Raw genomic sequence first — 112,206 nt, forward strand, 5'->3', positions numbered from 1 at the left:
GAGATCTGTCGACATAGGGCGCCGAGCTCAGATGCGGATCGATGGGACCGGCGACATCTCGTCCTTCGCGCCTCTCGTGCACAATTCGACGGGTGGGAAACGCCGAAGATATTTTAGACGCGCGAGCTTCATCGGCCTGCGACGCGACGTGCCAACGGCACCAGCCGACGAAGATTCGCCATACGAAAGGCCGCCTCGTCGTCGACGTCGCCGCCGACGCGTGCGCGGAGGCCTTCGCCGTCGCAGGTTCGGAAGCGGATCGAACGGGAACGGCGCTAATCGCGAAGTGCCGCTGCGAGCTCGGCGAAGGCGTCGGTACTCGCGGGTTGCCAGGGGTCTTGCCGCAAGGCCGCGTAGATCCTCGGAATGACGATCACGGCTTGGTCGAGCTCGGGGTCCGAGCCGGCGTGATAGCCGCCCATCACGCGCAGGTCGCGGGTGTCCTCGTAGCGCATGATCAGGTTCTTCAGGGCGCGGACGAGGTCCCTCTGCTCCCGTGTCCAGACCAGGTCGGCAAGCCGGGAGATCGAGCCGAGCAGGCTAATCGCCGGATAGCGGCCCTGGTCGGCGATCGCCCGGTCGAGCACGATATGGCCGTCGAGCGTGCCGCGGATGCTGTCGGCCACCGGGTCGTTGTGGTCGTCGCCATCGACCAGGACCGAGAAGATGCCCGAGATCGTCCCGCCGCCCTCGATGCCCGGCCCGGCTCGTTCGAGGAGCCGCGGCAGATCGCCGAACACGTTGGGCGGATAGCCGCGCGCCACGGGGGGCTCGCCCGCCGCCAAGGCCACGTCCCGCGCGGCATGGGCGAAGCGGGTGACGGAATCCACGATCAGCAGGACCGATTGCCCGCGGTCGCGAAAGTATTCCGCGACCGCCATGGCCGTCTTCGGCGCCTGACGACGCATCATCGGGCTCTCGTCCCCGGTCGCGACGACGACGACGGATCGCGCGCGGCTCGCCTGGATCGGGCCTTCGAGAAACTCGCGCACCTCGCGTCCGCGCTCGCCGACCAGGGCGACCACGACGGTGTCGAACCCCTCGCACCGGGCATGCCTGGCCGAGCGACTGAGAAACATCGCCGCCTGTCCGGCTGGATTGCCGCCGCCGATGATGATGGTCTCGGCGTTTCGGCAATAGCGCGCCTCGATCTCCGTCGCCGCGTAATAGATGCCCGCGCCTTCGAACGCCTCGAGCCGATCGATCGGCAGGCGGCGGTACTGGACACCGGTCGCGACGACGACGGCGCGTCCGCGAACGCGCTGATCGTTCTCGAAGGTCGCGCAGAACCCTCCGTCTCCGAGCCGCTCGAGCTTGGCCACCCGTCGCGGCATCGCGAACCGTGTTCCGAACTTCATTGCCTGGACCTCGCCGCGCCAGACCAGGTCGGCTCCGGAGATCCCCGTCGGGAAACCCATGTAGTTCTCGATGCGGCTCGACGTGCCGGCCTGGCCGCCGATCGCGACATCCTCGACCACCAGGGCGCGCAGTCCTTCCGCGCCGGCGTAGACGCCCGCCGCCACACCGGCCGGGCCGCCGCCGACGATGAGCACGTCGAATGCCTCGTCGTCGATCAGGTCGTGGTTGAGGCCGAGCAGGTGGGCGATCTTGTCCGGCGTCGGCTCCGTCACGACGACGTCGCGCCCGAAGATCACGGCCGGCCGGTCCGCGCGCGTCGCGCAGCTCTCTGCCACGGCGGCGGCTTCGGGGCTGCCGAGGGCGTAGGACCTGTAGGGAAGCCGGTTGCGGCTCGCGAACTCCGCGATCCGCCGCACGGCCCGGTCGTCATCCTCGCCGATGAGCACCAGGGTGCCGTCATGGGTATCGAGCTGGCGCCGCCGCCGTGCGGCGAGAACCGTGATGACGATATCGGACATCTCGGGGATCTCCGACATCAGCCGCAGCATCTCCAGGCGCGGCACCTCGATCACGGTGGTGTCCTGGACCGCCCGCATGGGCATCGACCAGTTCCCGCCATTCAGAAACGCGATCTCGCCCATGAACTGCGTCGGCCCGAGCGTCGAAGGAAGATGGCGCTCGTTCGTGAACGGATTCACGACTTCGATCTCGCCCGTCTCGACATAGACGAAGCGATCGGCGCGCTCGCCCGCGCGTGCGAGGAAAGCCCCGGCGGGGTAATTCCGCGCGACGCCGGCAGACCGAAGCGCTGCGACATGCGAGGCCGCGAGTGGGATGCGCTGCATCTCGCGCAGGTCTCGACCGATCGTCTCCATGTCCGCGTTTCCCCGCACGCTGTCTGGTGCGGCAGCATCGATCACGCCGCTCCGCCGGACAAGGTGCCGAGCGTGTAGGAGGCCCGAGCTGGCATCGGCCCGTCTCCGAAGCCGGCCGGTAACCGGCCTGCGAAGCATTTGCCTCTGAACGACCTGGCTCGCGCGTAAGACGCTCAGCCAGAGCACGGTGGCATCGTGTCGGATCGCGTCGCCACGCGTCCCACCGGAACACGCCTTCTCCGCGATCACGCTTGTCCGATGTCGGTCGGTTTCAGGGATGGTCGGGGGTCGCCCAGGGGGCTGCGGACAGCGTTTGGGCCAGGTAGGCGATCAGGGCCGTCACGCGAGCCGGACGCAACTCGCCCGGCGGCATGACGAGGTGCAGGGCGATCGGCGGCAGGGCCCAATCGGGCAGAACGCGCTCCAGGGTGCCGGCCTTGAGATCGTCCCAGATCATGAAGTCCGGCTGCACCGCCAGTCCGAGGCCGGCGCGCAAGGCCGGCGCGAGGGCCTCCGCATTGTTGGCCCGCATCGGGCCCTTCGGCACGATGGTCGCTTCGTTCCCCGCAGGGTCCGTGAATCGCCAGCGGTCGGACATCGGCAGGTGGGCATAGCCGAGGCAGGCATGCCGAACGAGGTCGTCCGGGTGCGCGGGGCGGCCGTGCCGTTGCAGGTAGCTCGGCGTGGCCACGAGCGAGCGGCGGACGGCGCAGAGCTTGCGGGCGCGCAACGAAGAATCCGGCAGTGCGGCGATGCGCAGTCCGATGTCGAAACCGCCGCCGATCAGGTCGACCACGGCGTCGCTCAGGTGCAGGTCGATCGAGACGGCAGGGTACCGCTCGAGGAAGTCCGGAAGCCGCGGCGTGACGTGGAGCAGGCCGAACGACATCGGCACGGCGAGCCGGACCAGGCCTTGAGGCTCGGAGGCGCCGGCCGAGGCCTCCGCCTCGGCGGCCTCTCCCTCGGCGAGGATGCGCGCGGCACCGTCCTTGGCTGCCCGCCCTGCCTCCGTCAGGGCGAGCTTGCGCGAGGTTCGATGGAACAGGCGGGCGCCGATGCGAGCCTCCAGCCGGCTCACCGCTTTCGAGACCGTCGCGTTCGACAACCCAAGCTCGGCGGCGGCGCGACCGAAGGAGCCGGCCTCCACGACCTTGGCGAAGATCGCCCAGGCCTCGAAATCGGGCAAGCGCATGCGGCAGATTCCGGAAAAGATGGGTTTCCATCGTTTCCCTTTCAGCCTTGGCTGACAAGCCGCATAACGCCTCGATCGTAGTCCCTATCGGTCTTCGAACGATCGAGCGAAGGAGGGATCCATCATGAGCTGGCACGGTGCGGAAGACCCGATCCCCGGGGATCGTTTCACCTGCGACGCGATCAAGACGCTGATCGTTCCGCGCTCGCGCGACCTCGGTTCGTTCGCGGTGCGGCGCGCCTTGCCGTCGGCGGAATGCCGGATGGTCGGCCCCTTCGTCTTCTTCGACCAGATGGGACCGTCCGAATTCCTTCTCGGCAAGGGCATGGACGTGCGGCCTCACCCGCATATCGGCCTGTCGACCGTCACCTATCTCTTCGACGGCGAGATCATGCACCGGGACAGCCTGGGCACCGGTTTGCCGATCCGTCCCGGCGAGCTCAACTGGATGACCGCCGGTCGCGGGATCACCCATTCCGAGCGCACGGGTGCGGATTTGCGGCAATCCGGCTCGAACCTGTTCGGCATTCAGGCGTGGGTCGCCTTGAGCGCCAAGGACGAGGAATGTGCACCCGCCTTCGAGCATTACGATGCTGCGGCTCTGCCCACGCTCACGGGCGAGGGCAAGACGGTCCGTCTCATTGCCGGCGAGGCGTTCGGAGCCACATCACCGGTGCGGACGTCGAGCCCGATGGTCTACGCGGAAGCGGCGTTGGACACTGGGGCGATGCTCCCCCTCGACCCGAGCTACGACGAGCGGGCGATCTACACCGTGTCGGGCGTGATCGAGATCGCCGGCGATACCTTCGGTCCGGGCCAGCTCCTGGTCTTCAGGCCCGGCGACCGGATCAGCGTTCGCGCGACGGAAGGCGCCCGCTTCATGGTGCTCGGCGGCGAGCCGATGGATGGGCCGCGCCACCTCTGGTGGAATTTCGTTTCCTCACGGCCCGAGCGGATCGAGCAGGCCAAGGCAGACTGGCGTCAGGCGCGCTTCGACACCGTCCCGGGCGATTCCGAGTTCATCCCGCTGCCCGACTCACCTCCGCCGGTGCGATACCCCTGAAGACGATCCAGGTGCGGCCAGCCGTTCGCGGGCCGGCCGCGCTTGGCGCGATTCCTGACGATTGCCGACTCCCAGGGCGTACGGATGTGGATCTGCCCGGCGGGAGGTTCGCAGATGGAGTATCCTCTCTGGAATCGAGGATCGAGGTCCGTTTCGCCCCCCAATCCGGAGGAGCCGGACGGCCGACGGATGAGCGCTTATCGGAAGCGCGCGCGGCAACCCAGGCGGTCGGCTCGGGTGCCTCTCACAAGCCGGCAGGCGAGTGCCCATCCTGGTGTTGAGCCGGCCGCGCGTCGGGGGCCCTTCGCGGGCGATGAGCTCGCGGGCCGGCAACGGCGGCGGCAAGGTCGAGCCTTTGATGATCGGGCCCCGGCCATGCCCGGATGAGAGGAGGGCAGCCTTGCGTTCCGCGTCGTCGGAAGGTCCGTTCCGGTGCCGGCCTTCGCGGATCAGCGGCAGCCATCGGACCCTGGGACGGCAACAACCCGAGCGTCGGGTGTGGTAGAAGGCGGACATGCCCGCCAAACACTCCCGCCACATCGCCCTTGCGGAAACGCTTGTTGCCCGGGCCGACAGCCAGGTGGCCGAGGGCGCGTGCGCCTCGACCCGCGACCTCGTTCGAACCGCCATCCGGATCCTGCGCAGCAGGGACGCGGGCGAGGCCACCAGTCTGACGGCCCGCGGGGCGCCGGCGTCACTCCGTCGGCGACGGGGCTGAGTCGATGGTGGATGCTTCGGCTCTCGCCGGCGGCGGCGACATGGGCGCGCTCATGCGTGCCTACGATTGGTCGGTCACATCGCTCGGGCCGCAGGAGCACTGGCCCCAACCGCTCCTGACCCTTGTGCGGGTGATGCTGAACTCGCGGCAGCCCATGTTCATCTGCTGGAGCGGGGACCGCACCCTGGTCTACAACGACGCCTACGTGCCCATGCTGGGCGAGAGGCACCCCACAGCCCTCGGTCGCCCGTTCTTCGAGACTTGGCCTGAAGTCCGAGGCGAGCTGGGAGTTTTGATGGATCGCGTGTTTGCGGGAGAGCCCGTGCACATGGACGACCTGCAGCTCACCCTCCACCGCAACGGCTACCCGGAAGAAACGCACTTCGCCTTCTCCTACACTCCTGTACCCGGCGATGATGGTGCGGTCCTCGGCCTGTTCTGCGCCTGCACCGAGACGACCCGCCAAGTGCTCGCCGAGCGACAAGCCGCTTCCGAACGGCAGCGGCAGCAGGCTTTGCTCCAGCAGATGCCCGGGTTCGTCGCCGTGCTGCGCGAACCGAGCCATATCTTCGAGTACGTCAACGATGCCTATGTCACGGTCGCGGGTCGACGCGCTTACATCGGGCGCAATGTCCGCGAGGTGTTTCCGGAACTGGTCGGCCAAGGGTTCTACGAGCTTCTCGACCTGGTGTATTCGACCGGCGAGCCATTCACGGCCCGTACCGTTCCGATCCGGTTCGCGGGCGAGGATAGCGACCGGTACCTCGACTTCCTCTACCAGCCCATTCGCGACGCGGACGGGGCCGTCACCGGCATCTTCGCCGGCGGCTACGAGGTCTCGGACCAGATCCGTTCGCAGGCCGCCCTGGCCGAAAGCGAGAGCCGCTACCGCACCCTGTTCGAGAGCATCGACGTCGGGTTCTGCATCATCGAGGTGACGTTCGACGATGCGGACCGGGCCATCGACTACCGCATCCTCGAAGCCAACCCCGCCTTCGAACGGCAGACCGGCGCCGACGTGGTCGGCCGGTGGGTCAGCGAGTTCGCTCCCGATCTCGAACGCCATTGGTTCGACACGTATGGGCGCGTCGCACGGACGGGCGAATCCTCCCATTTCGAGAACAGGGCCGACGTGTTCGGGCGCTGGTTCGACGTGCGCGCCCTGCGCGTCGGTGATCCAGCCGCGCGCCGGGTCGCCGTGCTCTTCAGCGACATCTCCGAGCGCAAGCGCATGGAGGAAGAACTCCAGGTTCTGAACACCACCCTCGAGCAGCAGGTCTTCGAGCGAACGGCCGAGCGCGACAGGCTCTGGACGTTGTCCGAGGACATGCTGGCCCGGGCCAACTACGAAGGGATGATGTCGGCGGTCAGCCCGGCCTGGACCCGGGTGCTCGGCTGGTCCGAGGCCGAGCTCCTGTCGCGATCCTACGGGACCTTCATGCACCCGGACGACATGGAACGGACGCTGGACGGCCTCGCCCGGATGGGGGAAACGAGGCAGCCGGCTCGCTTCGAGAACCGCATCGCCACCAAGGACGGGAGTTGGAAGCCCCTCGAGTGGATGGTCGTGCCCGAGGCCGACGGGACGCACTTCATCGCCGTCGGTCGTGACCTGACCATCGTCAAGGCGCGCGAGACGGAGCTTGCCTCCGCCCAGGAGGCGTTGCGCCAGGCTCAGAAGATGGAAGCGGTCGGCCAGCTCACCGGCGGCGTCGCGCATGACTTCAACAATCTCCTCACCGTCATCAAGTCGTCTACCGACCTGCTCAAGCGTCCGGACCTGCCGGAGGAGCGACGCCAGCGCTACATCGGCGCGATCTCCGACACCGTCGCCCGCGCTGCCAAGCTCACCGGTCAGCTCCTCGCCTTCGCGCGCCGGCAGGCATTGAAGCCGGAGGTCTTCGATGCCGGCCGGAGCGTTCTTACCATCAGCGACATGGTCGGCACCCTGAGCGGTTCGCGCGTCAAGATCGTCACGGACATCCCGGACGAGCCGTGCTTCATCGACGCCGACCCGAGCCAGTTCGACACGGCCTTGGTGAACATGGCGGTCAATGCCCGCGATGCGATGGATGGCGAAGGTACCCTCACCATCACGGTGCACCCCGTCTCCACCATCCCACCGATCCGCAGCCACCCCGCCGTATCGGGCGACTTCGTCGCGGTGTGCATCGAGGACACGGGGGCAGGCATCGCCCCCGACCGGATCGAGCACATCTTCGAGCCGTTCTTCACGACCAAGGGCGTCGGGCAGGGAACGGGCCTCGGTCTGAGCCAGGTCTTCGGCTTCGCGAAGCAATCCGGCGGCGAGATCCGGGTCCAAAGCACGGTCGGTCAGGGTACGATGTTCGTGCTGTACCTGCCGAAGGTGAAGGCCGCCCCCCCTTCGCCCGAGACGGAGCCCGAACCCCTCGTCGATGGTCACGGCACCTGCGTCCTGGTGGTCGAGGACAACGTGGATGTCGGGACGTTCGCGACCCAGACCCTGGCCGAGCTCGGCTACGTCACCGTCTGGGCGTCGGACGCCGAGGAGGCGCTGGCCGAGTTGGCCGCAGACGCTGCCCGCTTCGACGTCGTCTTCACCGACGTGGTGATGCCGGGCATGAACGGGATCGAACTCGCACACGAGATCCGCCGTCGGCATCACGACATGCCTGTTTTACTTGCCTCCGGCTACAGCCACGTTCTGGCGCAGAACGGCACCTACGGTTTCGAGCTCCTGCACAAGCCGTACTCGGTCGAGCAGCTTTCGCGTCTCCTTCGGAAGGTGGCCACTCGGCAGAGGCGCAGGCGCATCATGGGCCGCTAGCTCAAGCTCGCAGCGCGCGCGAGGTGCGAAACAGGGCGTTCGTCCAACCCTTCGAAGCGGCTCGCCCCGCCCTGCCTGCTCGCCCTGTTCTCGGTCAGACGGGTTGGCAAAAGTCGCCGATCCGCCGCCGGGCCGTCCATCATCCAGGTGGCAAGGTCGGCGTAGGCCCGGATCGGCGAGGCGCACGGCGATCCGGCATGTCCTGTTCCCGCCACAGCAGGGAGCGGCGCCCCTCTCGTTGCGGTGGCTCAAATGGTCGACGCTGTCGAGAACGGCACCCGCCCAGGCACGCGACGTCCGCCACGCACGGCCCGCGGCAGCCGCAGCCGGAAGACCGCTACGCGCGCGAACGAACCTTCGGCTGAGCTCGACCCGGACGCATCGTCCCGGCGAGCGAACAGATCGGCGGACGCACCAAAGGTTTCGCGAGTTGCTGCGAGCCGCCCGCCGAGCGCTCCGTCAGCATTGATCATCGCCTCCCGCGGTTGATTTGCGTCGGAATCCTGGCGACAGTAGGGGCTTCCCTGCCACATGAAGCAGGTGGGATGGCGCTCTCCATTCGCACGCAACCTATCGATTCTGATCGTCTTGTTATGAATTGGCGAAATGATTTTTATAACAAATGCTGCAGGACATTGTATCTATACGAGTGCCGAGTGGACGAATTGGACCGGTCAGGCCGGCGTTGATGCGCTGGGGAAAGGATGGCTTTCCAAAGTTCACCAGGACGATCAGAGGATTGTTGAGAAAATCTTCTGCAAAGCGACGCAGCACGCCGCCGAATTCAGCATTCGCTATCGCCTTCTGAAGGCGAATGGCGCGCCGCAATGGGTCGGTGCCGGTGGGGTGCCCTCATTCGGGATCTATGGGAACGCCTTCATCGGCTACGTCGGGACGATCACCGCCCTCGCCGAAGGGGCGACGGACACGATCGCAGCCTACGGCAACGTCGAGCAAGTCAGGCCGCTCGGGCCTCATCCGGCAATGACGCCGGTCGATGCCCTCGACCGGATCGCCGACCACCTGATCATCGCGCATTCGCTCATCGAGGCCGAGGGCTGCAAGGCCGCCCTGCCTGACGTCCGCAAGGCATTGTTCAGGGTCGGGCAGGCTCTCGCCTCGCGGATCACGGATCAAGCACAGCTGAACTGAGCCGAGGGGCAGCCGAGGTTCACCTGAGCGACCGACCTCCTCGCTGAGGTCCGGCCGAGGCAGAGCTGCCTCAAGCGGCGGACGTACGCGGGGAGACGGCGGCGAGGGGTGGAGCGTGCCGCAGGTCGGGCGGCGTCTTGAAATCTCGGGCCGCACCGCGGGACGCCGCGACCCCGCGCGGAAAGCCGCTGCGGTCCCGGTAGGATCGCCGACGACCCGATCTGCGGTCGTGCAGCACGGTGGTGGCTTGGGCGTCGATCAGGTCGATTGCGGTGATGCCGAGCAGCAGCGCCAGAGCGACGACGACGTTGTCGCGCTTCGGGTTGTCCGGCCGAAGCACCGTCAGCGCGGTCGCGATATCAAGGCCGTCACCGGCGACTCGGCTCCAGAGCCCAAGCTTCTTGTCGACCGACAGCGAGAGGATGCCGCTGCCGATCTCCCGGACGCCGTAGGCGCGCACCAAAGCCTCCTTGCCCTCCATGCCGAGCGGGCGCGTGATGCGCTGCGGCGCCAGGAGCTCGGTCAGGCCGAGGCCGAGGCTGAACCAGCCGAGCCCTTTGGCAAGGCTGTCGGGTATGCCGCGCGAGCTCGGCCCGGAGCGTATGACCTTCGGATCGCCCTCGGATCGCGTGATGTTCGTGAGGCGCGCGATGCTTGTCATGGTCTTCATGGCCTATCTCGCTGGATGTCAGGGTTTGAGAACGACCTTGATGCAGCTGTCCTGCTTGTCCCGGAACGTCCGGTACATCTCGGGTCCCTTGTCGAGGGAGACCTCGTGGGTGATGACGAAGGAGGGGTCGATCTGCTCCTCCTCGATCCGGCGCAGGAGATCCGCGGTCCAGCGTTGGACGTGCGTCTGCCCCATCCGGAACGTCAAACCCTTGTTCATCGCCGCGCCCATCGGGATCTTGTCCGACAGGCCGCCGTAGACGCCCGGGATCGAGATCAGGCCGCCGGGCCGGCACACGTAGATCATCTCGCGCAGGACGTGCGGTCGATCGCTTTCCGCCATGAAGACCTGCTTGGCTCGGTCGTAGACGGTATCCGGCATGCTGGGGCTGACGTGGCTTTCCATGCCGATGCAGTCGATGCACTTCTCAGGGCCCTCGCCGCCGGTCAGCGCATTCAGCCGCTCGACGACGTCCTCCTCCTCGAAATTGATGGTGATCGCGCCCCCCGCCTCGGCCATCTCCAGACGCTCCGGCAGGCGGTCGATGGCGACCACCTGCTCGGCGCCGAGCAGGATGGCGGAGCGGATCGTCATCTGGCCGACCGGTCCGCACCCCCAGATCGCCACGGTGTCGGTGGGCTGGATGTCGGCCTGCACGGCCGCCTGCCAACCGGTTGGGAAGATGTCCGAGAGGAAGAGCAGCTTCTCGTCGGGAATGCCGTGAGGCACCTTCTGGACGGTCGTATCGGCGAAGGGCACGCGCAGGTACTCGGCCTGACCTCCGGGATAGCCGCCGGTGAGGTGCGAGTAGCCGAACAAGCCCGCCGTGGTGTGGCCGAAGACCTTGTCGGCGAGGTGCTTCTTAAGGTTGCTTTTCTGGCAGACGGAAAAGTACCCGCGCTTGCACTGATCGCACTCGCCGCAGACGATGGTGAAAGGTACCACCACCCGGTCGCCTTTCTTCAGCTTGCCGTTGAGGCCGCGCCCGGTCTCCACGACCTCGCCCATCGTCTCATGACCCATGACGTCGCCCGGGAGCATGGCGGGGATGAAGTTGTGAAACAGATGCAGATCCGATCCGCAGATCGCGCAGCTCGTGACTTTGACGATCAGATCGCGATCCGCTTCGATCTCCGGATCGGTGACGCTGTCGCAGCGAATGTCTTCTTTCCCGTGCCAGACGAGGGCTCGCATGGTTCGCTCCCGTGCAAATGCTATGGTGTCAAGGTCTGATGTGCAGCAAAGGCGCCGTCAGGGAACGAACACGGAGCGGACGCAGCCGTCCTTCTTGTGTTTGAACATGGCGTAGCCGCGCGGCGCATCTTCGAGCGAGAAGCGGTGCGTCGCCAGGAACGACGGGTTCAGCTCGCCCTTCTGGGCGTGGGCAAGCAGACGATCCATGTAGGCCTGCCCGTGCTGCTGGGCCGTGCGAACCGTGAGACCCTTGTTCATGATCGCGCCGACCGGGAACTTGTCCATCACCCCGTAGACCCCCAGGATCGAGAGGGTTCCGCCTTTCCGGCAGGCCAGGATCGCCTCGCGCAGCGCCTGGCCGCGATCCGTGTGCATGTGGATGAGTTGCTTGGCGCGGTCGTAGGCGTATTGCAGGCCGGTCCCGTGCGCCTCCATGCCGACGGCGTCGATGCAGGCATCGGGTCCGCGGCCTCCGGTCATCTCCCTGAGCACCTCCAGGACGCTGTCGACGTCCTCGTAGTTGATGGTCTCGGAGCCGACATGCTCGCGCGCCATCCGGAGCCGCTCAGGCAGGCGGTCGATCCCGATCACCCGTTCGGCCCCCATCAGGAAGGCGCTCCTCTGCGCCATCAGCCCGACGCCGCCGCAGCACCAGACCGCCACCACGTCGCCGCGCTGGATGTTGCAGAAATCCGCTCCCATGTAGCCGGTCGGAGCGGCATCGGAGAGGAACAGCACCTGCTCGTCCGGGAGGCCATCCGGCGCCTTGAAGCAGTCGTTGTCGGCGAAGGGGACGCGCACGTACTGGGCGTGCGCCCCGGCATAGCCGCCGAATGCGTGCGTGTAGCCGTAGATGCCCGCGGTCGGGTACCCAAAGACGGGCTCCTGCAGTTCCGGTTTGGGATGGGTGTTGTCGCACAACGAAGAAAGCTTGTTCTTGCAATACCAGCATTGGCCGCAGGTGATGAACGACGGTACCACGACCCGGTCGCCCTTCTTGACCTTCTTCACCTCGGGTCCGATCTCCTCGACCACGCCCATGAACTCGTGACCGATCACGTCGCCGGCTTTCATGGTCGGGATGTAGCCGTCGATGAAATGCAGGTCGGAGCCGCAGGTGGTCGACATGGTGACCCGCAGGATGCAGTCGTGCGGATTGACGATCTCGGGATCCTTGACGGTCTCCACACGCAGGTCGTTGACGCCGTTCCAGATGAGTGCGCGCATGAAAAGGCTCCTGCTCAGCGAGGGTCGGGTCGAGCTGCGGGCTGACGCTCGGTGGTCGGGATCTCGCCGGTCTGGACGAGGGCTTTGAAGTAGTGGAGCGACTTGCTCGCCAGCGACGCCGGAAGGGTGTCGCCGAGCATCTGGGTGGCGATCCGGCCGAGCATGCCGCCGGGCGGATCGAGGCTGACGTGCAGAGCCACCACCGTGCCGCGGTTGCCGGCGGCGCGGAAGCGCACCGACACGTCCCGGATCAGGGCATCGTCGCCTTGTGCCTCCCAGCGGAGGGCTTCGCCGGGCCGGTCGTCCGTCAGGCGCATGTCCCAGGAGCCGAGATCGTGCCCAACGCTCCACCGCGTCTGTCCGTCGCCCGTGGTCTCTGACCGTCGCAAAGGGCGCCATGATCCGCTGCAAGGTCTCGGGCTCGCGCAAACGGCGGTACAATTCATCGGCGGGAACATCCTCGATCGTGATCGAGCGCTCGATCTCCGGTTTTCGCCAAGCTGCGGACCCTCGGTTCGGATCGCCTCCGGTTCGTCCGCCGGACGCGCTCCGCTGCGCACCGAGCACGCCGATCGCGGCGACGCCGGCCGCGGCCGCGAGGGCAAGCCCGATGAGGCCCGGGGTGGAAAGACCGCCGGACGCATCCTGTCGGCGTTGCCGACGGCTGGGTCCCAACCACGGGTCCTCCGCCGCGTGCGTACGCGCTGCCCGCTCGCCCCGCTCCCGTCGGGAGAATCCATCCTGCCCATAGGTCATGGCGCACCTCGAAAGCGGGGAACGACCCCATATCGCGGGTCGAATGGTTGCTGGGTCGCAGAAACGCGTTGTTTATCTCGATCAAATCTTGTCGAGCCGGGACATGTTGAAGATGAATCGAATATTGGGCGGAACGATCGTGGTGCCCGCTACGAAAACTTGCGGCCCTACGCAGCGGAGACGGTTCCGGCCACTCGTCTCTGTTTCCGAGCGCCCCATCCCGAACCATGTCGCACCGCGATCCCGATGCGGACGGCGGGTCGGGCGAAGCGCCTTGGCCCGTGAGGGGTCGAGGCCACATTACGCCCGAGATCGACGTTGAGGCGGCACGCTCCCAAAATTCTCGGGAGTACCGGCCCGGTCTGAATTCCGGGCCGGTGATCGACGGTGATCGGAGGGAACCTTTGGGCAGAGCTACGCTAGCGCGTGCCCGACGCGTCTTGCGTTTGGCCGCTGCCCTGCCCGGCAGAATTGGCCCGCGTCGGAGTTCCGGCGCCCCCTGCCTGAGAGGTCGATCCGGTCGTCTGCGGGTTGGGATTACCCAGGGCGTTCGCGTTGGCCGTCATGCCGGCCAGGAACTCGCCGCGCTGCCAGTTCGGCATCCCGACCGAGGCGAGCAGGTTCGTGGTCAGCGTGCCGGTCGGCTCGAGCCCCTGCGCCTGCTGGAAGTGGGTCGCGGCGATGGTCGTGTCGTTGTTCCAGTTGCCGTCGAGGTGGCCGGCCGCGTAGCCGCGCAGGTTCAGCACCTGCTGGATCTGGCGCACGCCGTCGGAATTCATCCAGAGCGGCTCGCCGGCGCTGTCCGCACGCTCCAGGGCGATGCGCTGGTTGTCGACCTGCCGATCACCTCCCGGCCCGGACGCTTGGCTCGGCTGCGGGCGCGCCGCGCCGGCGGCCTGCGGGCCCGTGCCATGCCCGGCCGAGAAGATCGGGTCGGTCAGGCCGAGGGCGGCGATCAGGCCGACTTCGAGCCGTCCCGTCGGCTCCAGCCCCTGCGACTGCTGGTAGCTGCGCGCGGCCTGCACGGTCGCCGGCCCCCATCGGCCGTCCACCTGCCCGGTGTTCCAGCCCTGCTGGTTCAGCGCCTGCTGGATCTGCCTGACGCCGGCCGGGCTGACATGGAGCGGCGTCCCGCGGCTGTCGGCGCGCTCGACCACGATGCGCTGATTGTCGACCTGCTTGGTTCCCTGGTCGCCGGCCTGGCCGCCGCCCTGGCCGTTGCGTCCACCGGCGTTGCCGAGGATGATGTCCTGCTCCAGGCCGAGACCATAGACGAGCGGGATGGTAAGGGACCCGGTCGGCTCCATGTTCTGCGCCTGCTGGAAGCTTCGCGCCGCCGAGGCGGTCTGCGGGTTCCAACGGCCATCCACGGTGCCCGTGCTGTAGCCCTTCTGGGTCAACGCCTGCTGGACCTGCCGCACGCCCGCCGAGCTGACGTAGATCTGCGTGCCCTGACCATCCTGCTGGTCCTGGGCCACGCGCTGGTTGCTGACCGCGGATTGTTGAGCCTGAGCATGGCCGCCCGCCACGGCGGCGAGGACAGTCGTCGTGAGAAAGAGATGCTTCAGCACCATGATGAACCTCCTTTCATGGACGTAGGGACGAACCAGGGCGGCCACGCCCCGTTCCTGCGGACGATCCCCTAGGGAACCTCCGATGCTGGCAGGTTTCTCGGGATGGAGGGGTACGACGGCGGGGCACGCGAGGGCCGTGTCCGAAAGGTCCCTAAGGGAGTGCCCGGATCGTCCTGCGAGGCGAGGCACGTCACACTGCCGGCTGCAGGGGTGGCCCCGCCGCCCTCGACGCGGAGGATCGACGTGAGCGACGGGCATTTCCAAGCCGACACGGATGCCTGCGCACGCGAGGCTCGGGCGGCCATCGAGGGTGTGCTCGAGCGGCGGTGTCCCGAGCTGAAGATCGCCTTCTGGACCGCCGTCGACAGACACTATCGGCGGGACGCCCCGTCCGGCCCTCGGCAGGGGGCACCCGCAAGCCCGAGCCCCGATCTCCGGGCGCCGACGCAGCCGCGATAGGCATCGTCCTAAGGACGTATCCGCGGAACGACGCCGGCAGCCCCCGGTTCGCGATGGGAACGGCGTCCTCGCCACGCAGGGCGGCCCGAAAGGTTCGCGCATGCTCCCCGTCCTCGAAGGCACGGCCGGCGCCGTCGTGATGGGGATCGTCCTCCTCGATGTCTTCCTCACCGTTCTCTACGCCCGCATCGGCACCGGGCTGCTCGCCGAGCGGGCCGCGCATCTCGCGTGGCGCGTCCTGCGCCGCGTCGCGGAGGCGGCCGGCCCGCAACGCGGCATCGTGCTGTCCTTCTGTGGGCCGACCATCCTCGTGCTCTACGTCCTGCTCTGGGCCGGCGGCCTGACCCTCGGTGCGGGCCTCATCATCTGTCCGTCGTCAGATGATTTGGGACATTCAGCGGTGTTCAGGAGCGGAGGCTCTGGTTCATCTGGGGTAAGAGGTTAGGCAGCCTGCGCGTGGTGGCGCAAGCGGCGATCCATCAGGGTCTGGCGCTTGATGCGTTCCCGCTCGGCCAGGATCCCTTCGCCGCGTCCGAAGTAGACGTCGGCGGGCGTGAGGTTGCTCAGGCTCTCATGGGCTCGGGCATGGTTGTAGTGTTCGACGAAGTCGGCAACCTGCGTCTCCAACTCGCCGGGCAAGTACGCGTGTTCGAGCAGGATGCGGTTCTTGAGTGTCTGATGCCAACGCTCGATCTTGCCCTGCGTTTGCGGATGGCATGGCGCACCGCGGATGTGGGTCATGCCCCGAATGCCGAGCCAGTCAGCCAGGTCGCTGGCGACGTAGCTTGGACCGTTGTCGGAGAGCAGGCGTGGCCGCGGCATCACCCGCGCCTGATCGAGCCCAGCCGCACCCAGCGCCAGGTCGAGCGTGGCGGTGACGTCGCTGGCCTGCATCGTCGTGCACAGCTTCCAGGCGACGATGTAGCGTGAGAAGTCGTCCAGGACCGTCGACAGGTAGTACCAGCCCCAGCCAACGACCTTCAAGTAGGTGAAGTCCGTCTGCCAAAGCTGGTTGGGCGCGGTGGTTTTATCGCGGAACTCGTCGGCGGCCTTGATGACGATATAGGCCGGGCTGGTGATCAGGTTCTGAGACTTGAGCAACCGGTAGACGGTCGCTTCCGAGACGAAGTAGCGCCGCTCGTCGGTGAAGCGCACCGCCAGCTCACGCGGACTGAGTTCAGGCTGCTCCAGAGCCAAGGCAACGATCTGCTCGCGGATCTCTGCAGGTAGACGGTTCCAGACCCGGCTCGGCTGCGAAGGATGGTCATTCAACGCCTCGGGGCCGCCGCGCTGGTAGGCGTCGTACCAGCGGTAGAACGTCGAGCGCGTGATGCCGAGCTTGTCCAGGGTGGCACGCACCGGCAGGTGGGATTGCTCGACCAGCCGGATGATCTCCAGCTTCTCGGGGGCCGGGTACCTCATGCCTCGTCGCCCCCAGCCCCGCTCATGCTTTTTTTAAGCAAACGGTTCTCCAGGACGAGATCAGCTACGACCTCCTTCAGCGCCCCCGCTTCGCGACGGAGATCCCGCACCTCATCCGTGGTGGCCGCACGAGACGTGTCACCGGACAGGCGCTTCTTGCCAGCCTCCAGGAACTCCTTGGACCAGCCGTAGTACATCGAGGCGGCAATCCCCTCACGTCGGCACAACTCCGCGATGCTGTCCTCGCCACGCAAGCCTTCCAGCACCACACGGATCTTCTCCTCGGACGAGAACTGCCGACGTGTGGCCCGACGGATGTCCTTGATCACCGCTTCTGCCGGCTTCTTGGCCGGTCCGGATGTCTGCTTCATCTTCGCTCCTCAGGGGCTACGATGAACCAGCCATCCTCCGTTCGTGAAGACCCTCATTCTGTCCCACAGGTGCTGACGTCGGACAGAGGATCTCGCCGCCATGCTCGCCCGCGTCGGGACCGACGTCCACCAGCCAGTCGGCGCGCCGCATCGTCTCCAGGTCGTGCTCGACGACGAACAGCGAGTTGCCCGCGGCTTTGAGGTCGTCCAGTGCCTCGACCAATGCCGCGCCGTCCGCGGGGTGGAGGCCGGCCGACGGCTCGTCGAGCACGTAGACGACCCCGAAGAGCTGCGAGCGCAACTGAGTGGCGAGGCGCAGCCGCTGCAGCTCGCCCGACGACAGTGTCGTGGTGATGCGGTCCAGCGACAGGTAGCCGAGCCCGAGCCGGGTCAGCCCGCCAATTCGGTCGAGGAGGTCGGCGATGAGACGTTGCGCGGCCAGACGCTTCTCGATCGACAGGTTCGGCGTGCCTCGCACGTCCGGCGCACCGGCATGCGCCGAGCCGCCTGCCGCCACCCGCTCCGCTGCCGCCGCTCGGACGGTGGAGCGTCCCAGCCTATGGCCGGTGCAGCCAGCCTCCTCGGGGATCGTCCCAATGGAGAGGGGGTAGAGAACATCGGCGAGCCGTGTGATCGGCATCGCCGCGAGGACACCGATGTCGTGCCCCGCCACAGTGACGGACAAGGCCTCGCGTTTGAGGCGCTTCCCCTCACAGGTCGGGCACGGCTCGCTGACCAGGTACTGCGCCGCTCTTCGGCGCATGAGCGCGCTTTGAGAGTTGGCGAAGGTGTGCAGGACGTGTCGTCGAGCGCCGGTGAAGGTGCCTTGATAGTCCGGCTCCCGCTTGCGCTTCAGGGCCTGCCGCGTCTCCTCCGGGCTCAGGCCAGCGTAGACGGGCACCGTGGGATGGTCGTCGGTGAACAGGATCCAGTCACGGTCCGCGCGAGACAGGTCGCGCCAGGGCACGTCGACGTCGTAACCCAGCGTCACCAGGATGTCCCTCAGGTTCTGGCCGCCCCAGGCCTGGGGCCAGGCCGCGACCGCTCGCTCGCGGATCGTCAGCGAGGGGTCCGGCACCATCGTCGCCTCGGTGGCATCGTAGAGGCGGCCGAGCCCGTGGCAGCGCGGGCAGGCGCCTTGCGGGGTGTTGGGCGAGAAGTCCTCGGCGTAGAGCATCGGCTGGCCGGGCGGGTAGCTGCCCGCGCGCGAGTAGAGCATGCGCACGAGGCTCGACAGCGTGGTCACGCTGCCGACCGAGGATCGCGAGTTCGGCGTGCCCCTCTGCTGCTGGAGCGCGACGGCGGGCGGCAGGCCCTCGATGGCGTCCACGTCCGGTACGCCGACTTGGTCGATCAGTCGCCGGGCGTAGGGAGCGACCGATTCGAAGTAGCGTCGCTGGGCCTCGGCGTAGATCGTGCCGAAGGCCAACGACGACTTGCCGGACCCCGACACCCCGGTGAACACCACAAGCGCATCGCGTGGGATGTCGACGTCGACGTCCTTGAGGTTGTGCTCTCGCGCGCCGCGGACGGAGACGAACGGGGACGGACTTTGCGATGCCTCGCGAGATGTCGGGCCCGCCGATGCGTCGGGCGCAGGATCCGACGTTTTCGACGAAGAGCCCAGACTTCGCGCGATGGCGTCCGTCGGCACAGTGATTCTCCTCGCGGTTCCAAAGCCGCCGTCCCTGAGACAGGCCTGAAGTCTGGGGTCGGACGACGCGTCAGGCGGATATGGGGGCTCTCACGGAGGATCCGAACCAGCTCAGCCCCTGCCGCGCCTCAGGGGCGTCCTGGTCCTGATGGACTCGCACGCTTCCGGGCCGGAACCGACTCCCTCGATGCAGGGCTCCTGCGGAGCAGCCGGCGCGTTACTGAACCTTCAAAGCTCTCACGGGGATCGTGCGCCCGCGGCCTTCGATACCCGATCGATGGGGGAGCGGCTTGTCTCTCCTGCGGGTTTCCATAGCCTCATCCTCGCTCAGTGGATCGCCGACCTCCCCGTCCATCCCAGAAGGAAAGGGTTTCCGAGCGCGCTTTCGATCAGCTGATCGCGGTCTCGCATGCCCCGTCGGGCGGCGTCCACAATCGCCAGGGCGAGTCGACGCCGCGTATCGGCCGCGACATGGTTTCTCGTGCCATCACCGTCCGTGGCAAGCATCACGGTCCAAGCCTGATCGAAGGCCTCGCTCATGGCCTGCACCATGTCAGGGGTGAAGACCGCCGGGCCGAGGGGTATCTGTCCGCTCTCAGGACCGCTCGCGGCCCGAAGGTTTCGCTTTGTCGAAGGCTCCCGGCCTGAGGTGGTGCGCATGAGTTCCTCCGCGATCACGGTACAGAAGGATACGTTCGGTGCGGCCATCGCAATCCGGTCGCCTCCCTGGAGCTTTCACGAACGACCTCCGCCAGGATGTCGCGACAATGCGCGTCGGGCCTGGCGTTGGTCCGAAGCCGCGGCGTCCGTCTGCGGCAGCGGCGAGCTCAGAGTGGGACTGGTCCACGCCGTTAACTCGCGGCATCGCGTCGGCGGTCTCCCTGGGGCAGCGCGGTGGTCTTTGTATCCGGCGAGCCCGGCCAGCGCGACAGTTCCTGGTCACGCACGCGCCTCGGCTCACTTCGGCCGCCGGCCATGCGGGAGCGCCGAAGCGAGCCGCTGAAGGTTCTCGTCTCCGCTCACGCGGCTCGTGCGTTCCCGCGTGCGCTCGCGAACAGCTCGATCACCGCGCGGTTGAACGCCGGGATGTCGTCGGGTTTCCGGCTGGTGACCAGGTTGCCGTCCACCACGACCTGCTCATCCACCCAGTCCGCGCCCGCGTTCCTGAGATCGGTTCGGAGCGAGGGCCAGGAGGTCAGGCGCCGCCCGCGCGCAGCACCCGCCTCGATGATGGTCCATGGGCCATGACAGATCGAGGCCACGGGCTTGCCCCCGTCGAAGAAGGCCTTCGCGAACGCGACTGCCGCGGGGATCGCCCGGAGCGTGTCGGGGTTGATGACGCCGCCCGGCAGCAGCAGCGCGTCGTAATCGTCGGGCCGGGCGCCGTTCAGGGACATTCCGACCGGGAACTCGTCGCCCCACTCCGTCAACTTCCAGGCCTTCACCTGGCCGTCCTTGGGCGAGACGATCTGGGTCTCGGCACCGGCTTGGTCGAGCGCCCGGCGCGGCTCGGTCATCTCGACCTGCTCGAAGCCGTCCGTGATCAGGATCGCGACCTTCAGGCCATCGAGTGTGTCAGAAGCCATGTTCGTACCTCCGTCGGATCGGGTTTGCGCGCGATGGGTGCAGCCTCGTGCGGGAGCGACTACCGGCTCCGCCGGATCGACCCATGCGCCGTGAAGACCCGTCCGCCCGTGGACAGGGCGGCCGGCATTGGCATGCGGCGGACGCAACAGCCGCAGCCGACCGGATGGGCAGCCGACGCCCGGCGCGGGGAGGCCGCGCCCGGCTCGGTGGCCGCGTAGGGGACCCGGCCACCCGGGCTGCTGCTGGCGATGGCCGGTGCGCTGAGGAATGCCCGTGTCGTCCCGGTGCCGCATTCCGGGCACGGGCATGCGTCCAGGAACTGCGCCATGGGCCGCATCGCGGTGAACGGCCCGCACATCTCGCATGCGTATTCGTAGATCGGCATGGCGTCCTCACGCTCGAGCCCGTCCGGCGAGACGGCGGATAAGCCGGGCGAGCCGCTGCCCGCCCGGCCCGGCGGATCACGCGGCCGGCTGGAGGACCACCTTGGTCCAGCCGTCGTCGCGAGCGTCGAAGTGCTGATAGGCGTTCGGTGCCTCACCCAGCGGCAGCTCATGCGAGATGATGAAGGACGGCTTCGCGCGACCAGTCGAGATGAGGTCGCGCAGTTGCCGGTTATAGGCTTTCACGTTGCATTGGCCGGTCCCGATCGTCTGTCCTTTGAACCAGAACAGGCCATGGTCGAAAACGATCTCGCCCTGCTTGTAGAGCGGATCCTGAGGGGCCGGATCCTGGGGCACAAAGACACCGACCACGCCGATGCCGCCGGTGAACTTCACCGACCTCACGAGGTCGTTCATCGTCATGTTGGGGTGCTCGTGGCCCTCCGGGTCGTGCGCTTGATAGCCGACGCACTCGCAGCCCCGGTCGGCGCCGATGCCGTTCGTCAACTGAAGGACCTGGTCGACCGCGGAGCCCTTGGAATCGTCGATGGGCAGAGCGCCGATCGAGCCTGCGAGGCGCAGGCGGTCGGGATGGCGATCGACGACCATGACCATGCAGGCGCCCTTGATCATCGCCGCGTGGGCCGCCATGAGGCCGACCGGCCCGGCCCCGTAGATGACGATCGACTCGCCCGGACGGAGCCCGGCGAGCTCGGTGGCATGCCAGCCGGTCGGGAAGATGTCGGCCAGCATCACGTAATCGTTCTGCCGCTCCTCGGCGTCCGGCGGCAGCTTGAGGCAATTGTAGTCGCCGTAGGGAACGCGCAGGAGGTCGGCTTGCCCGCCGCGATAGGGGCCCATGTCGGCGAAGCCGTACGCAGCGCCGGCCATGTTCGGTACGACGCTTCGATCCGCCGTGGTCAGGCAAAACGCGCTCAAGCCGCGTTCGCAGTTCTTGCAGAAGCCGCAGCCGATGTTGAACGGGATGGCGACCCAGTCCCCGACCTTCACCCGATCGACGGCGCCCCCCACCTCGGCCACCTGACCGAGGTTCTCGTGCCCGAACACGCCGCCGCGTGGAAAGTCGGTCCGGCCCTCATACATGTGCAGATCGGAGCCGCAGATGTTGGTGCTCGTGATCCGCACCAGCACGTCGGTCGGCCGCTCGACCTGCGCGTCTGGCACGTTCTGCACGGCAACATCGCGCGGGCCATTATAAACGACTGCTCGCATCGCGATCTCCTGACCTGAGTCTTTCGGCACGGGAGGAACAGTAGCTGCTGCCGGCCACCGGACTATCCGGTTGATGCCTACGGTGTTCTCCCTAGCGCGGCATGAGCCTCGATCTCGGAGGCGCACCGTTGAACACAATCGCCGCCGCTCCCGACGACGCGTGCGTCCCCGGCACAATCACCCGGTCGGCGCTGCCGCTGGCCACCGCTGGAGTCGGGTGGCAAAGGCGGCAGCAGTCAGCCTCGGTCTATCTTCAGATGACTGACGATCCGAGAGGCCGCGGCATCTGATCGCCGGGCTGAACGAAAGTCCTCTCCCCGGCTTACCTTTGTGTCGGTCCGAGGATCGACCGTCCACGCCCCCATGCTCAGGTTCTCCCCCGTTTCTGGGCGGGCGTGGACGACAGGATCAGTGATCGCGACAGGCGATCGGCCTCCGAGGAGGTGCGCGATGACCTCGAAGACAGTCGCGATCGTCTGCGGTGCCGGCTGCGCCTTGATCGGTCCGGCGGTGGCCAGAGCCTTCACCGACGATCCGACGGATCAGCTCACGCTGTCCCTGATCATCGCAGGATCCGTGGTGGTAACGGTCCTGGTGTGCGGGCTTCGATCCTGGGACAATTGATCCGCCGCCTCGGCCTTGTGGCCAAGCGGCAATCTCGCGGAAGCAACTTCCCGATCAGCCCGACGGTCCGTCTCGGGCTCGATCGTCGGCGCGCGCCTTTGTACCGAACCCCCCTTCTTTTTCATCGGCGAGCGCGGATGTCATTGTCATGCGGCGCCTTGAAGTGCTGGGTCTGCTGTTCCTGCCGAGCGCACGGACCCGGGAAGAGATTTTACCGAGTGCAGGATCACTGTTGCTAGGCATGCCGAGATGAAGGAATGCTCCGTTGCTTCAGCGACAGATCCTCCCGGAGCCTGAGTTGCTCCGACCGCGCCGACAGCTTCGACCTTGTGGCCGCTCTCGGTCTGATGCGCCTCCAAGCGCCGCGGTTCGCGGGGATCTGATGCTCGGCAGCACGCGGCGCGATTGCCCAACGTGGCTCGATCGCTGTGGACATTCATAGGTTTATTTGAGCATGGGTAGACCGCATCATCGTACTGCCAAGCTTCGACGGGATGACCCGGCGTCTCGACGTGTGGAACGGCCAGAAGGCGTGACCCCGTCGTACCCTGCGCAGCGGGTCTCCTCAACCGCATCAGCGCGTCCAGCGGGACCGCATCTCGTCGATCACTTGCTGCGGGACCGCGGCGCCCTGAATGACGAAGGGGTTCTTCAGCTGCGTGAGCCTGCCGGCGAGATGGTCCGCCCAATCGGCCCTCACAGCCGGCGCCGTTTCTCAAGCTAGGGCTTACAATCGTAGGCGCGCTCGGTCGCGTCGCCGACCAGATGACCCAAGGCCTCCTCGGCCGACTCCACCTGTGGAACGTAGCTGAGCCGGCCCAAGTCCGAAAGGCCGCGCGAAGGCCCTGGGTGGTCACGTGCACCCCCATGTGCTCGCGGCAAGGTTCGACCGGGGCGCACCGCGAGGTACAGGTTCGCCCTTTCACCGTGCAGGCCGCGGGGCAGGGTCGTGACCTGCTTACTGGTGGGTGTGTGGATCGCGGGCACGGTCCAGCCCGGGCATCAGTGTGCCCAAGCGGATGCCCCAAGCACGACGCGTGTCCTTGGCGGTCCTTACCGACCCCCAAATGACCACGTCGGCTGGACACACGAAGCGACCTCAACGGGTTCGACAACCCGGAGGACCACACACCACCGATCTGCGCAGGTAAATGGCGGAGACGGAGGGAGCCTCTGCCATCCCCACCTAAGTCACTGACAATCCGCGCAAGATGTTGCTTCCGTTCACTTTTCCCAGTTACGTCACTACAAAGTTCGCTACAAAATCGGGGGCGACGCGACGCACATGGCTGGCAAGGTTCGGCATCTTCTTCACGCCCATGGGCGCTACTCCGCACGCCTCGCGGTTCCGGCCGCGCTACGGCACATCGTCGGCAAGCGCGAATTGGTCGAAGCGCTGGGGCCGGATCGCGTCGTGGCCCTTCGCAAGCTACCGGCGGCCGTTGCGGGCATGCAGGCCATCCTTGAAGCTGCACGAGTGCGAGCGACACCGCAGAACGCGGTCTCGGCTCCGGCTCGCCGTGGTCGCCCGCTCACAGCCCGGCAGATGGCTCGGCAGCACTACCTGACACAGGTTCAGTTCGATCAGCAGGTCCGAGAGGAAGATCAGCTTGCCGGCGCCGGTTTTGTTGACGACCGCGAATTCGCCAAACTTGAGCGGGCGATGGCCGGGGCAGCTACGGAGGCGGAGCTTGAAGCCCTCGTGGGCCGCATCCTCACGAGCTTCCGGTTGCGCGGGCATACCGAGATCACACCGGCCTCTCCCGAGTTCCGCAAGACGGCGATGGCGCTCGCCGTTGCTGAGCACGAAGCCTTGGCTGTCGCGGCGGCTCGCGATGACGGCGACTTCACCGCTGCCAGCGCACACCCCCTCTTAGCCGCTGAGCAGACCCTGGAGCCGGCGCCGGTCTCCCCGCGCATCCTCGGTCCAGATAGCAGCAAGACGCTCGGCGAGATCGTCTCCCTTATGATGGTGGAGAAGAAGGCGCGGCCTGCGAGCGTCTACGAATATGAAGTCGCTGTCCGGATGTTCGATGAGCACTTGGGCGAGGCCCGGCCGGTCTATACGATCACTCGTCGCGATGTGCTCTCCTACAAGGCGGCGCTCATGGAGACCCCGGCCAACTATACGAAGCGCTTCCCCGACACACCGCTGCCCGAAGCGATCAAGCGCAACAAGGCACGGGCGACACCCTTCCCGGTGCTCAACGTGACCACGATCAACGACAAGTGGCTCGCCCGCCTGCAATCCATCTTCAAATGGTGCGTCCAGAACGATGTTCTCCCGGACAACCCGGCGAGCGGCATCAAGGTGGATCAGATCGCAGGAACCGCCGCGCCGCGTGTGCCCTTCACGCCGGGCGACCTCGCCAAGATTTTTGCGTCGCCCCTGTTTCAGAAGGGGGCCGCGTTGGGCGAGCGCCAGTGGATGCTCTTGATCGCACTCCACACCGGCTTGCGGGCGAGCGAGATCGGGCAACTCAAGCTCGACAGCGTGCGACACGAGCGCGGCGTCCTCGCCTTCGCCGTTGAGGAACAGGTGAAGACGCGCGGGTCGGCGCGCCTGACGCCAGTCCACTCGACCCTGATCCGGCTCGGGATCGAGAAGCACGTCGCGGCGCTCCGGGTGGCCGGCGAGACGCATCTGTTCCCCGAGTGGTATCGCGCGGCCAACGCCATCCCGCAGTCGGGTGCCGACCGCGTGCGCAACCTGCCATACTCGCAAGTGCTGCCGCGTTGGTTCAACCGGAGCTACAAGCCGAGCGTCGGGATCAACGACGACCGCAAGGTGTTCCACAGCTTCCGCCACACCTTGAAGACGGCGTTGTCTCGGGCCGGAGTCCCACGATCCATCAGCGACGACATCACCGGTCACGACGACCAGACGGCCGGCGGTAAGTATGTCCACGAGACCTCTATCGAGGCGATGCGAGACGCCTTGGAGAAAATCCGATTTGACGGCTTCTCTCTCTGATATTGCAGAATGGGTCTAAATGCGCTTTTGATGACTGCCTTTAAACATTTCTGGGCCGTGGGGGAGATGAGATTGAGTCAGACCTCCACCGTTTTTACTATTCTTCTGAAGCCGATATTTTCTCGCGTAATGGGTCTGAAATTGGTTATTTCGGATTCCATCACGCCATCAGATTAGTTCCCTGAAAGACTGAGCTTTAATTTTTCCTGATAAACTGCAATTCTTTTTCTCGCACGCTCAATCACATCACTGTAGTGAAGAATTTCAAAATAGGTTTCGCCTAGCAGTCCCCGAGTAGTAGGATCTATAAGAGGGCTCGATTGAAACCAGCCATTACCAAGGGGAAATGGTGTCCATGAGCCACTGAGACGCAGGGGATCGACCGAATCGCCGATAAGGTAGCCGTAGAATTTCTTCAAACGTCCTCCCGATTTTGCCGCCAACAAATGTGCATACTCGGAAAGATCACCAATATGGGCATCCGTCGAAATGCCAGGCGCCTTGAATTCAATTATGATAGCTGACCCTTCTTTGCTGAAAATAGCGATATCAGGTCTCTTCCGTTCATTTTCATGAACGCGCCGCAAAAATATTGACTTCAATTCATCGTCAATACCGCTATCAAAAACTTTGGTGCCATCCTCATAAGTGATATTACTAAGTGGAACATCTGATGCAATATAATCGTAATAATGATACTCTTCATTTAGAAGCCACACATCATGATCTGAAAATTCAGTGCTATCCTTTCGCATTGGAAAGAAAACACTGTGAATAATTCTCTCATCTTTACGTCGACCATCGACGGCCTGCTGTATTGAGAGTTCTTTTTTACAAGCCAAAGCCAGAATTTCTACAACAGCAGCACGTCGCACAATTAATTGCGATAAGTTTGCCATATCGAAATTTTTGAGGGATGAGGTGTATTTCCAAGACAACTCATTGATTTTTTTGCGAAAGTCCTCGGTGTCCGGTTCTGTTCTGATGATTTCGTCTTTGAGACTCATGATCTCGGCAGTCTCATCGACTACTCTTTCCTGATATTTTTTCAGAACCCTTTCTGCAACCGCCCGCGCAGACTCTCCGTAGACAACGCGGGTAGATGTATCCTGAAGCATAGCCTCGCTGATGCCGAATGACTCGGCGACTTCTTGTATTATTTTGATTTTATTCCAAGCTGCAGGAACAACCATGCCGTCGATAATTGGATCGATTGCAGCATATATATTTTCATAGGAAATCTTATTAAGTAAAAATAGATCTCTTGCGGTGAAGTCGTCGGGGATGTTGTCAAAATCGTCCCTCTGTTCATTCACCCGTTCATCGAGATAGTCACTTTCGATTAAGATGATGTGGTGGAATCCATCGAGCGGATTGTTCTGTTCTGTGCGCGTCCGGAGATATCGTGAGGTTATATCTTTTACGGGCGACGACTTTGCGCAAAATGCAATAGCATTACGAGGAAGGTCGAAAAGATTTGTATCAAGATGGTAATGAGATAATTTAAATTTTTGATGTGTTCCAAGCATCATGCCGGTGCTCGCATCACATTCTTCGACCAAGACGGTTTTTTCCGACGTCACTTTTGGCAGGTCAGAGCGTTTCAATGTTTCGATTTGCTCGCCACTAATCCAATGATCGGTAATAAATTTTATTTCAAAATCACCAAGCCGACCATCCAAGCTAACGAGTCGTTGCAAAAACACGACGAGCATCTGTTTTTTAAGGACAGAAGCAGAATAAAGCGAGCTCAATGGCTCACCACTCGCTAAACGAGAACGGGCAATATCTTTAAAATTTTCCAGACAAATTTTAGTCCCAATGTCTTCCTCTGAACCAGTATTGATACGAAAATCGTCAGTATCGATCTGCTTCTGAGGCTCACGATAGATCATATCGCGCTTTTTCACACTAAGACCAACGCGATAATTACTAACGATGCTCAATGCCGAAAATTGATGGAAAAATTGTATCCGGCCAGAACCCTTGCATTTTCCAATCCCGATTATTGGCAGATCATCCTTGTAGGATGTGTCTTTGGTCAGAAAAGATTTAAGCTGTTCGTCTCCTAGGCCGCATCCATTATCTTTGCAGACAATTTTCATATCTTCTTTGACGGCGAAGATATCTGCTGGTTGGAAATTAACCTCAACCGATATGGTCATGTTGTTAACAGACGAATCATCATGCCGTCTTATTAAAAACGAGTCGATGGAGTTCGAAATCAGCTCCTCAAATAGCACATATTTATTAGAGCTTAATTTAGTGTTTTTAATGCTTCCCCGGACATCAAGTGTCATAGTATTTCAAGCCATCGATCTAATCAGTGTTGCGCTCAGCTATTGCAAAATTGCATCAACTGACATCCCGCAGACCATATCGCAGTCTGGCAGCCGCTACGAGTCGAATTCACTGCACAAGGACATTGGCGATTGTCCGTAGAAGTATGCCGTAGCGGACACTCAGGGGAGGTCCGAAAAACCGTCCGCTAGGGTTGCATTCGATCAACGGACGCGGCACTATACGGACGCTACCACAGCGGACATATCGATAGCCCGATGCAGACCGTCCTCTACGCCCGCGTCAGCACTGCCGATCAGACCATCGCGCACCAGCGCAAGCAGGCCGAAGGAGCCGGGTTCAAGGTGGACGTTGTCGTTGCTGATGAAGGCGTGTCGGGCGTAACCACCGCGCTCCGGGAGCGCCCCGAGGGTCGGCGCCTCTTCGACATGCTCCGGCGCGGCGACGTGCTCGTCGTGCGCTGGGTCGATCGGTTGGGCCGCAACTACGCCGACGTCACCGAGACCATTCGGACGTTCATGCATCGCGGCGTCGTCATCCGCACCGTCATTAACGGCCTCACGTTCGATGGCGCCACCACAGATCCGATGCAGCAGGCCGTGCGAGACGCTCTAATCGCGTTCATGGCCGCGACCGCCCAAGCTCAGGCCGAAGCGACGAAGGAGGCCCAGCGCGCCGGGATCGCGCACGCGAAGACTCAGGACGGCGACACCTACAAGGGCCGCAAGCCGAGCTACACCCGCGAGCAGCTTGAGATCGTGCGCGATCGTCTCGCTCAGGGCACCAGCGTTTCCGCCATCGCGAAGGAGACCGGCCTGAGCCGGCAGTCGATCTACCGCGTCCAGAGCAACCCGGCTGAGGCCGAGGCTGCGCTTGCCCGATGGGCCGCGTGATGAAGGAGAGCTACCCCATGACCGCTCAGACCGTGAAACGCCGCTACACCCGCCTCGCCGACAACGAGTGGGCCGAAGCCGAGGCTCTATGGTCCTCCGGCGCCGCGACGCTCCCCGAGCTGTCGCATCAGTTCGGCATCACGGAGCGTGGCTTACAGGCCCGCTTCGCCCGGCGCGGCATCGAGAAGGGGGAGAGCGCCAAGGCCCTCGCTGCCCAGGTCGTCGCCCGTGTGCAGCGGGAGAACGAGGTCCAGGTCGACGCGCTCACTGAACGAGCGCTGGCGATCCGTGAGACCACGTTCAGCCGCGCTGACAAAATCGAACGCATGATCGTGGACCGTCTGGACGCTGCCGCTGCGGACCCAGCCCAGACCTACGCTGCCGCTGCTGCCGTCAAGATGTTAGGCAACGCCGCTGCTGCCCTCGAAAGACTTCACACGCTCAAGCGCAACGCGCTTGGCATCACCGATGACGACATGAATAGCGATGAAGTTCCGGTCCTTGTGATCCGCAACCTCACTAAGTCGCAGATCATGGAGATGCGGCAGAAGCAGGATGACGAAGACGCCTTCGACGGTGACATATCAAACGATGCTGATAGTGATCCTGCATCGGACGATAACGGAATCGCATACGAGCACGAGGAAGCTGCCTGATGGCGTAAACTATCAGCACTGACTGCTTGATCGTATAGGGGGTGGGGGAGGAGGCGAAGTCCTAGAAAAATTGGACCTCTCAGATAGCGGTCCGTTACGTCCGGGCGACAACTTTTCACCCACGAAATCTGCAATGCGCCCGGCAGTTCGCATTGATGCGACAAATTAGTCACTACGGATCCGTTGATCGTTGCATGGAAAGCACATACATGTCTGCTGCAACAGCATCAGACATAGGAGCTTCCCGTGACCCCTCATACCGTAAGGCCCACGCAGTCCAGCGTCGGCCTCCCCGCTGAACGCCTCGCCCAGCTTCGGGCCTTGGCCGACCATCACGGCGTCTCGGGCGTCGAGATCATCGAGCGCGCAATCCGGCGCGGTATCGAGGCCGGCGAGATCCCCGACACGCTGCCCGGCTTCGCTGATATCGCCGTCGCGGATGACGACGCGCTGTTCGTCTCGGTCCGCAACGTGAGCCTGCCCCTGCTGGACCGGGATCAGGCCATCCTCATCGCCGCTGTCGTGGACGCCGCGACCGGCACGGCGCCGTTCCCCGGGCTGGAGTTCAAGTCCGGCAGCGCTAAGGGCGTGGATCTGGGCCACGGCAACAAGCTCTACATCGGCCGGCACGCCAAGGCGGTCACGTTCGGCATCGTGGACGGCAAGACCAGCCAGACCACGCTTCGCACCGCGACCACGGCGAGCATCGCAACCGACTTCGCCCGCCTGCTCCGCAAGCATGCAGCCCAGATCATCCGGCCGGTGATCGATGCCACGACCGGCGAGCCCGCCAAGCATTTCCTTCGCATCATGAGCGGAGAGGACGCCGCGATAAGCGTCTCGTCCACTCAGGAGGCCCGGTCATGACCATCTTCCGGATCGCTCTCGAAGACCTTCACAAGGCCGACGTGCTCAAGCGTCTGGTAGCCAGTGCCACCCACGGCGACGTGGACGCCTTCATGAGCTCAGCTGCCCAGCTGACGTGGGCTGGTGGATGGGAGAGTGCCCTGAGCGCCCTCATCCCTCTGGGCCCCTTCTCGGACGCGGTCCGGGAAGCTTTCCAGATCGCATGGCATGGCAGCGCCTCGCAGGAGTTCGGCACCAAGCGGTTTCTGACCACCGACTTGCTCGGCAAGGACCGCCTTCTCCTTGATGGCCTCAGTGCTCTGCTGCCGCCGGTCAGCCCTGATCCGCTGCCGCAGACCCTTTACCGGGCGCAGTCGCTGCGGGACTGCCGCGCTGGACATGTCGGCCCGTGGTGGACCCCGGACCGCGACTTCGCCCTGTCGCTGTGGGCTATGACCTCAGCACCCGCCGAACATGTCGGGAGGCACGCCTTGCTCGTGACCGAGGCCCCGGCGACCGCTGCGGTCTACCGGGCTGCTTATGATGCCGAAGTCCTGTTGGACCCGCGCCGGCTCGGGACGGTTCGCATGGTCGGAACGTCCGGACCCACTAACTAGAGCAATAACAACGCAAGCTGGAAAGGAATGAGCCGCCCGCCCCGGCCAGGGCGAACGGCTCTTTTTCGAGACAATGCCTGAATCATCTATGATATCGACTGCTTTCGCACAAGTCGAAGAACAGAGCGGACGCGTCCCTGCGTCCGATTTTCGAGTGGTGTTCTCGCGTAAGATTGCGAAGTTGCGTAGCGAAGGCCGGTTCCCGTCTGTCGCTGAGCGTGCTGCCGCACGCCGTGCCGCTGCGAATGCTCTAGCGACGGCTACCGCACCCATGACCGAGGAGGAGCTTGCTCCCCTCCTCGCCAGTCTCGACGACGCGATTCCAGATGAGGAGGAGCACGTCGCTCCGGCACCGGCTAACGACAACCTGTCCGACTACCTCGACCGGGAGCTTGCCGACCTCCCGACCGACTTCGACGACGTTGCGCCCATGCCCGTCGTCACGAACCTCGACGGCACCCCGGCTGAACCTGATCCGGCACCCCGACCGCTGGCAGGAAATCCGAAAAAGACCGTCGGCAGGCCGCGCGTGTCCTTCGCTCGCGACAGCAGAAACCTTCCTATCCTGAATGACTTCGTGCCTGACGCGCGGGTGGGCAGGACCAGTCGCACGGTGCCTCTTTCAGTAACTGATACCACCCTCTCTCCTACGACCTCCCATACCCTGTCCAAGACCACCCAGAAGCGCAGGGAGGCCGACGAGAACGACACCCGCAGCGCACCGAGCTGGAACCGCACTACCGAGGTCATCAAGGGCCACGCCTTCGCTCGCACCGTCAGCACACGGGGCGGTGGCCTCGCCTGGACGCTGAACCTCGGCGGGAAGATCGCGCAGGCCGCGAACGACAACCCGGAGGGCTTGAAGGAGCGGATGCACGACCGGCTGTTGAAGGCCTTGAAGGCGTCGTCGCTCGGCGCTCGGGATTTCGTGTTCAGCGTCGAGGGCACCAAGTCCGGCCGCTGGCACCTGCATGGCGTCCTGGACGTGATCGAGAGCGAGAAGACCGTCTTGGACGCGGTTCTGCGGAAGGTCGGAGGCGTGTGGGACTCGGCGCACCACGCAGACAAGCAGGCGAACATCAAGGTCGTCTGGGGACCGGACGGGTGGGCGCGCTACCTGCGGAAGGACAGCTCGACGACGCGCCGGCTGCTCGGCACCAAGACCGTCTTGAGCGTCACGCGCGGGTGCCGGCAGCGGGCCGAGGCCTTGTGGGAGGGAAGGCGCCTCAGCTTCGACCGCGACGCTCTTGCGATGACGAACGGCATCCGGGAGCGGGCGAAAGATCTTCACCAGGAGGCCCGTGAGGCGGTCAAGGAGGCGCGCCGGCTGGCGAAGGCGTCAGAGGTGCCGGCGACGGCCACACCGCTCTCAGCGCTCGGCCCTGAGTCCTCCGAACCGGCATCCGCCGTGCGCCTCGCGCCGGGAGAACCGACACGACCCGCGCCGGGCTCGACGACGTGGTTCTCGACGTTCAGGATCGGCACCGAGCCGTGCTCGGCCGCCCAAGCGATCCGGGAGTCGGACGGGCAGTGCCAGCCGCTCGCCACCGCGCGGTCACGGGGACCACCGAGTGTAGCCAAGCAAAGGCGAAGCAGGTGCTTCGCCAGCCGATCTGCTCGACCAGAAACGCCGACAGTGGCCAGCTCATGTTGCTGGTGAAGCCGCCGCACAGAGTCAGCGTCGTGATCGCCGATCGCGCCTCGGCGCCATAGAGCCGGCCAAGCGTGGCGAAGGCGGGGTCGTAGATCTAAGCGACCTCGCGCGTCTGCGCCGGCCTCTCCTTCGGGCCGCTTGTGGCCCATGACAGCACGACGCCGAGGCCGACGGCGAGACAGATCACGGGCAGGGGCGTGGTGCGGCTCATTGCTTCATCCAAGCCTACGACCTGGAGATTTCGACGCTGATATTTCCGGACCGCGTGATGCTGCAATGACCAACATGGGGAAGGGAGCCACCGAAGCCGTTCTTCGCCTCGAACGCCTTGTAGATCTCCCAGCCTTGCGCAGTCTCGAATTGACGGTTCGATTCCGAGATCCATGAGGTGCTATAAGACCCAGGGTATTGCAGCTGTCCTTTGATCGCATAATCGCAAGCAGTCATGGCATCGATCATCTGCCGGCTCCGCGCCTTCTCGCGAACAGCTTCGATCGCCGCATCTGCATCCCTCTGGAAGGCTTCTCGGTTCTCAGCCTCCTTGCGAGCCTCGGCTATTAGATCTCGGGGCTTGGACGGTGACACGGCGCCGAGGCTGAGACCCACTACAAACATCACACCGGCGATCTGCAACAGATCTTTCCAACGATCGAACTCTTTTGCTTTCGCCGAGAGGGCTCCGAGAGCGATGGGAATGCTGAGCGCCATCAGCGCGGCGCTGTAGTCCTGGATGTGCATCGCCGCCTCCTTTCACGCTACTGTGATCGATAGGCGTTCACGGACCATTATTGGACATAGTGACCAACGCGCTAACCAATACCCAAGAGAAGTCTGCCTTCGGCTCGATCGAGGTGGTCGAGGGCTATGACGACGACTAACTAGATGAAGAGGGGATCGCGACGCCCTTCCTCATCGACTACGTCAACGAGGAGGACTGACATGGCGCGCAAGATCGAGGCGGTCACGAACGTGGGCGACCGCACGTATCAGGCCTTCCGGGACGACTCGCCTTTCGGAGGTCTCGGTCCCCTCGGGTTCGAGATCCTCGACCGTGCGACCGGTCGGGTCCTCCTCGACCTGCCAGGGGAGGGCGCCTTGGCGTTCTTCGAGTTCATGCTCGCTGTTTACGACCACGAGCAATCCGAGAGACGCCAGTAGCATCCCGATTTTCGTTCGCGCACCCGACGCGGTCAGCGACCTGTCGGTGCTTCTTTCTGGCGGATAACCTGGATCAAGGCTTCGTTCCTCGTGGACCCATGTAGCCCATGGTGGATCTCACGATGGCAGCTCGGACAGACCGCTCCCACGAACCGAGGATCATCTGGACCGCCGTCACTTAGGCGGCGGGTGTGATGAGGTTCGAGGTAGGGCTCGCCCTGTAAGGTGATGAACGGCGCGGGCTCGTTGCAGCTCTCGCAGATCCCGGCCGCTCGCGCGAGAACGTAGCGCCGGACCGCTGCTGAGCGTCGGTAGAGGCTTCGACGCGCCGCTGTGCCAGCTATCTGCGGCGTTGACCGAGCGGCTTCCAAGGCCCGCGTTCGTAGACCTGCGAGGTCGACGTCAAGCTCGAGCTCCTCGACTAGTTGCGCATCCTCCTCAGCCTGCTCGCCGACGTTCGCAGGGACAAGCTCGAAGACGATGGCAGAGCGCTGGGCGCCATCTCGGTCTGGGGCGGTCTCGAGCCTATGGCCGGCGCAGTCGAACTGACCGAGGAAGCGCACGCCTTCTCGGCCGCGCGTCTGGAAGACCAGGAGGTCCTTACCATCGACTAGGTGATCCCGGATCGCGCGGTTGCCGCGCTCGAACACCATGTCCCCAAGCTGTCCCTCCCCGAAGTAGCGGAACACGCCCTCAGACGACCAACCGTCGGCGTAGCCGTGCTGCTCGCCGCTCGAGCCGGTGAAGACGATGATGACGGGGTGCTGGCTGGGCGTGCAGATGCCACCCTGCTGCTGACCGCCGTAGACGGCGTGGATATCTTGGCGGCGGTTGTAGACCAGATGCTCGGAAAAAGGGCCCCAGGGCATGACGCCTGCTTACTCCAAGTCAGTTTCTGATTTTCCGATTATGATAGAATTATGATATAATAATTGTTCATCAGATATTATGTGACCAGATACAATTTTTATTTGTTTTTGGTCTAATCTAATGGCGCCATAATCAAGTAGAACGTGATGATTTGGGCACAAAATTATAATGTTTTCAGGTTTGTCCGGGCCGTAATGAGGCCTGCCGAGAGGGCGAATATGGTGTGCCTCTGCATATGTCTCTGTAGCAGAAATGCGAGTAGCTAAGCCACATATCTGGCAAGTGTTATTGTGCAATTTTTTTATACGCCTTGCCATAGGTGTGTCGCGTAAAATGCGATACGTTTCCTGGCGTTGAGGATCTTCTACCAAATCACTAATGTCACTAGGCTTTGGGGTATGTTTTTCAAGTGAACGTAAGCCCCAAATACCGCTACCTATACCTTCAACACTATAGAAAATGTCAAAACGCTTCTGATGACTCTCAGAGTCAGACGAATTATATTCGAGTTCTCTTCGGATAATCGCCTGCCAAGTTTCTGGCAATTGTTGCCCGTTGGCCTCGCGGACGCTTGCTACGGCAGCATATATTTTCCGAAGAGGTGCTTGGCCGCCTATCGAGGCCAGTGCTGTTTGCACGTCATCGCGCCAAGCCATCTCTTTGCTCCTAGATGTCCCACCACTTTGCATCGGCCACTTGGCTTACGCGAGTGTGCAGCATCAGCGTGCCTTTGTAGAAAGCCATACAACAGGCACCCGAAGCTGGGGAGCAAGCTTTCTTCTTGTAACAAATTCAAAGGCTCGGCTTGTGATGTTCGGCTTACGAGCTGCTGTGCGAGCCAAGCGCCAAAGGTAGGCGGTGAGAGCGCCCCCCCCCACTCAACAACCTTGGTGCTGATCGCTCCGCCAATGCACGCTGATTTACACGCAAGATGGGCGCGCAGATGCGCCCGCCTCTGAGTCCCCCCGAGCCGGCATCCGCTAGGTGCCTCACTCTGGAGGAGTCGGCACGGTCCGCGACGACCTCGGCGACTTGGCTTTCAACGCCCAAGCTCCCTGTTACGTCCCGGACGAGGAAGCCCTTGCCGTTTTCCCGCTTCCAAGCTCCGCCCGGACCGGGATCGGGCCTTATCAGCGGGTCCTAACCCACCCCCTGACCGAACGCCGTGCCGTAGGTCGAGACGGCAGAGATGAACTATGCCCGCTGCTGCAACTCGTGGCCTGCCTAGGCGATGGGATTCGCGGTGGGGGTTTCGTCCATACCCTGATCCCGAGCTGCCAAGGTCGGTCGGGCAGCATCGTGAACGGCGGCATAGGTCGAAAGCAAGGTCATTACGACGTCGAAGAACGTCTGGTCGTGCTCCGGCGTGCGCATCGCTACCGTGGTGACACTGCCGTTGCCTATGTAGGCGCCCAGCGCTTGCCGAAGCTCGAACCGAGCGGCGGCTATGGGCGGATCCTGATGGACGAGCGGCCCTAACGTCGCGTCGAGAACCTGAATTCCGGCCGCGCCCATTTGCCGATCGAGTCCGCCAGGCTTGATTCGCTCCAGAGAGTCGAAAATTTCACGAATCTGGTCGGCAACGAACGTCATCATGGAAGGTGGAACCTCGTTAGGCCCGAGCACCATATGCCGGGACCACCTGCCTCGCGACCCACCGAAGCACCAGAGCTACAAAGTGCCTGCCACAAAGCTACTACAAAGCATCTCACCGATGCCGAGCTAAGCATCTGAAAATGCTTGATGAAATTAAATGGCGGAGACGGAGGGATTCGAACCCTCGATACCCATTTCTGGGTATGCTCATTTAGCAAACGAGTGCCTTCAGCCGCTCGGCCACGTCTCCAGCGTCGTCGGCTCTAAGAGGTCGGGCCGGGGCGGTCAAGCGGGTCGCGGGCTTGGCGCGTGGCGGAGGCCCTTCGGCGTTCGTAGTGCTTGGCGATGCGCAGGTGGCGCGAGATCGCGTAGTTCATTGCCGTGAGGAAGCCGTAGACGCCGCGGACGCAGTGGCGGCGGCCGAAATAGGCCTTCAGGAAATTGCCGGGCAGCTCTACGAACACGCGCCAGCTCGGGATCGCGACGCCGCGGGCTTCGAGGTCGTCGGCCTGCTGGTCGGAGTAGCGGTTGAGCTTGTCGAGCTGGTCGCCGAGCGAGCGCACCGAGAAGTGATGGATCACCCCCTTGAGCCGTCCGGGCTCGACGCCGGGCTCGAGCGCCACGCGGTCGTGGACCGGGGAGGGCGAGTAGCGCCCGCGATCCTTGCGGTAGAGCCGCACCGGCGTCAGGGCGTAGGCCCAGCGATGCGGGCGGCTCTCGCCGGGGAAGATCTCGGCGATGGCGATGCGCCAGGCGGGCGTTTCGGGCTCGCCGGCGGCGAACAAGGCGCGGATGTTGGCGGCGAGGTCGGGCGGCACCACCTCGTCGGCGTCGAGGTTCAGGAGCCAGGCGTGGCGACACTGGTCCTCGGCGAAGCGCTTCTGCGGGCCGTAGCCCGGCCAGTCGTTGTGGATCACCCGCGCGCCGAGGGAGGCCGCCAGCGCCTGCGTCCCGTCGGTCGAGCCGGAATCGACCACCACCAGGTCGTCGGTCAGGTCGCGCACCGCACGGATCGTCGCGCCGATGCGGTCCGCCTCGTTGCGGGCGATGATGAAGACGGAGATCGGCAGGGTGCTCGTGCCGTTCGGCGGGATCGCGGACACGCGGCTCAAGCCCCGGGCGCCGCGGCGAGCCGCTTGCGCTGGACCTTGCCGTTGGCGGTGCGGGGGAGGGCGTCGAGAAAGCGGATCTCCCGCGGGCGCTTGTAGGCCGCGAGGCGCTCGGCGCACCACGCGATCAGCGCGTCCGCGTCGGGCTCGGCGCCCGGCTGCAGCACGACGAAGCCACAGATCACCGAGACGTCGGCGCGCACGGCCAGCTCGGCGACCCCGGCTTCGGAGACGGACGGATGCGCGATCAGCGCGCCCTCGACCTCGTTCGGGGAGACGCGGTAGCCCATCGCGTTCATCAGGTCGTCGTTGCGACCCTCGAACCAGAGATAGCCGTCGGCATCGAGCCGGGCGAGGTCGCCGCCGGCGAACCAGTCGCCGCGCAGCACCTGCGCCTCCTCGTCGGGCCTGTTCCAGTAGCCGAGCATCAGGCCGGGCTCGGAGCGGTGGACCGCGAGCAGGCCGGTCTCGCCGCCCGGCACCGGCTCGGGTGCGCCCTCGACCGGCAGGATCGCCACGCGCCGTCCCGGCTGGGGCTTGCCCGGCGAGCCGCGGCGCTGCGCGATCGTCGGCCCGGTCGAGACGTAGGTCGAGATCTCGCTCATGCCAAGCGCCTCGTAGAGCGGCTTTCCCGTCGCTTCGGTCCAGGCGTCGAGGACGTCCGCGGGAAGCGCCTCGCCGGCGGTGCAGCCGTGGCGCAGGCTCGACAGGTCGTGGCTGCCCGGGTTGCCATACTTGAGGATCTGGCGATACAGGCTCGGCACGGCGGCGAAGATAGTGGCGCGATGGCGCGCGATCAGCCGGGGCCAGACGGACGGGTCGCGCGGCCCGTTGTAGAGCACGGCGGTCGCGCCGACGGACCACGGATCGGTGATGCCGACGCCGAGCGTGTAGGTCCAGTTCATCGTGCCGGCGTGCAGCATCGTGTCGGATTCCGAAAGGCCGAGCCAGTGCTCGAGCATCGGCCGGCGGCCGTAGACCGCGCGGTGGGCGTGCAGCACGCCCTTCGGTCGACTGGTGGTGCCGGAGGTGTAGACCAGGGTCGCCGGGTCGTCGGCGGAGGTGTCCGCGTAGTCGGCGAGCGGCGCTTCGGTCTTCATCGCGGCGATGGCCGCTGCATCGAGAAGGATGCGGTCGCCGAGAGCCGCCGGATCGACCACGCAGCCGCCGCCGACGGCGACCGCCGCCGCACCCGAGTTCTCCATCAGGAAGGCTGCCTCGGCCGGCGTCAGCTGCGGCGACGAGGGGAGGGCGACGAGGCCGGCGGCGAGCGCGGCGAAGTAGACGAGGACGTAGTCGGCCTCGTTGCCCATGCGGATCATCACCCGGTCGCCGCGGCGCAATCCGCGGTCGAGGAGCCCGGCCGCGATCCCGCAGACGGCGCGGTCGGCCTCGGCGAAGGTGAGGGTCTCGACCGCCTCGCCCGCGCCGACGAGGATCAGCGCGGTCTTGTCCGGCCGTGCCCGCACGTTCTCACCGAGGCAGTAGCGCGCCGCGTTGAAGCGGCTCGGGGGATGGCGGTCGGCGGACACCATGGCGTGGCTCCCGGATGTTGGCACATCGCGGGATGTCCATGGGCGAGGCCGCCGTCAACCACTCCCTGGCGTCATGCCCGGCGCGGCACGCGGCCTTCCTGCTCCTCGAAGCCCTTCAGCACCTTGTCCAGCGTCAGCGGATAGTCGCGGATGCGGATGCCGGTGGCGTTGTAGACGGCGTTGGCCAAAGCCGCGCCGGCGCCGCAGATGCCGAGCTCGCCCAGCCCCTTGCTCTTGAGCGGGTTGGCCTTGTCGTCGCGCTCCGGCAGGAACACCGCGTCCATCGCAGGAATGTCGGCGTGGACCGGCACGTGATACTCGGCGAGATCGTGGTTGACGTAGGTGGCGGTGCGCGGGTCGATCACCGCATCCTCCATCAGCGCCGCGCCGACGCCGAAGGTCATCCCGCCGATCGCCTGGCTGCGGGCGGTCTTGGCGTTGAGGATGCGGCCGCCGGTGAAGACGCCGAGCATCCGCCTCAGACGGATCTCGCCGGTGTCGCGGTCGACGCCGACCTCGGCGAAGTGCGCACCGAACGAGTAGTGCGAGAACTTCTCCTTCAACGCGCCGGGCTTGATCTCGCCCTCCGCCGCGACGCCGCCCGACCCGGCGAGGTCGATCAGGGCTTCGGAGCGGTTGCCGGAGGTGACGCGCCCGTCCGCGAAGACGACGCCGTCCGGGTTGAGGTCGGTCGCCGCCACGAGCTTGTTGCGCAGGTTGTCGCAGGCGACGTAGAGCGCCGAGCCGGCCGAGCCCGCGCCGAACGATCCACCGGAGCCGGCCGCCGCCGGATAGGCGGTGTCGCCGATCTCGACGCGGATGCGCTCGACCGGGAGCCCCATCATCTCGCCGGCGATCTGGGCGAGGATGGTGTAGGTGCCGGTGCCGATGTCGGTCATCGCCATCCGCACGGTCAGGTATCCGTCGGCGCCGAGCTTCACCGACGCCGAGGACGGCATCAGCGGGTTGAGGCGGGCCGCCGCCGACATGCCCATGCCGACCATCCAATTGCCGTCGCGCACCGTGCCGGCCGCCTTGCGGCGGTCCCATCCGAACAGCTTGGCACCCTCGCGCATGCACGGCACGAGCTGGCGCACGGTGAACGGCACCTGCTTCTCCGGGTCCTGGGTCGGCTCGTTGCGGATTCGCAGCTCGATCGGGTCGAGGCCGATCTGCTCGGCGAGCTCGTCCATGGCACACTCGAAGGCGAGCATGCCGACGGCCTCGCCGGGCGCGCGCATCGAGGACGCGATCGGCAGGTCGAGCTTGGCCAGGCGATGGCGCGTGATGCGGTTCGGCGCGGCGTAGAGCGAGCGCGTGACGTTGGCCGAGGTCTCGTAGAACTCGTCGCCCTGTGCCGTGTCGGACCAGGATTCGTGGGACAGGGCCGTCAGCCTTCCGTCGCGGTCGGAGGCCAGCCGGATGCGCTGGATCGTGTCGGTGCGGTGGGTCGCGACGTGGAATTCCTGCTGCCGGGTCAGGGCCACCTTCACGGGGCGCTGGATCGCCTTGGAAGCCAGCGCGGCGAGCGTCGCCTCCGGCATCGGCTGCAGCTTCGAGCCGAAGCCGCCGCCGATGTAATGGCTCACCAGACGCACGTTCTCGACCGGCAGCTTCAGCACCGAAGCGAGCGACTTCTGCCCGCGGTTCAGCATCTGGTTGGCGGTGTAGAGCACGACCTTGTCGCCCTCCCACGAGGCGATTGTCGCGTGCGGCTCCATCTGCGCGTGGATCTGCGTCGGCGTCGTGTACTCGACGTCGAGCTTGACCGGGGCTGCGGCGAAGGCGCCGTCGAAGTCGCCGAGCTTCGAATCCGGGTCGGTCTGCTGCTTCTTCGGCTCGACCGCCTGGGGCAGCGCCGCCCGCAGCGAGGCTTTCGGGGCCCGGACGTCGTAGGCGACCTTCACCAGCTTGGCCGCGGCGCGCGCCTGCTCGAAGGTCTCGGCCACGACGAAGGCCACCGGCTGATCGAAGAACCCGATGTTCGTCCCGGCGAGCTGCGGCCAGACCTGCTCCTTCTTCTCCCCTTGCTCGGGCACGTTCTCGTGGGTCAACACATGGATGACGCCGGGTGCCTTCGCGGCGGCGGCGGTATCGATCGAGCGGATCGTGCCGGCGGCGATCGTCGCGCCGACGATGAAGCCGTAGGCCGGGTTCTTCACTTCTCGGGTCTCGTAGGCATAGGGCGCGCGGCCCATCACCTTGAGGCGGCCGTCGATGCGGTCGATCGGCCGTCCGACGAGGCCGTCGGGCCTGTCGTCGAGCGGCGTCTTCCCGACCGGTTGATTCATCTCCATGGCATTCATCCTGAAAGCGTGGACGGTCAGGTCCGGGTGGCGTCAGTCACCACCGCGCGGAGCGTCCGCCGGGTCAGCGGGATCTTGAAGTCGTTGGTGCCGTAGCCGCGGGCGCCGTCCAGGACCGCATCCACGGCGTCGTCGGCGCTGCCGCCCTTGGCGAGCACGGCCTCGGCCGCCTCGACCCGCCACGGCTTGTGCGCGAGGCCGCCGAAGGCCATCCGCGCCTGCGTGATCTTGCCGTCCGCCTTGCCGATGACGGCCGCGATCGAGACCGTGGCGAAGGCGTAGGAGGCGCGGTCGCGTACCTTGCGATACACGTGCAGGCCCTCGATGGGCTTCGGCAGCGTCACGGCCGTGATGATCTCGCCCGGCTGCAGGGCGGTCTCGATCTGCGGGGTGTCGCCCGGCAGGCGGTGGAACTGTGCCATCGGGATCGCGCGGGTCGCGCCGTTCGGCGACAGCGTCTCGACGCTGGCATCGAGGACCCGCATCGCGACATTCATGTCGGAGGGGTTGGTGGCGATGCAGGCATCGCTGGTGCCGAGCACCGCCATGATGCGGTTGAACCCGCCGATCGCCGAGCAGCCCGAGCCGGGCTCGCGCTTGTTGCAGGGTTTCGACGTGTCGTAGAAATAGTAGCACCGCGTGCGCTGGAGCAGGTTTCCAGCGGTCGTGGCCTTGTTGCGCAGCTGCCCCGAAGCGCCCGCGAGCAGGGCCTTGCTCAGCACCGCGTAATCCTTCCGCACCCGCGGGTCGGCGGCGAGATCGGAGTTGCGCACGAGCGCGCCGATGCGCAGGCCGCCCTCCGGCGTGGCCTCGACCTTGTCGAGGGGCAGCCGGTTGACGTCGATCAGGGTCGCCGGCGTCTCGACCTGGAGCTTCATCAGATCGAGCAGGTTGGTGCCGCCGGCGATGAACTTGGCATTCGGCCGGTCCGCCGCGAGCCGCGCCGCGTCGCGGACGGTGGAAGGCCGCTCATAGGTGAAGGCTTTCATCGCGCGCGCCTCTAGAGTTCGGTGCCGGCGACGTCGCGGATCGCCGCGACGATGTTCGGGTAGGCGCTGCAGCGGCACAGGTTGCCGCTCATCCGCTCGCGGATCTCGGCATCGGTGAACGCAGCCTTGCCGACGAGGTCTTCGGTGACGTGGCTCGGCCAGCCCGCCTTGACTTCCGCCAGCATGCCGACGCTGGAGCAGATCTGGCCCGGCGTGCAGTAGCCGCACTGGAACCCGTCATGCTGAAGGAACGCCGCCTGGATCGGGTGGAGCTGCTCCTCGGTGCCCAAGCCTTCGATCGTGGTGATCGCGTCGCCATCGTGCATCGCGGCGAGCGTCAGGCAGGAATTGATCCGGCGCCCATCCACCAGCACCGTGCACGCGCCGCATTGGCCGTGGTCGCAGCCCTTCTTCGAGCCGTTGAGGTCGAGATGCTCGCGCAGCGCGTCGAGCAGGGTGGTGCGCGTGTCGAGGGTGAGGTCGTGCTCGGTGCCGTTCACCGTCAGGCGGACCGGCAGCATCTGCGGCGTCGGATCGCCCGGTGCGTCCGCGAAGGCCGGCTTTGCCGGCAGGCCGAAGCCGGTGGCGGCCGCCGCGACGGCGCAGCTCTCCATCAGCGTCCGCCGCGTCAGCGCGAAGGCGCCGTCTCGTGTCTTGTCCGTCATGCTCGCTGTCCCGTGCGACCGGTGGTGCCGGCTGCTGTGGTGCGGGCGAAGTGCGTGCCCGCAGGGCGGTATCGCAACGGGAACGCCAGACGGATTGATTCGATCCGTTCCAGACTGCGCCGGATCGGCGCGGTTGGATAAAGAATGTGATCGCGATCGGCGCGCGGTGCGGCGGCATAGTTCGACGACCCGGACGCAGCGCGCTGCCCGGCTTCAGGGATCGCTCTCGACCTTGGGGCTACCGCTCGCGCTCGACGACGCAGGTCGCGCCCGCGAAGGGGCAGGTCGCGCCCGCGAAGGCACGGTCCGCTCAGGCACCGGCGGCGAGGCCGCCTTCGCCGATCGCCGAGAGCGTGAGGTGGTCGGCGCCGACCTCGGCGCCGGTATAGCCGAGCATGTGCGCAAGTTGGTCGCGGGCGCGCCACACGCGGCTCTTCACGGTGCCGATCCGGCACTTGAGGATCGTCGCCGCCTCTTCATACGACACGTTCTCGACGGCGACGAGGATCAGCGCCTCGCGCATCGGCGGCGACAGGCGCCCGAGCGCGGCCTGCACGTCCTGAAGATCGAGGTGGCCGCCCTGCTCGGGCAGGCTCGTCAGGCGCGCGGCGTGATCGCCGTCGCTGTCGGCGACCTCGCGGGCGTGCTTGCGGTGGACGCTGTAGAAGGCGTTGCGCATGATGGTGAACAGCCAGGCGCCGAGGTTGGTCCCGACCTTGAAGCTGCCGCGGCTGCGCCAGGCGCGCAGCATCGTGTCCTGCACGAGGTCGTCGGCCGCCGAGGGGTTGCGGGTCAGCGAAATGGCGAAGCTGTGCAGGCTGGTGGCGGCTTCGAGCAGGCCGGCCTTGAACGCCGCGTCGTCGCGCCCCTGCGCGTCGGCAAGAACAACTTCGAGGCGCGCCAGCAGATCGCCGAGATGGGACGGCGGCGGGGCCTGCATCGAGGCGGCATACGTGGTTCGAAGATGCTCACCGAGATGGATGCGGATCGCATCGGACAGTTTCGGCGCCGCGACGGACAGGGAGTCCGAGGAGCCATTGCTGTCTTCCGTGGTGATGAGCATCGTGCCCCGCGCAGCTGGAGTTCCGATGGCGCCTCGGCACCGGCTCGCGATGTCGCGCAATCGATCGGGTGCCGCAGCAACATAGGTTATCTTTGAGCGGTTTCGGCCTGCGGCGATCTAGGCATTGCTGCCTCATCGCGGCGAGGCGTCGGTCCTCCCACGGCCCGCGTCCTGGTCAAAAATTCCGCATCCCGGACAGGACGACCAACCTGTCCTGCACGAGCCCATCACGCCGGAAGCGCGCGAGCCTCGGACCGGGGCGACGGCGTTGTGCGACGCATCGCGCAGGGTGCGTCGCAAAACCGTTATGCTCAGTCTCAGCATATCTAGACACGGCGATCCGGCGCGCCTAACTTAGGCGGCACAATGCTCAAACTGAGCATAATGGAGGGCGCCATGGCGTCGACCGCGTTTCCCGTCTCCGCCCCCCGCGCCGTTCCGGCAGGGTTGCCGCTGCCCGAGATCTACGCCCGGGTCAGCCGGCACATCCCGGCGATCGAATGGCCGGCGCTCGCCCCCGACATCGAGGCGATCCTCCGCCTCAAGCGCGAGCGCAACGCCGTGATCCTGGCGCATAACTATCAGGCGCCCGAGATCTTCCACACGGTGGCCGACATCGTCGGCGACAGCCTGGCGCTCGCCCGCGAGGCGGTGACGGTGAAGGCGGACGTGATCGTGCTCGCCGGCGTGCACTTCATGGCCGAGACGGCCAAGCTGCTGAACCCGGGCAAGACCGTCCTGATCCCGGACCTCGGCGCCGGCTGCTCGCTCGCCGACTCGATCACCGCCGCCGACGTGCGCGGCCTGCGCGCCAAGTATCCCGGCGTGCCGATCGTGACCTACGTCAACACCTCCGCGGCGGTGAAGGCCGAGTCCGACCTGTGCTGCACTTCCGGCAACGCCGTCGAGGTGATCCGCTCGCTCGGCGTGAAGCGCGTGCTGATGATCCCCGACGAGTTCCTGGCGCAGAACGTCCAGGCGGTGCTGCCCGAGATCGAGATCCTCACCTGGGCCGGGCATTGCGAGGTGCACGAGCGCTTCACCCCAGCCGACATCCGCGAGGTGCGCGAGAGCTATCCCGGCGTCACCGTCATCGCCCACCCGGAATGCCCGCCGGACGTCGTCGCCGAATCCGATTTCTCGGGCTCGACCGCGATGATGATGAACTTCGTCACCGAGAAGCGCCCGGCGCAGGTCGTGCTGGTGACCGAGTGCTCGATGGCCGACAACATCGCGGCCGCGAACCCGGACATCGAGTTCATCAAGCCGTGCAACATGTGCCCGCACATGAAGCGGATGAGCCTGTCGAACATCCGGCACGCTCTGGAGACCTTGACCCACGAGGTCGTCGTCGACCCGGCCTTGGCCGACCGGGCGCGCGCCGCGGTGGAGCGCATGCTCGCGGTGGGTGCGCGATGAACGCGTTCTCGCGCAACCCCGCCGACCGCGTCGTCGTCGTCGGCGCCGGCGTCGCCGGCCTGAGCGTCGCCCTGCGGCTCGCGCCGCGGCCGGTGACGCTGGTCAGCGCCGCGCCCCTCGGGCTCGGCACCGCCACCGGCTGGGCGCAGGGCGGCATCGCCGCCGCGATCGGCGCCGACGACGCCCCGTCGCTCCATGCCTCCGACACCGAGGTTGCGGGTGCCGGCCTCACCGATCCTGCGGTCGCCCTTCGGGTGGCCGCGGAAGGTCCGCGGCTGATCGACTGGCTGGTCTCGCTCGGCGCGCCGTTCGACCGCGACGCCGATGGTGCTTTGGCCCTCGGCCTGGAGGCGGCTCACGGCCGTCGCCGGATCGTGCGGGCGGGCGGCGACTCCACCGGCGCGCGCGTCCTCGAGACCTTGGTGCGTGCGGTGTTCGCGACGCCCTCCATCGAGGTGGTGACCGCCTCGGTCCACGACCTGCTTCAGGACGAGAACGGGGCGGCGGCCGGCGTCGTGTGCGAGCGCGACGGCGCGCGCTTCCGCATCCGTGCCCGCGCCGTCGTGCTCGCCACGGGCGGAGTCGGCGGGCTCTACGCCTCGACCACGAACCCGCGCGGCGCCACCGGCCGCGGCCTCGCGCTGGCGGCCCGGGCCGGCGCGGTGATGCGCGACCTCGAATTCGTGCAGTTCCACCCGACGGCGATCGCCGTCGGCGCCGACCCGATGCCGCTCGCCACCGAGGCGCTGCGGGGGGAGGGCGCCCGGCTCGTCGACGAGACCGGCGCCGCCGTGATGGCCGGCATCGCCGGCGGCGACCTCGCCCCGCGCGACGTCGTCGCCCGCGGCATCTTCCAGGCCCTGGCGCGGGGCCGCACGGTCTACCTCGACACCCGCGGGGCGCTCGGCGCTTCGATGCCGACGCGCTTCCCCACCGTCGCGGGCCTGTGCGCGACGGCCGGCATCGATCCGGCGCGGCAGGCGATCCCGGTGCGGCCGGCGGCGCACTACCACATGGGCGGCATCCGGGTGGACGGCACCGGCGCGTCGAGCGTTCCCGGCCTCTACGCCAACGGCGAGGTCGCCTCGACCGGCCTGCACGGCGCGAACCGGCTCGCCAGCAACTCGCTGCTCGAGGCGCTGGCCTTCTCCGGCTTCATCGCCGACGCCTTCGACGCGATGCCTCCGGCCGCCGTCCTGCCCGAGATCCGCACCGCGCGCGCATCGAGCGACCTGCCGGCGATCCGGGCGATCATGGAGCGCCATGTCGGCGTGGTCCGCGACGCGGCCGGCCTGCAGATCGCCGTCGACGGCCTGTCGCGCTTGGCCGAAACGGGCTGCGACGCCGCGCTCACCGCCCGGATGATGGCGCAGGCGGCACTCGGTCGCTGCGAGAGCCGCGGCGGCCACTGGCGCAGCGACCATCCGCACGCCGCGCCGGCCCGGCACACCGAGGCGACGCTGCGCAGCCCTGGCGCGGCCCCATCCGAACCCGCGCGAACCGACGAGGCGTTGGCCCGATGAGCGATATCCTGCCCCTGCCGCGGCTCCTCGTGGAGCCGATCGTCCGCGCCGCGCTGCTCGAGGATCTCGGCCGCGCCGGCGACATCACCACCGATGCGATCGTGCCGCCGGACGCACGCCTGGACGGCGTCATCGCCGCCCGCCAGGACGGCGTGATCTCCGGCGTCGACGCCGCGGTGATCGCCTTCGCCCTGATCGATCCGGCGGTGCGGGCCGTGGTCGAGCGCGGCGACGGCGCCCGCGTCGCGCCCGGCGACGTGGTGATCCGGCTGTCGGGGCCGGCCCGCGCGATCCTCACCGCCGAGCGCGTCGCGCTGAACCTGCTCTGCCGGATGTCGGGCGTCGCGACCGCCACGGCAGGGCTCGTCGAGGCGGCGCGGCCGCACGGCAAGGCCTCGATCGTCTGTACCCGCAAGACCACGCCGGGCCTGCGCGCGCTGGAGAAGCACGCGGTGCGCGCCGGCGGCGGCTCGAATCACCGCTTCGGCCTCGACGACGCGGTGTTGATCAAGGACAACCACGTGGCGGTGGCCGGCGGCATCGTCCCGGCGATCGAGCGGGCGCGCGCCCGGGCAGGGCACCTCGTCAAGATCGAGGTCGAGGTCGACACGCTCGACCAGCTGCAGGAGGCGCTTTCGGTCGGCGCCGACGCGGTGCTCCTCGACAACATGAACCCGGAGCAGCTCACCCGGGCGGTGGCGATGATCGACGGGCGTGCGCTTTCGGAAGCCTCGGGCCGGATCACCGCGGCGACCATCGGCGCGGTGGCTGCGTCGGGGGTCGACCTGATCTCCTGCGGCTGGATCACCCACAGCGCCGCGATCATCGATCTCGGCCTCGACGCCGCCTGACCGGAACACCCGGACCGGTAGGTGCCTCGCGGCATCAGGCCTTGTGCCGCGACCTTCGGATCGGCATGGGAGGGCCGTCTCGTGGCGAGGCGAGGCGGTCCGGTAGCATCCGGCCCGGAAATCGGGTTGGGGTTCCATGGCGGTCGGCGTATCGGACGACGTGGCGGAACGGGCGGCTTCGGCGGCCGGCGATCCGCCGATTCCCGGCATGCCGCCGCGTCCGGCTCGGCGGCTGCCGACCTGGACCTTCCTGAGGACCGCCGCGACCAACTCGCTCGCGGCCTGCGACGCCGAGCTGTTCGAGCGCCTGATCGTCCCGCGCAACTACTGGAGCCAGCAGGTCCTCTTCGTCAGCGATCCTGACGCGATCCGTCACGTGCTGATCGACCGGTTCGACAACTATCCCCGCGTGACCTCGATCCGCCGCCTGTTCGAGACCGATCTGCGCACCGGCACCCTGGCGAGCGAGGGCGAGGTCTGGCGGCGGCACCGCCGCGTCGCGACGCCGACGATCGATCCGCGCTCGATCCGTCCCGACATCCCGGCGATGCTGGAACTGGCCGGCCGCATCGCCGACACGGTCGAGGCCGAGGGCTCGACCGCGCCGGTCGATATCGAGCGCTCGGTCGGAAGCCTCTCGACGCTGCTGTGGAACCAAGTGGTCACCGGCGGCGATCCTGCCGGGTTGCCGATCCTGCGCTGGCTTTCGAAGGTGCCGCACAAGCCGCGGCTGATCGACCTGATCCCGAAGCCGCCTTGGCTCGCGGACCGCCTCGTCCACCGCCGCCGCGACCCGGCCCTGCCGCTGCTCGACGCCGACCTGCACGCGATGATCGCCGCACGGCGAGGGCCGGACTACGCCGGCCCGCACGACCTGTTGTGGCGCCTCGCCCACGGGCGCGACCGGCAGACCAGCGAAGGCCTGCCGGATGCGGAGGTGCGCGACGAGGCCGCGAGCCTGATCGCCGGCGGCGCGGCCTCCGTGCGAGCGCTGACCTGGATCTGGTACCTCCTCGCCCTGCATCCCACCGTCGAGGCGCGCTTCCATGCCGAGCTCGACGCGGCGATGCCCGACGGCGTCGCGACCCCCGACGCCTTGGACAAGCTGCCCTATACCCGCCGCGTGCTCGACGAGGTGATGCGGCTGTATCCGCCGATCCCCGCCATCCTGCGGCAGGCCGCGGCTCGCGACGTCGTCGGCGGCCACCGGGTCCGGCGCGGCGCGATCATCGCCGTGATGCCGTGGATCGTGCACCGGCACCGAAAGCTCTGGCGCGATCCCGACCTGTTCGATCCCGAGCGCTTCACGGAAGGCAACGGCGTCGGCCGCCCGCGGCTCGCCTACCTGCCGTTCGCGACCGGCCCGCGGGTCTGCGTCGGGGCATCCTTCGCGCTGACGCAGATGCTGGTCGTGATCGCCGTGCTCGGGCGCCGCTTCCGCTTCCGCCTCGCCTCCGACGCGCCGGTGGTGCCGTTCGGCGCGATCAGCCTGCAGCCGAAGGGCGGCCTGCCGGTGCTGGTCGAGTCGCGCTGAGCCAGCGGTCGAGCCTTCCAAAAGGAAAAAGCGCGTCCTCGATCTTGAGGAACGCGCTTCGGAAGGTGGCCCGTGGTCTCAGGATACGGGCGAAGATCTCCTATCCGGTGCGGCAGGCATCCGTATCGGGGCATGGTGCCGAATAGACTACAAAGCCCGCGCGATGTCGCGGCTAGGACAGCGCTCGACCGGATGACGATCGGTTCGCGTCACGTCGCGGCAGGTCCTCATCTCGATCCCGCCGCACCGTCGCCGTATTCGGCAGCTGCCGGCAAAAGATGTTTCAGCGTTCGTTATCCACAGCGCGCGACCCGGCCACGTTCTCGCTCCGATACGGCAAAGCTGCCACAGTGTTGCCACCGTGTCACGGCGCGACGCGAACCATGGTGCGGCGCGGTTTCAGGCTTGGCTTTGGGCCGCGCTCGTTTACCCCTTGGCGAGACTTGGCACGGCATCGTGCCGAAGCGTCGTCCACCGCGTTCTCCACAATTTTCGCCTGCCTTTTGAGAGGCCTTGATGCGTCGTAACTTCGCCCTGATCGGGCTCGTCTGTGCGGCTGCCGCCTGGGCGGCGCCTGCACTCGCCTACGAGATCGACCCGTTGACCCGTCAGCCGCTGGACAACGCGCTGTCGGTGCGCGTGCGCCCGCAGGCGGTCCAGGCCGTGGCGGTCCCGACGGCCAACGCTTCGCTCAACGCAGCCGACCCGATGGCCTCCGCCGTCCCGCAGATGTCGGCGGTTCCTCGCGAGACCGTGGCCTATAACGGCCCGTACTCGGCCGGCACCATCGTCGTCTCCACCGCCGAGCGCCGCCTGTACTACATCCTCGGCAACGGCGAGGCCCTGCGCTACGGCGTCGGCGTCGGCCGTCCCGGCTTCACCTGGGGCGGCGTGCAGAACATCACGATGAAGAAGGAATGGCCGGATTGGCGCCCGCCGGCGACCATGCTGCGCCGCCGCCCCGACCTGCCGCGCTTCATGAAGGGCGGCATTGAGAACCCGCTCGGCGCCCGCGCGATGTATCTCGGCGGCTCGATCTACCGCATCCACGGCTCGAACGAGCCGGAGACCATCGGCACCGCCGTGTCATCGGGCTGCATCCGCATGGCCAACGAGGACGTGATCGACCTCTACACCCGCGCCAAGGTCGGCACGAAGGTCATCGTCCAGCGCTGATCGGCCGATCGCCGGTCCGGAACGGGACGGTTGCAGAACGAGAAAGGCCGGCGGAGACGCCGGCCTTTCTCGTTTCGCTGGCGGGTCTCAGTGGCAGCCGCACCCGCCGCCGCTGCCGCATCCGCCCTTCGCGGCGGCGTCCTTGGGGGAGCCTCCTTTGATCGGGGCGACCTTCGCGGTCTCCCGGTCCAGGCCGCGCTCGGCCAGCTCGGTGAGATAGGTCGACCAGCGGGCGTCGTACTCGCGGCCGAGCTCGTGCAGGTAGCCCCAGCCGAAGATGCCGGTGTCGTGCATGTCGTCGAAGCCGAGCTTGACCGCGTAGTTGCCGACCGGCTGGATCTCGAGGATCGCGACCGCGCGCTTGCCGCCGATCACCTTGCGCTCGGCCGGCGAATGGCCCTGCACCTCGGCCGACGGGCTCGACACCCGCAGATACTCCGCCGGCAGCGCGTAGCGCCCACCATCGTCGAAGGCGATGTTGAGCACGCGCTTGTCTCCCGAAAGCCGGATCTCGGTCGGCCAGCGTTCCTCGGTCACGGTCGAACTCCCTTGCAACTTCTGAGGCCGGCGGCGCGTCTGCGTCCCTGCACGCGCTTGCCCACGGGCCTGCGTCCCATCATATGCGCATCCATGCTAGGTTCGTCATCCGATCGCCGCGCGGAAACTGCATCGCCGCCTTCAGAGTCCCGCATGGGCCATCAAAGCCACGTTCAGCCGGCGCCGCTGATCGACCCGTTCCAGCGGGCGATCACCTACCTGCGCATCTCCGTGACCGACCGCTGCGACCTGCGCTGCGTCTACTGCATGTCGGAGGAGATGAACTTCCTGCCCAAGCGCGACCTGCTCACGCTGGAAGAGCTAGACCGGCTCTGCGGGGTGTTCATCGATCGCGGCGTGCGCAAGCTGCGGATCACCGGCGGCGAGCCGCTGGTGCGTCGCGACATCATGCACCTGTTCCGCCGCCTGTCCCGCCATCTCGGCACCGGTGCGCTGGACGAGCTGACGCTCACCACCAACGGCACCCAGCTCGGGCGCTTCGCGGCCGAGCTCGCCGAGCTCGGCATCCGCCGGGTCAACGTCTCGCTCGATACCCTCGACCCGGAGAAGTTCCGGGCGATCACCCGGCGCGGCGACCTATCCGTCGTGCTCGACGGCATCGCGGCGGCGCGGGCCGCCGGCATCAAGGTGAAGATCAACGCGGTGGCGCTGAAGGGCGTCAACGAGGACGAGATCGCCGACATGATCGCCTGGGCCCACGGCCTCGGCATGGACATGACGCTGATCGAGGTGATGCCGCTGGGCGAGGTCGACGGCGACCGCACCGACCAGTTCCTGCCGCTCTCGGTCGCCCGCGCGCGTCTCGAGCACCGCTACACGATGACGCCGCTGCCCGACCGCACCGGCGGCCCGGCCCGCTACGTCCGCGTCGAGGAGACCGGCGGGCGGCTCGGCTTCATCACGCCGCTGACCCACAATTTCTGCGAGAGCTGCAACCGCGTGCGCCTGACCTGCACCGGCAAGCTCTACATGTGCCTCGGCCAGGAGGACGCCGCCGACCTCCGCGCGGCGCTGCGCGCCTCGCCGGACGACGCGCTCGTGACGGCGGCCGTGGTCGAGGCGATCTCGCGCAAGCCGAAGGGGCACGACTTCGTCATCGAGCGCCAGCGCCCGGCCGCGGTGCCGCGCCACATGAGTGTCACCGGCGGCTAGGACCGGCCCGACCCCTCGATTCTCATCCCCACAATTCTCACGGTGAGGGGGTGAGCGGATATCCGCTTCCGGTATCCCAGCAGGGCGATCGCCTCCGTCGCGGTGCGGGGAGCGTCTCCCGTCATCGTCCGGACCGCTGCGGTCCTATTCCACGACGATGACGTGGTTCGGCAGCTCGTCCGGGTCGCCGCGGCCGGCCGGCACGTGACGCGCAAGCTCCGCTCCCATGCGTTCGACCGCGCGCAGAAGCCCGGCTTCCGCCTCGCCCCTGCGCAGGGCGGTGGTGAGGTCGGCGAGCGTCGCGGTCCAGTGCTCCGCGCCGACGCGATCCAGGATGCCCTGGTCGGCGACGATCTCGGCATGATGCTCGGCCAGCGACAGGTAGAGCAGGATCCCGGTCCGTCCGCGGGTGCGTCCCAGCCCGCGTGACCAGAACGCCCGGCGGGCGGCGTCGCGAGCCCGCGAGCGCCGGACACGACGGGGCGTCAGCGCGACGCGCAGTCGCTCCGACAGGCCCGCCGCGAGGAGGGCCGCCACGAGGGCGGCTTGCGCGAGCAGGATCGCTCCGGTGCTCCAGCTGGTCAGCACCAGCAGCGGCCAGGGTAGGATCAGGCCGGCGACGAGGGCCGCGACGTGCACGATCGAGCGGTACTGCCCGGCCCGGGCCGTCACCATCACCACGATCTCGCCGGCGGTGCCGGCCTCCGCGCGGCCGACGGCTCGCTCGATCCGTGCGCAGGCATCCGGCGTGAGCAGGGGGCTACCAATCACCCGAGGCTCCTCCGCCGCCGGACGAGCCGCCGCCGCCCGAGAACCCGCCCCCATCGGAGAAGCCGCCGCCGAACCCGCCCGAGGTGCCGCCGCTCCAACCGCCGGTCCCCGGCCCAGGAAGAAAGACGATGCCGCCGCCGCGCCCGCGGCCACCGCGGTTCATCCGCCACGCCACGAACAGGATGAGAAGGAACAGGCCGATGAAGATCGCGACCTGCGCCGGATCGACCTCGTCGGAACGGACCTTCGGCTTTCGCTGCCAGACCTCGGCGTCGCCCGAGAGGATCGAGAGCATGCCGTCGACGCCGGCGGTGATCCCGCCGGCGAAGTCGCCGTCCTTGAAGCGCGGCGTGATCGCGCTCGCGATGATGACGCGGGACAGGGCGTCGGTGAGGGCGCCTTCGAGGCCGTAGCCGACCTCGATGCGGACCTTGCGCTCGGTCGGCGCCACGATCAGCAGGGCGCCGTTGTTGGTCTTCGCCTGACCGATCTTCCACTCCCGGAACAGGCGGTTGGCGTAATCCTCGATCGTGATGCCCTGAAGGTTCGGCACCGTCGCGACGACGACTTGATCGGAGGTCTTGTCCTCGTAGGCCTTGAGCTTGGCCTCCAGGGTCCCGCGCTGCTCGGGGGTGAGGATCCCGGCGGCGTCGACGACGCGCCCGGTCAGCTTCGGGAAGGTCAGCTCCGCGGCCGCCGCAGCCGTCCACAGCCCGGCGCAGGCCACGAGGGCGAGGACGAGGGGGAAGGCCCTGAGCGCTCCGCGCCGCATGCGCGAGAAATCCCTAGAACTTCACGTTCGGCGCCCGCTCGGAATTGGGCGTTGCCGTGAAAGTCTCCATCGGCTTCGATTCCGGGTAGAACCACGCCGCGATCCAGCGGCCGGGAATGGTGCGGATCTCGGTGTTGTAGGCCTGGACCGTGCCGATGTAGTCGCGCCGCGCCACCGCGATCCGGTTCTCGGTGCCCTCGAGCTGCGACTGCAGCGCCAGGAAGTTCTGGTTCGACTTCAGGTCGGGGTAGGCTTCGACCGTGGCCAGCAGGCGCCCGAGCGCACCGCTGAGCTGGTTCTGCGCGTCCTGGAACTGCTTGAACTTGGCCGGGTCGGTGATCGTCGAGGCGTCGACCTTGACGCTGGTGGCGTTGGCGCGGGCCTCGGTCACCTTGGTCAGGGTGTCCTGCTCCTGCTTGGCGTAGCCCTTCACCGTCTCGACGAGGTTCGGGATCAGGTCGGCCCGGCGCTGGTACTGGTTCTGCACCTCGCTCCAGGAGGATTTCGCCTGCTCCTCCAGGGTGGGCACGCGGTTGATCGCGCCGCAACCGGAGAGGCAGGACGCGAACAGCATCGCGATCAGCGCACCGGCGATGCGGGCGATGATCGGGCTGGTCCGCGGCGTTGCGAAGTCCGCACTCGACGACATGTCCACCACTCCTGCCTGCCTCGTCCGGCCCAGCTTGGCCGTAATCACGCCGACGTGAGATAGGGTGCCGCACCCGCCGGGAGAAGGGCCGCGCCGCGCGTTCGCGATGCGTCGCGCGTTCGTCCGGGCGGAGCCGGTCGAGGTTGACAAGCCCATCGCCGCGGTGCGCTGTGCGCGCCATGGATGACACGCCTCAAGCTGCGGCGGACAAGCCGCGCGTTGCCATCACCTATTGTACCCAGTGCAACTGGCTCCTGCGGGCCGCCTGGATGGCGCAGGAACTGCTCTCGACCTTCCGCGACGACCTCGGCGAGGTCGCGCTGATCCCGGCGAGCGGCGGCGCCTTCTCGATCACCGTCGGCCCCGACACGGTCTGGGAGCGGACCCGCGACGGCGGCTTCCCCGACGTGAAGGCCCTAAAGCAGCGCGTGCGCGACCGGCTCGATCCGGCGCGCGATCTCGGCCATATCGACCGGCCGAGCTCCGATCGGCCGAAGTCCGACCCGTGATGGCGCGATGCTGCAGGACTACGCCCCCGATGACGCCGCCGCGCCCGCCCGCGATCCGGATGCTGCGGTGAGCCCGAGCGAGCTGCCCGCCGCCCGCGGCCGCCGCGGCCCGCGTCCGAGCTGGCTCCGCCGTCGCATCGAGCGGCTCGAGCGGAACGGCGCCTCGACGCAGGTCTACCTCGTTGCGCTGGTGATCGCGCTGATCGGGCCGGGCCTGATCTTCACCGCGATCCTGCTCGCCCGCTACGCCTCCGTCGAGCGTGCGCGCTTCGAGCAGGATGCCCGCGAGAACGTGCGCGGCATCGCCCTGTCGATCGATCGCGATACCGCCGGCCTGGTCTCGGTGCTGCAGACCCTCGCCACCTCGCCGCGCCTGAAGGATGGCGAGTTCGAGGCCTTCGACGCGCAGGCCCGTCTCGTCCGCGAGGCGATCGACCTCGACATCATGCTGCGCCATCCCGACGGGCAGCAGATCGTCAACACCGGGATCAAGCGCGGCGGCATGCTGCCGATTACCGTGCTGCCGTTCGACAAGGAGATCGCCTCGGGCACGCAGCGGGCGATGGTGACCGGCTACCTTCCCGGGCCGATGCCGGGCGATGCCACCTACGGTGTCGCCGTGCCGGTGATGGTCGGCCCGAACGTCGCCTACATCCTCAGTTTCAGCGCGCCCGTGAGCCGCCTGCAGGCGATCCTCGCCCGCGAGGTCGTCGAGGGCTGGACCACCGGCATCTCCGACCGGCAGGCGCTGGTCCTCGCCCGCCTGCCCGACCCGGGCGCGATCGTCGGACGCCCGCGCCTCGCCAGCCTCCGGCAGATCCAGACCGAGACGCCCGGCGTCTGGCAGGGCAAGGACCGGCAGCACCGCCCGGTCGTCGTGGTGGAGGCGCGCTCGCGCCTCACCGGGTGGACGGTCGGCACAAGCATCCCGCAGACCCTCGTCGACGCGCGGCTGCGCCGCTGGGTCTGGGCCTTCGGCGGGTTCGGTCTTCTCGTCCTGGCGACGTCGTCGGCGCTCGCGGTCGTGCTGTGGTCGCGGGTGTCGCGTCCGCTGCGCCAGCTCGCGGCCTCCGGCCCGGCCCTGTCGCGCGGCGAGGCGATCCCGCGCATCGCCTCGCCGGTGCACGAGATCCGCCGCCTCGGCGACGTGCTCACCGACGCCTCGCTCCGCTTGAAGACCCGCGAGGGCGAGCGCGACCGCGCGCTGGCCGACACCCGCCGCGGGCTCTCGGCGCTGCGGGAGAGCGAGGCGCGCTTCCGCCACATGGCCGATTCCGCGCCGGCGCTGATCTGGATGACGGACGAGGCCGCGACGGTCAGCTTCGTCAACATGCATTTCGAGCACATCTTCGGAATGCCGGCGACGGCGCTGGCCAACGAGGGCTGGCACAAGATCGTCCATCCCGACGACCTCGCCGGCTTCTCGGCCACCTTCACCGACGCCTTCGACGCGCGGAAGCCCTTCCGCACCGAGGTCCGGGTGATCGACCGCGACGGGGCGGTTCGCTGGCTCCGCTGCGAGGGCGTGCCGCGCCTCGACGACGGCGGCACCTTCCTCGGCTACACCGGCTGCAACGTCGACATCACCGATGCGAAGTCCGCCGAGGAGCACCTGCTGCTCCTGATCCACGAGCTGAACCACCGGGTGAAGAACACGCTGGCCACCGTCCAGTCGATCGCCAACCAGTCCCTGCGCAGCCTCGACGGGGCCGAGGCCGATGCGGCCCGCGGCGCCTTCGAGGCGCGGCTCCTGGCGCTCGCCCGCGTCCACGACGTGCTCACCCGCGAGAGCTGGGAGGGGGCCGAGATCGCCACGGTCGTCGCCGACGCGATCCGCCCGCTCGATTCCCCGGAGGTCTCGCGCTTCCGCGTCTCCGGGCCGCCGTTGCGGCTGCCGCCGCGGATCGCGCTGTCGATCGCCATGGCGCTGCACGAACTCGGCACCAACGCGGTCAAGTACGGTGCGCTCTCGCGCGAAGGCGGCCGCATCGACATCGCCTGGACGCTCCGGCGCGACGACGAGGTCAGCCTCACCCTGCGATGGGTCGAGAGCGGCGGCCCGCCGGTGGCGAAGCCGACGCGCACCGGTTTCGGCTCGCGGCTGATCGAGCGCAGCCTCGCCCGCGAGCTCGCCGGCGAGGTCAATCTCGCCTTCGATCCCGCAGGCGTCGTCTGCACGATCGTGGCGCCGGTTCCGCCGCCCGGCCTGCTCGAGCGCAAGGGCGGCACCGACGTGCCCCGGATCGCGCCGCTGCCGCGATTCGGCTGATGGGGCGGGTGTTTCAGGATGGCCAGACGCAGACTCCACTGAGGTGCCTGCCGGCGATCCGCGGATAGCGCGCACCGGAAGTCAAATGAGTAGGCGTCCCCCTATCCCAACCAACGCCCTCATCCTGAGGTGCTGCCTCGGCAGCCTCGAAGGAGCCCTCCTGCGATCGCGCGCCTGGTCAGCGGGCTCCTTCGAGGCTACCGGTGCTCGGAAGCGCTTAGGATCGACATGAGGGGTTGGATCGGCGCGCAGGGACAACGCGCACGACGCGAAACCGCCGCGACCCGAGGGTCGCGGCGGTGGGAATTTGGCCCGATCGTGATGGGTCCGAAACAACTCAGAACCGGTAGGTGAAGTTGCCCTTGACGGCGTGGTCCTCGGCGCGGGACCCGACCTGGCCGGTGTAGGCGATGCCCAGGGTGGCGGCGGCCGAGACCCGCAGGTCGAGGCCGGCTTCCGCCACGAGGGCGTCGCGGTCGATCGGGATGCCCGCGGTGAGGAAGGCCGGGCCGGTGGCGCCGAAGGCCAGCAGCGCCGTCGGCACCACGTCGCCGAAGGCCCGGCGGTAGCCGAGCAGGCCGTGGGCCGAGACCGGCGCGCCGAGGCCGAGATCGAAGCTCGTCTGCGCCCGTACGCCGGCGGTGGCCGCCCCGAGGTCGTAGTCGCGGGCGAACCCGGTCAGCGCGGCGATCCCGCCGGTCTCGGTGAAGCGGTCGCGGCCGATCGCGACGACGGCGCCGCCGACGACGGGCTCGATGTAGGAGAGCGTCGTCACCGGGACCGGGGCGGCGTCCTGGCCGACGGGCGGCGCGGCGCCGCCCAGGAAGAGCTTGTAGCCGATCTCGCCGAAGCCCTGGATCGTCGAGCCGCCGGTGCGGGCGCTCGGCGTGTCGGCTAAGCCGGCGAACGCCACCGTCCGGGTCAGGCGCGCCGCGTTGTCGGCGTAGACGGCGCCCAGCCGCAGCGAGACCGGCCCGCGCTCGTAGCCGCCGTAGAGGCCGCCGAAGCCGCTCTCGATCGAGCCCGATTGCAGGCGCCCGGCCGTGTCGAGGCTGGTCGCGGTGTAGCCGCCGGCCACGCCGAGGCGGAAGCCGCCCTCGACGCGGACATCGGCGCCGAGCACGAAGCCCGAGGTCTGGCGCGACAGGCTCGCCGCGTTGCCGTCGCTGCGGGCCTGCCCGAAGCTGCCGAAGCCCTGTCCCCAGAGCCCGAACACCCGCGGGTCGAGGGTGCGGATGGCCACCGGCACCGGCGCGGCGCGGCGACCGGGCAGGTCGGCGGTGTAGGTGGCCGGCAGGCGTCCGTAATCGGCGCCCTCCGCGAAGCCGGGGGTGGCACCCCAGCGCATCCGATCCAGGATCGCCTCGCGGACGAAGTACGCGGTCTCGAACTCGGCCGAGATCGCGCTGGCATGGATGTCCCCGGTCAGAGCCCGGAAGGCTCCGACCGCCTCGGGGGTCGTCAGCCCGATGGTGCGGTCGTAGGCGCCGGTGCCGGGGCCGCCGGCCTGGATCGCGTTGGCGACCGCGCCCTGGTTGCGGGTCTGCGCGATCGTCGCGAACGCGATGTCGTTGCGGGTCAGCGTGAGGTCGACCTCGTTGGCCTGGTAGCGCAGCGTCGGGGAGAGGAAGGCGAAGTTCGCGGTCACGCCCGCGAACTGCCCGGCTACGCCGCCGCCGGCGGTGAGGATCGCGTACTGCGTGCGCGGATCGTAGGTGCCGGGCGCCGCGAGCACCTGCACGGTGCCGCCGGCGAGCGTCGCCGTGCCGGCGACCGCGAGCCGGTCGGACTGGCCGGCGGCGTTGGCCTCGACCTGAAACACCGAGCCGGCCGCGAACGCGGCGTTGCCCGCGACGGTGAGCGTGCCGATGGAGTTGCCCGGCGCCACCGTGCCGCCCGAAAGCGCGCTGATGCCGCCGACCGTGCCGGTGCCGCCGAGCAGGCCGCCGTCGCTGACCGTGGCGAGGCCGGCGATCGTGCCGTTGGCGTAGAGCGCGCCGCCGTTGCCGACCGCGACGTTCGTCGCCAGCGCGTCGGCGGCATCCATCCGCAGGGTGCCGGCGACGTTCCCGAAGTAGCCTGCGGCCGAGTACAGGTCGAGACGGCTCCAGTAGCTCAGCGCCGTGCCGTAGAAGGCGGCGAGCGCGTTGGTCTCGGTGTTGACGAGGATCTGGTTGATCGTGCCGGTCTGCAGGTTGCCGTAGAGGCCGCCGTTCGGCGCGACCGTCCTGGCGGCGGTCGTGCTGCCGCCGTAGAGCGGCGCCAGCAGGATCGAGGCGTCGGGGCCGTTGACGGGCGCCGTCTCGCGCGGCGCCTGGGCGAAGGTCAGGGTCGGCAGGCCGTAGGTCAGGCGGGACTGGTACAGCGCCTGGTTGGCGGCGGAGGGCACGTACGGGTTGCTCGCGGTGTTGGCGGCACTCGCCGCGCAGGCCGCGACGGTGTTCCCGCACTGCACCGCCTCGTAGGCCTGCAGCTCCGCCGCGGCCCGGGTGAACAGGCCCGGCATGTTGATCGCCGTGCCCGTCGTCGCGGCGTTGTTAATGTAGGCCGGGTTGGTGAAGGTCTGGGCGAGGTCGTAGGCCGAGAAGGCGCGCGAGGCGATGATGTCGAGCGGATAGTGCACGCCGAGCACGATGCGGTCGTTGGCGTAGTCCGAGGCGCGCAGCAGCATGTTCTGGTACTGCTGCGGCACCAGCATCGCGAGCAGGTAGCCGTCGGTATAGGCGTACTGGGTGTGCCCGCTCGGGAAGGACGGGTTGGTGGCGATGCCGTTCAGCGCCGTCGGGTCGAACACGTTGTAGCGGCTCGCGGCGACCTGGATCGGCCGCGAGGAGCCGTAGACGTCCTGGCCCGCTTGCGTGTTGCGGACGCCGTAGGCGAGGTCGAGGACGCTGTCGAAGCGGTTGGGCAGCGTGCCGGTCGTCCCGGCCGCCCCGGCGGGCGAGCCGGCGGGGATCGTGTAGGGACCGGTGGGCAGGGTGTAGCCGGCCGGCGCCACCGCCGGGATCGGCGGCGCGTTGCCGGAGGGCGCGGTGCTCGGGTTGTTCGCTGCCCCGTTCGCGAAGTAGCTCTTCGCCACGCCGAGGTTGGCGCTGAGCACCGTGTAGGCCTGATTCAGGAGGTTGAAGGTGTTGGTGAGCGGCCCGCTCGTCGCGGTGCTCGCCCGGATGCCGGTCTGGTAGATCGCGCCGAGCTGCGGCCCGAGCCCGCCCACGGGCTGGTAGGGGTTGAGGCCGCCCGGGCTCTGCGCCGCCTGCAGCGGCAGCCCGCCCGCGAGATTGTCGCCCGGCCCGAGATTGACCCGCGTCCCGTCGAGGAGGGTGATCGTCGTCGCGAAGGCGGCGCTTCCGGGCAGCGCCTTGTCGCTGATCGCCCGCTGCTGGTCGGCGACCGAGGCGCCCTGGTTCTGGGCGATGGCCTGCGAGAGGTTGAGCTGCAGCGTCTGCTGCCCGACCGCCGTTCCGTTCAGCGAGAGGAACGGCGCGAGCAGGTTCAGCACGTTGACGTTGGCCGGCGTCGTGTTCGCGGTCTGCGCCTGGACGGCTGCCGGCCCATAGGCCGCGACGACCACCGCGGCGATCGAGACACCCTGCTTGAAGTCCATGATTCGTCCCCTCGTGCCGATCTTCGGCGTTCGGAGAGCAGGACTAGCGAAGTCTACGTCGGAGTCTTCGTCATAATCCAGTCATAATATTGAGAAGTACGTGGGGTTGCTGAAAAGCAACAAGTATTATCATGTGCTGGCTAAATACCTCGGCCCGGAACACAGCGTCTCGGGGATGACTTTGCCGGCTCGCATCACTGCGACCGGCGCGACGGCGTCAGGCGCAGGCCGGGGGCGGGGCGCTCGAGCAGGACCTCACGGCGAAAGCGGACCAGGCGCGCCGGCCGCCCGGCGGTGCCGCTGGTGACGCCCTCGGTCTCCTCCACCAGCCCCTGCTGCGCCACCAGCCGGCGGAAGTTCTGCTTGTGGAGCTGCGTTCCCGACAGGGCCTCGACGGTGCGCTGAAGCTGGAGCAGCGTGAAGTGCGGCGGCATCAGCTCGAACACCACCGGGCGATACTTGATCTTGCCGCGCAGGCGCCCGATCGCGGTGGCGAGCACCCGGCGATGGTCGAACGCCATCGGCACTCCCGTCGGGTCGCCGGGGCGCGCGGGCCCGGCATTGCCGGCGGCTTCCGGGATCAGCCCCGCCTCGAACAGCAGCTCGTAGCGTTCCAGCACGCGCTCCTCGTTCCAGGTCGCGCCGTTGAGGCCGAAGGTGAGGCCGAGGCGGTCCGCGCGCGAGCGCCGGAGCTTGGCATCGGTCGGCGCGCCGGCCCAGGCCAGCAGCTCGGCCTCGATCGCGTCGAGCTCGGGCGGCCGGCCCTTCCGGAAATCCTCGTAGGGCAGGTAGCGGTACCAGTTGCGCCAGGCCGCCTCGGCCAGGCCCGCCGGGCGCTCCTCGCGCACGAGGGCGAGGTAGGCCACCGACAGGGTGTGGACGCCCGCCCTGGCGTCGGCCTGCCGGTCGCGGTCGCCGAAGGTGTAGAGCTGCTCGACGTAGCCCAGGCGCTGGTGGGTCTGGCGCTCGACCCAGGCGCGCAGGCCGCGCTCCAGGGTGGCATGCTCCGACACGAGCGGCCCGGCCGGCAGCCCGTCGCCGCGTCCCGCGGCCTGGTCGGCCACCTGGACCGTCAGCGCCCGCGGCTCGCCCTCGGTGGCGGCGATGATCGCCGCGGCGAGCCCCACGGAGGAGGGGCTGGGCACCGTCCCGGCCGCGCGCAAGTCCGCCGACATCGTCTTTCCCGTCGCCCTGTCCATCGCATGACCCGCCGCCCGAGGCCGAGCGGTCGTCGATGGAGCGGCCGCGCATCGACCTGTCGTTGCTTAAGCCGCAAACGGCCGCAATCCGTCAACGCGGCGCCGACATTCCGGCGGGGATGGCACCCTCTTGCCTCCGAGGCCGAAAGCGCTTGCTAAGCGGCTCTGCGATGGCCAGACAGGGCCGAACGCGCCGGGACGACAGCCGGTCGTGAGGAGGCGGGCGATGCAGGCGGGCGGCAGCCTCGGAAACGCGACGACCGGCCGCGCGTCCGGTCCGACGGTCGACCTGCGCCTCTACGGCCTCCTCGACGTCGGCGTCTGCGGCGACGACGGGCCTCGCCTCGCCGACATGGCGGCGGCGGCGGTCGCCGGGGGCTGCACCCTGTTCCAGTATCGCGAGAAGGACATCGCCGACGCCCGCGCCGCGCTCGCCCGCATCCGCGCGATCCATGCGGCCCTCGCCGGCCGCGCGCCGCTGCTGGTCAACGACCGGGTCGACCTCGCGCTGGCCGCGGGTTGCGAGGGCGTGCATCTCGGCCAGTCGGATCTGCACCCGGCCGATGCCCGCCGGCTGCTCGGCGACCGGGCGATCGTCGGGTTGACGCTGAAGACCGGCGCGCAGGCCGACGAGCTCTATCGGCTGCCGGTGGATTACGCCTGCATCGGCGGCGTCTTCGCCACGACCAGCAAGGACAACCCGGATCCACCGGTCGGCCTCGACGGGTTCGCGCGGATCGCGTTCCGCGCCAGGCTCGCCCGCGGCACCGCGGTGCCGGTCGGCGCGATCGCCGGCATCGACGCGAGCAACGCCGCCGCGGTGATCGCCGCCGGCGCCGACGGGATCGCGGTGATCTCGGCCCTGTTCGGGGCGGAGGCGGTCGAGGGCCGGGCGCGCGACCTGCGGGCGCGGGTCGACGCGGCGCTGGCCGAACGAGGAGCTGCCCGATGACGCCGATCGCGCTGACCATCGCAGGATCGGATTCGGGCGGCGGCGCCGGGATCCAGGCCGATCTGAAGACCTTCTCCGCGCTCGGCGTCTACGGCGCCAGCGCGATCACGGCGCTGACCGCGCAGAACACGCGCGGCGTCCAGGGCATCCACGACGTGCCCGCCGACTTCGTCGCCGCGCAGATCGACAGCGTCTTCTCCGACCTCGCCGTGACGGCGGTGAAGATCGGGATGCTGTCGCAGCCGGCGGTGATCGAGGCCGTGGCTGCGGCGCTCGAGCGCCACGCCATCCCGCGGCGCATCCCGGTGGTGCTCGATCCGGTGATGGTCGCCACCAGCGGCGACCGGTTGATCTCGGACGACGCGGTGATGCTGCTGCGCAGCCGCCTGATGCCGCTCGCCGACCTGATCACCCCGAACCTGCCCGAGGCGGCGAGCCTTCTCGACGAGGCACCGGCAGCCGACGAGAACGGCGCGGCCGCGCAGGCCAGGCGCCTCGTCGCGGCGGGCGCCCACGGCGTGCTGATCAAGGGCGGCCATGCCGCGGGCGACGAGAGCGTCGACCATCTGCTGACCTCGGAGGGGCTGGTGCGGCGCTTCTCGGGCGCACGCCACCCGACGCGCAACACCCACGGCACCGGCTGCACCCTGTCGGCCGCCGTCGCCGCCGGCCTCGCGAAGGGCCTCGGCCTCGAGGCGGCGGTCCGGGCCGCCAAGGCCTACGTCGCCGCCGCGATCGCCGCCGCCGACGACCTCGCGATCGGCGAGGGGCATGGGCCGGTCCACCACTTCTTCGCGATCTGGGCCTGAACGCCGAACCGGCACGCTGCGGCATCCGCGCCGGTCGCCTTGCATCCGCGGGGGGATTGCGTTTGTAGTAGCGCACGTTCGTTCCGATAAACGGAACGCGATGGCGGAATGCGGATGGCTTCGGCGATGCAGGAACAGGCGGAACGGCCGGGTCGGGGCCGGGACATGCTGAGCGGAGCGGCCGTGCTGTCGGGACAGCTCGGCAAGACGATCCAGCGCCTGCGCAAGGCCTACAACCTCTCGCTGTCGGAGCTCGCCGAGCAATCCGGCGTCGCCAAGTCGATCATCAGCCAGATCGAGCGCAACGAGACCAACCCGACGCTGGCGACGATCTGGCGCCTGTCGCAGGCGCTCGACGTCTCGATCGAGCGGGTGCTGGCGGCCAACGACGAGGAGCCCTTCATCGAGAAGTCCTCGCGCGCCGACACGCCGATCCTCGTCTCCGAGGACGGCAAGGTGCGGCTGGCGATCATCGGCTGGGTCAAGACCATCGAGTGGCTGCAATGGTACGAGGTCTCGGCCGACCCGGGCGGGGTGCTCGATTCCGATCCGCACCAGCGCGGCTCGGTCGAATCGCTCTCGGTCTCGGAGGGCTGCTTCGAGGTCGACATCGGTGGCGTTGTTCAGCGCGCGCGCGCCGGCGAGACCCTTCGCTACCGCTGCGACCGCCAGCACGTCGTCCGCTGCACCGGCGACGTGCCGGGCCGCGCGACGATGGTGGTGATCATGAAGGCGGCGGTGATGGAGTGAGCGGCCCGGGCGCTCAGCGCCCGCCGTTCACCCAGCGCACCAGGTCCGCGAGCACGGTGCCGAGCGCCTGGTCGAGCGCCCGCGCGCCGTTGCCGGCATCGACCGCGGTGACGGGCACGCGCGCCGTGAAGATCCGGGCCGCGACCACCTTTCCGGTGCCGTCGGCGACCAGCTTGGTCGAGATGTCCACCACCGCCTCGCCGGTGCCGGCCGCGATGTCGAAGGCGCGGATCTCGGAGATGAGCTGGTAGTCGGCCACGACCTTGTCGCCGGGGCGCGAGACCGAGCGCAGGCGGCCGGCATTCTCCAGGCTCTGGATGATCCGGGTCTGGATCAGGCGCGGCAGGCGATCGGCCCATTGGCCGCCGCCGAGGAACGAAAGCGAGCCGCCGGCCTCGCGCACGATGATCCGATCGGCCTCGAACGGCTGGATGCCCACCGGCTCCGCGACCACGATCGCGCGCGCGCTCGCGGCCGGGCGGCCGGCGGCAGGCAGCGCCATGAGGTCGAAGGTCAGCGGCGCGGCGCCCCCGCCGCAGCCGCCGAGGATTGGGGCGACGAGCGAGGCGGCCAGGGCCAGACCGGTAACGGGACGGAGCATACGCGATACCTGAACGTTCCCGGCCGGGTGGCCGGGAACGGATGAAGCTGTGCCGTTCAAACTATTCGGCCGCATGAAATGTGCCGTGCGGCGAGGCACATCGACCCGGAACGACGCGACTTCAGCGGCCACCGTTGTATTCCGGCAACGACGGCTTGCCGCCGAAGATCACCTGCGAGGGGTCCCGCTCCAACGTCCGGACCGTGCGGTTCAGGGTGTTGAGCGTGCGTTGCCCGTCGGTCGACAGGGCCTCGACCTCGCGTCGGCCGGTGCCGCTGAGCCGCCCGAAGCTCGTGGCGATGTTGGCGGTGCGCTTGTCGAGGTTCTCGGACAGGGTCCGGAACGCCTTGCCGGCGTCGCGCACCGAGATCGCGGCCTCGCGCACCTGCGTGAAAGTGCTGGCGCCGGCCTCGCCCGAGGCGGATCCGAGGAAGCCCTCGGCGCCCTTCAGCACGGCGTCGATCCGGTCGGCCGAGGCGTTAAGCTTGCCCGCCAGCGACCGGGCGTCGTGCAGGCCGGCCTCGATGTCCGGGCTCGACGTCGCGAGCGCGCTCGAGAACCGGTCGGCGTTGTCGATCACGCGGTTGAGCTTGCTGCCGTCCACCGCCTTCACCAGGCTCGAGACGGCGGGCCCGGCCTCGGCCAGCGTCTTCGAGAAGCTCTCGACGTTGGCGAGCGTGCGGGTGATCGCGCCCTCGTTGCCGGCGACCAGCTTGTCGAGGCGCTGGAGCACGTCGTCGGCCCGCTGCGCGATCTGCTTGGCGGCGGCCATCATGTCCTGGATGTCGGACGAGTCGGCGAAGATCGTCGGCATCTCGCCGTTCGTGCCCGGCGCCAGCACCGGCGCGTCGGCGTTGCCGCCGTTGAGCGCGATCACCGAGACGCCGGTCAGCATCGCCGAATCGAGGCGCGCGCGGGTGTCGGCGCGCAGGGGCGTCGAGGGGGCCACCTTGATTTCGGCGATGACCCGGCGCGGATCCTGCGGCAGCAGGTGGACGTCCGTCACCTCGCCGACCTTGATGCCGTTGAAGGTCACGCTCGACCCGCGCGACAGCCCGCCGACGCTGCCCGAGAACACGACGCGCACCGCTTGGCTCACTTGCCGCGACGAGCCGCCCGACAGCCACAGCACGAAGCCGAAGCCGACCAGGATCACCCCGAGGGTGAAGGCGCCGATGAGGGCGAAGTTCGCACGGGTCTCCATGATCTCAGGCCTTCCGCCAAGCTGTGGCATTCGTGCGGTGCGCGGGCGCACCCGCGCGGCGCGCCGGCATCCGCCCCCGGTGCGAGCGGTCACGCATGGGCGGGGACGCCCGTCCGCATCGGCGCCGCCGGGACGATCGCGCGGGCACGCTTGCCGTGGAAGTACGAGCGCAGCCACGGGTGGTCGTGCGCCAGCATCTCGTCGATCGTGCCGGCGGCGATGATCTGTCCGTCGCCGAGCGCCGCGATGCGGTCGCATGCGGTGTAGAGGCTGTCGAGGTCGTGCGTCACCATGAAGACGGTGAGGCCCAGGGTCTGCTTGAGGGTCGCGACCAGCTCGTCGAACTCGCCGGCGCCGATCGGGTCGAGGCCCGAGGTCGGCTCGTCGAGGAACAGGATCTCGGGGTCGAGCGCGAGCGAGCGGGCCAGCGCCGCGCGCTTGATCATGCCGCCCGACAGTTCCGAGGGCAGCTTGTCGGCGGCATCCGGCTTGAGGCCGACCATCTCGATCTTGAGGCGCGCGAACTCGTCGAGCAGGCGCTCGGACAGGTTCAGGTGCTCGCGCATCGGCATCTGGATGTTCTGCTTCACGGTGAGCGCCGAGAACAGCGCGCCCTGCTGGAACAGCACGCCCCAGCGCTGCTCAACGCCGCGGCGCTCGGCGATGGTGAGGCCGTCCATGTCCTGGCCGAACACCTCGATGGTGCCCGAGCGCTTGGCCACGAGGCCGAGGATCGTGCGGGTCAGGACCGACTTGCCCTGGCCCGACGGGCCGACGAAGCCGAGGATCTCGCCGCGGCGGATGTCGAGGTTCAGGCCCTTCAGGATGGTGCGGTCGCGAAAGCCGACGACGAGGTCGCGGACGCGGATGATCGGTTCGGGTTTGGTCGTCTCGGGCATGGCGTCTGGGTTTCGCAACGGATCCTCAGAAATCGATCGCCGCGAAGAACACCGCGAACAACCCGTCGAGGACGATCACCATGAAGATGGATTTGACGACTGAGGCGGTGACGTGGCGCCCAAGCGATTCCGCCGAGCCCTCCACGGCGAACCCCTCGATCGTCGCGATGATGCCGATGATCAGCGCCATGAACGGCGCCTTGATCAGCCCGACGAGGACGTGGTGGACGCCGACCGCCGCCTGCAGCCGCGCCAGGAACTGCTCCAGCGTGAGCCCGCCATAGGCCATCGCCGTGAGGCCGCCGCCGGTCAGCGCCGCGAGCGCCGCGATCAGCGTCAGCATCGGCAGCCCGACGACGAGGGCGAGGATGCGCGGAACGATCAGGATCTCGATCGGGTCGAGCCCCATCACGCGCAGGGCGTCGACCTCCTCGCGCATCCGCATCGAGCCGATCTCGGCGGTGAAGGCCGAGCCGGAGCGTCCGGCCACCATGATCGAGGTGAGCAGCACGCCGAGCTCGCGCAGGATCAGGAGCCCGATCAGGTTGACGACGAAGGCCGCCGCCCCGAAGCGCTGGAGCTGGAAGATGCCCTGCTGCGCGACGATGCCGCCGACGAGGAACGAGATCAGGAAGATGATCGGCACGCCGCGGAAGGCGACCTGCTCGATCTGGTTGACGAAGGCCCGGCCGCGGAAGGTCGACGGACGCGACGCCACGCGCAGGCACGCGGCGATCACCTCGCCGAGGAAGGCGAGCCCCGTGATCAGGTCGTGCCCGCCGCGGACCACGCGGCGGCCGAGGCCGTCGAGCATCGCGAAGATTCGGCCCTGGCGGACGGGAGCGGCCGGCTCGGGATCGCGCAGGTGCATCTCGCCGAGCAGGATGCGGTGCTCAGGCCGCACGCCGGCATAGCTCAGGCGCCCGCCGGCCGCCTCGATCTCGCCGCGGGTCCGCTCCAGCACCCAGGCGCCGAGCGTGTCGAGGCGCGCGACGGCGCTCAGGTCGACCATCACGGGGCGGCTCCTGGCCTCGGCGGCGATCCGCGCGGCGGCGATCTCGACCGCGCCGCCCTGGTCGGCCGTCCAGCGCCCGTCGAGCGCGACGTGTCCGTCGCCCGGCGCGATGGTCGCGCCGGCGGGCTGCCGGTCGAGTCGATGCGTCGGCGTGGTGTCGTTGGCCTGCACGAAGCCTGTGTCCCTCGATCGGCGCCGGTCTGCCTGCGCGATATGTTCAGATTAGGGTTGACGGTCCGTATCGTGCCGCACCGCAACCGGAGGCTGCCCGGTGGCAGGGACCCGGGCCGCGGCCCGGCTCGCGGCGGCCGCGGTCAGGGCGAGGCCCGCGACCGCGAGCGGCGCCATCGCCAGGAAGACGAGGGGCCCGCCCGCCCGGTAGGCAAAGCCGCTGAGCAGCGTGGCGCCGGCCGCCGCCGTCGCGTTCGCGGCGCTGAGCGTGCCCTGCGCCCGGCCGCGGGCGCCGTCCGGGGCGAAGGCGGAGACGGCGGCCATTGCCCCGAGCTGCGTCGCGCCGAAGGTCAGCCCGTGCAGGGCCTGGAGGCCGACGAGCGCGGGCAAGGTGTCGCCGAGGGCGTACATCCCCACGGCGCGAACCAGCGCCGCCCCGCCGCCGAGGGCGAGATAGCGGAACGGCGTGCGCCACGCGGCCGGCAGGCGGGCGACGCAAGCGAACAGCACGATCTCGGCGACGACCCCGACGCCCCAGAGCGCGCCGACCGTCGCGGTCGAGAAGCCGTGCGCGGTCCAGTGGATGCTGCCGAAGGCGTAGATCGCCGCGTGGCTCGCCTGGATCGCGGCGGCGGCGGCGACGCAGAGCTTGAGGCGCAGCGGCAGCCGTGGACGAAGCCCCTCCGCGTGCTCCGGCGCCGGCGCGGCGACCGAGCGGCTGGTGAAGGCCACCACGCTCGCGATCAGCGCCAGCCCTGTGAGCAGCAGCGGCACCGCGAGGGTTTCGCCCATCGCCGTGAGCAGCGCCCCGCCGGCGAGGTTGGCGATGAGGAACGCCACCGAGCCCGACATCCGGATCCGCGCGTAGTCGAGCCGCGGCTGCCGGCGGACGGCGGCGAGGGTGAGGTAGTCGATGCTCGGAACCAGCGGCGCGCCGGCGACCGCGTTGAGCAGCACGAGGAGCGCCAGCGCCGGCCAGCCGATCCCGGCGCCGGCCGGCATCAGGGCGTAGGTCGCCGCCAGGGCGAGGCTGCCCGTCAGCAGCAGCGCCCGGGCGCCGACGCCGCGATCGATCAGGCTCATCAGCGGTGCGGTGGCGACGATGCGCGTGGCGATCGGCAGGGCGAGCAGCAGCCCGATCACCGAGGCGTCGAGGCCGAGCGCGGCGAGCCAGACCGGCATGAACGGCATCGCGATGCCGATCTCGACGAAGACCACCGCGTAGAGGAGCGACAGGCGGAAACGGCTGGGCTCGAGAGTCGGGGACGCGGCCAAGGTCTCGGATCGATGCGAGGTGGATCGGGACGGGAGCGGCCACCGTAAGCCGCCGTTAAACCGATCCTGTCAAATTGCGCTCTTGCCAGAGTTGCGCCGGAGCCGGGTCTCGTCCCACCGCGCGAGGCTATCGCCTTCGAGGACGCGTATCATGTCCGGTTCCCACTCGCTGACGGCCTTCGAGCCGACCGAGTACGAGGCCATCGAGGCGACCATGAGCGGGAGCGCCCGCGGGCGCTGGTTCCTCGCGGAGTATGCCCGCCGCAACCGCAGCGCCGACACGAACGTGCTGCTCGACGCGATCGCGCGGCTCGAATCCGCGGTTACGGACGGGCACGGCCCGGACGCGGTCAGCCATTTCCGCGGCGACATCATGGAGATGGCGAGCGCGATCAGCCGGACCAAGGCCGAGATCGCGGCGATCACCGATCCTGATCACGACCAGACCCGCCTCGGCATCGCCTCGGAGGCGCTGGACGCGATCGTCCAGGCGACCGAGCGGGCGACCACCGACATCCTCACCGCCGCCGAGCAGGTTCAGGAAAGCGCGTGGTCGCTGCGCGAGCACGGCATTGACGAGGCGGCCTGCGACGCCCTCGACCGCTACGCGACGCAGATCTACACCGCCTGCTCGTTCCAGGACCTCACGGCGCAGCGCACGAGCCGGATCGTGCAGACTTTGCGCTATCTCGAGGAACGCCTGATCGCGATGATGGCGATCTGGGGCGATGCCGGCGCTCCGGTCCCGCCGGCGCCGGGCTACGCGACCTCGCGCCCGGCCCGCGAATCGCGGCCCGAGGACCTCGATCAGAGCGACGTCGACCGCTATCTCGGCATGGACGCGCCGGCGGTGATCGCCGCCGCGCATGCGGCTCTCCGCGCGATCGAACCCGGTGCGGTGCCGCTCCACGACGACATCGTGTTCCTGCCCTCGGCGCCCGAGCCCGAGTCGGCCGCGGAGGCGTCGGACGTCGAGGCTGAGCTGGATTGGGCCGACGATTTCGAGGCGCAGATCGCCTCCGAGGACGACGCCCTCGAGTTCCGGGCTGCCGACGCGAGCCCCTCCGACGTCAGCGCCGAATCGCATCCGCCCGCGGAACGTGCGCTCAGCTTCGCCGAGATCGATGCGCTTAGCGTCGAGGAGAAGCTGGCGCTGTTCTGCTAGGGCTCCGCCGAGCGAGCGCGAGACCGCCCTCTGATCCGGGACCGCGCCTGCGCCGGCGAACCACGGCGGGGCGACGCGTTCCCCGAAGCTCGGGATCGCGCCTCGCGCCGCTTGCGCCCCCGTGAGATCGCCGCCCCTATGGGCCAGAGGGGCGAAGCGACGGAGGCCGGGCGTTGCCGAGGTATCGGAACAAGTCGTTGCCGCCGCCGTACCTGAAGCGGGTCTGGCTGCCCGACGACGCGGTCTACGATCGCGACGCCTATCCCTACTGCCTTCCGCTTTTCCTGGAGGGCGGGTTCGAGCTCGCGTTCGATCGTCCGGTGACCATCATTGCCGGCGAGAACGGGGTCGGGAAATCCACCCTGCTGGAGGGCATCGCGGTCCTCGCCGGGTTCGACGAGAGCGGTGGCGGCGCGGGCTACCGCGCCGTCGACAACGCCCGGGCGGCCGAGACCGGCGGCGGCGACCTCGCGCGGGTGCTCCGGGCGAGCTGGCTGCCGAAGGTCGGTCGCGGCTGGTTCTTCCGGGCGGAGAGCTTCTTCTCCGTCGCCCGCTACCTCGACGAGGTCGGCAGCCCCAGCGCGGATTTCCTGTCCTATTCGCATGGCGAGGGCTTCATCCGGTTCTTCGAGGAACGCTGCGCCAAGCCCGGGATCTTCCTCTTCGACGAGCCCGAAGCGGCCCTGTCGCCGAACCGGCAATTCGACTTCCTCAGGCTCCTGAGGCGCATGGAGGCGGGCAACCAGACCCAGGTGCTGATCGTCACGCATTCGCCGATCATCATGGCCCATCCCGGCGCACGGCTGCTGCGGATGAGCCGGCACGGCCTCGAGCCCGTCGCCCTTCAGGACACCGAGCATTTCCGGATCCTGCGGCAGTTCGTGAGCGATCCCGAAGGCATGATCGAGGCGATGACCGACGCGTAGCAACGATCGCGCGGCCGGAACCTGTAGCCAGGACGAAGGGTCGCGCGTTCGCCGCAATGATCCGGCGTTACACCCTCCGCGCATCGCCCGGCGCCTGCGAGAGACCGACGACATCGTGGCCCTTCACCTGCTCAAGCTCTGCGTCGGCCCCGCCTCGATCGACGAGTTGGAGGCGCGTCAATCCCGGTTCCGCGACGAGGCGTTGCGGCTCGGTGCCGATCCGGCGCCGGTCCACACCACGCGGATGGTCCCGAAGCGGCGGGCCGAGATCGCCGGGCACGGCTCGATCTACTGGGTGATCAAGGGCACGCTGAGCTGCCGCCAGGCGATCACCGCGATCGACCTCGTCACCGGCGACGACGGCATCGGCCGCTGCCGCCTCGTCCTCGATCCGGCGATCGTCGCGGTGACGCCGCGGCCGTGCCGACCGTTCCAGGGCTGGCGCTACCTGACCCAGCGCGATGCGCCCGGGGACCTCGGCATCGGCGCCGCCGCCGACCTCGCCGCCATGCCCGAGGCCCTGCGCCGCGAGCTGGTCGGTCTCGGGCTCCTGTGATCGGACAAACGAAGGGCGGCCCCGATGGAGCCGCCCTTCTCGCGTCTTGCAGGCGTCAGGCGCCCTCGAACCGCCCGCTCGCATGGGCGAGCATCGTGTAGACCTTGCCGGTCTCGGAGGTCAGGTAGGCGTCGGCGCGGGCCGCGTCGCGGTCGTTGCGGGCCACGTCGCCGAGCAGGCGCTCGAACTCGCTGACGTAGCGGTCGACGGTGCGGCGGAACTCGGCGTCGGCACGGTAGCGGCGCTGCATCTCCAGGAAGGTCTGCTTGCCCTGCGGCGTGTAGATCTTGATGTCGAACAGGTTCGGCTCGCCGCGACGATAACGCTCCCAAAGGTCGACCGCCGTGCGGTGGTCGATCATCCGCGCGATATCAGCCGAGATCGTCTCCAGGGCGATCCGACCGGTCTCCACTGCGGCCTTCGACGTGGCAGCGGCAGGGACGGGGGGCTCGGTGGCGCCGGCTTCGTCCTCGTCGTCGAGCGAGGCCCGCGTCAGCAGATCGGACAGCCAGCCGCGCTTGTCGCTGGAGGCCGGGCTTGCCGTCGGGCGGACCGGGGACGCGGGACGCGCGGCCGGGGTCTCGGCCCGTGCCGTCGCCACGGGCCGCGCCGGGGCGGCCGGGGCCGCCGGCCGGGCGGCAGCCGCCGCGGGAGGCGTCCGCGCCGCTGCCGGGGCGGAGGTCGCGGCGGGCGACGGCTGCGCCGGAGCCGGGCGGGAAGCCGGAGCGGCACGACCGCCGGCCTCCGCCGTCCGCCGCTGCTCGGCCGCCTGCGGCTGAACCACGTCGACCGCACGGTTCGAGCGGGCGACGAGGGCCGAGAGCTCGTTCAGCGCCTTGATCTGATCGGAGACCACGCGGCGCATCTCGCCGGTGGCGTCCTGGGTCTCCTGCGGCAGCTCCAGCACGCCGCGGGCGAGGTCGGCGCGGGTGGCGTCGAGCTCGGTCCGGATCGCCCCTGCCATCTCGCGCATGCCGGCGACCGATTCGCCGAAGCGGGTCTGTGCCTCCGCGAAAACGGTGCGCATCTCGGCCGAGGCGGCGGCGATGGCGGCGCGGACGGACTCGGCGGTCTTCTCGCCCTCCGCGTCGGCTCCGGTCCGGAGGCCGTCGAAGGCCTCCGAGACACGGGCGCCGGCGGCGCCGGCCGACTGCGTGAGGCTTTCGCCGACGGCGCGAGCGCGCTCCTCGGCGGCGCGCAGCGAATGCTCGATCGACTCGGCGAAGGCCGCGGTCTGGCTCTCCAACGAAGCCGAGCGCTCCTGCAGGCCGGCCAGAGCCGTCTCCATCGCTTCCTCGCGGCCAGACAGGCTGGCAGCGAGCCGGCCCTCGACGCCCTCGAGCGACCCGGCGGCGCGGCCGAGCTCGGCCACATGGGTGCGGGACTGCTCGGCCAGGGCGCGGCTGCGGCCGTCGAGGGCCTCGGCCAGGCTCGTGGCCTCGCGCACGGCCCCTTCGGCGACGCCGCGCAGGGCCTCGACCTGGGCCGAGACGCCCTCGCTCGCCGTCCCGGTCTGCGCCGCGACCTCCTGCAGCGCCTCCTGGATCTGCTGGACGCGGTTGGCGAGGCTGCCCTCGATCGCGCCGAGATTGGCATCGGCACCGGCGACCAGATCCATGAGGGCCGCGTTCGCCGCCTCGATCCGGGCGACAACGCTGCCGAGGTCGCGCCGCAGGCGGTCGTTGACCTCGGACAGGCCTGCGATGGAGCGGGCCGCACCGTTCTCGACCGCGGCGCGCAGCGCTTCGGCCGATTCGCGCGATTGCAGGGTCAGCGCCTCGGTGCGCTCGCGCAGCGCCTCGATCAGGGGCTCGCCGGTCTCGGCGAGCGCCCGCTCGATCGCGGTGCCGCGCTCGGCCAGGGCGCCGGAGAGCTGCAGCACCGGTCCGTCGATCACCGCCCGCAGGCGGTCGATATGGCCCTTCATGGTGTCCGCGACCGTGCGGCCGGTCCCGTCGACGCGCTCGACCAGGGCGCCGCCGCCCTCCTCGATGCCGCGGACGATGGTCTCGGCGCTCTGCGCGAGGCGGCGTGCCAGGGCCTCGCCGCGGGAATCCACCAGCGTGCCGAGCGCGTCGGCGCGGCGTTCGAAGCCGGCGGACAGGGCCTGGGTCCGCTCGTCGAGCAGCGCCGCCATCGCGGCGTTGCGCTCGTCGAGGGTCGCGCCGAGCGCCGCCGTGTGGGCGTCGGCCAAAGCCGCGTGGCTGCGGGCGCGCTCGTCGAGCGCCGCCACGAGGGACGCCATCCGCTCCTCGACGAGGCCGGCGAAGGCGTCGTGGCGGTCGTCGAAGGCCGTGGCGAGCGCGTCGCCGCGCGAGGCCACCAGGGTGGCGAAGGTCTTCATCCGGCTGTCGATGCGCTGGGTGAAGGCCTCGCTGCGGCCGTCGACGCTGACGGTGAGGGCCGTGCCCTGCGCCTCGACGGTCTTGGCGAAGGCATCGGTCCGCGCCTGCAGCAGGTCGGCGAGGTCGGCCATGCGGGCGTCGAAGGCCTCGGTGATTGCCCGGGTGCGGGCCTCGACGTCGCCGCCCAGGGCCGAGGTGCGGCTTTCGAGCAGGTGCTCGATCGTGCTGGTCGCCTCGTCGAAGAGGGCGCGCAGGCCGTCGGTGCGGGCCGCGACCATCCGGGCGAAGTGCTCGGCACGATCCTCGACGGCGCTGCCCAGCGCGTGGCCGCTCTCGTCGAACAGGGAGCGCAGGGTCTGCGTCCGGGTGTCGACGGTCTCGGCCAGCTGCCGCCCGCGGCTCTCGACCAGGCCTTCGAGGGCGTCGTGCGCATCGGCGAAGGCGGTGCGCAGGGCGGACGTGCGCTCGTCCAGCGCCTCGGTGAGCTGGCGCTCGCGAGCGTCGACGAGCTGCGCCAGCGCGGCCGGCGCCTCGTCGAACACCGCGCGCAGCGTCGCGACGCGGGCGTCCACGTTCGTGGCGAGATGATCGCCGCGGCCTTCGACCACCGCATCGAGGGCGGCATGCGCCTGCTCGAACAGGGCGCGCAGCATCTGCGCCCGGGCGTCCACGGTCTTGGCGAACTGCGTCCCGCGGCCGTCGACGAGGTCCGCCAGCGCATGCAGGCGCTCGTCGAACAGGGTTCCCATCGCCTGGGTCCGGTCGTCGAGGGTGCTCGTGGCGTGGCCGAGCGTGGTCGCGATGGTCTCGACCAGCTCGCGGCCGCGGCTGTCGAGGGCGTCGTGGAGCGGGCCCATGCGGCCGTCGAGGCTCGACGACAGGGTCGTGGCGTGCTCGTCGAGCAGGAGGCGGATCTGGTTTGTGCGGGCGTCGAGCAGGTCGTGGACCGTGCGCACGCCCTCGTCGAGCAGGCCGCTGATGTCCGAGGTGCGGGACGAGAGGGTGCGCCCGAGGCGCCCCTCGCCGTCGCCCAGCATGCGCTCCGCGTCGGCGATGGTCTGCTGCAGCTTGGCCAGCACGCTCTCGCCGCGCTGGTCGATGACCTCGCCGAGCGAGGTGCCGCCGCGGTCGAACAGGCGGGCCAGCTCGGTGATGCGGCCGCCGATGGCGCCGAACACCATGCGGCCCTTCTCGTCGAGCTCGTTCGACATCGCGGCGGTGCGCTCGTCGATGAGCTGGCCGAGCAGGTCCGAGCGCTCGGCGAAGGCGCGCCGTACCGTCTCGGTCTGGGTCGCGAGCGCCGCGTCGGCGCTGGTCGCCCGCTCCTCGATCAGGGCGACGAGTTCCTGGACGCGGCCGGCGAGCGCGGCGTCGATGCCGCCGGTCCGCTCCTCGATCGCGCGGGTGAGGTCGGCGACGCGCGCGGCCATCGCCGCGTCGATGCCGCTGGTGCGGCTCTCGATCGTCTCCACGAGGTCGCGGGTCCGGCTGCCGAGTTCCTCGTCGACCGCGCGGGTGCGGCTCTCGATCAGGCGGATCGCCTCGAAGGCCTGGGCACCGAAGCGCTCGTCGACCAGGCGGCTGCGCTCTTCAAGCGCCGCGCCGATCGCCTCGAGGCGGCCGAGCACGCCGGTGTCGAACCGTCCGGCCCCCTCGTCGAGGCGGCGGGCGATCTCCTCGCTGCGGAGCGCGAGGGCGTCGCTGATGGCGACCGCGCGGGACGCGATGTCCTGGCCCAGGCCCTCGGTCCGGCTGTCCAGCGCCTGCACGAGGTCGCGGCTGCCCTCGGCCATGATCCGCGCCATCTCGCCGGTGCGACCGACCAGGGCCTCGTTCAGCGCCGTCGCGCGGGTGCCGAGATGCCCGTCGATGTGGGTAACGAGGTTGGCGAAGGTCTCGCCGATCTCGCTCGAACGCTTGGCGGAACGCTCTTCCAGCGCGCCGAGATGGGTCTCGACCGCGTCCTGCGCGTCGCGGGTGCGTTCGGCGATGGATTCGGCGACCGCCTTGCCCTTCACGGAGATGATCCGGTCCATCTCGGCTAGGCTGCCGCCCATGGTCTCGCCGAGCGTGCTCGTGTCGCGGGAGATCTTGTCGGCGAGGATGTCGCCGCGGGCGATGATGTCCTGCAGGGCGGCGAGCCGGCTGCCGATGGTTTCGTCGATCGCCTTGACCCGCACGTCGGCGGTCTCGCCGAAGCTGGCGCCGCTCTGGTGGAGGGCGTCGGCGACGCGCGCGCCCTGCGTCGCGACCGCGAGGACGATGTCGCGTCCGGTCCCGGCGATCCGCGCCTGGGTCTCCTCGGCATGGCTGGCGAGGAGGTCGGTGACGCCGCGGCCGTGCTCGCCGAAGGCCGCCTCGATCGTGCGCATCCGGGCGGACAGCTCCTCGGCGACCTGATCGGCGGCGCGGGCGATGGCGCCTGTGGTCTCGTTCGAGCGCGTCGCGAATTCGGCGTTGAGCGAGCCCATCGCAGTGCGCAGGGCCTCGATCGCCGCCTCGGCACGGCTGCCGAGCTCGCCCCCGGTCTCCTCCGACGCGGCGCGGATCCGGCCGAGCAGGCCTGTCATGTGCGTCTCGACGGCACCCGTCACCTCGCCGGAGGTCGCGCGCAGCGCGTCCATCGCGGCGTCGACGCGGGCGGCCATCTCGGCGGTCTGGGTCGCGGTGGCGCCGTGCGCGGCGGTCGCCGCAAGGCCGATCGCCTCGGCGGCCTCGGCGCTGCGGGCCGCGAGGTCGGCGGCGGTGTCGGCCAGGCGACGCTCGAAGATTTGAACGGCCTCGACGGTGCGGGCCTCGAGCTCGCCGGTGGCGCCGGCGGCCGAGCGGCGCATCGCCTGCGCCGCCTCGGCACCGGTCGCGCCGATCGAGACCGTGGTCTCCTCCGCCGAGCGGCGGAAGCTGTCCACGGCCTCGGCGGTGCGCGCCGCGATCTCGGCCGAGAGAGTCGCGATGGTCTCGCGGAGTGAACCGGTGGCGCCCGAGGCGCCGTGGGCGAAGGTGTCGCCGAGGTTGGCGAAGGCGGCCTCCAGGCTGGAGGCGGCCTCCTGCGAGCGCTGGGCCACGAGGCTGCCGGCGCGCTCGCCCGCCGCGTCGAGGCGGGTCTCCAGGTCGCCGCCGTGGAGGGTGATGGTCTCGTGCAGGCGCCCGGCGATCGCCTCGATGCGGTCGGCGACGCCGCCGCCGCCTGTGGTGACCGCCTCCGCGACCCGCTCGGCGGTGCCGACGAGGTCGTCGCGGACGGCGGCGGCGCGCGACGCGAAAGTCTCGATGACCCCCGCAGCGGCGAGCGCCAGCCCGGCCTGGGCGTCGCGGCCGCGCGCCTCGATCGACGCGGCGACGCCGTCGCCGGCGGTCTCGATCTCGGTGCGGAGCGCGGCGCCGCGGCCGGCGATGTCGTCGGACAGGGCGGTGCCGGTGGCCGCGAAGTGCGCGCGCAGGGCGTCGCCGGTCTCGGCGAAGCGGGCGGTGATCTCGCCGCCGGTCTGGGTGAAGCGCTCGGCGAGCGCATCGCCGCGGCTGAGGAACGTGGTCTCCAGGCTTCCCGCCGAGCGCTCGAAGCTCTCGCGCACCGTCGCGCCCTGGCGGTCGAGGGCATCGATCACGCCGGCACCGGTCTCGGCGAGCGAGCGTGCGACCTGGCTGGCGTTCTCGGCCAGCCGCTCGGTCAGCGCGCCGCCGGTGCTCTCGAACACCCGGGTCACGTCGGCCGCGCGGGTCTCGAACGACCGCGTCAGCGTCTCGCCGACCTCGGCGATCGAGCCGCGCACGCCTTCGCTGGTGGCGGCGAGCCGCGCGATCAGCTCGTCGCCGCGTCCCGACATCACGCCGACGACGCGGTCGCCGGCCTCGCCCAGCGACGTCGTGATGGCGTCGCCGCGCGCGTCGAGAGCGCCGGTGACGCGCTCGCCGGCGCCGGTCATCGCCGTGACGATACGCTCGGCCGCGCCCTCCAGCTCCTGCGTCAGGCTCTGGTGCGAGCCGGTGATCGCGCCACGCACGCGCTCGGCGTTGGCGACGATGGACTCGCGCTGCGCCACGAGCTCGTCGACCAGGGAGCGGATGCGGATCTCGTTGTCGGAATAGGCGCGTTCCAGGGTCGCGATCTCGCCGCGGACCAGGGTTTCAAGCTCGCCGGCCCGGGCCAGGGCCCGCTCGACGCCGTCGCCGACCGCCGCGACCTCGCGGCGGACGGTCTGCGACATCGTCAGCACCGCGTCGGTGGAGAAGCTCTCGGGCTCGGCCAGGCGGATCGCGACCTCTCCGACGGCGCGCGCCACGAGGCGCATCTCCTGGGCCCGCACGGCCAGCATGCCGGTGATCAGGAACAGCACCACCGGCCCGACCAGCGCGGCGGCGCCGACCGTGGCCTGCAGCGCGGTGAGGCCGGTCAGAAATCCCTTCAGGTCGCCGCCGGACTGGTTCCAGGCCAGCAGCGCGAGCCCGTTGACCCAGAGGAACGCCGCCAGCGCGGCCAGAATGTAGGGAGTCCGCGCCGGGCGCACGCGCAGCGTCTGCTGCAGGATTCCGATGTTGCGCCGGTCGTCGTTGGCCACCAGCGAGCGGTCGGGCGGAAGCAGGCCGCCTTCGCGATGCGCGCGCTCCCGGCCGGGCGGCGGCACGTCGGAGGCGAGCGGCGGATCGAGGTCGAGGCGCGGCGGGCTCAGGCGCCCGCCCTGCTCCTGCAGCGGGTCGCCGTCGCCGACATCGGGCAGGCGCGGCTCGGTCCGGGTCTCGGCCTCGGGCGTCAGGACCTCGAGGTTCAGCGCCTGCTCGATCGCAGAGAGCGCCGCCTCGGCCGGGTCCTTCAGCTTCTTTTCGGTGGCCATGCAACGCCTCGTTACGCGATCTCGCGACCGCCGGCGAGAGCCGGTGGCGGAGACACAACTACCCGTTTACCAAGTCAATTTAGACCCCGCCGGTCCCCCCGGATACCCGATCGGGGACCCCGCTTCGGAATTCCTTAACGGAATGGTTACCAAGGCGGAGCGGACCTGGCGGACAGGCCGCCAACCCATGATGCAGCAAGGATGATCCGGTGGCGACCGCTTTGCGGCGCGCCCTGTGGACAGCCGGGATGCAGATCCGAGGAAGCCCGACCGTGGACGCCATCGACCGTGCGCATCTCGACGCACAGACGTTCGGAGACGCGGATCTGGCCGCCGAGCTCCTCGGCCTGTTCGCGGAGCAGTGCCTGCGGATCCTGCCGCGCCTGTCCGATGCGGCGCTGCCGGGGCAGGACCGTGCCGATCTCGCCCACACCCTGAAGGGTTCCGCCGCCTCGGTCGGCGCCGGGCGCGTGCGCGATCTCGCCGCCGCCGCCGAGTCGGCGCTGCGCGGGGGCGGCGACGGCGCAGACGCGGTGGCCGCCCTCGGACCGGCGGTCGCGGCCGTGCTCGCGGAGATCGCCGGCTGATCCTGAGCGGTCGACATCTGCGGCATAAGCGGTTCGGGTTGCAGGGGAGGGGAACACGCCGCGGCTTGCCGCGTAGCTTGCAGCGACAAACCCATCCCTCAGGTGTCCGCCGACGCGTCACAACGTTCGCGTGCTTGCAATCCGCGTCATGCCCCGCCAAGCAGGCCCGGCGCTCGCCGGACATTTGCCCGCCCGATCCACGAGCCCGGAGTTACGGATGCCCAAGATCACCTACGTCGATCATGCCGGAACGGCGAGGACCGTCGAGGGCAGCGTCGGCGCCACCGTCATGGAGACGGCGTTGCGCAACAACGTGCCGGGGATCGACGCGGAGTGCGGCGGCGCCTGCGCCTGCGCCACCTGCCACGTCTACGTGGCCGACGATTGGGCCGAGGCGGTCGGGCCGGCCGAGGACATGGAGCAGGACATGCTCGATTTTGCCTCCGACGTGAAGGCGACGTCCCGGCTCTCGTGCCAGATCCGCATCAAGCCCGAGTTCGACGGGCTCACGGTGACGACGCCGGCCCGCCAGGGCTGAGCGATCGGGTTCAACGCAGCAGCGCCCGCATCGCCCCGTCGAGGCCTTCCAGCGTCAGCGGGAACATGCGGTCGGAGAACAGCCGCCGCATCATCGCGATCGATTGCGTGTAGCCCCATTGCGGCGCCGGCACCGGGTTGAGCCACACCGCCTTCGGGAAGTGCGCGAGTACCCGTTGCACCCAGGCCGCGCCGGGCTCCTCGTTCCAGTGCTCCACCGATCCGCCGGGCGCCGCGATCTCGTAGGGGCTCATCGAGGCGTCGCCGACGAACACCACCCGGTAGTCCGACGGATAGGTGCGGATCACGTCGACGAGCGGCGTCGCCGCGTCGTGGCGGCGGCGGTTCTCGGTCCACACCGCCTCGTAGGGGCAGTTGTGGAAGTAGAAGTGCGCGAAGTGCTTGAACTCCGAGCGCGCGGCCGAGAACAGCTCCTCGACCTGCTCGACGTGCCAATCCATCGAGCCCCCGACGTCGAGAAACAGCAGCACCTTCACCGCGTTGCGCCGCTCCGGCCGCAGGCGCACGTCGATGTAGCCCTGGCGGGCGCTCTCGCGGATCGTGCCGTCGAGGTCGAGCTCGTCGGCCGCCCCGGTGCGGGCGAAGCGGCGCAGCCGCCGCAGGGCCAGCCGCATCGTGCGGGTCCCGAGCTCGACGGTGTCGTCGAGATCCTTGAACTCGCGCTTGTCCCAGACCTTCACCGCGCGGAAGTTGCGGTTGCCGTCCTGGCCGATGCGGATGCCCTCCGGGTTGTAGCCGTAGGCGCCGAAGGGCGAGGTGCCGCCGGTGCCGATCCACTTGGAGCCGCCCTGGTGTCGCTTCTTCTGCTCGGCGAGCCGCTGCTTCAGGGTCTCGAACAGCTTGTCCCAGCCGAGCGCCTTCATCTCCGCCTTCTCGGCATCGGTGAGGTACTTTTCGGCGAGCTTGCGCAGCCATTCCTCCGGAATCGCGGTGGGCGCCACAGCCTCGCCGACGGTTTCCAGGCCCTTGAAGACCGACCCGAACACCCGGTCGAACCGGTCGAGATGGCCCTCATCCTTCACCAGGGCCGTACGGGCGAGAAAGTAGAACTCCTCGACCCGCTTCTCGGCGAGGTCGCGCTCGAGCGCGCCCAGCAGGACCAGGTACTCGCGCAGGGAGACGGGGACGCGCGCCTCGCGCAGCGCTGTGAAGAACTGAAGCAGCATCGCTCGATAACGCGCCGCGGCGGGCATCGGGTCAAGCGCCGGTCGCGATCACCTGAAGGGCGGTGCGGCGGGACGATGGGCTCCGGCAGGCCAGGATTCCTGGGTACAAGTCCTCATTCCTGTTGATATCCCGTCGAGTCGGGCTCGCACGGTCACGCAAACAGTCATCGGAATCGATCATCTCGGATGCATCGAGTCCAGCCGGGCGTGGCGAGAGTCAACATGCCCGGAATCAGGAGGTCTGCGATGGCAGTCATCCTACGCAACATGTCCGAATTCAAGCGGTTTCTCGGGAAGCCGGGCGCGATGATTCAGGTCGTTCGCAACACCTTCATGGATCGCCAGCCCGAGGCGGCCCGCGCGGCCTACCGCGACAAGGGCATGTACCTGCCGCGCACGGTCCAGGCGATCTCGCGAAAGGCGGCGGTGTTCGCGCTGAAGGGGCATCCGGGAACGGTCTGGCTGTACTGGGACAAGGGCGCCCGCGGCTGGCGCTTCAACGGCGACACGGTGACGGTGCCGCTCTCGATGGGGCTCGGACCGCCCGACGAGATCGTCTACCGCTGCAGCTTCGCAGAGGGGCTCGAGCCGGCCCGCGCGGTCCGGGCGGCCAAGCCGGAGGCGCGCGACTGGCACGGCGAGGCGATGCCGAACCTGATCTGACCGCAGGCGCGCGGCGTCCGCGCCCGGCTCAGGCGCGCCGCACCACCGGAGCGGGCTCGTCCTTGGGAGGCGCCTCGCGCGGCGCCTCGTGCGCCTTGCCGACGGTGCGTCGCGCCCGGAAGACCGGGCGGGTGTCGGTCTCCTTGCGCTTGAGCATCGCGCGGTACTCGTCGCGGCGCTCGTGGATCGAGGCGATGACGAGGCCCATCGGCACGCCGACATCCACCAGCACCGCCTCCGACAGCTGAAGCGAGGCCTCGATCGTCTCCGGCACCGCGTCGTCGACGCCGAGCTCGTAGAGCGCGGTCGCGTGCTTGGCGTCGCGGGCGCGCGCGACGATGGTCAGGTCCGCCCGCTCGGCGCGGGCGGCCATCACCACCGCCTCGACCGCGTGCGGGTTGTCGAGAGTCACCACCAGCGCCCGCGCGGTGGCGATGTCGCAGCGGCGCAGCAGCTCGGTGTTCGAGGAATCGCCGAAATAGACCGGCTTGCCGAGCCGGCGCTGCTCGGCGACGCGGGCGGCGTCCGCGTCGAGGGCGAGGTAGGGGATCTTGTGGCGGGCCAGCATCTCGCCGACCTGCCGACCGACCCGGCCGTAGCCGGCGACGATGACCCGGTCCTGCTGCTTGTCCGGCGGCGGGTCGGCCCGCACCCGCCCGGCCTGGTTCTTCGAGGCGCGCTTCCCGATCCGCCGGCCGAGCGCCGCGAGGCCCGGGATCATGATCATCGTCACGGTGGTGACGATCAGCGCCGCGCCCCCGACCGGCTCCGGCACCAGGCCGCCGGCCATCGCGCCGCCGATCAGCACGAAGGCGAACTCGCCGCCCGGCCCGAGCAGCATCGCGGTCTCTAGGGCGACGGCGCGGGAGAGCTTGAGCGCGGGCGCCGCCATCACCACGACCGCCGCCTTGATGAACAGCAGCGCGAAGGCGAGCCCGAGGATCGCGCCGGGCGCCGCCAGCAGCTGCGCGGGATCGAGGTTCATCCCCACGGAGACGAAGAACACCCCGAGCAGGAGCCCCTTGAACGGATCGATCGTGGCCTCGATCGCCCGGCGGTACTCGGTCTCGGCGAGCAGCAGCCCGGCGACGAAGGCGCCCAGCGTCATCGACAGGCCCGAGGCGGCCGCCGTCAGCGCGGTCGCGACGATGACGAGCAGGCAGGCCGCCATGAACAGCTCGGCCGACTTGGTGCGCGCCACGAGGTGGAACAGCGGCCGAAGCGCGAGGCGGCCGGCGACCACGATCAGCACCAGGGCGATCGCCGCCTGGGCGAGAGCCAGAGCCAGCGCGCCGCCCATGTCGGCGCCGTCGCTGCGGCCCGACACCGCGATCGCGAACAGGACCGGCGCCACGGCAAGGTCCTGGAACAGCAGCACCGCGAAGCTCGCGCGCCCGGCCGGCGTGTTCAGGCGGCGCTGCTCGGCCAGCACCGGCAGCACCACGGCGGTGGAGGACAGCGCCAGCGCGATGCCGACGATCACCGCGCCCGCCAGCGGGACCTTCAGCCCGAACAGGATCGACCCGATCACCAGGGCCGAGCAGATCACCTGGATCGAGCCGAGGCCGAAGACCAGGCGCCGCAGCGTGCGCAGCCGCTCCCAGGACAGCTCGACGCCGATCATGAACATCAGGAAGATCACGCCGAACTCGGCCAGATGCGCGATCTCGGTGCGGTTGCCGATCGTGAACAGCGAAACCCAGTGGAACTGGTCGGCGAAGCGGCCGAGCCCGAACGGCCCGAGGAGCGCGCCGGCCCCGATGAAGCCCAGCACCGGGCTGATGCGCAGGCGATGGAAAAGCGGCACCACCACGCCCGCGGTGACGAGGAACAGGATCGCTTCCTTGTAGGAGCCGGCATGGACGTCGGGCATCGGCGGTCGGTTCGAACCTCTTGGTCGGGTGGCGCTGCTTTGGGTCGCCGCGATCATGCGAGTTGGGCGCCGCGCGAGCAACCTCGAAACGCCGCCGCGGCGCGATTGGACGGCCGCCCCGCCCAAATTCGCGACTTCGAAGTGAGGCATTTGCGCCACCCCGGATGCGGTTCCGGTGGATGGCCGCCATGCGGCCCAAATTCGGCACAATGCCCGCTTAGCGAAAACGATTAACGAACGGTTACGCTCAACCGCGCGTCGCATACGATCCGAGCTTAGAGAGCCCCATGCGAAAGATGCCCCCGAGCCGGGAGGTCCAGCGCGAGCGCCGTGCCTGGGCCATCGAGTCCGACAGGTGGACGCACGAGCGCCATGTCGAGAAGGGCTATCGCATCAAGTGGGGCTACGTCGCGATCGCCTACCTCGTCGAGTTCATGGTCATCGGCGCCTCGCTCTGGGGCGCCTGGCTGTTCGCGGCGGTCTACAGCGACGGCGACAACCACGCCTTCTACTTCATGCTGCTGGCGCCGCTGGTCTACGCCGCGGTCGAGCTGTGCCGCGTGCCGCTCGGCATCCTGGCGCGGACGCAGCGCTCGTACTTCATTCGCGCGCTCGCGGTCGTCGGCATCATCTTCGCCGCCGGCGTGACAACGAAGTCGGTCTCGCAGCTCGGCGAGATGATGTTCCATCCCCGCCTGATGGAGGCCTCCAAGACCAAGACCGCGCTCAAGGACGCGCAGGCCGACCGGAGCACCATCGACAACCGCATCGCCTCGGCCGACGCCCGGGTCGCGCAGTACACGACCGAGCTCGACCAGATCGAGAAGCGCGCCGCGGACAACGCGGCGCAGCTCTCGGCGCTGCCGGCGCAGCGCTGCGAGAAGGTGTTCGGCACCAACAGCCGCGGCGTGCGCTACCAGAACCTGAAATGCGTCACCGACCCGCGCACCGCCACGCTCTCGTCGAGCGTCGCCAAGGCCTCGGCCGATCGCGGCGTGCTGACCAAGGATCTCGAGGAGGCGCGCAAGGCCCGTGCGCAGCTCGACCGCGGCGCCGCCGAGCGCAAGGTCGCAGACGCCGAGCAGGCCTACCGCAACGCCGTGAACCGCTCGCAGCTGCACTCCTTCACGGCGATGGTCTACGGCGTCGATCCGATCGACGTGTCCGAGCAGCAGGTGCACGCCTTCCTGCGCATCTTCGTGTTCCTACCGGCCCTCTGCGCCGCCTTCGCCTCGACGATCCTCGCGCTCTGCGCTGTCTCGGTGCGCAAGACCTTCATGGACGAGGACGACCTCGGCGCCGCCGTGAACCCGGAGGCGACGCCCTACATGCTGGAATCGATCACCGAAGCGCTGAAGCAGAACCTCGAGCCGGTGCTGCCGCGGCAGAACCGTGAGGCGGCGACGGGCGCGGTGATCCCGATCAACCGCCCGGCCACGGGGATCGCCCCGGGGATCGCGGCCGCGAACCAGCCGAACCTTCCGGCCGCCAGCGCGGGAGCGGGCGCATGAGCTACGTCGCGCAGGGGTCGCCGGAGAACATCGCGCTCGCGCAGCAGGTCAACGGCCGGCTGCGGGCGGAATCCCGCATCGTCTTCGCCCGCGCCTTCCTGTTCCGGGCGGCCGGCGCGGGGATCTTCACCGCGCTGGCCGGCATCGGCATCGGCGCGGCGGCCTACGGCTGGGCCACGATGAACCAGTTCGACACCGCCGCCGAGAAGATCGCCGCCGCGATGCAGGCGGCGCTCTCCGACGTCACGCTCAAGACCAAGGGCGAGGTGACGCTGACCGACAACGTGCTGAAGCTCGAAGGCGGGCTGTCGAAGGCCGCCGGCGCCCCGACGCCGACGAAGGCGCAGCTCGGGGCCGACGCGGTGCCGGCTTCGAAGGCGATCGTCAACACCACCTTCACCGTGTTCAAGCAGGTGCCCTATCTCGACGGGCAGATCGTGACCGGCTGGAACTTCAAGGACAGCGCCGACCAGCCGTACCAGCAGTACTGCTACTTCTCCCGGCGGTCCAACGAGTCGAAGGGCCAGGTGGAGATCAAGATCGATCTCGCGATGGACGGTAAAACCCTGCCACAACCGCAAAAATCGGACGTGAATCTTGCGATCCTCGCCTCGAACTGCGTCTGGCACGACGGCAAGTCGCTGTAACGCAGGCCGACACGACGCCATCGCACGAAAAAACGGGTCCGAGGAAACGCTTCCCTAACCGCTCGCGCGCCAGGATGCGTCTGCACGAACGTGCGTGCAGACGTGATCCGAGTACCGCCGATGGACGACCTTCTGCGCGAGTTTCTGACTGAGAGCAGCGAGCATCTCGACACCGTCGACACGGAACTCGTCCGGTTCGAGCAGGATCCGAACAACGAGACGATCCTCCGGAATATCTTCCGCCTCGTGCACACCATCAAGGGAACCTGCGGCTTCCTCGGCCTGCCGCGGCTGGAAGCACTGGCGCATGCCGCCGAGACCCTGATGGGTCGCTTCCGCGACGGTCTCGCGGTGACCAGCCCGGCCGTCAGCCTGATCCTCGCGACGCTCGATCGCCTGAAGCTCATCCTCGCCGACCTCGAAGCCACCGGGACCGAGCCCGCGGGCAGCGACGCAGACCTGATCGAGGCGCTGGAGCGCATGTCGCTCGGCACGCCCGAGGCCGCCGCAGCTCCCGAGCCCAAGATCGCCGAGGCCAAGCTACCGGAGCTTAAGATTCCGGAGCCGAAGCTGCCCGAGATCGTCGTGCGCGAGAGCAAGCCCGGCGAGGTCTCGCTCGAGGACCTCGAAGCCGCGTTCCTCGCGGCCCCCGGCCCCGACGATGCCCCCTCCGCCTGGATGCCCGAGCCGGCGCCGATCGCTCAGGCACCGGTCGCCCCGGCTCCGATCGCACAGGCGCCGGCGGCCCCCGTGCAGGAAGCTCCGGCCCCGGTCGCGAAGGCCCCGGTGTCGGGCGATGCGCCGGCCGAGGCCCCCGAGGGCGGCCTGGCCAAGATGCAGACCATCCGGGTGAACGTCGACACCCTCGAGCACCTGATGACGATGGTGTCCGAGCTGGTGCTGACCCGCAACCAGCTCCTCGAGATCGCGCGCAAGCACGAGGATTCGAGCTACAAGGTTCCGCTGCAGCGGCTCTCCCACGTCACGGCCGAGCTGCAGGAAGGCGTCATGAAGACGCGCATGCAGCCGATCGGCAACGCCTGGCAGAAGCTGCCGCGGGTGGTGCGCGACCTGTCGAGCGAGCTCGGCAAGCAGATCGACCTGGTGATGCTCGGCGCCGAGACCGAGCTCGACCGGCAGGTCCTTGAGGTCATCAAGGACCCGCTGACCCACATGGTCCGGAACTCGGCCGACCACGGCCTCGAATCGACCATGCAGCGGATCTCGGCCGGCAAGTCGGCCCGCGGCTCGATCCGCCTCTCGGCCTACCATGAGGGCGGGACCATCACGATCGAGATTGCCGACGACGGCAAGGGCCTCGATCTCGTCGCGATCCGGAAGAAGGCCGTGGAGCGCGGGATCGCGACCCAGGCCGACGTCGAGCGCATGACCGACGCGCAGGTCGCAAAGTTCATCTTCGACGCCGGGTTCTCCACCGCGGCCGCCGTCACCTCCGTCTCCGGCCGCGGCGTCGGCATGGACGTGGTGAAGACCAACATCGAGACCATCGGCGGCGTGATCGACATCGCCACGCAGAAGGGCGTCGGCACCACCTTCACCATCAAGATCCCGCTGACGCTGGCGATCGTCGCCGCCCTCATCGTCCGGGCCGGCGAGAGCCGCTTCGCGGTTCCGCAGCTCGCGGTGCTCGAGCTGGTGCGGGTCGACGCCACCGCGCCGCAGCGGATCGAGCGCATCAACGACGCGCAGGTGCTGCGCCTTCGCGAGCGGCTGCTGCCGATCGTGACCCTTAAGGGCCTGCTCGGCCAGGACGACACCGCGACCGAGACCGGCTTCGTGGTGGTGGCCCAGGTCGGGCGCCAGCGCTTCGGCATCCTCGTCGACGAGGTCTTCCATACGGAGGAGATCGTCGTGAAGCCGATGTCCTCGAAGCTGCGCCACATCCCGCTGTTCGCCGGCAACACCATCCTCGGCGACGGCGCCGTGGTGCTGATCGTCGACCCGAACGGCATCGCGCGGCAGGTCAGCCAGGGCGCGCAGGGCGGCGGCCCGATCGAGGCCGAGGCCGAGGCGGCCGAGCTCGGCGACCCGAAGACCACGCTCCTCGTGTTCAAGGGCGGCGCCGGCAGCTTCAAGGCGGTTCCGCTGTCGCTCGTCACGCGGCTGGAGGAGATCGACGCCGGCAAGGTCGAGTGGCTCGGCGGGCGTCCGCTGATCCAGTATCGCGGCCGGCTGATGCCGCTGGTCCCGGCCGACGAGGCCATCGCGATCCGCACCGAGGGGACGCAGGCGCTGGTGGTGTTCTCCGACGGCGACCGGGCGATGGGCCTCGTGGTCGACGAGATCGTCGATATCGTCGAGGAGCGCCTCGACATCGAGATCACGGCCGAGCGTTCGGACCTGATCGGGTCGGCGGTGCTGCGCGGCCGCGCCACCGACATCATCAACATCGCCCACTTCCTGCCGCTGGCCTACGACGACTGGGCGCGCGGCGCGAAGGCGGCCTCGGCGAAGACCGCCACGCTGCTGCTCGTGGACGATTCGGCCTTCTTCCGCGACATGCTGAGCCCGGTGCTGAAGGCCGCCGGCTACCGCGTCGTCACGGCGCCCGGTGCCGAGGAGGCGCTCGCCATCCTCCAGGCGGATGCGCGGATCAGCGTCGTGGTGACCGACCTGGAGATGCCGGGCCGCAGCGGCTTCGATCTCGTCGGCGCGATGCGGGCGGGCGACCCGCGGGTAGCCGGCCTCCCGGTGATCGGCCTCACCGGCACCATCGGGGCCGATGCGGTCGAGCGGGCCCGCACCCTCGCGATCAGCGACCTCGTGGCGAAGTTCGACCGCAGCGGCCTCGTCGCGGCGCTCGCCGAGCTCGATGCCGCGCCGAACGCGGCGCTCCGCGCCGCCTGAGACCGGCCCGTCCCGACGGTGCCGCGCCGATCCCGGCGCGAACCGACCATCCTGGTTTGACGGCGCCGCGACGCCGGGGAGACACCACCATGCAGGCTGCCAACAGCAACGCCACGGAGGCGGGAACGACCCAGGACTTCGTGACCGTCTTCGTCGGCGATACGATGTTCGGGCTCGCCATCGACCGGGTGCACGACGTGTTCATCCCGGCCGGCGTCACGCCGGTGCCGTTGAGCCCGCCCGAGATCGTCGGCCTGCTGAACCTGCGCGGACGCGTCGTCACCGCGATCTGCCTGCGCCGCCGGCTCGGCCTTCCGGCGGCCGAAGGTGCGGCGCGCATGGCGATCGGCCTGGAGCAGGGCGGCGAGACCTTCGCCCTCGTGGTCGACGGCGTCGGCGAGGTGCTGAAGCTCGGCGTCGAGACGCACGAGCCGGTGCCGATCAACCTGGATGCCCGCTGGCGCGACCTCGCCCTCGGCGTCCATCGCCTCGACGGCCGGCTGCTCGTCATCCTCGACGTCAACGCGCTGCTGGTCTTCGCGTCCGAACGCGCCGGCGCGACCGCAGCGTGACGTCGCCGACAGCAAACAGCCGAGAGGGCAAGACGCCGTGACCATCGCTTCAGCCGAAACCCGCACCTGCCTCGTGGTCGACGATTCCGCCGTGATCCGGAAGGTGGCGCGGCGGATCATCGAGACGCTCGGCTTCGACGTCTCGGAAGCCGAGGACGGCAGCGACGCCCTGCTGCGCTGCGCCGAGGCGATGCCCCAGGTCATCCTGCTCGACTGGAACATGCCGAACATGGACGGCTACGCCTTCCTCCAGGCCCTGCGCCAGCGGCCCGACGGCAACGGCCCGAAGATCCTGTTCTGCACGACCGAGAACGACGTCGGCGCCATCGCCCGGGCCCTCCGGGCGGGCGCGGACGAGTACATCATGAAGCCGTTCGACCGCGACATCCTGACGGCCAAGCTCGAGCAGGTCGGCGTCGTCCAGGCCGCGGCCTGACGCAGGCCCGATCCGGCTGCCCGCGTCGGCTCGGTCGAGCCGGCTGGACCGCGACGTCGAACGACCCCCACTCCCCCATCGTCATTGGGATGCCGAACCCATGCTGGCCGCCAACCCGAGCCTCGCGCCCAAGCCGTGGGCGACCGCGTCCGTGCCGATCAAGGTGCTGATCGCCGACGACTCGGCCGTGGTGCGCGGGCTCGTCGCGCGCTGGATCGGCGAGGCCGGCTTCACCGTCGTCGGCACCGCCTCGAACGGCCGCATCGCCGTGGAGATGATGACGCGGCACGATCCGGACGTGGTGCTGCTCGACATCGACATGCCCGAGCTCGACGGCACCGAGGCGCTGCCGCGCATGCTCGCGGCCAGCCCGACCGTGCAGGTCGTGATGATGTCGACGCTGACGACACGCAACGCCGACATCTCGCTCAGGTGCCTCGCCCTCGGCGCGGTCGATTATCTCGCCAAGCCCGAGAGCAACCGCGGCGTCACCACCTCCGACGCCTTCCGCGCCGACCTCGTGGAGCGGGTGCGGCTGTTCGGCGCCGCCCGCGCCCGCCGCCGCGGCCCGGCGCCGGCCCCGATCGCGCCCGGCGCCGCCCCCTCGCCGATGCCGGCCCCGGCGGCGCCGCGCCCGAGCGCCCCGGTCACCCTGCGCCCGAAGGCTCGCACCGGCCTGGCGCCCCGCGTCCTTCTCGTCGGCGCCTCGACCGGCGGCCCTCGGGCGGTCGGCGAGATGCTCGAGAAGATCGGCGCGGCGACGCTGCGCCGGCTGCCGATCCTGATCGTCCAGCACATGCCGCCGATCTTCACCGCGGTCTTCGCCGAGCACCTCGCCACCCGCACCGGACTCGTCGCGGCCGAGGGCAAGGCCGACGAACGGCTCGAGCCCGGGCGGATCTACGTCGCGCCGGGCGGGCGCCACATGGGCCTGACGGGGGGCGCCGGCCGAGAGCCGGTGATCCGCCTCGACGACGGACCGCCGGTGAACTTCTGCCGGCCGGCCGTCGACGTCCTGTTCAAGGACGCCGCCGCCCTGTTCGGGGGCGCAACCCTCTCCGTCGTGCTCACTGGCATGGGCTCGGACGGCACCCACGGCGCCCGCGCGCTGTGCGAGGCCGGCGGCGCCGTGCTCGCACAGGACGAGGCGACGAGCACCGTCTGGGGCATGCCCGGCAGCATCGCCAAGGCGGGGCTGGCCCAGGCCATCCTGCCGCTTCCCGAGATCGGCCCTGCGCTGCGCGCCATGATCACGGGACAGACGGCATGACCGAGCTCGAATTCGATTTCCTGCGCGCCTATCTCAAGCAGCGCTCCGGCCTCGCGCTCACCCCCGAGAAGCGCTACCTCGTCGAGAGCCGGCTCACCCCCGTCTGCCGCCGCTTCGGCCTCGCCACGCTGCGCGACCTCGTCGGCACCTTGAAGATCTCGCGCGATTCGTCGATCGAGAAGGCGGTCGTCGAAGCGATGACCACCAACGAGACCTTCTTCTTCCGCGATCGGACGCCGTTCGATCTGTTCCGCGACGTGCTGCTGCCTCAGGCGATGGCGCGCCGTGCCGGCCAGCGCCGGCTGCGCATCTGGTGCGCGGCGGCCTCGACCGGCCAGGAGCCGTATTCGCTCGCGATCCTGCTGCAGGAAGCTGGCGCCAAGCTTGCCGGCTGGCAGGTCGAGATCGTCGCGACGGACCTGTCCACCGAGGTGATCGAGAAGGGCAAGCTCGGGCTCTACAGCCATTTCGAGGTGCAGCGCGGGCTGCCCGTGCAGTGGCTGCTGAAGTACTTCACCCAGATCGGCGAGCAGTGGCAGATCGCCCCGGCCCTGCGCGCGATGATCGATTACCGGCCGCTCAACCTGCTCAACGGCTTCGAGGCGCTCGGCTCCTTCGACGTGATCTACTGCCGCAACGTGCTGATCTACTTCGATACGCCGACCAAGGCCGACATCCTCGGGCGGCTCGCCGAACGGCTTGCACCCGAAGGCGCGCTTCTTCTCGGCGCGGCCGAGACGGTGATCGGCCTGACTGACCGGCTGAGCCCGAACCCGCAGCATCGCGGCCTCTACGGCGTGGCGCAACCGGCCCTGCGCACGGCGCCTCCGCTCCCCGCCGCGTTCCCGCAATTGCGGGTCGCCGCCCGCTGACTCGGGCGAGCATCACAGTACGATTTACGCTGCGGGAGGAGGGGGGAACGGCCGCTGGGCGCCGCTGGAAACATACCGAAACATTAAGGCGAACAGATCCTTAACCGCGGCGTGGGCACTTTGCACACGGACCCGCGGCCGGGCGTTTCCGGCAGCTTCACGGGAAAGCCGCCCATGAGTTCGATCTCCAGCACCACCGCCTCGCAGATCCAGGCGCCGCAGCGCCCGGCGCACGCCCACAAGAACCGGGTCGCCTCCGAGATCGACAGCGAGGCCTCGGCCGGCACCATTTCCGCGACCGACGCCACCGCGCTCACCAGCGCCCTCGACTCGATCGACGCCAGCCTCAAGTCCGGCGAAACCGCGAACGGTGCCGCGTCGGCATCGTCGAGCACCTCCGCCGCGTCGCGGCTCGACCCGTCCCAGATCAAGAGCCGCATCGACGGCCTGATCGCCGACCAGGTCACCAACGGAACGCTGACCAGCGACCAGGCGGCGACGTTGACGTCGCTGTTCGCCAAGGGAGGCGCGAAGGGCGAGGCAAAGGATGGCGGGGTCGGCGGTGCGGGCGGCCCGCCCCCGGGACCGCCCTTCGGCGCGGCGCCGGACGGCAACGACCTGTCCGATGCGTCGAGCGCGGATCCCGGCGCCTCGGCCTCAGGCAGCACCAGCACCGCGTCGACGAGCGATCTGCTGGCGAGCTTCATCAAGCAGCTCCAATCGACGCAGGCGAGCGCGACCGGCTACGCGTCGAGCGGGACTTCCAGCACGAGCAGCAACGCCTCGGCCCTCGTGCTCGACTTCCGCAGCTGAGCCGCATCGGCGCGCGCGGTGTCGCCATCCTCGGGGCGAGCGAGCCGGCACCGCGTCCTCGCCCGACACATCGTCCGTCCCCGGCGATGCCGCGAGACAACCGCCGGCCTCAGCGGGTAGGACGCGGTCTCGACGCGAAGCGAGCAGGAGACATTCGATGACGGCAAGGCCGAAGGTCGCGTTCATCGGCACCGGCGGGACGATCTCGTCGCTCGGTCGCGATTCCCTCGACATCCTCGACTACACCGCGACCGGGAACCGCCTGGAGGCGCAGGCGATCCTCGATGCCGTGCCGGAGGTGGGCGCGGTCGCCGAGATGGTGCCGGTCGCCTTCCGCGCCGTGCCGAGCCCGGCGATCGGCTTCGCGGAATGGCGCGACCTGGCGACGACCTGCGAACGCCTCGTCGCGGAGCATCGCGACCTCGCCGGCATCGTCATCGGGCACGGCACCGCCACCCTCGAGGAGACCGCCTACGCCCTGAGCCTGACGCTCACCGTCGACGTCCCGGTGGTGCTCGTCGGGTCGCAGCGGCCGATGAGCGCCCTGTCGAGCGATGCCGGGCTCAACCTCGTCGCGGCGATCCGCACGGCGGCGTCGGCGCAGTCCCGCGGGCGCGGCGTCCTCGTCGTCCTCAACGACGAGATCCAGGCGGCGCGCGAGGTGACCAAGACCTCGGTCGCCCGGCTCCAGACCTTCCGGACGCCGGATTTCGGGGTGCTCGGCCACGTCGACGGCGCCTCGGTGCAGTACTACCGGCGCTCGGAGCGGAGCCACGCTCCGGGAACGCCCTTCGACATCCGCGCGCTCGAAGCGCTGCCGCGGGTCGACGTGTCCTACGGCTATGCCGACGCGGACGGCACGGCGGTGCGGGCCTTCCTCGCCGCCGGAGCGCGGGGCATCGTCTCGGCGGGGCTGGCGCCGGGCATGACGCCGCCGCGCGAAGCCGACGCCCTCGAGCAGGCCGCCGCCGCCGGCATCGTCGTGGTGCAGTCGACCCGGGCGGGCAGCGGCGTCGTCCCGCTCACCACCCGCCTGAGGGAGCGCGGCATCCTCAGCGCCGACAACCTGACGCCGCAGAAGGCCCGCATCCTGCTCGCGCTCGCCCTGACGGTGACGCGCGAGCCCGCGGAGATCGCGCGGATGTTCGCCACCTACTGAGACGCGTCGGGACGGGCCGAACCCGATTTCGGCCTCCGCCATCGACAAGGATCGGAGGGTGGAGCAAGACGGTGCCATGGCAATGGCGGCATCATCCATCGTCTCCCTCTCCGGGCCGGAACGCGAGCGCATCGCCGCGTACCTGGCCGAGATCGCCTGCGCCGCCGGCGAGATCCTGCTCGGCCACCACGGCAACGACTGCCCGCACGTGCTCAAGGTGGACGGCTCGCCCTCGAGCCATGCCGACCTCGAGGCCGAGCAGCTGATCCTGGCCAAGCTCCTGGAACGGTTCCCGGCGATCCCGGTGGTGGCCGAGGAGACCTGCCACGACGTGCCGCCCGCCGACCGGTTCTTCCTGGTCGACCCCCTGGACGGCACCCGCGACTTCCTCGCCGGCAGCCCGGAATTCGCCGTGTGCATCGCCCTGATCGAGGGCAACCGCCCGGTCGCCGCGGCGCTGGCCGCGCCGGGCGTCGGCCGCGTCTGGCACGCGGGTGTCGCCGCGCACGAGGCGCCGATCGAGGCCGGCCGCCCCGGGCCCTCTCGCGCCGTCCGAACCCGGCCCGAGCCGCGGGACGGGCTGACCGCGCTCGGCAGCCGGCGCCACGGCGATTCCGAGACCGAGGCCTGCCTCGACGCGCTCGGCGTGACATCGCGCCGCGCGGCCGGCTCGGCCCTCAAGTTCGCGCTGATCGCCTCGGGCGAGGCCGACCTCTACGTCCGCTGCGGACCGACCATGGAATGGGACACCGCGGCCGGCGACCACATCCTGACCGCCGCCGGCGGCCGTGTCGTCACCCCCACCGGCCGGCCGATCATCTACGGCCGGCACGCGATGGCCTATCGCAACGGCCCGTTCGCGGCTCTGGGCGATCCGGCGCTCGCCGCCCGGGTCGCGCTTCCCGATCGCGGGCCGATCCTGCGGCCGCGGGAGGGCGCAGCGGTGACGCGGCTCACTCCCGTCCTCCGTCCGTGAGCGGCTGCAGGCTCGGCCAGGACGCCTCCGCCCGCTCCGCGAGCGTGGGGTCCGCCAGCACCCGGTCCCGTCGCTCGGCGTTGCGGAACAGGTAGAGGCGCTCCTCGATCACCGCGAAGACCAGCGGATCGGCGTCGACCAGCCGTCCGTCGAGGATGCCGACGACGTCGTATCCGCCCAGCCGCGGCGTGTAGACCGTAGGGTCGCGCAGGTAGGCGGCGCGGTTGGCGGCACCGGCGAAGCGCCAGGTCCTGCCGCCGCCGGAAGCCTCGAACGCGGACGAGCCCGCCCGCGGGCCCTTCGGCAGGAAGTAGCTCACCGGGTCGAAGCCCGAGAGCGCGAGCGGGCCGGCGACGGGCGTCTGTCCGATCGCCGGCTCCGCGAGGCCCGCCAGGACGAGGATGGCGCAGTCACGCCGCGTTAACCACATCGTGTCCACCTATCCCTCAGCTCGCGCCCGGATCGACCGCCGTGCGCTCCGGCGGCAGGTCTGCCGCATGTCCTTGGGGGCGGACGCAAGGCATCGTCCAGGTGCGCATCCAAGTCCAGGCGCGCGATCGCGTCCCATTACGGCGCCGCCTTCAGCGGATCGAGGAGGAACCATGACCACACCCGATTCCCCCCGCACGGCCACCCTGCGGCAGGACGCGCCGACACGCCGCCGCGCCCTGGCCGGCCTGAGCTCGGCCGGGCTCCTCGTCGCGTCGACGGCCGCGTTCGGCGTTTCCGCGAGCGTGCCGGCCTCCGCCCGCGGCGTCGAGGATCCCGGCGCGCCGGAGACCTTCCGGCCGCGCGAGATCGTCGATTCCGGCCACAAGTTCTTCGGCAGCGTCTCGCGCGGGCTGGCGCTCACGGTGCAGGAGGCGACCAAGCGCTGGGGCGAGCCCAACGGCTACATCCTCGGCCAGGAAGCCTCCGGCGCCATCGTCGGCGGCGTCCGGTACGGCGAGGGCACGCTCTACACCCGCAATGCGGGCCAGCGCCGGATCTACTGGCAGGGCCCGACCCTCGGCTTCGACATCGGCGGCGACGGCGACCGCACCATGATGCTGGTCTACAACCTGCCGGCGGTGAATGGGATCTACCGCCGCTTCGGCGGGGTCGACGGCTCGGCCTACTTCGTCGGCGGCTTCGGCATGACGGCGGTGACCAACGACGGCATCGTCGTGGTTCCGATCCGGACCGGCGTCGGCGCCCGCCTCGGCATCAACGTCGGCTATCTGAAGTTCACCGGCACGCCGACCTGGAACCCGTTCTGACGCGACCGAATCGCGACTTCGCGCCCGCGCGCAAAACCGGTTAGACTGCGCGTCAGCTTCGGCCGGGCATGCTCGGCCCACGGGCACGGCATCCGGGTTCAGCCCCGGTGTCCGGGCTCGTTCTGCGTGTGGTCGCATCGTCGCACGAGCGGGCAGGGTCCGGTCTTGCGGCGGCGCTCAAGGGATCGAGTTCGCCCGCGTGATCGAAACCGTGATGGTCTTCGCCCTCGGCTTCCTGGTGGCGATCCTGTGCGCGCTGCTGGCGCTGCCCGCCGTGAACGCGCGCGCCGCCCGCCTGGCGCGGCGCCGGACGGAGGCGCAGCTGCCGCTGTCCGTCGGAGAGATCGCCGCCGAGAAGGATTTTCTGCGCGCCGAGTTCGCGGTGCGGCAGCGGCGGATGGAGCGTGCCGTCGAGGACGCGCGCGCCAAGCGCCAGGCCGACATGGCGGCCCTCGGCAACCGCACCATGGAGGCGGCCGCCCTCGCGCGCGACGTCGCCGCCCGCGACGCCGAGATCGCCGAGGCGCTGGCGCTTCGCGGTCGTCTCGAGAACGAGCTTTCGACCGCGCAGGCCGACGGCTCGTCGAGCCTCGCGACCCTGCTCGCCCTGGAAGAGGCGCATGCCGACCTCCTGGACAGCCTGCTCGCCGCGCGGAACGCCCTCGGCACGGTCGAGGACGTCCCATCCGCTGCAGGCGCGGCGGAGAGCGAGGGCAGCGTGCGCGAAAAGCTCGCGGCCACCGAGGCGGCGCTCGCCAAGGCCGTGTCCGACCGCGGGGAGGCGTTCGAGCGCGAGAATGCGGACCTTCGCCGGCGCATCACCGAGGTGGCCGACACCCTGACTCAGCGCGAGCGCCTTCCGCCGGTGGCGGCCTACGCGATGCGTGCCTCCTCGCACTGAGCGGCCGTCGAGCCACCAAAATCCTAGGGTTGCGGTTGCGAAACCGCGCCGCGATGCCTTGTTTCCACCACGCGATGGCATCATCGCACCGCCATCCCCCCCTCTCGATCCGACAGATGGAACGACGCCCCATGGCCTTGAAGCTCATGTCCCTCGCCCTCGCGCTCGGCCTGGCCGTGTCGTTCTCCGCGCCGGCCTCGGCGGCGCCCGAGACCAAGCGCGGCAACGAGACCCTGAAGAAGTACTGCACCGGCGATTACCTGAACTATTGCGGCAACCTCGCCCCCGAGGACCCGAAGCTCGATGCCTGCTTCGAGAAGAACTGGAAGTCGCTGTCCGAGAATTGCCGCCGGGCGATCGACGCCTACGAGGCGACCAACGGCGACAAGAAGGGCTGAACCGCCCGCTCGACCGAGCCGGTTCGGAGCGAGGCTGTGGCGCGCGAACGCTCGCCTCGCGTTCCGGCAACGGCTAAGGTGCGATCCTCCCTTGGGAGGACCGCCCCAGAAGTGCCCGCCGGACCCTCCGCGATGCCGCCCACCCGCGTCCTGACGTTGACCCTCGCCACAGGCCTCGCCGCGCTCGCGCTGGCAGGGTGCGGCCGCCGCGGAGCCCTCGAGCCGCCGGGCGCCTCGGCGACGACGCCGCAAAGGAGTGCGGCCCAAGGCACGCCTACGGCGACGGCCGGACCCCGGACCCTTCCGCAGAGCACCGGCCTCGGCGGCGGCACGCCGGAGCCCGATCCGTCCGCGGTCCGCGACGGCGACGAGCTGCCGCCCTCCGCGCTCGCCCCGGCCTCCGGCACGGAGGCGCCGGTCGAGACCGGCCGCGGGGCCAAGCGCGGCTATCGCATCCCGAAGGATCCCTTCATCCTCGATCCGCTGCTGTAGCGCGCCGCTCCCGCGCCGGATCGCACGGCGCCCTCGTCTTCCACCCTGCTCTCCCGCCCCGGGGGGGGGCTTCCCCGCGGACGGGATCTCGAGCCGAACGGCAGATCTCGACGCTTCCCGGACACGGCCGAACGATGCACCATTTCCAGGATCGCGATGGACGCCTGCACGCCGAGGACGTCGACCTGACGGCCCTGGCCGAGCGGGTCGGGACGCCGTTCTACTGCTACAGCACCGCAACCCTGGAGCGGCACTTCCACGTCTTCGCCGAGGCGTTCTCGGGCGACGACGCGCTGGTCTGCTTCGCCATGAAGGCGAATTCCAACCAGGCCGTGCTGGCGACGCTCGCCCGACGGGGCGCCGGCATGGACATCGTCTCCGAGGGCGAGCTGCTCCGCGCGCTTCGGGCCGGGGTCGACGCGCAGAAGATCGTGTTCTCCGGCGTCGGCAAGACCCGCGACGAGATGGCGGCAGCGCTGAAGGCCGGGATCTACTGCTTCAACGTCGAGAGCGAGCCCGAGCTGCTGGCGCTGTCCGAGGTGGCGACCAGCCTCGGGATCGAGGCGCCGGTCTCGATCCGGGTCAATCCCGACATCGACGCGGGCGGCCACGTCAAGATCTCGACGGGCAAGTACGAGAACAAGTTCGGCATCCCGATCACGCGCGCGCCCGCCGTCTACGCCCTGGCGGCGACCCTTCCGGGCCTTGCGATCCACGGCGTCGACATGCATATCGGCAGCCAGATCACCGATCTCGCGCCGTTCGAGAATGCGGCGCGGCTGCTCACCGGGCTGGCCGGCCGGTTGATCGCCGAGGGCCATCCGATCCGCCACATCGATTTCGGCGGCGGCCTCGGCATCCCCTATCGCGACGACAACGCAGCCCCGCCGGACCCGGCGGCGCTCGCCGCGACGATCCGCCCGCATTTCGCCCCGCTCGGCCTGCGGCCGGTCTTCGAGATCGGCCGGATGATCGCGGGCAATGCCGGCATCCTGGTCACCCGCGTGGTCTACGTGAAGGAAAGCGAGGGCCGCACCTTCGTCATCGTGGATGCCGCGATGAACGACCTGATCCGGCCGACCCTCTACGAGGCCTATCACGCCCTCCGCCCGGTGGAGGCTCCGGCCGCCGACGCGCCGCGCGTGACGGCGGACGTGGTCGGACCGGTCTGCGAGACCGGCGACTATCTCGCCCTGCAGCGCGAGATGCCGCGGGTCGTCGCCGGCGACCTGATCGCGGTGATGACCGCGGGCGCCTACGGAGCGGTCCAGGCCGGCACCTACAACACCCGCCGCCTCGTGCCCGAGGTGCTGGTCAGCGGTTCGCAGGCGGCGATCGTGCGCCCGCGCCAGAGCTACGACGCGCTGATCGGCCTCGACCGGATGCCCGACTGGCTCGCCTGAGCGCCGGCCGTCGCGTCAGTGTCCCGGTGCTGCCATCGCACCGGGCTTGTCGTGGGTGCCGAGGCGTTCGACCAGGGTCGCGCTCGCGCGGTCGAGGCCGACGATCTCGACCGCCCGGCCGTGACGGCGGAACTTCAGCACGACCCGGTCGAGGGCATTGATCGCGGTGATGTCCCAGAAATGCGCCGCCGAAAGGTCGAGCACGATCCGCTCGGCGTCGTCGCGGAAATCGAACGCGCCGTGGAATGCTTCGGCCGTCGCGAAGAACAGCTGCCCGGTGACGACGTAGGTGCGGACCACGCCCTCCCGGCGGCTCTCGACGCGGAAGACGCGGGCGACCTTGCGCGCGAAGAACACGCCCGACAGCAGCACGCCGACGAGGACGCCGCGGGCGAGGTCGTGGGTCGCGACCACCACCGCGACGGTGGCGAGCATCACCACGCTGGACGAGCCCGGGTGCCGGGCGAGATCGCGGATCGAGCGCCAGGAGAAGGTCTGGATCGAGACGAAGATCATCACCGCCACCAGCGCCGCCATCGGGATCTGCCGGACGTAGGCGCCGAGCGCGACGATCAGGAACAGTAGGAAGCAGCCCGCCCACAGGCACGACAGGCGACCGCGGGCGCCGGAGGTGACGTTGATCACCGTCTGCCCGATCATGGCGCAGCCGGCCATGCCGCCGAAGAAGCCCGAGACGATGTTGGCGGTGCCCTGGCCGAGGCATTCCCGGCTCTTGTCGCTGCCGGTATCGGTCATCTCGTCGACGATCGCCGCCGTCATCAGCGATTCGAGCAGGCCGACCATGGCGACCGTGGCGGCGTAGGGCAGGATGATCCGCAAGGTCTCGAAGCTCAGAGGGACCTGCGGCGGCAGGAACGAGGGCAGGCTGCTCGGCAGCGCGCCCATGTCGCCGACCGTACGGATCGGCAGCGCCAGCGCGATCGCGGCGATCGTCAGGAGGACGATGCAGACGAGCGGGGAGGGCACCGCCCTGGTGAGGCGCGGAAGGCCGTAGATGATCGCCAGCCCGATCGCGACCATCGCGTAGACGGTCGGACCGCGCCCGATCAGCTCGGGCATCTGCGCGAGGAAGATCAGGATCGCGAGGGCATTGACGAAGCCGGTGATCACCGAGCGCGAGACGAAGCGCATCAGGTCGCCGAGCCGCAGCAGGCCGGCGCCGATCTGGATCAGGCCGGCGAGGATCGAGGCGGCCAGCAGGTATTGCAGGCCGTGCTCGCGCACCAGCCCCGCCATCACCAGGGCCGTGGCGCCGGTGGCGGCCGAGATCATCGCCGGCCGTCCGCCGACGATCGCGGTGGTCACCGCGATGCAGAACGAGGCGTAGAGCCCGACCTGCGGATCGACGCCGGCGATGAGCGAGAAGGCGATCGCCTCCGGAATGAGCGCGAGCGCGACGACGGTGCCGGCGAGGAGCTCGCGCGGCACGTGCGGGGCCCATTCGGCCCGCAAGGTTTGAAAGGTCATGCAAAGGATCCGGTCCGCGCCCGCGGAGGGCGGCGTGCGGGCTCATGAGAGACGGGATTTCGACGGGAGACGGTTCGGCGGCCCAAGCACGATGCCCCGTGGAAACGGGGACCGCGGGGCGTCGCGCGCGCTACGGCGGCGTCATCGATGACGGGCGAACGTCTGCCGGAACCATGAGCCCCTGTTAGACAGCGGCACCCGGCCACGCAACCCGCCGCCCGCTCATGCCGGTGCCGCAGCGACGGCGCGCAGATCCGCAACCAGCTCAGCGACGCGCTCACGCTTCGCGTCCCAGGCGAACATGAACCGGGCTCCACCACCGATGAAGGTGTAGAAGCGCCAGCCCCTGCCGCGCAGGCGTTCCATCGTGTCCGCCGGCATCGCCAGGAACACGGCGTTGGCCTGGACCGGGAACATCGGCGCGATGCCGGGCATGTCCGCGACCGCCGCCGCGAAGTCCTGTGCGCAGGCGTTGCCGTGCGCGGCGTTTCTCAGCCACGCCCCGCTCTCCAGCATCCCGACCCAGGGGGCCGAGAGGAAGCGCATCTTCGAGGCGAGCTGCCCCGCCTGCTTGCAACGATAGCCGAAATCCTCGGCCAGTGCGGCGTCGAAGAACACCACCGCCTCGCCGGCATGCATGCCGTTCTTGGTGCCGCCGAAGCAGAGCACGTCGACGCCCGACCGCCACGTCATGTCCGCCGCGCTGCATCCGAGATGGGCGCAGGCGTTGGCGAAGCGGGCCCCGTCCATGTGCAGCGACAGGCCGAGGTCGCGGCAGGTCGCCGAGATCGCCCGCAACTCGGCGAGGGTGTAGACCTGCCCCGTCTCGGTCGGCTGCGTCACCGTCACCACGCGGACCTTCGGGAAGTGGATGTCCTTGCGGTTGGTGGCGAGCGCCCGGATCGCGTCCGGGGTCAGCTTGCCGCTCTCGGTGCGGACCGTGAGCAGCTTCGAGCCGTTCGAGAAGAACTCCGGCGCGCCGCACTCGTCGGTCTCCACGTGGGCGGCGTCGGCACAGATCACGCTGTGGTAGGAGCGGCAGAGCGCGGCCAGCGCCAGCGCGTTGGCGGCCGTGCCGTTGAAGGCGAAGAACACCTCGCAGCGGCTCTCGAACAGGGTGCGGAAGGCGTTCGCCGCGCGTGCCGTCCAGGCATCCTCGCCGTAGGCCGGCGCATGCCCCGCATTGGCGGCCGCCATCGCCGCCCAGGCTTCCGGGCAGATGCCGGAATAGTTGTCGCTGGCGAATTGCTGCGCGTCGTCGGTCATCGCTGTCTCTCACCCGTCATGAGCGTCCCTTCGCCAGCCCTGCCGGGACGAGTCCGGCCTGGGATGTCATACCCGACTTAGGACGGCATTGCAGGAGCCGGGCCGGATTGCTGCGCCCGGCATGCCCTGTGCGGGCGGACGACGGCTTTACGCCCTGCGTCCGCGCGGTCACACCGCACGCGGATCGACGTCGCGTCGCCAATCCGGTTGGAACTCGCGGGCGCTTGGTGTAAGAGCCTGCCCAAGGTGCAGATTTGGTGCCGAATCGAGACGGTCCGAACCGCGTCCCGCCCGGGCGATCCCCGGGTCCGGGGCGCTGTCGGTTTCCCGCAACGCTCGCGGGCGTCACGCTGACCGCGCCGACCGAATGCCACGTTCAAACCGGTTCTAGAGGATCCACTCCGTTGCAGGTACTCGTTCGCGATAACAACGTCGATCAGGCGCTCCGCGTCCTCAAGAAGAAGATGCAGCGCGAAGGCATCTTCCGCGAGATGAAGCAGCGCAAGGCCTACGAGAAGCCGTCCGTGCGCAAGGCGCGCGAGAAGGCCGAGGCGGTCCGTCGCGCCCGCAAGCAGGCCCGCAAGACCGCGATCCGCGAGGGCCTGATCGCTGCTCCGAAGCCGAAGCCCCGTTTCGGCGCCGGCGCCCCCCGTCGTCCCGGCTTCCCGTCGATGACCCCGTCCGCTCCGGCCAGCGGCGCTCCGGCGGCTTCCGCCGCCGAGTAAGACGATCCGGGCCGCGAGGCCCGTCGATCGCGATCCTCGAAAAAGGCCCGGCCGCCCTTGCGGTCCGGGCTTTATTTGTTCGTGAAAGGATTTCGGACGACGCCGCGTGCGCCGTCCTCGTATCGGACCGGAACGCGCTCAGGCGGCGCGGGCGGCTTCCGTCGCATGCTCGGCCTGGACCAGCACGTCGAGGGCGCGCCACGGCTTCTGCATGAACACCGCCTGCGCCGGCATCCTCGCATCGCCGCCGGCATCGTAGCCCGAGGTCACCACCACCCGCACGTCCGGCCAGCGGCGCTCGACGGTGCGGGCGAGCGCGAGCCCATCCATGGCGCCCGGCAGGCGGATGTCGGCGAAGAGCAGCGCGACGGTGACGTCGTCGCGCTCCAGGATCGAGATCGCGGCCTCCGCGCTGTCGCAGGCGATCACCCCGAGGTCGGTCTCCTCGAGCACGGCGGCGGCGAGGTTGCGGACCGCGGCATCGTCCTCGACGACAAGGGCGACCGGACAAGGGGAGGGGGCGCGGTCCATGGGACCTCCTTCACGAGATGTTGCGGATGCGGGTTCGATGCCTGACCGGCGACGCGACCTCATGCGTGGGGCGCTGATTCCCGGATGAGCCATGCTGCGCCGTCCGAAGCCGGGTAACAAGAGTCCGAATTCGTCTCAAGCGCATGCCTGCGTTGCGACCGGTTTGGCGAGGATCCGTTCAGGAGCGCACAAACTCCGTGCATGCTGCAGTGCGTTAGCGAACTGTTCATCATCGACAACGAAATGTTACGGTTCGGCGACGGCGCGGCACCGAGCTTGCCCGAGGGCAGACTAGGTGAGGTTCGCGCCAGCGCGATCAGCAAGAGGTTGGCCCCAGCCATGTGCCGCTTCCTGGCCTATAGCGGTGAGCCGGTTTTCCTGTCGGACCTCGTCTGCGCGCCGACGCACTCGCTCGTGCATCAATCGTTGCACGCCGAGCAGGGGAAGACCGAGACCAACGGCGACGGCTTCGGCCTCGGCTGGTACGGCGAACGACCGGAGCCGGGCGTCTATCGCGACATCTCGCCCGCCTGGTCGGACGAGAACCTCGTCAACCTGTGCGGGCAGGTCCGCGCGCGGACCTTCTTCGCGCACGTGCGCGCCTCCACCGGGACGGCGACCGCGCGGACCAACTGCCACCCCTTCGTGAACGGCCGGCACCTGTTCATGCACAACGGTCAGATCGGCGGATACCTGCGGATCAAGCGACGCCTCGAGGCGCTGATCCCGGACGCCCTGTACGACGGGCGTCGCGGCAGCACCGACTCCGAGGCCCTTTTCCTGCTCGCCCTCTCCAACGGCCTTGCCGAGGACCCGATCGGCGCCATGGCCGAGACCTTGGCCACCGTGCGCGACCTGATGAAGGCGGCCGGCATCACCGAGCCGCTGCGCTTCACCGCGCTGCTGACCGACGGCGACGAGCTCATCGCCTATCGGTGGGCCTGCGATGCGCGGCCCCCGAGCCTGTACTATCGCCAGACCGAGGCCGGCCTGGTCGTGGTCTCCGAGCCGATCGACGGCGCCAAGGACGGCTGGCAGGTCGTGCCGAAGGGCGGCACGCTGCGCGCGCGCCGCGGCGGACCCGTCACGGTGAAGGGCCCGGAGCCGGTCAAGCGCAGCATCGCCGCCTGAGCCGGACATCCCGGCCGGTTCGTTCCCGCCGGCGCCTTGCCCCCGGCGGCGTCGAGCGCGACATTGCCTCGGTCGCCGGCCCATCGCGGCCGGCCGGGCAGGGATCGCAGGGCCGACATGTATCCGGACGTGACGCTTCACATCGCCGGCGCCTGGGTCGCCGGTTCGGGCGGCGAGACGCTGCCGGTGCTCAACCCCGCCACCGGCGAGACCATCGGGCGATGCGCCGTCGCCACCCGGGACGACCTCGACCGGGCGCTCGAGGCCGCCGCGCGCGGCTTCGCGCAGTGGCGCAAGGTCTCGGCCTTCGATCGCGGCAAGGTGCTGCGCCGGGCCGCCGACCTGCTGCGGGAGCGCGCCGACGCCATCGCCCGGATCATGACGCTGGAGCAGGGCAAGCCCCTCGCCGAGGCGCGCATCGAGACGATGGCCGCGGCAGACGTCACCGACTGGTTCGCCGAGGAAGGCAAGCGCGCCTACGGCCGGGTGATCCCGCCCCGCGGCGACGGGGTGCTGCAGTTCGTGGTGCGCGAGCCGGTCGGGCCGGTGGCCTGCTTCACCCCGTGGAACTTCCCGATCAACCAGGCCGTCCGCAAGATCGCCGCCGCGCTCTGCACCGGCAATCCGGTGATCCTCAAGGGCCCCGAGGACACGCCGGCGAGCTGCGCCGAGCTGGTGCGCGCCTACCTCGATGCCGGCGTGCCGGGCGATTGCCTCGCGCTGGTCTACGGCGATCCGGCGACGATCTCGTCGTACCTGATCCCGCATCCGGTGATCCGGAAGATCTCGTTCACCGGCTCGACCGTGGTCGGCAAGCAGCTCGCGGCCCTGGCCGGCCAGCACATGAAGCGGGCGACGATGGAGCTCGGCGGCCACGCGCCGGCGATCGTCTTCGGCGATGCCGACGTCGAGAAGGCGGTGGCGGTTCTCGGCGCCAACAAGTTCCGCAACGCCGGCCAAGTCTGCGTCGCGCCGACCCGCTTTCTCGTCCACGATTCGGTGTTCGACCGCTTCGTCGACGGCTTCACCGACCTCGCCTCCAACCTGAAGGTCGGCGACGGCCTCGATCCCGAGACGAAGATGGGGCCCCTGATCCACGGGCGGCGCCTGGAGGCGATGGAAGCGCTGGTCGCCGATGCCAATGCGCAGGGCGCCACGCTGCGCACCGGCGGCAAGCGCATCGGCAACCGCGGCAACTTCTTCGAGCCGACGGTGCTGACCGACCTGCCGCTCACGTCCCGGATCATGAACGAGGAGCCGTTCGGCCCCGTCGCGGCGATCCAGCGCTTCTCCGACGACGCGGAAGCCTACGCGGAGGCCAACCGCCTGCCCTACGGCTTGGCGGCCTACGCCTACACCCGCTCGTCGGAGCGGGCGACGCGGGTGTCGAGCATGGTCGAGAGCGGCATGGTCTCGATCAACCACCACGGCATCGCCCTGCCGGAGACGCCCTTCGGCGGGGTGAAGGAATCCGGCTACGGCAGCGAGGGCGGCTCCGAAGCGCTGGACGGCTACCTCGCGACCAAGTTCGTCACGCAGGCGAATTTCTAGGCCTCGAAGGCAGGTTCACCGCGTCTTCTCTCCCCCCTCCGCGGGGGAGGGAAGGGCGCGCTGATGCCCTCAATAATGCGGCGGTGGGGGCTCGGCGCCGCCGGCAGCCGTGCGAGCGCCCGCCTCCTCGACGCGCTCGATCAGCGATTCCACCTGCCGCCGCAGCCGGTCGATCAGCCGCCACTGCTCGGTGACGGTGCGGTTGAGGTCGTCGATGGTCGCGTCCTGCTCGGTGAGGCGCATCTCGAGATGGTCGATGCGGGCGGACTCGCTCATCGCAGGGCCTCCGGCGGATGGTCGGGCCGCTCGGCCAGCGCCGGCCCCAGCGCGATGCGGCCGTCGAAGACGAAGCAGTCGCCGGTCCAGCGGCTCTCGGCCTCCGGCACGGTCTCGAGGTATTTCAGGATGCCACCCTGGAGCAGATGGACGTGCGCGAACCCGCGCGCCTTGAGGTAGGCGCCGGCCTTCTCGCAGCGGATGCCGCCGGTGCAGAACAGCGCCACTTCCGCACCGGGATCGAGCGTCTCCGCGAACGCGCGAAACTCGCCGAAGCGCGATAGCCCCGGATCGACCGCGCCCGCGAACGTGCCGAGCGCCACCTCGAACCGGTTGCGGGTGTCGACCGCCACCACCCCTGGCCGGTCGAGCAGCGCGTTCCAGTCCTCGGGCGCGACGTAGGTCCCGACCCCGTCGGCCGGGTCGGTGGCGCCGCCGTCGAAGGTCACGATCTCCGGCTTGCGCTTCACCTTCATCCGCGCGAACGGCGGTGCCTCGGCCGTCGACAGCTTGCATTCGAGCCGATCGAGGCGGCCGCCGAACAGGTCGGGCCCGTTCAGGGCGGCGAGGAACGCCGCGATCGCCTCGGCCGAGCCTGCCACCGTGCCGTTGATGCCTTCGTGCGCCAGCAGGAGCGTGCCGGTCAGGCCGAGGTCTTTGCACAAGCCCTCGATCACCGGCGCGAGCGTTGCGGCATCGGGGAGGGGGACGAACTGGTAGAGGGTGGCGACGGTTTGGGGCATGGCGGCGGTGTACCAGGGCCTACCTATCCAGGGAATTCATGCGAGGTTCGGCCCTCCAGCCCGCGACCTCATCCTGAGGCGCCGGAGCGGAGCGGAGGCCTCGAAGGAGCTTCCAGCCGGCCGCGTGATCCCTGGAGGGCTCCTTCGAGGCCCGCTGACGCGGGCACCTCAGGATGAGGTGGGTGGTTCGGCTCGAGTTCGTGTTGCGGGGCGTTTGGCCAAGTCCTGCAGAACGGTCCAATCGCTGCGGATCAGCGCTTCCTTCTTGGCCCGCGTCCAACCCTTGAGGCGCCGTTCCATCGCGATCGCATCGGTGATCCGGTCGAACGACTCCGACCAAACCAGCTCGACCGGTCGCCTCCGGCTCGTATAACCCGGATAGGTCCCGGCCTGATGCTCGCCGATCCGGCGATCGAGCGATTCTCCGCGCGCGGAACCGACATAGTAACTGCCGTCAGCGCATCGCAGGATGTAGACGAAGGCGCTCATCGCACACCCAATTCGAACCAACGCTGTTTGGATGATCGGGCAAAGCCGTCGATCCGGCCATCCCCCTCATCCTAAGGTGCTCGCGTCAGCGAGCCTCGAAGGAGGCCTCCAGAACCCTCGACGCCTCAGGATGCGGTGGTTTGACGGAGGTCTGAAGCTCGATCACTTGACGACCGGGTGAGCCCCCGCTCAATGCGCCTCCTCCCAGTTCTCCGCTGCCCGCGCCTCGACCACCAGCGGCACGTGGAGCGTGAGCGCCGGGGCCGGGGCCTCTTCCATGATGCGCTTGATCACCGGGATCGCGCGATCCACCTCGGCCTCGTTCGTCTCGAACACCAGCTCGTCGTGCACCTGCAGCAGCATGCGGACGTTCAGGCGCTCGGCGGTGAGCGCCGCCTCCATCCGGGTCATCGCCCGGCGGATGATGTCGGCGGCGGTGCCCTGGATCGGGGCGTTGATCGCCTGCCGCTCGACGCTGGCGCGCTCGGACGGGTTGTTGGAGCGGATCTGCGGGTAGTGGCAGACGCGGCCGAACAGGGTCGTGACGTAGCCCTTGTCGCGGCAGGCGCGCTTGGTGGTGTCGATGTAGTCGCGGATGCCCGGGAAGCGCTCGAAATACTGCTTGATGAACAGGCTCGCCTCCTCGCGGCCGATGCCGAGGCGGTCGGCGAGCCCGAAGGCCGAGATGCCGTAGATGATGCCGAAGTTGATGGTCTTGGCCCGCCGCCGCAGGTCCGGCGTCATCTCGGAGAGCGGCACGCCGAACATGGCGCTCGCGGTCGCTGCATGGATGTCGATGCCGTCGGCGAAGGCCTGCCGCAGCTGCGGGATGTCGGCCATGTGGGCGAGCAGGCGCAGCTCGATCTGGCTGTAGTCGGCCGAGATCAGGCGGTTGCCGGGGTCGGCGACGAAGGCGCGGCGGATGCGGCGGCCCTCCTCGGTGCGGATCGGGATGTTCTGCAGGTTCGGGTCCGACGAGGACAGCCGTCCGGTGGTGGTGGCGGCGAGCGAGAACGAGGTGTGGACCCGGTTGGTGTCGCGGTCGGCGTGCTCTTGCAGCGAGTCGGTGTAGGTCGACTTCAGCTTGGCGAGCTGGCGCCAGTTGAGAATCTTCTTCGGAAGGTCGTGCCCGGCCTGGGCCAGCTCCTCGAGCAGGGTCGCTGGCGTCGCCCATTGGCCGGACGGCGTCTTCTTGGCGCCGGGCAGGCCCATCTTGCCGAACAGGATGTCGCCGATCTGCTTCGGTGAGGAAACCTGGAAGCGCTCGCCGGCATCCTCCTGGATCTCCTCCTCGAGACGCGCCAGGATCTGCGAGAAGTCGCCGGACAGCCGCGAGAGCATGTTGCGGTCGACGCGGATGCCGTGCTGCTCCATCCGGGCGATCACCGCGATCAGGGGCCGTTCCAGGGTCTCGTAGACGGCGAGCCGCCGCTCGGCGACGAGGCGGGGCTTCATCATCCGCCACAGCCGCAGCGTCACGTCGGCATCCTCGGCCGCGTAGGCGGTGGCCCTGTCGAGCGGCACCCGGTCGAAGGTGACCTTGGCCTTGCCGGTGCCGGCCACGTCCGAGAAGGTGATCGGCTGGTGGCCGAGATGGCGCTTGGCGAGTTCGTCCATGCCGTGCCCGCCCTTGCCGGCATCGAGCACGTAGGAGATCAGCATGGTGTCGTCGCACGGCGCCACGGTGATGCCGTAGCGCTGGAACACGAGCCAATCGTATTTCAGGTTCTGCGCCACCTTGAGCACGCTCGGGGTCTCGAGCAGCGGCCTCAGCCGACTGAGCGCGGCGTCGCGGTCGATCTGCGAAGGCAGCGGCTCCACGAGATCGGACGCCGTCGCCCCGCCGCCGAACAGGTCGTCGGCGTTCGGCGCGGCCTCGACCGCGCGGACATGGGCGAGGGGGATGTAGGCGGCGCGCCCCGGCGCGACGCAGAGCGACACGCCGACGAGGTTGGCGTGGTGCGCATCGAGCGAGTCGGTCTCGGTGTCGACTGCGATCACACCGACCTCGTGCGCTTCGGCGATCCAGGCATCGAGATGCTCGAGCGAGAGGATCGTCTCGTAGGCGCTGGTGTCGAACGGCTTGCTCGCCTCCGCCGCGCGCGCCGCGACGAGGTTCGACGGCGTCGGATCGGACGGGCTGCGGGCTTTGGGCGCGGCGTCCGGCAGGCCGAGATCGGCGAAGGGGTCGATCTCGGCGCCGTCCCCGGCCGCGGCCGCGGCGTCGGAGAAGGGGGCGTCGTCGCCCGGGACATGGCCCGGGAGCAGGCGCGGATCGGGCTTCACCGCTTCCGGGTCGACATGCAGCATCGCGGCGATGCGACGGGTCAGCGTGTTGAACTCCATCGCCTTGAGGAAGCCGACGAGCTTTTCCGGGTCGGGCTTGGGCAGGCGTAGGTCGTCGAGCGCCACCGGCACGTCGACGTCCTCGACCAGGGCCACGAGCCGGCGCGAGAGCCGCGCCTGCTCGATGCCGGCGAGCAGCATCTCGCGGCGCTTAGGTTGCTTGATCTCGCCCGCCCGCTCCAGCAGCTGCTCGAGGCTGCCGTATTCCTTGATCAAGGCCGCCGCGGTCTTCAGGCCGATGCCGGAAACGCCGGGCACGTTGTCGGAGGAGTCGCCGATCAGCGCCAGCGCGTCGCCGATCTGGTTCGGCTGCAGGCCTTCCCACTTGGCGACGATCGCCGCCTCGTCGAGGTTGCGCTCGGGGCGGTGGCCCGGCTTGCCCTTGGAGCCGGATTCGAAATCGTAGAACCGAACCAGCGGCCCGACGAGCTGCATCAGGTCCTTGTCGGACGACACGATGATGACGCCGGCGCCCCGCGCCTCGGCCTGCCGGGCATAGGTGGCGATCAGGTCGTCGGCCTCGTAGCGCTCCATCTCGATCGCATGCAGGCCGAAGGCCCGCACCGCGTCGCGCATCAGTGGCATCTGCCGCTTCAGGTCGTCCGGCGCGTCGGGGCGGTGGCCCTTGTAGTCGGAGTAGAGCTCCTTGCGGAACGAGCCCTCCGACTTGTCGAAGACGATGCCGAGATGGGTCGGGCAGATGCCGGCCGCGCCCTCCTGAACGAACTGCGCGATCTTGGTGCAGAACAGCCGCACCGCACCGGTCGGCAGCCCGTCCGAGGGACGGAAGTTGAACTTTTCCGGCTGGTTTATCGCCTGGAAGTAGGCCCGGAAGATGAACGACGACCCGTCCACCAGGATCACCTGATCGCCGGGGCCGACGGGGGAGGCGGTTTCGTTTTCAGCGCTCATCGGCCGCTCGTAGCTGGAACGGAGCGGCGCGTCATCCGGACGTGCCTGGTGCGTCGGCACGCTGAAGCTCCGCCACGCACATGGCCAGCAGTTCGGGCAGACGCTCCTGCACGGTCCGCCAGATCTGGAGCGGCGACACGTTCGCATATTCGTGCCGGTAGATATTCCCGGCGCTTGAAACCTGCTGCCAGGGGATATGCGGATGCCGGTCTTTCGTCGCTGTATCGACGCGCCGACTGGCTTCCGAAATAATCTCGAGACAGCGGGTCACAGCATAGATGGTCCGTCGATCCTGCTCGAATTCCGCAGCGCCCATTCCACCGATGAAGTCGAAGGCGGCCTCGACGTTCTCACGAATGCCGAGGCATGCCTCGCGGCCACGCCTAGAAAGCATGGACGGCCTCTCGTTCTGCTTCAGGCTTGACATGCGCCTTGAGCATTTTGCGATTGGACACGTCCACGGATATCGGAAACAGGTCGCCGATGAAGTGAATCACCCCGACATAATCGAAGACATCGCGCACGGCGGCCTCGTCGATCTCGATCATCACGTCGAGATCGCTGCCTGCATGGTTCTCGCCCCGCGCGACCGAGCCGAACACCGCGGCATGCCGCACGCCGAGGCGTTGCAGCTCCGGCTCATGCGCACGCAGGATGTCGATGGCGGCGTCGCGATCCATGGACCGACCCTACCGCGGATCCGACCTTCGCGGAACGCGCCTCAGGTCGCAGCCCCCACCGTATCCGCCATCTTCGCCCGCCGCGTGCCGAGCGGCTGCGGCGCCCCGACCGTGGTGTCGTGGACGGTCTGGTGCTCCATCTCGGCATTCACCTCCGCGCCGAGCAGCACGATCACCGTCGAGATCCAGATCCAGGTCATGAACCCGATCACGGCGCCGAGCGAGCCGTAGGTGTCGTTGTACTTGCCGAAGTTCGCCACGTACCACGAGAAGCCGAGGGAGCCGGCGAGCCAGGCGAAGGCGGCGATCGCGCTGCCCCACGTCACCCAGCGCCAGCGCGGCGCGTCGCGGCAGGGGCCGTAGCGGTAGAGCAGGGCGAGGCCGCCGAGAACGGCGACGAACAGGGCGGGCCAGCGCAGCAGCGCCAGGTACCACGCGTCCGCCGACAGGCCGACCGTGTTGAACACCACCGGCAACACCACGATCGCCCCGAGCGCCAGGATGATGAACAGCAGCGCGCCCGCGGTGAAGGCGAGGGACCGCAGGTTCAGCCAGACGAAGTTTCGCGTCTCGCGCTCCTCGTAGACGATGTTGAGCGCGTCGAAGA

The 112,206-nt window shown here is 68.9% G+C and carries 95 protein-coding genes, 1 tRNA gene and 3 pseudogenes (1 of these 99 only partly in view); 47 read left to right on the forward strand and 52 right to left on the reverse strand.

The genetic code is table 11. The annotated features are described in order from the left end of the window. Positions 1–275: 275 nt before the first annotated feature. From ACFZ8E_RS04905 to ACFZ8E_RS04915, 3 genes and pseudogenes are all read right to left on the reverse strand, one after another. Positions 276–1,907, reverse strand: coding sequence for an FAD-dependent oxidoreductase (locus tag ACFZ8E_RS04905; RefSeq protein ID WP_405044328.1), 1,632 nt, complete (start codon positions 1,905–1,907; stop codon positions 276–278). Beyond that, a pseudogene (locus tag ACFZ8E_RS04910) lies at positions 1,902–2,372 on the reverse strand (cyclic nucleotide-binding domain-containing protein); the annotation flags it as partial. The pseudogene ACFZ8E_RS04910 and the gene ACFZ8E_RS04905, both read right to left, overlap by 6 nt. A gap of 133 nt (positions 2,373–2,505) precedes the next feature. After that, on the reverse strand, positions 2,506–3,426 hold the full coding sequence (locus ACFZ8E_RS04915; protein WP_147726120.1) for a LysR family transcriptional regulator: 921 nt from the start codon (positions 3,424–3,426) through the stop codon (positions 2,506–2,508). A 124-nt stretch (positions 3,427–3,550) separates the two neighbouring features. On the opposite strand from ACFZ8E_RS04915, the gene ACFZ8E_RS04920 reads away from it, so the two are divergent. The 3 genes from ACFZ8E_RS04920 to ACFZ8E_RS04930 all read left to right on the forward strand — a co-directional run bounded on the left by ACFZ8E_RS04920 (position 3,551) and on the right by ACFZ8E_RS04930 (position 9,168). Beyond that, positions 3,551–4,489, forward strand: coding sequence for a pirin family protein (locus tag ACFZ8E_RS04920; RefSeq protein ID WP_405042186.1), 939 nt, complete (start codon positions 3,551–3,553; stop codon positions 4,487–4,489). A 722-nt stretch (positions 4,490–5,211) separates the two neighbouring features. Continuing rightward, complete coding sequence (locus ACFZ8E_RS04925) at positions 5,212–8,016, forward strand: PAS domain-containing protein (RefSeq protein WP_405042188.1); 2,805 nt, start codon at positions 5,212–5,214, stop codon at positions 8,014–8,016. Between the two features lie 606 nt (positions 8,017–8,622). Further along, complete coding sequence (locus ACFZ8E_RS04930; protein WP_405042189.1) at positions 8,623–9,168, forward strand: PAS domain-containing protein; 546 nt, start codon at positions 8,623–8,625, stop codon at positions 9,166–9,168. Between the two features lie 70 nt (positions 9,169–9,238). Here the strand turns inward: ACFZ8E_RS04930 and ACFZ8E_RS04935 are convergent, their stop codons facing one another. Then, positions 9,239–9,829 carry a hypothetical protein gene (locus tag ACFZ8E_RS04935; RefSeq protein WP_147726126.1) on the reverse strand — a complete coding sequence of 197 codons (591 nt, stop codon included), beginning with the start codon at positions 9,827–9,829 and terminating at the stop codon, positions 9,239–9,241. A 27-nt stretch (positions 9,830–9,856) separates the two neighbouring features. After that, positions 9,857–10,951 (reverse strand): zinc-dependent alcohol dehydrogenase, encoded by a 1,095-nt coding sequence (locus ACFZ8E_RS04940; RefSeq protein WP_405044329.1) that lies wholly within the window; start codon positions 10,949–10,951, stop codon positions 9,857–9,859. On the opposite strand from ACFZ8E_RS04940, the gene ACFZ8E_RS04945 reads away from it, so the two are divergent. After that, positions 10,853–11,071, forward strand: a complete 219-nt coding sequence (locus ACFZ8E_RS04945; protein ID WP_405044462.1) for a hypothetical protein — start codon at positions 10,853–10,855, stop codon at positions 11,069–11,071. The genes ACFZ8E_RS04940 and ACFZ8E_RS04945 overlap by 99 nt on opposite strands. A gap of 18 nt (positions 11,072–11,089) precedes the next feature. Here ACFZ8E_RS04945 and ACFZ8E_RS04950 read toward each other — a convergent pair whose 3' ends face one another. The 3 genes from ACFZ8E_RS04950 to ACFZ8E_RS04960 all read right to left on the reverse strand — a co-directional run bounded on the left by ACFZ8E_RS04950 (position 11,090) and on the right by ACFZ8E_RS04960 (position 14,589). Further along, positions 11,090–12,259: a zinc-dependent alcohol dehydrogenase gene (locus ACFZ8E_RS04950; protein ID WP_405042190.1), complete on the reverse strand. Its 1,170-nt coding sequence runs from the start codon at positions 12,257–12,259 to the stop codon at positions 11,090–11,092. A gap of 14 nt (positions 12,260–12,273) precedes the next feature. Further along, complete coding sequence (locus tag ACFZ8E_RS04955) at positions 12,274–12,576, reverse strand: hypothetical protein (protein WP_405042192.1); 303 nt, start codon at positions 12,574–12,576, stop codon at positions 12,274–12,276. 858 nt (positions 12,577–13,434) lie between these two features. Then, positions 13,435–14,589 carry a peptidoglycan-binding protein gene (locus ACFZ8E_RS04960; RefSeq protein WP_405042193.1) on the reverse strand — a complete coding sequence of 385 codons (1,155 nt, stop codon included), beginning with the start codon at positions 14,587–14,589 and terminating at the stop codon, positions 13,435–13,437. 559 nt (positions 14,590–15,148) lie between these two features. Between ACFZ8E_RS04960 and ACFZ8E_RS04965 the strand changes: the two genes are divergently transcribed. After that, positions 15,149–15,493 carry a hypothetical protein gene (locus tag ACFZ8E_RS04965; RefSeq protein WP_405042194.1) on the forward strand — a complete coding sequence of 115 codons (345 nt, stop codon included), beginning with the start codon at positions 15,149–15,151 and terminating at the stop codon, positions 15,491–15,493. On the opposite strand, the gene ACFZ8E_RS04970 is transcribed toward ACFZ8E_RS04965, so the two are convergent. The 6 genes and pseudogenes from ACFZ8E_RS04970 to ACFZ8E_RS04995 all read right to left on the reverse strand — a co-directional run bounded on the left by ACFZ8E_RS04970 (position 15,490) and on the right by ACFZ8E_RS04995 (position 21,698). Next, positions 15,490–16,841 (reverse strand): IS3-like element ISMex16 family transposase gene (locus ACFZ8E_RS04970; protein ID WP_405041759.1). Its coding sequence is split into 2 segments (ribosomal slippage): positions 15,490–16,505 and positions 16,505–16,841, totalling 1,353 coding nucleotides; the frame shifts between segments, so codons are not numbered across the junction. The genes ACFZ8E_RS04965 and ACFZ8E_RS04970 overlap by 4 nt on opposite strands. A gap of 85 nt (positions 16,842–16,926) precedes the next feature. Further along, a pseudogene (locus tag ACFZ8E_RS04975) lies at positions 16,927–18,468 on the reverse strand (excinuclease ABC subunit A); the annotation flags it as partial. 354 nt (positions 18,469–18,822) lie between these two features. Further along, positions 18,823–19,203, reverse strand: a complete 381-nt coding sequence (locus tag ACFZ8E_RS04980) for a hypothetical protein (protein ID WP_405042195.1) — start codon at positions 19,201–19,203, stop codon at positions 18,823–18,825. A 311-nt stretch (positions 19,204–19,514) separates the two neighbouring features. Further along, positions 19,515–20,081: a type 1 glutamine amidotransferase domain-containing protein gene (locus tag ACFZ8E_RS04985; protein WP_405042197.1), complete on the reverse strand. Its 567-nt coding sequence runs from the start codon at positions 20,079–20,081 to the stop codon at positions 19,515–19,517. Positions 20,082–20,140: 59 nt separating this feature from the next. Beyond that, positions 20,141–20,638, reverse strand: a complete 498-nt coding sequence (locus tag ACFZ8E_RS04990) for a zinc ribbon domain-containing protein (protein WP_405042199.1) — start codon at positions 20,636–20,638, stop codon at positions 20,141–20,143. After that, entirely contained in the window at positions 20,544–21,698 is a 1,155-nt protein-coding gene (locus tag ACFZ8E_RS04995) for a glutathione-independent formaldehyde dehydrogenase (RefSeq protein WP_405042200.1), read from the reverse strand. The genes ACFZ8E_RS04990 and ACFZ8E_RS04995 overlap by 95 nt, the downstream gene beginning before the upstream one ends. Before the next feature lie 450 nt (positions 21,699–22,148). Between ACFZ8E_RS04995 and ACFZ8E_RS05000 the strand changes: the two genes are divergently transcribed. Beyond that, positions 22,149–22,322, forward strand: a complete 174-nt coding sequence (locus ACFZ8E_RS05000; protein WP_244030483.1) for a hypothetical protein — start codon at positions 22,149–22,151, stop codon at positions 22,320–22,322. Between the two features lie 1,285 nt (positions 22,323–23,607). Beyond that, entirely contained in the window at positions 23,608–25,296 is a 1,689-nt protein-coding gene (locus ACFZ8E_RS05005) for a tyrosine-type recombinase/integrase (protein WP_405042201.1), read from the forward strand. 173 nt (positions 25,297–25,469) lie between these two features. Here the strand turns inward: ACFZ8E_RS05005 and ACFZ8E_RS05010 are convergent, their stop codons facing one another. Beyond that, positions 25,470–27,596, reverse strand: a complete 2,127-nt coding sequence (locus ACFZ8E_RS05010) for a hypothetical protein (protein WP_405042202.1) — start codon at positions 27,594–27,596, stop codon at positions 25,470–25,472. Between the two features lie 258 nt (positions 27,597–27,854). Here ACFZ8E_RS05010 and ACFZ8E_RS05015 point away from each other — a divergent pair, with 258 nt between their 5' ends. The 4 genes from ACFZ8E_RS05015 (at position 27,855) to ACFZ8E_RS05030 (ending at position 30,609) form a co-directional block, all read left to right on the forward strand. Further along, a complete protein-coding gene (locus ACFZ8E_RS05015) occupies positions 27,855–28,490 on the forward strand; it encodes a recombinase family protein (RefSeq protein WP_405042203.1) in 636 nt (211 codons plus the stop codon). 17 nt (positions 28,491–28,507) lie between these two features. Continuing rightward, a complete protein-coding gene (locus ACFZ8E_RS05020; RefSeq protein WP_405042204.1) occupies positions 28,508–29,146 on the forward strand; it encodes a hypothetical protein in 639 nt (212 codons plus the stop codon). A 246-nt stretch (positions 29,147–29,392) separates the two neighbouring features. After that, positions 29,393–30,013, forward strand: coding sequence for a hypothetical protein (locus ACFZ8E_RS05025; protein ID WP_405042205.1), 621 nt, complete (start codon positions 29,393–29,395; stop codon positions 30,011–30,013). Then, entirely contained in the window at positions 30,010–30,609 is a 600-nt protein-coding gene (locus ACFZ8E_RS05030; RefSeq protein ID WP_405042206.1) for a hypothetical protein, read from the forward strand. The genes ACFZ8E_RS05025 and ACFZ8E_RS05030 overlap by 4 nt, the downstream gene beginning before the upstream one ends. 1,562 nt (positions 30,610–32,171) lie before the next feature. Here the strand turns inward: ACFZ8E_RS05030 and ACFZ8E_RS05035 are convergent. Together ACFZ8E_RS05035 and ACFZ8E_RS05040 are read right to left on the reverse strand one after the other, a co-directional pair. Beyond that, positions 32,172–32,357: pseudogene (locus tag ACFZ8E_RS05035) on the reverse strand (MFS transporter); the annotation flags it as partial. 131 nt (positions 32,358–32,488) lie between these two features. Then, positions 32,489–33,001 (reverse strand): hypothetical protein, encoded by a 513-nt coding sequence (locus ACFZ8E_RS05040; RefSeq protein ID WP_405042208.1) that lies wholly within the window; start codon positions 32,999–33,001, stop codon positions 32,489–32,491. A 201-nt stretch (positions 33,002–33,202) separates the two neighbouring features. Between ACFZ8E_RS05040 and ACFZ8E_RS05045 the strand changes: the two genes are divergently transcribed. After that, on the forward strand, positions 33,203–33,421 hold the full coding sequence (locus tag ACFZ8E_RS05045; RefSeq protein WP_405042209.1) for a hypothetical protein: 219 nt from the start codon (positions 33,203–33,205) through the stop codon (positions 33,419–33,421). 32 nt (positions 33,422–33,453) lie between these two features. On the opposite strand, the gene ACFZ8E_RS05050 is transcribed toward ACFZ8E_RS05045, so the two are convergent. The 10 genes from ACFZ8E_RS05050 to ACFZ8E_RS05095 form a co-directional block, all read right to left on the reverse strand. Continuing rightward, positions 33,454–34,290, reverse strand: a complete 837-nt coding sequence (locus tag ACFZ8E_RS05050) for an HNH endonuclease (protein WP_405042210.1) — start codon at positions 34,288–34,290, stop codon at positions 33,454–33,456. Between the two features lie 9 nt (positions 34,291–34,299). Next, the gene (locus tag ACFZ8E_RS05055; protein WP_405042211.1) at positions 34,300–34,947 is read right to left on the reverse strand and encodes an HNH endonuclease; all 648 of its coding nucleotides are present in this window, start codon (positions 34,945–34,947) and stop codon (positions 34,300–34,302) included. A 568-nt stretch (positions 34,948–35,515) separates the two neighbouring features. Continuing rightward, complete coding sequence (locus ACFZ8E_RS05060; RefSeq protein WP_405042212.1) at positions 35,516–35,887, reverse strand: hypothetical protein; 372 nt, start codon at positions 35,885–35,887, stop codon at positions 35,516–35,518. A 158-nt stretch (positions 35,888–36,045) separates the two neighbouring features. Next, positions 36,046–36,137 (reverse strand) — tRNA-Ser (locus ACFZ8E_RS05065). 13 nt (positions 36,138–36,150) lie between these two features. Continuing rightward, the gene (locus ACFZ8E_RS05070) at positions 36,151–36,999 is read right to left on the reverse strand and encodes a glycosyltransferase family 2 protein (RefSeq protein ID WP_243936472.1); all 849 of its coding nucleotides are present in this window, start codon (positions 36,997–36,999) and stop codon (positions 36,151–36,153) included. Then, positions 36,996–38,531 (reverse strand): acyl-CoA synthetase, encoded by a 1,536-nt coding sequence (locus ACFZ8E_RS05075; RefSeq protein ID WP_405042213.1) that lies wholly within the window; start codon positions 38,529–38,531, stop codon positions 36,996–36,998. Before ACFZ8E_RS05075 ends, ACFZ8E_RS05070 begins: the two co-directional genes overlap by 4 nt. Before the next feature lie 71 nt (positions 38,532–38,602). Continuing rightward, positions 38,603–40,828: a molybdopterin cofactor-binding domain-containing protein gene (locus ACFZ8E_RS05080; protein WP_405042214.1), complete on the reverse strand. Its 2,226-nt coding sequence runs from the start codon at positions 40,826–40,828 to the stop codon at positions 38,603–38,605. Between the two features lie 26 nt (positions 40,829–40,854). After that, positions 40,855–41,826, reverse strand: coding sequence for an FAD binding domain-containing protein (locus ACFZ8E_RS05085; RefSeq protein WP_405042215.1), 972 nt, complete (start codon positions 41,824–41,826; stop codon positions 40,855–40,857). Between the two features lie 11 nt (positions 41,827–41,837). Continuing rightward, positions 41,838–42,491: an aldehyde dehydrogenase iron-sulfur subunit PaoA gene (paoA, locus tag ACFZ8E_RS05090; RefSeq protein WP_405042216.1), complete on the reverse strand. Its 654-nt coding sequence runs from the start codon at positions 42,489–42,491 to the stop codon at positions 41,838–41,840. 310 nt (positions 42,492–42,801) lie between these two features. Then, positions 42,802–43,554, reverse strand: a complete 753-nt coding sequence (locus ACFZ8E_RS05095; RefSeq protein WP_147724908.1) for a sigma-70 family RNA polymerase sigma factor — start codon at positions 43,552–43,554, stop codon at positions 42,802–42,804. A 396-nt stretch (positions 43,555–43,950) separates the two neighbouring features. Here ACFZ8E_RS05095 and nadA point away from each other — a divergent pair, with 396 nt between their 5' ends. The 5 genes from nadA to ACFZ8E_RS05120 all read left to right on the forward strand — a co-directional run bounded on the left by nadA (position 43,951) and on the right by ACFZ8E_RS05120 (position 50,057). After that, positions 43,951–44,973: a quinolinate synthase NadA gene (nadA, locus tag ACFZ8E_RS05100; protein WP_405042218.1), complete on the forward strand. Its 1,023-nt coding sequence runs from the start codon at positions 43,951–43,953 to the stop codon at positions 44,971–44,973. Continuing rightward, a complete protein-coding gene (locus ACFZ8E_RS05105; protein ID WP_405042220.1) occupies positions 44,970–46,496 on the forward strand; it encodes an L-aspartate oxidase in 1,527 nt (508 codons plus the stop codon). Before nadA ends, ACFZ8E_RS05105 begins: the two co-directional genes overlap by 4 nt. Next, entirely contained in the window at positions 46,493–47,347 is an 855-nt protein-coding gene (gene nadC, locus ACFZ8E_RS05110; RefSeq protein WP_147728344.1) for a carboxylating nicotinate-nucleotide diphosphorylase, read from the forward strand. The genes ACFZ8E_RS05105 and nadC overlap by 4 nt, the downstream gene beginning before the upstream one ends. Positions 47,348–47,483: 136 nt before the next feature. Next, positions 47,484–48,881: a cytochrome P450 gene (locus ACFZ8E_RS05115; protein ID WP_405042221.1), complete on the forward strand. Its 1,398-nt coding sequence runs from the start codon at positions 47,484–47,486 to the stop codon at positions 48,879–48,881. Between the two features lie 516 nt (positions 48,882–49,397). Further along, positions 49,398–50,057: a L,D-transpeptidase gene (locus ACFZ8E_RS05120; RefSeq protein ID WP_147843841.1), complete on the forward strand. Its 660-nt coding sequence runs from the start codon at positions 49,398–49,400 to the stop codon at positions 50,055–50,057. An 87-nt stretch (positions 50,058–50,144) separates the two neighbouring features. Here the strand turns inward: ACFZ8E_RS05120 and ACFZ8E_RS05125 are convergent, their stop codons facing one another. Next, the gene (locus ACFZ8E_RS05125; RefSeq protein WP_243935557.1) at positions 50,145–50,594 is read right to left on the reverse strand and encodes a gamma-butyrobetaine hydroxylase-like domain-containing protein; all 450 of its coding nucleotides are present in this window, start codon (positions 50,592–50,594) and stop codon (positions 50,145–50,147) included. Positions 50,595–50,747: 153 nt separating this feature from the next. Between ACFZ8E_RS05125 and moaA the strand changes: the two genes are divergently transcribed. Continuing rightward, positions 50,748–51,767, forward strand: a complete 1,020-nt coding sequence (gene moaA, locus ACFZ8E_RS05130) for a GTP 3',8-cyclase MoaA (protein WP_147728340.1) — start codon at positions 50,748–50,750, stop codon at positions 51,765–51,767. 144 nt (positions 51,768–51,911) lie between these two features. On the opposite strand, the gene ACFZ8E_RS05135 is transcribed toward moaA, so the two are convergent. The 3 genes from ACFZ8E_RS05135 to ACFZ8E_RS05145 are packed head-to-tail and all read right to left on the reverse strand — an operon-like array spanning position 51,912 to position 53,959. Then, a complete protein-coding gene (locus ACFZ8E_RS05135; RefSeq protein WP_244030497.1) occupies positions 51,912–52,538 on the reverse strand; it encodes a TPM domain-containing protein in 627 nt (208 codons plus the stop codon). Beyond that, positions 52,528–53,310: a YgcG family protein gene (locus tag ACFZ8E_RS05140; RefSeq protein ID WP_244030498.1), complete on the reverse strand. Its 783-nt coding sequence runs from the start codon at positions 53,308–53,310 to the stop codon at positions 52,528–52,530. Before ACFZ8E_RS05140 ends, ACFZ8E_RS05135 begins: the two co-directional genes overlap by 11 nt. 13 nt (positions 53,311–53,323) lie before the next feature. Beyond that, complete coding sequence (locus ACFZ8E_RS05145) at positions 53,324–53,959, reverse strand: LemA family protein (RefSeq protein WP_147859166.1); 636 nt, start codon at positions 53,957–53,959, stop codon at positions 53,324–53,326. A 179-nt stretch (positions 53,960–54,138) separates the two neighbouring features. Between ACFZ8E_RS05145 and ACFZ8E_RS05150 the strand changes: the two genes are divergently transcribed. Both ACFZ8E_RS05150 and ACFZ8E_RS05155 read left to right on the forward strand, forming a co-directional pair. Then, positions 54,139–54,468 carry a SelT/SelW/SelH family protein gene (locus tag ACFZ8E_RS05150; RefSeq protein ID WP_147844652.1) on the forward strand — a complete coding sequence of 110 codons (330 nt, stop codon included), beginning with the start codon at positions 54,139–54,141 and terminating at the stop codon, positions 54,466–54,468. A gap of 7 nt (positions 54,469–54,475) precedes the next feature. After that, positions 54,476–56,737 (forward strand): sensor histidine kinase, encoded by a 2,262-nt coding sequence (locus tag ACFZ8E_RS05155; protein WP_405042223.1) that lies wholly within the window; start codon positions 54,476–54,478, stop codon positions 56,735–56,737. A 337-nt stretch (positions 56,738–57,074) separates the two neighbouring features. Here ACFZ8E_RS05155 and ACFZ8E_RS05160 read toward each other — a convergent pair whose 3' ends face one another. Then, positions 57,075–60,341 (reverse strand): autotransporter domain-containing protein, encoded by a 3,267-nt coding sequence (locus ACFZ8E_RS05160; RefSeq protein ID WP_405042224.1) that lies wholly within the window; start codon positions 60,339–60,341, stop codon positions 57,075–57,077. Between the two features lie 194 nt (positions 60,342–60,535). Next, positions 60,536–61,516 (reverse strand): NrtR DNA-binding winged helix domain-containing protein, encoded by a 981-nt coding sequence (locus tag ACFZ8E_RS05165; RefSeq protein WP_147729042.1) that lies wholly within the window; start codon positions 61,514–61,516, stop codon positions 60,536–60,538. Between the two features lie 250 nt (positions 61,517–61,766). On the opposite strand from ACFZ8E_RS05165, the gene thiE reads away from it, so the two are divergent. The 3 genes from thiE (at position 61,767) to ACFZ8E_RS05180 (ending at position 64,051) form a co-directional block, all read left to right on the forward strand. Beyond that, positions 61,767–62,492, forward strand: a complete 726-nt coding sequence (gene thiE, locus ACFZ8E_RS05170; protein WP_243935550.1) for a thiamine phosphate synthase — start codon at positions 61,767–61,769, stop codon at positions 62,490–62,492. Next, positions 62,489–63,301, forward strand: coding sequence for a bifunctional hydroxymethylpyrimidine kinase/phosphomethylpyrimidine kinase (gene thiD, locus ACFZ8E_RS05175; RefSeq protein WP_243948702.1), 813 nt, complete (start codon positions 62,489–62,491; stop codon positions 63,299–63,301). Before thiE ends, thiD begins: the two co-directional genes overlap by 4 nt. Positions 63,302–63,427: 126 nt before the next feature. After that, a complete protein-coding gene (locus ACFZ8E_RS05180; protein WP_147729642.1) occupies positions 63,428–64,051 on the forward strand; it encodes a helix-turn-helix domain-containing protein in 624 nt (207 codons plus the stop codon). 13 nt (positions 64,052–64,064) lie between these two features. On the opposite strand, the gene ACFZ8E_RS05185 is transcribed toward ACFZ8E_RS05180, so the two are convergent. The 5 genes from ACFZ8E_RS05185 to ACFZ8E_RS05205 all read right to left on the reverse strand — a co-directional run bounded on the left by ACFZ8E_RS05185 (position 64,065) and on the right by ACFZ8E_RS05205 (position 69,216). Further along, entirely contained in the window at positions 64,065–64,652 is a 588-nt protein-coding gene (locus ACFZ8E_RS05185; RefSeq protein ID WP_405042225.1) for an ABC-type transport auxiliary lipoprotein family protein, read from the reverse strand. Positions 64,653–64,773: 121 nt separating this feature from the next. Further along, positions 64,774–65,856: an MlaD family protein gene (locus ACFZ8E_RS05190; protein WP_405042226.1), complete on the reverse strand. Its 1,083-nt coding sequence runs from the start codon at positions 65,854–65,856 to the stop codon at positions 64,774–64,776. Between the two features lie 89 nt (positions 65,857–65,945). Then, positions 65,946–66,755 (reverse strand): ABC transporter ATP-binding protein, encoded by an 810-nt coding sequence (locus tag ACFZ8E_RS05195; RefSeq protein WP_243948696.1) that lies wholly within the window; start codon positions 66,753–66,755, stop codon positions 65,946–65,948. 25 nt (positions 66,756–66,780) lie between these two features. Continuing rightward, the gene (locus tag ACFZ8E_RS05200) at positions 66,781–67,881 is read right to left on the reverse strand and encodes an MlaE family lipid ABC transporter permease subunit (protein ID WP_243948721.1); all 1,101 of its coding nucleotides are present in this window, start codon (positions 67,879–67,881) and stop codon (positions 66,781–66,783) included. Between the two features lie 111 nt (positions 67,882–67,992). After that, positions 67,993–69,216, reverse strand: coding sequence for an MFS transporter (locus ACFZ8E_RS05205; protein ID WP_147843775.1), 1,224 nt, complete (start codon positions 69,214–69,216; stop codon positions 67,993–67,995). 151 nt (positions 69,217–69,367) lie between these two features. Here ACFZ8E_RS05205 and ACFZ8E_RS05210 point away from each other — a divergent pair, with 151 nt between their 5' ends. From ACFZ8E_RS05210 to ACFZ8E_RS05220, 3 genes are all read left to right on the forward strand, one after another. After that, positions 69,368–70,381, forward strand: coding sequence for a hypothetical protein (locus ACFZ8E_RS05210; RefSeq protein ID WP_243948692.1), 1,014 nt, complete (start codon positions 69,368–69,370; stop codon positions 70,379–70,381). Between the two features lie 197 nt (positions 70,382–70,578). Then, positions 70,579–71,307: an AAA family ATPase gene (locus ACFZ8E_RS05215; RefSeq protein ID WP_405042227.1), complete on the forward strand. Its 729-nt coding sequence runs from the start codon at positions 70,579–70,581 to the stop codon at positions 71,305–71,307. A 115-nt stretch (positions 71,308–71,422) separates the two neighbouring features. Next, positions 71,423–71,863 (forward strand): DUF1489 family protein, encoded by a 441-nt coding sequence (locus ACFZ8E_RS05220; RefSeq protein ID WP_147728889.1) that lies wholly within the window; start codon positions 71,423–71,425, stop codon positions 71,861–71,863. Between the two features lie 55 nt (positions 71,864–71,918). Here the strand turns inward: ACFZ8E_RS05220 and ACFZ8E_RS05225 are convergent, their stop codons facing one another. After that, positions 71,919–79,037: a hypothetical protein gene (locus ACFZ8E_RS05225; protein WP_405042228.1), complete on the reverse strand. Its 7,119-nt coding sequence runs from the start codon at positions 79,035–79,037 to the stop codon at positions 71,919–71,921. Positions 79,038–79,309: 272 nt separating this feature from the next. Between ACFZ8E_RS05225 and ACFZ8E_RS05230 the strand changes: the two genes are divergently transcribed. Together ACFZ8E_RS05230 and ACFZ8E_RS05235 are read left to right on the forward strand one after the other, a co-directional pair. Then, positions 79,310–79,624: an Hpt domain-containing protein gene (locus tag ACFZ8E_RS05230; RefSeq protein ID WP_243935539.1), complete on the forward strand. Its 315-nt coding sequence runs from the start codon at positions 79,310–79,312 to the stop codon at positions 79,622–79,624. A 217-nt stretch (positions 79,625–79,841) separates the two neighbouring features. Beyond that, positions 79,842–80,162: a 2Fe-2S iron-sulfur cluster-binding protein gene (locus tag ACFZ8E_RS05235; protein ID WP_147726980.1), complete on the forward strand. Its 321-nt coding sequence runs from the start codon at positions 79,842–79,844 to the stop codon at positions 80,160–80,162. Between the two features lie 10 nt (positions 80,163–80,172). Here ACFZ8E_RS05235 and ACFZ8E_RS05240 read toward each other — a convergent pair whose 3' ends face one another. Continuing rightward, positions 80,173–81,348 (reverse strand): vWA domain-containing protein, encoded by a 1,176-nt coding sequence (locus ACFZ8E_RS05240; protein ID WP_405042229.1) that lies wholly within the window; start codon positions 81,346–81,348, stop codon positions 80,173–80,175. A gap of 246 nt (positions 81,349–81,594) precedes the next feature. Between ACFZ8E_RS05240 and ACFZ8E_RS05245 the strand changes: the two genes are divergently transcribed. Continuing rightward, a complete protein-coding gene (locus ACFZ8E_RS05245) occupies positions 81,595–82,011 on the forward strand; it encodes a hypothetical protein (RefSeq protein WP_147726978.1) in 417 nt (138 codons plus the stop codon). A gap of 28 nt (positions 82,012–82,039) precedes the next feature. On the opposite strand, the gene ACFZ8E_RS05250 is transcribed toward ACFZ8E_RS05245, so the two are convergent. Next, complete coding sequence (locus ACFZ8E_RS05250; RefSeq protein ID WP_147726977.1) at positions 82,040–83,884, reverse strand: cation:proton antiporter; 1,845 nt, start codon at positions 83,882–83,884, stop codon at positions 82,040–82,042. Positions 83,885–84,171: 287 nt separating this feature from the next. Between ACFZ8E_RS05250 and ACFZ8E_RS05255 the strand changes: the two genes are divergently transcribed. From ACFZ8E_RS05255 to ACFZ8E_RS05300, 10 genes are all read left to right on the forward strand, one after another. Beyond that, positions 84,172–85,395, forward strand: coding sequence for an ATPase (locus ACFZ8E_RS05255; protein WP_147726976.1), 1,224 nt, complete (start codon positions 84,172–84,174; stop codon positions 85,393–85,395). Then, entirely contained in the window at positions 85,392–86,042 is a 651-nt protein-coding gene (locus ACFZ8E_RS05260) for a hypothetical protein (RefSeq protein WP_405042231.1), read from the forward strand. The genes ACFZ8E_RS05255 and ACFZ8E_RS05260 overlap by 4 nt, the downstream gene beginning before the upstream one ends. A 120-nt stretch (positions 86,043–86,162) precedes the next feature. Beyond that, the gene (locus ACFZ8E_RS05265; protein ID WP_405042232.1) at positions 86,163–88,910 is read left to right on the forward strand and encodes a chemotaxis protein CheW; all 2,748 of its coding nucleotides are present in this window, start codon (positions 86,163–86,165) and stop codon (positions 88,908–88,910) included. 89 nt (positions 88,911–88,999) lie between these two features. Next, positions 89,000–89,482 carry a chemotaxis protein CheW gene (locus tag ACFZ8E_RS05270; RefSeq protein WP_147726973.1) on the forward strand — a complete coding sequence of 161 codons (483 nt, stop codon included), beginning with the start codon at positions 89,000–89,002 and terminating at the stop codon, positions 89,480–89,482. A 43-nt stretch (positions 89,483–89,525) separates the two neighbouring features. After that, positions 89,526–89,918 (forward strand): response regulator, encoded by a 393-nt coding sequence (locus ACFZ8E_RS05275; RefSeq protein ID WP_147726982.1) that lies wholly within the window; start codon positions 89,526–89,528, stop codon positions 89,916–89,918. 100 nt (positions 89,919–90,018) lie between these two features. Continuing rightward, positions 90,019–91,188: a chemotaxis-specific protein-glutamate methyltransferase CheB gene (cheB, locus tag ACFZ8E_RS05280; protein ID WP_405042233.1), complete on the forward strand. Its 1,170-nt coding sequence runs from the start codon at positions 90,019–90,021 to the stop codon at positions 91,186–91,188. Continuing rightward, positions 91,185–92,060, forward strand: a complete 876-nt coding sequence (locus ACFZ8E_RS05285) for a protein-glutamate O-methyltransferase CheR (protein WP_147728296.1) — start codon at positions 91,185–91,187, stop codon at positions 92,058–92,060. The genes cheB and ACFZ8E_RS05285 overlap by 4 nt, the downstream gene beginning before the upstream one ends. 174 nt (positions 92,061–92,234) lie before the next feature. Further along, the gene (locus tag ACFZ8E_RS05290; RefSeq protein ID WP_405042234.1) at positions 92,235–92,873 is read left to right on the forward strand and encodes a hypothetical protein; all 639 of its coding nucleotides are present in this window, start codon (positions 92,235–92,237) and stop codon (positions 92,871–92,873) included. 157 nt (positions 92,874–93,030) lie between these two features. Continuing rightward, entirely contained in the window at positions 93,031–94,032 is a 1,002-nt protein-coding gene (locus ACFZ8E_RS05295) for an asparaginase (RefSeq protein WP_405042235.1), read from the forward strand. Positions 94,033–94,114: 82 nt separating this feature from the next. Beyond that, positions 94,115–95,008 (forward strand): 3'(2'),5'-bisphosphate nucleotidase CysQ, encoded by an 894-nt coding sequence (locus ACFZ8E_RS05300; protein WP_243936394.1) that lies wholly within the window; start codon positions 94,115–94,117, stop codon positions 95,006–95,008. On the opposite strand, the gene ACFZ8E_RS05305 is transcribed toward ACFZ8E_RS05300, so the two are convergent. Continuing rightward, positions 94,986–95,438 carry a YHS domain-containing (seleno)protein gene (locus ACFZ8E_RS05305; RefSeq protein ID WP_243935531.1) on the reverse strand — a complete coding sequence of 151 codons (453 nt, stop codon included), beginning with the start codon at positions 95,436–95,438 and terminating at the stop codon, positions 94,986–94,988. The two genes, ACFZ8E_RS05300 and ACFZ8E_RS05305, sit on opposite strands and share 23 nt — an antisense overlap. Before the next feature lie 172 nt (positions 95,439–95,610). Here ACFZ8E_RS05305 and ACFZ8E_RS05310 point away from each other — a divergent pair, with 172 nt between their 5' ends. The 5 genes from ACFZ8E_RS05310 to lysA all read left to right on the forward strand — a co-directional run bounded on the left by ACFZ8E_RS05310 (position 95,611) and on the right by lysA (position 99,461). Then, entirely contained in the window at positions 95,611–96,267 is a 657-nt protein-coding gene (locus ACFZ8E_RS05310; RefSeq protein WP_147841206.1) for a DUF1134 domain-containing protein, read from the forward strand. Positions 96,268–96,466: 199 nt separating this feature from the next. Then, positions 96,467–97,168, forward strand: coding sequence for a hypothetical protein (locus ACFZ8E_RS05315; RefSeq protein WP_405042236.1), 702 nt, complete (start codon positions 96,467–96,469; stop codon positions 97,166–97,168). 131 nt (positions 97,169–97,299) lie between these two features. After that, entirely contained in the window at positions 97,300–97,566 is a 267-nt protein-coding gene (locus ACFZ8E_RS05320; protein WP_147729929.1) for a 3',5'-cyclic-nucleotide phosphodiesterase, read from the forward strand. 132 nt (positions 97,567–97,698) lie between these two features. Further along, a complete protein-coding gene (locus ACFZ8E_RS05325; RefSeq protein ID WP_147841207.1) occupies positions 97,699–98,058 on the forward strand; it encodes a lipoprotein in 360 nt (119 codons plus the stop codon). 134 nt (positions 98,059–98,192) lie between these two features. Next, the gene (gene lysA, locus ACFZ8E_RS05330; protein WP_405042237.1) at positions 98,193–99,461 is read left to right on the forward strand and encodes a diaminopimelate decarboxylase; all 1,269 of its coding nucleotides are present in this window, start codon (positions 98,193–98,195) and stop codon (positions 99,459–99,461) included. 15 nt (positions 99,462–99,476) lie between these two features. Here the strand turns inward: lysA and ACFZ8E_RS05335 are convergent, their stop codons facing one another. Then, positions 99,477–100,949 carry a SulP family inorganic anion transporter gene (locus tag ACFZ8E_RS05335; protein WP_405042238.1) on the reverse strand — a complete coding sequence of 491 codons (1,473 nt, stop codon included), beginning with the start codon at positions 100,947–100,949 and terminating at the stop codon, positions 99,477–99,479. 222 nt (positions 100,950–101,171) lie between these two features. Then, positions 101,172–102,215 (reverse strand): low specificity L-threonine aldolase, encoded by a 1,044-nt coding sequence (locus tag ACFZ8E_RS05340; protein WP_243936382.1) that lies wholly within the window; start codon positions 102,213–102,215, stop codon positions 101,172–101,174. Positions 102,216–102,619: 404 nt separating this feature from the next. Between ACFZ8E_RS05340 and rpsU the strand changes: the two genes are divergently transcribed. After that, on the forward strand, positions 102,620–102,940 hold the full coding sequence (gene rpsU, locus ACFZ8E_RS05345; RefSeq protein WP_243935599.1) for a 30S ribosomal protein S21: 321 nt from the start codon (positions 102,620–102,622) through the stop codon (positions 102,938–102,940). A gap of 138 nt (positions 102,941–103,078) precedes the next feature. On the opposite strand, the gene ACFZ8E_RS05350 is transcribed toward rpsU, so the two are convergent. Continuing rightward, entirely contained in the window at positions 103,079–103,471 is a 393-nt protein-coding gene (locus ACFZ8E_RS05350) for a response regulator (RefSeq protein WP_147725038.1), read from the reverse strand. A 339-nt stretch (positions 103,472–103,810) separates the two neighbouring features. On the opposite strand from ACFZ8E_RS05350, the gene ACFZ8E_RS05355 reads away from it, so the two are divergent. After that, positions 103,811–104,602, forward strand: a complete 792-nt coding sequence (locus ACFZ8E_RS05355; RefSeq protein ID WP_147858564.1) for a class II glutamine amidotransferase — start codon at positions 103,811–103,813, stop codon at positions 104,600–104,602. 117 nt (positions 104,603–104,719) lie between these two features. After that, positions 104,720–106,153 (forward strand): NAD-dependent succinate-semialdehyde dehydrogenase, encoded by a 1,434-nt coding sequence (locus tag ACFZ8E_RS05360; RefSeq protein ID WP_243951166.1) that lies wholly within the window; start codon positions 104,720–104,722, stop codon positions 106,151–106,153. Positions 106,154–106,222: 69 nt separating this feature from the next. Here the strand turns inward: ACFZ8E_RS05360 and ACFZ8E_RS05365 are convergent, their stop codons facing one another. The 7 genes from ACFZ8E_RS05365 to ACFZ8E_RS05395 form a co-directional block, all read right to left on the reverse strand. Then, positions 106,223–106,429 carry a SlyX family protein gene (locus ACFZ8E_RS05365; protein ID WP_147725031.1) on the reverse strand — a complete coding sequence of 69 codons (207 nt, stop codon included), beginning with the start codon at positions 106,427–106,429 and terminating at the stop codon, positions 106,223–106,225. After that, positions 106,426–107,172, reverse strand: a complete 747-nt coding sequence (locus ACFZ8E_RS05370) for a rhodanese-like domain-containing protein (RefSeq protein ID WP_243951165.1) — start codon at positions 107,170–107,172, stop codon at positions 106,426–106,428. The genes ACFZ8E_RS05365 and ACFZ8E_RS05370 overlap by 4 nt, the downstream gene beginning before the upstream one ends. Before the next feature lie 168 nt (positions 107,173–107,340). Then, positions 107,341–107,661 (reverse strand): GIY-YIG nuclease family protein, encoded by a 321-nt coding sequence (locus ACFZ8E_RS05375; RefSeq protein ID WP_243951163.1) that lies wholly within the window; start codon positions 107,659–107,661, stop codon positions 107,341–107,343. Between the two features lie 189 nt (positions 107,662–107,850). Beyond that, positions 107,851–110,919, reverse strand: a complete 3,069-nt coding sequence (gene polA / locus ACFZ8E_RS05380; RefSeq protein ID WP_405042240.1) for a DNA polymerase I — start codon at positions 110,917–110,919, stop codon at positions 107,851–107,853. 31 nt (positions 110,920–110,950) lie between these two features. Further along, positions 110,951–111,346: a DUF86 domain-containing protein gene (locus tag ACFZ8E_RS05385; protein WP_243951160.1), complete on the reverse strand. Its 396-nt coding sequence runs from the start codon at positions 111,344–111,346 to the stop codon at positions 110,951–110,953. Then, positions 111,303–111,599, reverse strand: coding sequence for a nucleotidyltransferase family protein (locus tag ACFZ8E_RS05390; RefSeq protein WP_147858569.1), 297 nt, complete (start codon positions 111,597–111,599; stop codon positions 111,303–111,305). The genes ACFZ8E_RS05385 and ACFZ8E_RS05390 overlap by 44 nt, the downstream gene beginning before the upstream one ends. A 41-nt stretch (positions 111,600–111,640) precedes the next feature. Further along, a protein-coding gene (locus tag ACFZ8E_RS05395) for a YihY/virulence factor BrkB family protein (protein ID WP_147725025.1) crosses the window boundary here: on the reverse strand, positions 111,641–112,206 show its end. It continues 577 nt past the right edge of the window; only the last 566 of its 1,143 coding nucleotides appear in the window; its start codon lies off the right edge, out of view; its stop codon occupies positions 111,641–111,643.

Origin of the sequence: Methylobacterium sp. HMF5984, assembly GCF_045033435.1 — a bacterium.
Lineage (GTDB): Bacteria > Pseudomonadota > Alphaproteobacteria > Rhizobiales > Beijerinckiaceae > Methylobacterium.

Excerpts from the sequence above, each read along its gene's own strand:
- ACFZ8E_RS04905 (WP_405044328.1), bottom strand. The coding sequence starts at position 1,907 with ATGCTGCGGCTGATGTCGGAGATCCCCGAGATGTCCGATATCGTCATC.
- ACFZ8E_RS04915 (WP_147726120.1), bottom strand. The coding sequence starts at position 3,426 with ATGCGCTTGCCCGATTTCGAGGCCTGGGCGATCTTCGCCAAGGTCGTG.
- ACFZ8E_RS04920 (WP_405042186.1), top strand. The coding sequence starts at position 3,551 with ATGAGCTGGCACGGTGCGGAAGACCCGATCCCCGGGGATCGTTTCACC.
- ACFZ8E_RS04925 (WP_405042188.1), top strand. The coding sequence starts at position 5,212 with ATGGTGGATGCTTCGGCTCTCGCCGGCGGCGGCGACATGGGCGCGCTC.
- ACFZ8E_RS04930 (WP_405042189.1), top strand. The coding sequence starts at position 8,623 with ATGATTTTTATAACAAATGCTGCAGGACATTGTATCTATACGAGTGCC.
- ACFZ8E_RS04935 (WP_147726126.1), bottom strand. The coding sequence starts at position 9,829 with ATGACAAGCATCGCGCGCCTCACGAACATCACGCGATCCGAGGGCGAT.
- ACFZ8E_RS04945 (WP_405044462.1), top strand. The coding sequence starts at position 10,853 with ATGACCCATGACGTCGCCCGGGAGCATGGCGGGGATGAAGTTGTGAAA.
- ACFZ8E_RS04950 (WP_405042190.1), bottom strand. The coding sequence starts at position 12,259 with ATGCGCGCACTCATCTGGAACGGCGTCAACGACCTGCGTGTGGAGACC.
- ACFZ8E_RS04955 (WP_405042192.1), bottom strand. The coding sequence starts at position 12,576 with ATGCGCCTGACGGACGACCGGCCCGGCGAAGCCCTCCGCTGGGAGGCA.
- ACFZ8E_RS04960 (WP_405042193.1), bottom strand. The coding sequence starts at position 14,589 with ATGGTGCTGAAGCATCTCTTTCTCACGACGACTGTCCTCGCCGCCGTG.
- ACFZ8E_RS04965 (WP_405042194.1), top strand. The coding sequence starts at position 15,149 with ATGCTCCCCGTCCTCGAAGGCACGGCCGGCGCCGTCGTGATGGGGATC.
- ACFZ8E_RS04980 (WP_405042195.1), bottom strand. The coding sequence starts at position 19,203 with ATGGCCGCACCGAACGTATCCTTCTGTACCGTGATCGCGGAGGAACTC.
- ACFZ8E_RS04985 (WP_405042197.1), bottom strand. The coding sequence starts at position 20,081 with ATGGCTTCTGACACACTCGATGGCCTGAAGGTCGCGATCCTGATCACG.
- ACFZ8E_RS04990 (WP_405042199.1), bottom strand. The coding sequence starts at position 20,638 with ATGAGCTGCCGCTGGGTGAGGCACCGAACGCCTATCAGCACTTCGACG.
- ACFZ8E_RS04995 (WP_405042200.1), bottom strand. The coding sequence starts at position 21,698 with ATGCGAGCAGTCGTTTATAATGGCCCGCGCGATGTTGCCGTGCAGAAC.
- ACFZ8E_RS05000 (WP_244030483.1), top strand. The coding sequence starts at position 22,149 with ATGACCTCGAAGACAGTCGCGATCGTCTGCGGTGCCGGCTGCGCCTTG.
- ACFZ8E_RS05005 (WP_405042201.1), top strand. The coding sequence starts at position 23,608 with ATGGCTGGCAAGGTTCGGCATCTTCTTCACGCCCATGGGCGCTACTCC.
- ACFZ8E_RS05010 (WP_405042202.1), bottom strand. The coding sequence starts at position 27,596 with ATGACACTTGATGTCCGGGGAAGCATTAAAAACACTAAATTAAGCTCT.
- ACFZ8E_RS05015 (WP_405042203.1), top strand. The coding sequence starts at position 27,855 with ATGCAGACCGTCCTCTACGCCCGCGTCAGCACTGCCGATCAGACCATC.
- ACFZ8E_RS05020 (WP_405042204.1), top strand. The coding sequence starts at position 28,508 with ATGACCGCTCAGACCGTGAAACGCCGCTACACCCGCCTCGCCGACAAC.
- ACFZ8E_RS05030 (WP_405042206.1), top strand. The coding sequence starts at position 30,010 with ATGACCATCTTCCGGATCGCTCTCGAAGACCTTCACAAGGCCGACGTG.
- ACFZ8E_RS05040 (WP_405042208.1), bottom strand. The coding sequence starts at position 33,001 with ATGCACATCCAGGACTACAGCGCCGCGCTGATGGCGCTCAGCATTCCC.
- ACFZ8E_RS05045 (WP_405042209.1), top strand. The coding sequence starts at position 33,203 with ATGGCGCGCAAGATCGAGGCGGTCACGAACGTGGGCGACCGCACGTAT.
- ACFZ8E_RS05050 (WP_405042210.1), bottom strand. The coding sequence starts at position 34,290 with ATGCCCTGGGGCCCTTTTTCCGAGCATCTGGTCTACAACCGCCGCCAA.
- ACFZ8E_RS05055 (WP_405042211.1), bottom strand. The coding sequence starts at position 34,947 with ATGGCTTGGCGCGATGACGTGCAAACAGCACTGGCCTCGATAGGCGGC.
- ACFZ8E_RS05060 (WP_405042212.1), bottom strand. The coding sequence starts at position 35,887 with ATGATGACGTTCGTTGCCGACCAGATTCGTGAAATTTTCGACTCTCTG.
- ACFZ8E_RS05075 (WP_405042213.1), bottom strand. The coding sequence starts at position 38,531 with ATGGTGTCCGCCGACCGCCATCCCCCGAGCCGCTTCAACGCGGCGCGC.
- ACFZ8E_RS05080 (WP_405042214.1), bottom strand. The coding sequence starts at position 40,828 with ATGGAGATGAATCAACCGGTCGGGAAGACGCCGCTCGACGACAGGCCC.
- ACFZ8E_RS05085 (WP_405042215.1), bottom strand. The coding sequence starts at position 41,826 with ATGAAAGCCTTCACCTATGAGCGGCCTTCCACCGTCCGCGACGCGGCG.
- paoA (WP_405042216.1), bottom strand. The coding sequence starts at position 42,491 with ATGACGGACAAGACACGAGACGGCGCCTTCGCGCTGACGCGGCGGACG.
- ACFZ8E_RS05095 (WP_147724908.1), bottom strand. The coding sequence starts at position 43,554 with ATGCTCATCACCACGGAAGACAGCAATGGCTCCTCGGACTCCCTGTCC.
- nadA (WP_405042218.1), top strand. The coding sequence starts at position 43,951 with ATGGCGTCGACCGCGTTTCCCGTCTCCGCCCCCCGCGCCGTTCCGGCA.
- ACFZ8E_RS05105 (WP_405042220.1), top strand. The coding sequence starts at position 44,970 with ATGAACGCGTTCTCGCGCAACCCCGCCGACCGCGTCGTCGTCGTCGGC.
- nadC (WP_147728344.1), top strand. The coding sequence starts at position 46,493 with ATGAGCGATATCCTGCCCCTGCCGCGGCTCCTCGTGGAGCCGATCGTC.
- ACFZ8E_RS05115 (WP_405042221.1), top strand. The coding sequence starts at position 47,484 with ATGGCGGTCGGCGTATCGGACGACGTGGCGGAACGGGCGGCTTCGGCG.
- ACFZ8E_RS05120 (WP_147843841.1), top strand. The coding sequence starts at position 49,398 with ATGCGTCGTAACTTCGCCCTGATCGGGCTCGTCTGTGCGGCTGCCGCC.
- moaA (WP_147728340.1), top strand. The coding sequence starts at position 50,748 with ATGGGCCATCAAAGCCACGTTCAGCCGGCGCCGCTGATCGACCCGTTC.
- ACFZ8E_RS05140 (WP_244030498.1), bottom strand. The coding sequence starts at position 53,310 with ATGCGGCGCGGAGCGCTCAGGGCCTTCCCCCTCGTCCTCGCCCTCGTG.
- ACFZ8E_RS05145 (WP_147859166.1), bottom strand. The coding sequence starts at position 53,959 with ATGTCGTCGAGTGCGGACTTCGCAACGCCGCGGACCAGCCCGATCATC.
- ACFZ8E_RS05150 (WP_147844652.1), top strand. The coding sequence starts at position 54,139 with ATGGATGACACGCCTCAAGCTGCGGCGGACAAGCCGCGCGTTGCCATC.
- ACFZ8E_RS05155 (WP_405042223.1), top strand. The coding sequence starts at position 54,476 with ATGCTGCAGGACTACGCCCCCGATGACGCCGCCGCGCCCGCCCGCGAT.
- ACFZ8E_RS05160 (WP_405042224.1), bottom strand. The coding sequence starts at position 60,341 with ATGGACTTCAAGCAGGGTGTCTCGATCGCCGCGGTGGTCGTCGCGGCC.
- ACFZ8E_RS05165 (WP_147729042.1), bottom strand. The coding sequence starts at position 61,516 with ATGTCGGCGGACTTGCGCGCGGCCGGGACGGTGCCCAGCCCCTCCTCC.
- thiE (WP_243935550.1), top strand. The coding sequence starts at position 61,767 with ATGCAGGCGGGCGGCAGCCTCGGAAACGCGACGACCGGCCGCGCGTCC.
- thiD (WP_243948702.1), top strand. The coding sequence starts at position 62,489 with ATGACGCCGATCGCGCTGACCATCGCAGGATCGGATTCGGGCGGCGGC.
- ACFZ8E_RS05180 (WP_147729642.1), top strand. The coding sequence starts at position 63,428 with ATGCAGGAACAGGCGGAACGGCCGGGTCGGGGCCGGGACATGCTGAGC.
- ACFZ8E_RS05185 (WP_405042225.1), bottom strand. The coding sequence starts at position 64,652 with ATGCTCCGTCCCGTTACCGGTCTGGCCCTGGCCGCCTCGCTCGTCGCC.
- ACFZ8E_RS05190 (WP_405042226.1), bottom strand. The coding sequence starts at position 65,856 with ATGGAGACCCGTGCGAACTTCGCCCTCATCGGCGCCTTCACCCTCGGG.
- ACFZ8E_RS05195 (WP_243948696.1), bottom strand. The coding sequence starts at position 66,755 with ATGCCCGAGACGACCAAACCCGAACCGATCATCCGCGTCCGCGACCTC.
- ACFZ8E_RS05210 (WP_243948692.1), top strand. The coding sequence starts at position 69,368 with ATGTCCGGTTCCCACTCGCTGACGGCCTTCGAGCCGACCGAGTACGAG.
- ACFZ8E_RS05225 (WP_405042228.1), bottom strand. The coding sequence starts at position 79,037 with ATGGCCACCGAAAAGAAGCTGAAGGACCCGGCCGAGGCGGCGCTCTCT.
- ACFZ8E_RS05235 (WP_147726980.1), top strand. The coding sequence starts at position 79,842 with ATGCCCAAGATCACCTACGTCGATCATGCCGGAACGGCGAGGACCGTC.
- ACFZ8E_RS05240 (WP_405042229.1), bottom strand. The coding sequence starts at position 81,348 with ATGCTGCTTCAGTTCTTCACAGCGCTGCGCGAGGCGCGCGTCCCCGTC.
- ACFZ8E_RS05245 (WP_147726978.1), top strand. The coding sequence starts at position 81,595 with ATGGCAGTCATCCTACGCAACATGTCCGAATTCAAGCGGTTTCTCGGG.
- ACFZ8E_RS05250 (WP_147726977.1), bottom strand. The coding sequence starts at position 83,884 with ATGCCCGACGTCCATGCCGGCTCCTACAAGGAAGCGATCCTGTTCCTC.
- ACFZ8E_RS05255 (WP_147726976.1), top strand. The coding sequence starts at position 84,172 with ATGCGAAAGATGCCCCCGAGCCGGGAGGTCCAGCGCGAGCGCCGTGCC.
- ACFZ8E_RS05260 (WP_405042231.1), top strand. The coding sequence starts at position 85,392 with ATGAGCTACGTCGCGCAGGGGTCGCCGGAGAACATCGCGCTCGCGCAG.
- ACFZ8E_RS05265 (WP_405042232.1), top strand. The coding sequence starts at position 86,163 with ATGGACGACCTTCTGCGCGAGTTTCTGACTGAGAGCAGCGAGCATCTC.
- ACFZ8E_RS05270 (WP_147726973.1), top strand. The coding sequence starts at position 89,000 with ATGCAGGCTGCCAACAGCAACGCCACGGAGGCGGGAACGACCCAGGAC.
- cheB (WP_405042233.1), top strand. The coding sequence starts at position 90,019 with ATGCTGGCCGCCAACCCGAGCCTCGCGCCCAAGCCGTGGGCGACCGCG.
- ACFZ8E_RS05285 (WP_147728296.1), top strand. The coding sequence starts at position 91,185 with ATGACCGAGCTCGAATTCGATTTCCTGCGCGCCTATCTCAAGCAGCGC.
- ACFZ8E_RS05290 (WP_405042234.1), top strand. The coding sequence starts at position 92,235 with ATGAGTTCGATCTCCAGCACCACCGCCTCGCAGATCCAGGCGCCGCAG.
- ACFZ8E_RS05295 (WP_405042235.1), top strand. The coding sequence starts at position 93,031 with ATGACGGCAAGGCCGAAGGTCGCGTTCATCGGCACCGGCGGGACGATC.
- ACFZ8E_RS05300 (WP_243936394.1), top strand. The coding sequence starts at position 94,115 with ATGGCGGCATCATCCATCGTCTCCCTCTCCGGGCCGGAACGCGAGCGC.
- ACFZ8E_RS05305 (WP_243935531.1), bottom strand. The coding sequence starts at position 95,438 with ATGTGGTTAACGCGGCGTGACTGCGCCATCCTCGTCCTGGCGGGCCTC.
- ACFZ8E_RS05310 (WP_147841206.1), top strand. The coding sequence starts at position 95,611 with ATGACCACACCCGATTCCCCCCGCACGGCCACCCTGCGGCAGGACGCG.
- ACFZ8E_RS05320 (WP_147729929.1), top strand. The coding sequence starts at position 97,300 with ATGGCCTTGAAGCTCATGTCCCTCGCCCTCGCGCTCGGCCTGGCCGTG.
- ACFZ8E_RS05325 (WP_147841207.1), top strand. The coding sequence starts at position 97,699 with ATGCCGCCCACCCGCGTCCTGACGTTGACCCTCGCCACAGGCCTCGCC.
- lysA (WP_405042237.1), top strand. The coding sequence starts at position 98,193 with ATGCACCATTTCCAGGATCGCGATGGACGCCTGCACGCCGAGGACGTC.
- ACFZ8E_RS05335 (WP_405042238.1), bottom strand. The coding sequence starts at position 100,949 with ATGACCTTTCAAACCTTGCGGGCCGAATGGGCCCCGCACGTGCCGCGC.
- ACFZ8E_RS05340 (WP_243936382.1), bottom strand. The coding sequence starts at position 102,215 with ATGACCGACGACGCGCAGCAATTCGCCAGCGACAACTATTCCGGCATC.
- ACFZ8E_RS05350 (WP_147725038.1), bottom strand. The coding sequence starts at position 103,471 with ATGGACCGCGCCCCCTCCCCTTGTCCGGTCGCCCTTGTCGTCGAGGAC.
- ACFZ8E_RS05355 (WP_147858564.1), top strand. The coding sequence starts at position 103,811 with ATGTGCCGCTTCCTGGCCTATAGCGGTGAGCCGGTTTTCCTGTCGGAC.
- ACFZ8E_RS05360 (WP_243951166.1), top strand. The coding sequence starts at position 104,720 with ATGTATCCGGACGTGACGCTTCACATCGCCGGCGCCTGGGTCGCCGGT.
- ACFZ8E_RS05365 (WP_147725031.1), bottom strand. The coding sequence starts at position 106,429 with ATGAGCGAGTCCGCCCGCATCGACCATCTCGAGATGCGCCTCACCGAG.
- ACFZ8E_RS05370 (WP_243951165.1), bottom strand. The coding sequence starts at position 107,172 with ATGCCCCAAACCGTCGCCACCCTCTACCAGTTCGTCCCCCTCCCCGAT.
- ACFZ8E_RS05375 (WP_243951163.1), bottom strand. The coding sequence starts at position 107,661 with ATGAGCGCCTTCGTCTACATCCTGCGATGCGCTGACGGCAGTTACTAT.
- polA (WP_405042240.1), bottom strand. The coding sequence starts at position 110,919 with ATGAGCGCTGAAAACGAAACCGCCTCCCCCGTCGGCCCCGGCGATCAG.
- ACFZ8E_RS05385 (WP_243951160.1), bottom strand. The coding sequence starts at position 111,346 with ATGTCAAGCCTGAAGCAGAACGAGAGGCCGTCCATGCTTTCTAGGCGT.
- ACFZ8E_RS05390 (WP_147858569.1), bottom strand. The coding sequence starts at position 111,599 with ATGGATCGCGACGCCGCCATCGACATCCTGCGTGCGCATGAGCCGGAG.